This is a genomic window from Veillonella orientalis (genome assembly GCF_018406505.1).
GTDB classification, from domain to species: Bacteria; Bacillota; Negativicutes; order Veillonellales; family Veillonellaceae; genus Veillonella; species Veillonella nakazawae.
This window is the reverse complement of record NZ_AP022322.1, coordinates 868,529-983,871: the sequence shown is the minus strand read 5'-3', so window position 1 is coordinate 983,871 and position 115,343 is coordinate 868,529. Positions and strand designations below refer to the sequence as shown.

The window sequence follows — 115,343 nt, the reverse complement described above, 5'->3', positions numbered from 1 at the left end:
GGTTAGCATATATTATCCGCATGATGGATAATTGGCTATACGATAATGATCCATTAGAGTTATTACACTATGAAGAGGCGTTAGCGAATATTCGCAAAGGTTTGGCTGGTACATATTTCGAAGATTTAATTCGTCATTCTATCTTGAATAATGACCATAAGGTTCTTGTATCTATCTATCCTGAACGTGGTCTTCAAGAGCGCAAAGATGCAGAGGTTAAAGAACATTTAGCTGCTGTAAAAGCGAATATGACAAAAGAGGAGATTGACGCGATTGTAGAACAAACAAAACGCCTTAAAATTCGTCAAGAAACACCAGATAGCGATGAAGCTCTAGCATCTATTCCATTGCTCGAGTTATCTGATTTAAATCCTAATATGGAAGCTGTAGAACGCCGTGAAAGTAAAATCGGTAATACTACAGTACATTTTGTACCTACTTTCACAAAGGGTATCAATTATGTAGGCTTGTACTTTAAATTGAACAGCCTCACAGAAGATGACTTATTCTACGCTGATATTTTAAGTGATATCCTCGGTCGTGTTGACACATCCGAGCGCGGTTATGAAGCACTGGCTAAAGATATCAATATGAATTTAGGTGGATTGAGTTCTGACATTACGGCCATTAGTAAAGATGGTAAGCGTGATGAGTTTACACCTCTTATGATTGTGCGTGCAAAAGCATTACATGCTAAACTACCTGATTTATGCCGCTTGATTAATGAAGTGGTACAAAAGGCAGATTACAGTGATGATCGCCGTTTAACTGAGCTTGTTCAAGAAAGCAAAGCTATTTGGGATAATGAGGCATTCCGCCGCGGTAATTCTATCGTAAGTCAACGTGTTATGGCTCAAGTATCTGCAGTTGGCAAGTTTAGAGACAATGGCAATTTAGGGTACTATCAAAAAATCAGCGAGCTAGCATCTAATCCAGCAGCTTTGCCATTATTACCAGAAAAATTAGCTGAAGTAGCTCGAAAAATTTTCCGTGCTAATAATGTAGATATTATGTTTGTCGGTGAAGAAGGCGAATTAGAAGCTTTTAAAAACCTAATGAAACCATTGGTTGACACTTGGGATACTGCCGAATTGAGTAATGATGTATTACAAATCACTCGTCTTTCCGGCAATGATGGTATCGTTACAGCTGGTAAGGTTCAATACGTAGCTCAAGGTGGTAATTTCATCGATCATGGTTTCAAACATGTTGGTCCCATGAGCGTATTAGAAACGATATTACGTTATGAATACCTTTGGATTCGTATTCGTGTTCAAGGTGGTGCTTACGGAGCATTTGCTAATTTCTATGATGATGGCAATATGATTTTCTGTAGTTATCGTGATCCTAACTTGTTAGAAACTTTAGATGTATATAAAGAGTTGCCTCAATACCTTCGTGACTTCACATTGACTGACCGTGAAATGCGTAAGTATATTATTGGTACTATGAGTTCTTTAGACTTGCCAATGACACCTGCATTGCGTGGACCACGTGCAATGGGTATGTACTTCAGCGGTGCTAAATTAGAGGACAAAGTAGAGTTCCGTAAACAAGTGATTGCATGTAAGCCAGAAGATATTGTTGCACTAGCAGATGTGGTAGAACCTGTACTGAATGATAATCATATTTGCACAATGGGTAACGAACAAAAAATTAAAGATGCTGGTAATGTTTTTGATAACATTGTGTCTTTAGGCTAAATAATTTTATATCTATAAATGATATTGCTTTAATTTTTAGTTTGACATATCTTTGAATGGATAAGTGGCATATTCATAATGAATATGCCACTTGTTTTCTGCTATAGGAGAGTTCTCATGAAAGGTAGATTTGCGCCTAGTCCAACAGGATATATTCATCTTGGTAATGTGTGGATAGCACTTTTATCATATATCTCCACACGTCAACAAAACGGAAAATATGTTGTACGGATGGAGGATATAGACCTGCAACGGTCAAAACGAGAATTAGGTGAAGCTTTACTAGATGATTTAGAATGGCTTGGCTTTGAATGGGATGAAGGGCCTCGTGTAGGTGGACCTGAGGTATCTTATTGGCAAAGTGAAAGACAAACAAATTATGCAGACATACTAGAATATCTAGCATTAGAAAAACTAATTTATCCTTGTTTTTGTAATAGAGCACGGCTACAATCTATCGCATCAGCGCCTCATGCAGGAGAAGTAGTTCATCGTTACGATGGTAAATGTCGCCATTTATGTGATTTTGAAATACAAGATTTACGTAATATTAAAGAGCCATCTTTGCGCCTATCCGTGAATACTTGTGATTTAAATTTTGATGATCGCTGGCAGGGGGCTCAACATATCCATTTAGAATGTGAATTAGATGATTATGTATTACGTCGTGGTGATGGTATGTATGCTTATAATTTGGCAGTTGTATTAGATGATATAGCTATGGGAATAACTGAAGTTATTCGCGGTAATGATTTACTTGATACAACAGGGCAACAATTATATTTATATAACACATTACAACAATGCTATTCTTATAAAGATATAGAAGTTCCTAAGTATGGTCATGCCCCACTTTTAGTAGATGCGGATGGAAACAGACTTTCTAAGCGTCAAAAGAGTATTACAATACGTGAACTACGAGAACAACAATGGTCAGCCTCTAGAATTTTAGGAGAGTTAGCTGTTGCAGGGGGGCTTATAGATAGTGCTAGGCATACTCATCCACAAATAAGCCTTTCTGATTTAATTCATTTAGACCTATCAGTTCCTAGTTTGAGGCAAAAAACAATTGTCATTGAATGATACTAGATACATTGATTTTAGTTCTAAAATGTTTGCTAAAAGCGTATAATTCGATAACTATAAATTTCGATACATTACATTGACAAAATTCGATATTTATTTATAATAGTATATAAGAGGTGGTCAAAATGACAATTCAACAAGCTTTAGATCAAAAGGTGTGGGCCGTTATTGGAGCCACCCATAAAACCGAAAAGTTCGGCTATAAGATTTATAAATGTCTTAAAGATCATGGATATGAAGTATATCCCGTTAATCCTAATGTTGCAGAAATAGATGGAGACAAGTGTTACTCTAGTCTTTCTGTACTTCCTGTTGTACCAGCTGTTGTGGATTTTGTTGTACCAGAATCAGCGGGTTTAGCTGCACTTGATGAATGCAAAGAACTTGGCATTCCAACTGTGTGGTTACAACCGGGAGCGGATAAACCATCTGTTGTTGAAAAAGCACATGCTTTAAACTTGCATGTCATTCAAGATTGTGTATTAGTTCAATTACCGTAGGAGGGTATAATGAGCGAATTAAAAGAATTAAAAACTGCTGAATATCAAGATTTAGTAAATCAAGGTGGCGTAACTGTTATTGATTTCTGGGCTCCATGGTGCGGTTATTGCGTACGTATGATGCCAATCATCGAAGAAATTGCAGGTGAGCTTGAAGGTAAAGCTAACTTTGTAAAAGTAAATGCAGATGAAGAACCAGAATTAGCACGTAATTTACAAGTTGAAGTATTGCCTACATTTGTTATCTTAAAAGATGGCGAAGTAGTAGACCGTAAAATTGGCTTCTTGCCAAAAGGCGATCTTCAAGGCGCTATTGAATCTAAATTCTAATAATCGGAATAAAACTATATAAATAGAGGCAAAAAAACCTCATCAATGTATAAAGCATACATTGATGAGGTTTTTTTCATAATTTTTATAGAGGTAAATAAAAAGTATCGTATAAATATAAAATTAAATTAAAATATAAATTTTCATTTTACATAATTCAATATTATTAATAACACAGTGTTTATGCGGATAATTACTTATTTTTGAATGAGTAAAAAATGAAGCATAAGTTTAACTTATTAATTTTTTTATGGAAATTTAAAATAATATATGGTAGTATTATGTTAAATATTGTGAATGTTTAGTGAAAAGAGTGCAATATTTGATTTATTTCTTCATTGTGGGGTGAGAGCCACAAATGTTGGGAGGGAACTTAATATGAATAAGGTATTCAAAGTTGTATGGAGTGCAACGAAGCACGCTTATGTCGTAACGTCTGAGTTAGCTAAGTCTCACCAAAAATCTGCTACTACAATTGTAGCAGCTGTTATTTTGGCGGCTAGCTTTTCTGGAGGTGTTGCTAATGCATCCAGCCCTGAGGATTGGGCTAGAGCTGATCTTATTGGTAGCCAAAGATGGTTAACACCTGATCAAAATGCTTGGGGTCATATGCAAGATCAACATCAAGTTGATCCACAACAATTAGATCAACAGCAACAACAGCAACAACAACAGCAACAACAACAGCAACAACAGCAACAACAATGGCAACAACAAGTGCCGCAACAACAACAGCGACGTCAACATCCTCAAGTGCCACAACAACAGCAACAATGGCAACAACAAGTGCCACAACAACAGCAGCAACAACAAATCCCTAAAAAAGGCGGTTCCAATGGTAATACCGTAATTAATAACTACTATACAGTTGTAACTACTGATGTTGAAAATGTTAAGAAAAATACACATAACATTAACGTTGTAAATAAAAAGGTAGATATCAATACTACTAATATTAATACTGTTAATAATAAGGTTGAGAGTGTAAAAACTGACATTAATAAAATCAATGCTAATATTACTAATATCAACGCTAAAGTTGATAAAAATAGCAAAGATATTGAAGGATTAAAAGGTCAAATTGGCACTACAATCACTAACATTAAACAAGACATCACAAATATTAACAATAATATTGATGCTAAATTTACTAAAATTAACAATGATATTGATGTAAAAATCGATAATAAAATTACAAAAATCACAAATAATGTTGTTAATAATGTAAATACTAACATTGATGCTAGTGTAAAAAAACATATTGAAGCTAATAATACCAACATTATTAATCAAGTAAATCAAAACATTAATACTGCAGTTCAAAATAATAACACTACAATTTTGAACAAAGTTGATGAGAAGATTGAAAATAACAATACTACTATTATTAATAATGTTAATAAAGATGTAGATGTTAAGATTAATGATATTAAAACAAATATCAATAATACGAAAAATGAGTTGAACACTAACATTTCTAATGTTAAAAATGAACTCAATCAAAATATCAACAACGTTGATATTAAAGTTAACAACAATAAAAAAGCAATTGATAATTTAACTGTTAATGTTAACAATAATAGTAAATCTATTGCTGATTTAACGGCTAAAGTTGAAAATAACACCCAAAATATTGATGCTAATAATACTTTCATCATGGAAAACCGTAAATTTATCGGTGATAACAAAAAAGCTATCAACGAGAACAAAAAAGCCATCGATGAATTGAAAGGTAAAGTTGGCACAACAATCAATAATATTAACACTACAATTGATAATAAGATTAATGAAAATAACACTAAGATTATCAACGAAGTTAATCACAATGTAGATGTTAAAATCAACGATAGCAAAACTAACATTATTAGTGAAGTTAACAAAACAATTAATTCTAAAATTGAAGCTAACAACACAACTATTATTAATAAAGTAAATAATGATGTTGATACTAAGATCAATGCTGTTAAAACTGATATCACAAATATCAACAATACAGTTAATAATGTAAGTGCAAAAGTTGATTCTAATACTACTAACATTACTAATAACACTACAAATATCAACAAAAATGCGACTGCAATTACTGAATTAAACACTAAAGTTGATAATCAAGGTAAAGTTTTAGTTAATCATGAAGGTCGCATCCAGGAGCTTGAAAAAGACAATAAAACTATTAAAACTGATGTAGCTAACACTCAAAATCAAGTTAATATCAATACTAAAGATATTGCTGATTTGAAAGGTAAAGTTGGTCAAAATATTGGTAATGTTCAAGTAGATATTAAAGATATTAAAAACAACATCACTAATATCAACAATAAAGTTGAAGCAAACACAGTTGCAATTAACAAGGTTGATGTAAAAGTTGATGGTGTTAAAGGTGACTTGGATGGCCTTAAAGGTGACTTGGATGGCCTTAAAGGTCGTGTTGATCGTCATGACCAACGTTTGGACTACTTGCAAGACAACATTGCAGATAACTCCACACGAATCTCTATTGTTGAAGATGGTGTAAAAGCTAATACAAAAGACATTAATGTAGTTGGCACAATTGCAATGGAAAACCGCACACTTATCGGTGCAAACCAAAAAGCTATCGATGAGTTAAAAGGTCATGTTGGCACACAAATTACTAATATTGAAACTACAATCAATAAGAAGATTGAAGCTAATAATACTACAATCCTCAACAAAGTAGATGGTAATATTGATGCTAAGATTGAAAAAAATAACACAGTTATTAACAATAACATTAACAATGTAAATGCTAAGACTGAAGTTAATGCCAAAGCTATTACAGATAATAGTAAACGTATTGATGCTAATTCTGCTCGTATTTCCAATAATGAAAAAGCAATCAACGACTTAAAAGGTCATGTTGGTACACAAATCACTAATATCGAAAATACAATTACTAATAAGATCAATGAAAACAACACAGTAATCAATAAAAATATTGATGCTAAGATTGAAGCTAATAACACTACAATTCTTAATAAAGTAGACAATAACATCGATGTTAAGATTAATGCTAATAACATTAAAGTTGATCAAAAAATTGATGGTGTTAAAGGCGATTTAGATGGTCTTACTAAACGCGTTGATCAAAATACTAAAGACATCAACGTAGCAGGCACAATTGCTATCGAAAACCGTACACTTATCGGTGCTAACAAAAAAGCTATTGATGAGTTAAAAGGTCATGTTGGTAATCAAATCACAAATATCGAAAATACAATTACTAATAAGATTAATGAAAACAATACAGTAATTAATAAAAATATCGATAATAAGATTGAGGCTAACAATACGACTATCATCAATAAAGTAGATCAAAATATTGATGCTAAAATCAATGCTAATAACACTACAATCATTAACAAAGTTGATAAAAACATTGATGTGAAAATCAATGAAAATAACAAACAAATCAACAATAAGATTAATGAAGTAAATGTTAAGGTAGATGGTGTTAAGGGCGATGTAGAAGGCTTAAAAGGTCGAGTAGATCGTCATGACCAACGTTTAGACTACTTACAAGATAATATTGTAGATAACTCTACACGTATTACTGTAGTAGAAGATGGCGTTAAAGCTAATGCTAAAGATATCAATGTTGTGGGTACTATCGCTATGGAAAACCGTAAATTCATCGGCGATAACAAAGCTGCAATTGATAAAAACACAAAAGCTATTGATGCATTAAAAGGTCAAGTTGGCACAACAATTAAAAATATCGAAACTACAATTAATAATAAGATTACAGAAAATAATGTAACTATTAATAAAAATATCGATACTAAGATTGAAGCTAACAACACTGTTATCAACCAAAATATTGATAATAAAATCAACAGCAATAATACAACAATCATTAATAAAGTAGATCAAAACATTGATGCTAAAATCAATGCTAATAACACTACAATTCTTAACAAAGTTGATAAAAACATCGATGTAAAAATCAATGAAAATAACAAACAAATCAACAACACAATCAATACTAAGATTGGTGATGTAAATGTTAAGATTGATGGCGTTAAAGGTGACTTGAATGGTCTTAAAGGTGATTTGGATGGCCTCAAAGGTCGTGTAGATCGTCATGATCAACGTTTAGACTACTTACAAGATAACATTGCTGATAACTCCACACGTATCTCCGTAGTAGAAGATGGCGTGAAAGCTAATGCTAAAGATATTAATGTAGTAGGTACAATCGCAATGGAAAACCGTCAATTCATTGGCGATAATAAAGTTGCTATTGCAAACAACACTAAAAATATCAACATCAATACTAAAGCTATCGATGAGTTAAAAGGTCAAGTAGGTCAATCCTCTACAGTTATCAATGATATTAAGAAACAAATTACTAATATCAATGGTAAAGTAGAAAATAATACTACAAATATTGCTAATAACACAACTAATATTGCTAACAATACAACTGCAATTAACAATGTAAACGTTAAAGTTGATGCTAATGCAAAAGCTATTGTAGACAACAGCAAACGTATTGATGCAACTAATGTAAAAGTAGATGCTAATACTACTAACATTGCTAACAATACAACTGCAATCAACAACGTAAACGTTAAAGTTGATGGCGTTAAAGGTGACTTGAAGGATCTTACTGCTAAAGTTGATAAAAACACTAAAGACATCAACGTAGCTGGTACAATTGCTCTTGAAAACCGTAAATTCATTGGCGATAACAAAGTAGCTATTGCAAATAACACTACAAACATCGCAAATAACACTACAAACATTGCTAATAACAAAAAAGCTATCGATGAATTAAAAGGTCAAGTTGGCAATACAGTTAAAAATATCGAAACTACTATTAATAACAAGATTACAGAAAATAATGTAACTATTAATAAAAATATCGATGCTAAGATTGAAGCTAACAATACTGTAATTAATCAAAATATCACAAATGCAATTACTGAAAACAACAAGGAAATTAACAATACAATTAACAATGTAAATGTTAAAGTTGATGGTATTAAAGGTGATATTGATGGCTTGAAAGGTCGCGTAGATCGTCATGATCAACGTTTAGACTACTTACAAGATAACATTGTAGATAACTCCACACGTATTACTGCAGTAGAAGATAGTGTTAAACTAAATACTACAAATATTGCGAACAATACAACAGCAATCAACAATGTAAATGTTAAAGTTGACGGCATTAAAGGTGACTTGAACGGTCTTACTAAACGTGTTGACCAAAACGAAAAAGACATCAATGTAGCTGGTACAATCGCTATCGAAAACCGTACATTGATTGGCAATAACAAAGCTGCTATCGACAAGAATGCAAAAGCTATTGCTGAATTGAACGGTAAAGTTGGTACTACCATCACTAACATCGAATCTACTATCAATAACAAGATTGAAGCTAACAACACTACAATCCTTAATAAAGTAGATAACAATATCGATGCTAAGATTAATGCTAATAACACAACAATTCTTAACAACGTTAATAAAAACATCGATGTAAAAATCAATGAAAACAACAAAGAAATTAACAACACAATCAATACTAAGATTGGTGATGTAAATGTTAAGATTGATGGTGTTAAAGGTGATGTAGCTGGTCTTACTAAACGTGTAGATCGTCATGATGAACGTTTAGACTACTTACAAGGTAATATTGTAGATAACTCTACACGTATCAGTGCTAATGAAGATGCTATCAAAGCATTAAAAGGCCAAGTTGGTACAACAGTTACTAATGTTGAAAACACAATCAATGCTAAGATTGAAGCTAACAACACAGTAATTAGAAACGATATCAACACTGCAATTACTAATAACAACACTGTTATTAACAAAAACATTGAAACTGCAATCAACGAAAATAACACAACAATCATTAACAAAGTTGATCAAAATATTGATGCTAAGATTGCTAATAACAACACAGAAATCAATAAAACTATCAACAGCAAAGTTAATGAAGTAAATGTTAAAGTTGAAGCTAATGCAAATGCAATTGCTAATAATAGCAAGTCTATTACTGATATCAAAGCAAATGTTGCTAATATTAACAATAAAGTAGAGTCTAACACTACAAATATTGCTAATAACACTGCAGCTATTGCTAATGTAAGCAAACAAGTTACAAATAATACAACTAACATTGCTCACAATGCAACAGCTATTGCAAATATTAGCAAACAAGTTGCTGGCAACACTGCTAACATCACAGATGTAACTGCTAAAGTAAATGCTAATACTGGCCGTATTGAATCTAATACAACAGCTATTAATAACTTAACTGGTAAAGTTGATGCTAACTCTCAAGCTATTGAATCCTTGAAAGGTCAAGTTGGTAAAGGCAATACTACAATTGTTAATGTAGCTCAAAAAGTAGAAAATATTACTCAAAACATTAACGCTCAAAATAGTAACATCCAAGCTAATACTATAAACATTCAAAATAACACTTCCAATATTAATAACATCAAAGCTAATGTTGTTAACGTTGAAAAGAATGTAAACAATATTAAAGCTGATGTGACAGTAGTTAAAGCTGATATCACAAACATCAATGCTAAAGTTGATCAAAAAATCAATATTGTAAACAACAACATTACTAACGTTAAAAACGATGTGAAGAGTATTGATGCTAAAGTTACAAATATTGATAACAAAGTTACTAATATTAACAATAAAGTAACTAATATCGATAGCAAGGTAAATGATATTGATGTGAAAGTTAATAATCAAAATACTGTCATCAACAATATCAAAACTGATGTATCTGGTTTGAAAGATCAAGTTGGCAAAAATACTGAAGCAATTAAGAACTTACAAAATGTAAGCGCTGATGTAAACAAAGTAAAAGAACAAGTTAATGTTAATACTCAAAAAGCAAATGCTAACGAAGAACGCATTAAAAATGTTCAAAGCCAAGTTTCTGTTAATACTGAAGCAATCAAACATAACACTGAAAACATCAATATTAACAAAGCAGCGATCAAGCAAAATGCTGAAGCAATTCAAAATACTAATGTAACTGTACAAAAAGTAATCAACAAAGTTGATGAACATAGTAAAGTTATTAACGATGTATCTAAACAAGTTAATACTAATACAACTAATATTGCTAATATTAATAATGTTGTTAACCAAAATACAACTAATATTACAAATGTAACTAACCAAGTTAATGCAAACACAAGCAATATTAGCAAAGTATCTAGCCAAGTTAATACAAATACTACAAACATCAACACTCTAAATGCTAAAGTTGATACTAATGTTACTAATATCACTAAGGTAGATAATCGTGTAACTGCAGTAGCTAACCAAGTTAAAGAAAATGCACAATTAACAAAAGCTGTTGGTACTCTAGCACTAGAAAATCATGAAAAAGTTAGTGTATTAGGTTTACAAGTAAACAAAAATACAGAAGACATTTCTAACAATGCAACAGCAATTGCAAATGTAAATACTAAAGTTGATGAAAACGTTACATTAACTAAAAACATTGGTGCTATTGCATTAGAAAATAATGAAAAAGTTAATGTATTGGGCTTACAAGTAAATAAAAATACTCAAGATATCAGTACATTAGCAGAAGCTGCAAATTATAGCTTGAAAGCTTCTAACATTGCATTACAAGATCATGCAACACTTGTACAACACGATGCACAAATCGCAGAAAACTCTCGCCGCATTAGCAGCGTAGAACGTGATGTTAAAGTGGTAGGTGCTAATGCAGCAGCTTTGGCAGCATTGAAACCTATCGAATACCATGAAGGTCAAAAAGCTCAAATTATGGCCGCTGTTGGTACTTACAAAGGTAAAACATCTACTGCGTTGGGTGTAGCTCATTATGCAAATCCTGATTTGTTAATCCATGCTGGTGCAGCTTATGGTGGTGACCATAGCGTAATGGCAAATGCTGGTGTAACAATCGGTATTGGTAATGCTCCTACAGCTCCTAAAGCATCTCCTGCAACTGTAAAAGTTCTTGAAGACAAAGTGGCTGATTTACAAGCACAAAACAAAGAAATTCGTGAACTTCTTGATAAAGTGATTGCACAACAACCACAACAAGCTCCAAAAGCAGCTGTAAAAACAACTAAATAATATGCCTCCCAACCGATGGGTTACATGATAATCTATCGTAGGTATAGAAACCGCGTAGCAGAAATGCTACGCGGTTTTCTTTTTGTGTGGATGTGTGGTGATTATCTCCATATATATCTTTTTATTTTGGTGTAATGGAGTGGATAGCTATCTTGTAGTGGGGATTAGATACAGATAAAACTATATAAATCCTCTTGGTGGTAGATAGTGGTTTTTATAATCCAATTATTATTTTTTTCGAACATATGTATCGAAGAAAAAACGAGAAAAATAGAGATTATGAAAGAAAAATATAAAAAAGTGGGATAAAAATGGATTTTTTATTGTGAATGGTGGGGAATTGTGGTAGAATTTACCATATAGTGGTGGATAAGGAATAGTAAAGGGCGGTGATACGTATGTTCATGGGAGAATATAATCACACCATTGATACAAAAGGGCGGATGATTATACCCGCGAAAATACGTGAACAACTAGGCGAAGTATGCATTGTTACTAAGGGCCTAGATAACTGCTTAGCTATTTATACCGAAGAAGCGTGGAAGAAAATTTCTACAGCTTTACAATCACAATCCTCCACTAAAGCTAGCGTACGTGCCTTAAAACGTTTTGTTTTTGGTAGTGCTGCTGAGCTTGAGTATGATAAACAAGGTCGTGTCCTCATTCCTGTACCACTACGTGAATATGCGAGCCTTGATAAACAGGCCGTTATTGTCGGTGCTGGGGATCACGTTGAAATTTGGAGCCGCGAAAAATATGATTACTATGATAATCAAGTGGCTGAAAGTATGGAAGAATTAGTCGAAGGGCTTGAAGGGATTATGTTATAGGAGGCTATGATGGAATTTAATCATACCAGCGTACTTTTACGCGAAACGGTGGACTCCGTCGTAACTAATCCAAAAGGCATTTATGTGGACTGTACCCTTGGTGGGGCAGGACATGCGCACGCAGTGGGCGAAATGCTTGACCCAGAAGGCATGATAATCGGTTTAGATCAAGATGAAGATGCATTGAGCGTAGCTCGACAGCGTCTATCTGATTTAAAGTGTCAGGTGTTAACGATACCGACAAACTTTTCTAACTTAAAGGAAGCCCTTCAAAATGAGGACATCTATGAAGTAGATGGTTTTATCTTTGATCTTGGCGTATCAAGTTATCAATTAGATACACCAGAACGTGGCTTTTCATATATGAATGATGGTCCACTTGATATGCGAATGGATAAGGAAGCACCATTAACAGCAGAGGAAGTTGTTAATGAATATGATGCTGAAGCACTATTGCAAATTATCCGTGACTATGGTGAAGAACGATGGGCTAAGCGAATTGTTGAATTCATCGTTAATGCACGTCAAGAAAAACGAATAACCACTACTGGTGAGTTAGTTAGAATAATTAAACAAGCAATACCTGCGAAGGCGCGTCAAGATGGACCGCATCCGGCAAAACGGACGTTCCAAGCCATTCGCATTGAAGTAAATAGAGAATTAGCTATCTTGCATGATAGTTTTGTAGATGCTGTATCCATGTTGAAACCAAAGGGGAAAATTGGGGTTATCACATTTCACTCCTTGGAAGATCGAATTACAAAACAAACTTTCAAAGAGTTGAGTACAGCATGTATATGTCCTCCAGAACTACCGATGTGTGTATGTAACCACAAAGCTGTTGTGAAGGCGAAGAATAAGGCTATAGAGCCAAGTGCAGGGGAGATTGAGGTTAATCCGAGGGCTAGAAGCGCGAAGTTGCGCGTAGCCGTCAAGTTGTAGAATTGGAAGGGGTTAGTATTTATGTTAGCGAGAAAGGCTGTTGTGGGCCAAGTAAAAAGCGATGTGTTGGTCGCTTCACAAGGGAGAAAACGTAGTGCAAGTGTGGCTCTAGATTTGAGTCCTATGATGTGGCAAGTTGTATATGGTATTGCTGCATTGGTTGCATTTTTGCTTATTATGATGGTTATGAATGCGTACAGCACAAAATTGGGCTACGAAGTAGTTAAAACACAGCAAGCTGTAGTACAATTAACAAAAGATAATGATGCTTTGGATGTTGAAGTGGCTTCCTTGAAGTCTCCCGTTCGTATCCAACAAATCGCAGAACAACAACTAGGGATGGTTTTGCCTGATTCTTTTGTTTATAGCACAAAAAGCGCTGTTACTGAACGCACTGTACAAGAGAAACAGCAAATTATAGACTAGCAGGCAAAGCAGCTCGTATTGGGCTGCTTTCCTTTGCGTGTAAAGGAGATTGTATATGAAACAATTACAAGATATAATAAAAACCTTGCAAACAACGCATGTAGAAGGTAATACAGCTGTTAAAGTATTAGATATTACAGCTGATTCTCGGGCTGTAAAAGTAGGCAGTTTATTTATTGCTTTAGATGGTGCCACTGTAGATGGTCATAATTATGTAAATAAAGCCGTAGAAGCTGGTGCAGTAGCAGTAATTGTATCTAAACCAGTAGAGGTAAGTGGTGATGTTTGTGTTATCACTGTAGAAGACACTCGTAAAGCTATGATGGCATGCGTGCCGTATTTCTTTGATTACCCAGCAAATTCCATGCGTATGATTGGCGTTACTGGTACGAATGGTAAAACGACTACAACGCATATGATTCGTCATATTTTGAAAGCTCAAGGTCATAAAGTGGGCGTTATTGGTACTGTTCATATTATGATTGGTGATACAACATATCCAATTCATAATACGACACCTGATGTAGTAGATTTGCAACATATTCTTCATCAAATGGTAGAGGAAGGTGTTACACATTGCGTAATGGAAGTTTCTTCACACGCATTGGCGTTGGGGCGAGTTTCTGGTGTTGAATATGATACAGCGGTATTTACAAACTTAACACAAGATCATTTGGACTTTCACAAGACCTTTGAAAATTATTTGGCAGCTAAGTGTAAATTATTTGAACAAGTTAGCGCACCTAATCAAACTAAATCTGGTAAAGGGGCTATCATTAATATCGATGACGAATATGGCCATCGTATAATTGAGAAAACAACGGCACCTATCATTACTTACAGTATTGATGGTAAAGGTACGTTGAATGCTCATGATGTAGAAATGACACCTAAGTCTAGCCGTTATACTGTCTCTTATGATGGCCATGACTATACAGTAGCTATGAATACCACAGGTTTATTTAATGTATATAATACTTTGGCTGCTATTGGTGCTTGTCTATTAGAAGGCATATCTATGGAAGATATAGATAAAGCATTGAAAACATTTAGCGCTGTGCCTGGCCGTTTTGAGCTCATTGAAGAAGGTCAACCATTTGCTGTGGTTGTAGATTATGCACATACACCAGATGGGCTAGAAAACATTCTACAAACTGCAAAGGCTATTCAAGAAAATCGCATTATTGTAGTCTTTGGTTGTGGTGGTGACCGAGATGCGACAAAACGCCCTATCATGGGTCGTATTGCTGCACAATATGGTGATGTAGTATATGTAACATCTGATAATCCTCGTACAGAGGATCCTGTACAAATTGTAAAAGATGTGGAAGCAGGCGTTAAAGAAGGCCTTCGTGAAGGCTCTTATTATGAAGTAATCGTTGATCGTCGGGAAGCGATTCAACATGCAATACAAAATGCAAAACCTGGGGATATTGTACTAATTGCTGGTAAGGGGCATGAGGATTACCAAATCTTAAAGGATAAAACGATTCATTTTGATGATCGTGAAGAGGCGCGAGCAGCCCTCAAGGAGATCTAATATGGCAGAATTTACATTGTCTCAAGTGGTAGAAGCCACAGAAGGGACGAGTACACATACCGAAAATATTAAGTTCTTAGATGTATCTACTGATACAAGAACGATTGAATCAGGCTTTTTGTTTGTAGCCTTAAAAGGTGATACCTTTGATGGTCATGATTTTATCAATACGGCCATTGAAAAGGGTGCTACAGGTGCTATTGTAGAAAAAGGTCGTGCCGTAGAAGGTATTGTTTGTATTGAGGTAGAAAATACCTTGGTAGCATACCAAAACTTGGCACGTTATCATCGCCGTCGTTTTGATATTCCTGTAGTGGCTATTACTGGTTCTTCTGGTAAGACTACAACAAAGGAAATGGTGGCCGCTGTACTTGGTACAGAATTTAATGTTTTGAAAACTGAAAAAAACTTTAATAATGAAATTGGTTTGCCAAAAACATTGTTGCGCTTAACTGCAGAACATCAAGCATGTGTTGTAGAGATGGGCATGCGTGGCCTTGGTCAAATTGAAGAGCTTGCATTGATTGCGGAACCAACTATGGGCATTATTACCAATGTTGGTACTAGCCATATTGAGTTGCTAGGCTCTCGTGAAGCCATTGCAGAAGCTAAAGGTGAATTAATTCGTTGTTTGCCTGAAAATAGTGTGGCTATTCTCAATGAAGATGATCCATATGTTAAGGCTATGGATAGCCTTGCTAAAGGTAAAACTATTACTTATGGTATTGAACGCAACGCTACTTGTATTGGTAGCCATTTGCGTTATAAAAAAGACGGTATTAAGTTTACTTGCAAATGTTATGACGAAGTCTTCGATATCTTCTTACCTATGATTGGTGAACACAATGTATATGATGCATTGGCAGCAATTGTAGCTGGTCGTGTTTTGGGGATTAAATCCAACACCATTCGTAAAGGCTTAAGCGAGTTTACTGGCACTCCTATGCGCCAAGAAATCGTACCATTTGAAGATATTGTTATCTTAAATGATGCATATAATGCAAATCCTTCCTCTATGGCTGAAGCGATTAAAGCATTAGGTCAACTAGAAGGTAAACGTAAAATCGCTATGCTTGGTGATATGCTTGAGCTTGGTGATTATACTGAACAGGCGCATCGTGAAATTGGTCAATTGCTTGCTGAAGAAGGCTATAGTGTAGTATTCACATTTGGTGATGCTGCGGCCTTCATCGCTAAGGAAGCAAAAAAAGCAGGTTTAACTACATTCCGTTGTAATAGCCATTTGGAAATGGCTAATGCCTATAGCGATATTCGTGAAAAAGGGGATGTTATCCTTGTCAAAGGTTCCCGAGGTTTGCGAATGGAACGGGTTGTTGAAGAGTTAAAAGATCGGGAATAAAAGGTTGCGGCTAGTTATATCTAGCCGTCATCTGTTTATTAATGAGTAGAGGGTTCATATGATATATCATATTCTATTAGCCTTTGTAGTGACCTTTATCATTACAGTAGTGCTAGGTAAAATTGCTATTCCTATGTTGCGTTCTTTACACGCACAACAAAGTATTCGTGAAGAAGGTCCAGAAAGTCATCAAGCGAAAGCGGGTACGCCAACAATGGGGGGTGCTTTCATGATGATCGCCCTTGTTCTTGGTGTTGCTATTTTCGCACCATGGAATGTAGGTACAGGCATGTTATTGTTTTTAACATTGGGCCATTGTTTATTGGGATTCTTTGATGACTTTGTAAAAGCCGTTAAAAAACGTAATCTTGGCTTAACAGCTAAGCAAAAATTGCTAGGTCAATTTATTTTGGCGGCCATATTCTGTTACTGTATTACTGAAATTATGGTTATTCCTACCACATTGTGGATTCCTGTAGCAGATGTACATCTTCAACTAGGTTGGGCTTATTATGTTTTGGCATTTTTAATTATCGTAGGTGCTACAAACGCAGTAAATCTTACAGATGGTCTTGATGGTTTGGCTAGTGGTACCTCTGCTGTAGCCGCCATTGCTTTCTCCGTGATTGGTCTTATGGCTGCATCTACAACAAACTCTATTGGTGCTGAAAGCGTTGCTTACTTTGGCGCCATTGTAGCCGCTGTATGCCTTGGTTTCTTGGTATACAATGTAAACCCTGCGAAGGTGTTCATGGGGGATACTGGATCCTTAGCTTTAGGTGGTGCTTTTGCGGCTATGGCTATTTTGACTAAAACAGAATTGCTACTCGTTGTAATTGGTGGCATTTTTGTTATGGAAGCATTGTCCGTTATTATTCAAGTTATATCCTTTAAAACTCGTGGTGTACGCGTATTTAAAATGAGCCCAATTCACCATCATTTTGAGTTGTCTGGTTGGGCTGAGCAAACTGTTGTTAATCGCTTCTGGTTTGGTGGCGCTGTATTAGCTGTTGTTGGCGTCGTTTTAGCGACTATAACTTTGTAAGATAATACTTAACGGAACACGCAAATAATGGTATGCTTATAAGATAGGAATACGTTATTTTTGTTGATAATTTAGGTGATATAGATGGAATACGGAGATAAACATATACTTGTTCTTGGCGCTGGTGCCAGCGGTATAGGCGCATCTTGGGTATTAGCTCAAGTTGGGGCCCATGTAGTGTTAAATGATTATAAGCCTGTTACACTGCCTGCAGATGAGGAAAAAAGACTTGTATCAGCAGGTGTAGATATTATTACAGGTAGACAAGATGAATCCTTGCTTGATGGCGTGGATCGCATTGTTATTTCTCCAGGTATTTCTCTAGATATTCCCATTGTAAAAGCCGCTCAAGCTCGTGGTATTGATGTGGTTAGTGAAGTAGAAGTAGCTTATGAGTTATCTAAATCGCCAATTGTAGCCGTTACAGGTACAAATGGTAAGACCACTACTACAACATTATTAACTAAGGTATTGGAAGGAACTGGAAAGCCAGTTCGCGTTGGTGGTAATATCGGCGATTCTCTTAGTGAAGTAGCTTATTCCATGCCAGCAGATGGTTTTTTGGTAGCTGAGTTATCCAGCTATCAACTAGAAACAATTAAGCATTTTAGACCGATTGGTGCTATTATGCTCAATATTACACCAGATCATTTAGCTCGTCATAAGACAATGGAAAATTATATTGCTGCGAAGGAACGCATCTTTGAAAATCAATTGAGCACAGATTTTATGGTGCTTAATATTGATGATCCTATTGTAGCCGACATGAAACATCGTGCACCTAGCCATATCCTTGAAATTAGTCAACATCAAGTGGTTTCAAATGGTGCTTACTATGATAAAGGACAATGTTATGTAACAAAGAATGGTATAGCAACACCTGTTATTGGTAGTGCTGATATCCACATTCCAGGTAGCCATAATATTGAAAATATTTTAACTGTTATCGCTTTAGCTTATGCGTTAGGTGTGCCGGTAGAAACCATTCATCGTATTATAAGCGAGTTCCATGGTGTTGAACACCGATTAGAACGAGTTAAAACTCTTGATGGAATTACATTCTATAATGATTCTAAAGCTACTAATGTAGATTCTGTTGTAAAAGCATTGGAATCCTTTAATCAATCCGTTATTTTATTAGCTGGTGGTCATGATAAAATGACTCCGTTAGAAGACTTTATGCAGCTTGTTAAAGATCATACAAAAGCTGTTATCTTTATGGGGGAAGCGGCGGATCGATTTGAAGCTGCTGCAAAAGAGGCTGGTGTTCAGCCTATTTATAGAGCTTCTTCTATGAAAGATGCTGTAGAACAGGGTTATAAATTGGCTACCCAAGGTGATATTGTATTATTATCGCCAGCTTGTTCAAGTTTTGATTGGTATAGCTGTTTTGAAGAACGTGGCGATGATTTTAAAAACTGTGTTCATATGTTGCAAGAAGGGAGACACCATTAATGAAACGTATCATTATTTCAGGTGGTGGCACTGGTGGACATATATACCCAGCAATAACTATATATAAGGAAATTATGAAACAGAACCCTGATGCACAGGTTTTATATGTAGGAACGGAAAGGGGCTTAGAGGCTACCTTAGTGCCTAAAGAAGGCATTGAATTTACTACATTACCTGTACAAGGTTTGCAACGTAAATTATCTTTTGGTACGTTGGTGACGTTAGGCAAGACTGCTTTTTCTCTTGTGAAAGCTAATGCAATCATTTCCAACTTTAAGCCTGATGTAGTTATTGGTACGGGTGGTTATGTTTGTGGTCCTATTCTTATGGCCGCAGCATTGCGCAATATTCCAACGTTGATACAGGAACAAAATGTCATTGCAGGCATTACAAATAAAATTTTAAGCCGTTTTGTTGATGTAGTTGCTATGGGCTACAAGGATGCAGAATCATCTTTTTCAAAGGCAAAACGCGTAGTATATACTGGTAATCCAGTACGTCCTGATGTATTAGTTGATACTAGGGAAGATGGACGTAATTATTTTAATTTAAGTGATGATACGTTCACCGTTCTTATAGCTGGTGGTTCTCGTGGGGCGAGAACTATCAATAATGCTATGATTGATGTACATAAGCATTTTCAAGGAACAGAAGGAATTAAATTAATCCATATTACAGGGGATGGGGAATATCAATCTGTGTTATCTCAGCTTGGTATTACCGATGGTGATGGTTTAGGTGATTCCTCATTGATCTTGCCATATTTGCACGATATGCCAAAAGCATTGGCGGCAGCTGATTTAGCAGTCTTTAGGTCTGGTGCTATCGGTCTTGCTGAACTAGCAGTTCGAGGTATTCCGTCTGTATTGGTACCATATCCATACGCAGCGGAAGATCATCAAACCTATAATGCCCGTATTTTTGTTCAAGAAGGGGCAGCGCATATGATTGTTGATCAAATGTTAAGTGCCCATGATTTGATAGGGGAAATTGAAATGTTTATGGCCAATCGTGATTTATTGTCACAAATGGGAGAACGAGCGTTGCAGTTAGGTAAACCTAATGCGGCTCATGATATTGCAAAGTTAGCATTATCTATTGCAAAGTAACAAGGAGAGGTTTTATGTTAGACGGTATTCATAAGATTCATCTTATTGGTATAGGTGGGTCTGGCATGCGTGCTATAGCGAATATTTTAATTCAAAAAGGTTATGACGTATCTGGTTCAGATGTAGCTGATTCTGCAGTTATTGAAAAGTTCAGAAATATGGGCGCTACAGTTCATATTGGTCATAATAAAGATTATGTAAAAGGCGTTGATGCTGTAGTTCGTTCTACGGCTATTCGCGAAGATAACCCTGAAATTGTAGCTGCTAAAGAGCAAGGTATTAAAATTTTACACCGTTCCGATATTGTAAAAGCTGTGTTAGACGTAACAGATGGCATTGCAGTAGCTGGTGCTCACGGTAAAACTTCCACTACATCCATGATTGGTCAAATTTTAGTAGAAGCAGAAGCTGATCCAACAGTTATTATCGGTGGTGAAGTAGATTATTTAAAAGGTAGTAGTTGTCTAGGTAAAGGCCATTTCTCTGTAGTTGAAGCAGATGAAAGTGATGGGTCTTTCTTGAAACTACGCCCACATACTATTGTTATTACTAACATTGAAGATGATCACATGGATCACTACAAAACAATGGATAATTTGTTAAATGCATTTTGTGAGTTTGTCGAAACGTTACCAGAATCTGGCAAAGCGATCGTATGTGGAGATAATGAGAATATTCGTTATGTTATGAGCCGTGTAAATCGTAATTTCATTACATATGGCTTAAGTGATAATAATGATTATGTAGCTAAAAATATTCACTATGTAGACTCTACTTTGGTATATGATGTATACCATAATGGTGTGAATGTTGAGCGCATTCGCTTACGAGTTCCTGGTGAACATAATGTATTGAATTCCTTGGCTGCCTTTGTTGTTGCTCATGATTGCTGCGGTGTAGAAACGCGCATTATCACTAAAGGTTTAGGTAAGTTTATCGGTGCAAAACGTCGTTTCGAAACAAAAGGTCACGTAGCAGGTGTGTGGGTTGTTGATGACTATGCTCATCATCCTACAGAAATTAAAGCAACATTGAAAGCAGCAAAAGAGTTGGAAAAACATCGTGTTATCTGTGTATTCCAGCCACATCGCTTTACTCGCACAAGCTTGTTAAAGGATGAATTTGCTACTGCTTTCACAAGCGCTGATGAAGTATATATGACAGATATTTATAGCTCTGGTGAAGATCCAATCCCTGGTATTGATGGCAATACGATTCCAAATGCTATTAAAGCGGCCACAGGTCAAGATGTAAATTATGTACCATCTGTTGACGATTTGCCTGAGGTATTAGCGAAAATAGTAAGACCTAACGACCTAGTTATCACCATGGGTGCAGGTTCTATTAATCAATATGGGCCAAAATTATTAGCTATATTGGAGGAAGGCTTACAATGAAAGATAAAAAAATAATCGTATTAATGGGTGGTCCTTCCAAAGAGGCTGAAGTATCTCGTCGTACTGGCGCTGCTATTGCAGAAGCACTTGAAAGCAAAGGTTATAATGCCCAAACTTTAGAACTCAATCCGCGCACTGTATTAAAAGATATTGAAGACTTAGGTGGCGAGGTTGTATTTAATGCAATTCATGGTCGTTACGGCGAAGATGGTGCGCTGCAAGGCCTATTAGAAATGGCTGAAATTCCATACACTGGGTCAGGTATTATGGCTCATGCAGTAGGTATGAATAAAAAAGTAAGTAAAGATGTATTTAAAGGTGCCAATATTCCTACTGCGGCATCCGAGTCCTTTAATGGTAATCTTGAATCTGCAGAAGCTATTATTGAACATATTCGTAAGGATTTTACAATTCCAGTAGTTGTGAAGTCTGCTACGCAAGGTTCTAGCATTGGGGTTACTATTGTTCGCGATGAAGCACAGTTAGAAGAGGCTGTAACGGAAGCTCTAAAATATGACCCTATTCTTGTGGTAGAACAATTTCTTGATGGTCGTGAATTTACAGTATCTGTTTTAGATGGTAAAGCATTGTCTGTTATTGAAATTCGTCCACATTCTGGTGAATATGATTACAAGAGTAAGTACACTGTAGGTGCTACTGAGTATTTAGTGCCAGCGCCTATTAGTGCAGAAATGACTGATGAAATGCAACGGATTGGGGAACTTGTGTATCGTGAAGTACAAGGCAGTGGGGTAATTCGTGTTGATGTTATGACAGACCATGCAGATAATATGTATGTTCTTGAATACAATACTGTGCCTGGTATGACAGCAACATCTTTAGTACCAAAAGCAGCAAAAGAAATGGGAATTGACTTCCCAACATTATGTGAAAAAATTCTATTAACAGCTAGTATAGGGAAATTTTAAGGGCTAATAGAAGATAAGGAGTTAACTATGGATGATAAGCAAAACCATCCATCCAACTCTGGGGAGATGCAGTCTTCTACACCTGTTCGTGATGAACGGGCTGTATTTAGAAAACGAGTGTTAAAAATCGGTGGTGCAGTTACTCTCGTGTTGGTGGGGTTGTTTACACTACCTATTCCTTTTGGATCCTTAAAAGTTACTGGATCGGATAAGGTAACTGTACAAGATGTAATGGTAGCTGGTGATATTCATGAACCTGTTAATATATTGCAGATTAGTACAGAAAAATTAAAAACTAGATTATCGAAAGATTTACGTGTTGAAGAGGCTCAAATTAGCTATCAGTTGCCACTGACAATGGTGGTAAATGTAGTAGAACGCAAGGCAGTTGCAGTCGTACCGGCCCAGTTTGGATACTTAACCCTTGATAGTAAGGGACAAGTGATCGCATCTGAGCCAGCTATACAAGACACATCTGTTCCTATGATTTCTGGTGTGAAAGCTGGAAATATACTATTAGGTGATACGGTAGTAGATAAACCGATATTGGCAGCCCTTGAATATTTGAACTCACTCGATGAGGAGACATTCAAGAATATTGCAGAGGTTAATATTGGAGATCCTGATGCGATAATGGCATATACTGTATCAGGTGTACAGATTCGACTGGGGGATGGCAAAGACTTAGCTAAAAAAGCAGAGCTAACCCAGTCGATGTTACAAGATATTAAAAAGACACATGGTAATGTACAGTATATAGATGTCAATGTTTCATCGCCGTACATTAAAACCGATGTGATGCCAGAAGTTAAAAAGCATCAGAATGGAGCACCGACTACAGAAAATTCATCTACTAAGAAGGATGATAAAAAACAAGATAGATAAGGTCATGTTGAATATAAAGGTAGATGATTGTCGTGAGACACGAACGGTGGGCAATTGCCATAGTCAGCTGTATATTAGGGTTCATGGTTGTTACCCAATATAAGATGACTCAAGATAATATAGAAGAAAATATTCGCTTACAACGAACTGGCGATTTGGCGGTACAATTGAGAGAGGCCCAGAGTGAACGTGATGCTTTGTTAAAGCAAATTGAGTCACTAAAAAAATCTGGTGCCAATGGCGGTGGTAAAGCTGATGAACAGCTCATGATGAAAGCGGCTTTAACTAATGTTAAAGGGCCGGGCGTTAGTGTGTTGATTGAAGATAGCTTAAAGCCTGTACAAAGTGGAGAAAACCCCAATTTGTATGTAATTCATGATGAAGATATTCTAAGAATTGTTAATGAATTACGGGCTGGTGGGGCTGAAGCGATAGCTATTAATGATCAACGCCTCATAGGAACGTCTGAAATACGATGTTCAGGCCCGACTATTACTGTAAATGGGAAGGTCTTTGGAGCTCCCTTTACGGTGAAAGCTATTGGAGATCCAAAGACATTAAATTCTGCGCTCACTATGCGCGGTGGTGTAGTAGATTCACTTAAACATTGGGGAATAAAGGTAACTATAAAGCAAGAAGAGGATGTAGCGATTCCTGCTTTCACAGGTACTTTTAGAGAAGAACATATGAAGCCTAATGAGTTAGGAGGTAAAGAATGAATATCTATATCTTTGCCATCATTGGCCTAATTATAGGGGCTATCTTAGGATGGGTAGCACCACTTCATATCCCCGCTAGTTATTCGAACTATACTTCTGTAGCTGTTCTAGCAGCTTTAGATGCAGTATTTGGTGGCAGTCGAGCAGCATTGGAAAGAACCTTTGATCTCAGTAACTTTGTCATTGGGTTCTTTTCAAATATGGTATTAGCTGTTATTCTTGTATATGTTGGTGATTTAATAGGCATTAACCTATACTATGTGGCCCTTATTGGATTTGGGTTACGTGTATTTATTAATGTAGGCGCTATACGCAAAATAATTATGACTAAGCGGTTCTAATAAATCCCATTCTATATAGTGGAAAGTTTTCAAATTTTAGTGTAAAATAAATGTAATTGTTATAAGATAGTCAGTATATAAATCGATACATTGGGACGTATATTGATACAATAGATAACGATAAGAGGAGGAAGTTCAATGTCTGATTTTGCAAATATTAAAGTTATCGGTGTTGGTGGCGGCGGTAATAACGCTGTTAATCGTATGGTTGATAACCAAATTAAAGGTGTTCAATTTTTAGCCGTTAATACAGAAAACCAAGTGCTTGAATTGTCTAAAGCGGATGTAACAATTCAAATCGGTGAAAAAGTTACTAAAGGCCTTGGTGCTGGTGCTAACCCACAAATCGGTGAAGAAGCAGCTCAAGAAAGCCGTGAAGAAATTACTAAAGCTCTTGAAGGTGCTGATATGGTATTCGTAACTGCTGGTATGGGCGGTGGTACTGGTACTGGTGCTGCTCCAATCGTAGCTGAATGTGCTAAAGAAGTTGGTGCATTAACAGTTGGCGTTGTAACTAAACCTTTCGCATTTGAAGGCAAACGTCGTCGTGCTGCGGCAGAAAAAGGCATTGAGTTCTTGACTCAAAAAGTTGATACAATTATCGTTATTCCTAATGACAAATTGTTACAAGTTGTAGATAAAAAATGTTCCGTATCTGATGCATTCAGCAAAGCTGATGAAGTTCTTCGTCAAGGTATCAAAGGTATTTCCGATTTGATCCAAATTCCTGGTTTAATCAATCTTGACTTTGCAGACGTTAAAACTATCATGACTAATCAAGGCGAAGCTTTGATGGGTATTGGTGAAGGTACAGGTGAAAACCGTGCTGCAGACGCTGCAAAAATGGCTATCAATAGCCCATTGTTGGAAACTTCCATTGATGGTGCAAAAGGCATCTTGCTCAACATTTCTGGTAGCTCCGAATTGGGTATTTTTGAAGTAAACGAAGCTGCTCAAATTATTTCTGATGCAGCAGACCCTGATGCAAATATCATCTTCGGTTCTGTTATCGATGAAAGCTTGGGCGATAAAGTTCAAGTTACTGTTGTAGCAACTGGTTTTGGCAATAACGCTAAAAGCGTACCAGAATTCGGTAAAACAACTACTACATCTCGTCCAGCATCCACTACAACAACAACTAACAGCGGTATCCCAGATATCCCTGTATTCATGAAACGCTAATTTATAGAGTGTATAATCAAAACATTCGTAAATAAGTAACTTAGTAAGACATATCTTGAGATATGTGTATAGGAGGTACAAATGAAGAAATTAGTATTATTAACTCTAGCAGCTACAGTTGTGGCAGGTAGTGCATTTGCAGCGGCACCTGTAACAAAAATTAGCGACGGTTCCACTAAAGTACAAGCTGATTATGCGTTTAAACAACATGTATCTAAAGGTGGCGGCAATAGCAACGACGGTTTCGGTGTTTCTTTGCAACACGATCTTTCCAATAAAACTGCTGTTCAATATTCTTATGATAAATTGAATGCAAAAAATGGGGACATTAAAGATCATCAATTAGCATTAGTTTATAAAGTGCATCCAAACGTAAACGTATATGGTGCTGGTACTGCAATTCGTACAAATGATACAGAATTAGGTTTCCAAGCTGGTGTTATTGGTCATGTGCCATTGACAGAAAAAGTAAACGGCTTTGCTAAAGCTGGTTGGGGTAACGATATTAAACAAACTTACCAAGTAGGTGCTCAATATGAAGTTCGCCCTGATGTAGACTTGAACGTATACTATGGCTATGATAAATATAGCGTAAACAGCAACGATAAAACTGCAAAAGGTTTACACGCTGGTGTAGGCTACTCCTTCTAAGGATATCAAAGACCACTCTAATGAGTGGTCTTTTTTTTATAAATACTAGCATATGATTTATAAAAATATTTTATATAGGATATTGTATATATCCTATATACCTTAGCTTTTTTATAATTCAGATTGTAATTAGTATTTTTTCTTATGTATACAATATATTTTTAAATACTCATTGTATAATTAAATAAGTTTAGGTATGATAAATATGTAATAATTCATTTTAGATAGGATGGTGCAAGTTATGACAAGTGTTGCTGCAAAGCATGCAAAAGGGAAAAAACTTAAAGATGTAATCTTTGTAACTGCTGGCCAAGCCCAAGCTGATGCTAAAGAAAATGGTCGCGAGAACGTTGTTAATGGTACATTAGGTGCGATTTATGATGAAGATGGTAAATTAGTATTCCTTAAAACCGTTAAGGACGAATATTTAAGTCTTCCAGATTCTGAACATATTGGTTATGCTCCGATTGCAGGTGTACCTGAGTTCCTTGCTGCTGCAGAGGCGGAATGCTTTGGACAATCTCGTCCAGAAGGTCATATTCGTAGTATTGCTACTACAGGTGGTACAGGCGGTATTCATCACTTAGTTCATAACTATACAGAACCTGGTGATGAGGTGTTGACTGCTGATTGGTACTGGGGTGCCTATCGTATACTTTGTAGCGATGTAGGTCGTACACTTGTTACCTATTCTCTATTTGATGAACATAATAACTTTAACCATGAAGCGTTCCAAAATCGTGTAAATGAATTAGCTGCGAAACAAACAAATGTGGTAATTTTGTTTAATACACCTGGTAATAACCCAACAGGTTACTCTATAGAGGACAAAGATTGGGAATCTATCCTTAACTTCTTGAAAGAACTCGTTGCTATAGGCCGTAATAATGTAATCATTGGCATTGATGTTGCATACCTTGATTATTCTGGTGAAAAAGAAGAGGTTCGTGCATTCTTTAGTAAATTCAGTCATTTGCCAAAAGAAATCCTTACATGTGTTTGCTATAGCTTGTCTAAAGGCTTCACTATGTATGGGCAACGTGTAGGTGCCTTGATTGGTATTTCTGATGATGAAGAAATTGCTGATGAATTCTTAGAAATCAACAAATCTACAAGCCGTGCTACATGGTCTAATATATGCCGGCCTGCAATGCGTACAATGGCAAATATTGTAGCTGATCCAGCTAAGTTTAAAGCTTATGAAGATGAACGTAATTGCTATTATCAATTGATTCGCGATCGTGCTGATATATTTAAACAAGAAGCAGCACGAGTTGGTCTTCCTATGTTGCCATATCGCGGTGGTTTCTTTATTACGATTCCTACAGATTCTGCTAATGCTATCTGTGAAGAGTTGAAAAAAGAACATATCTATGTTATCGCTTTAGCTAACGGTATTCGCATAGCTGCCTGTGGTATTCCTAAATTCCAAATGACAGGACTAGCTGAAAAAATTTATAATGCTATGAAACGACTCGGCAAATTATAATTTATGCTGTTGCTAATACTAAAAGGCTTATAGGACAAAAAGTGTGTGTAAAAACCCTTATAACACTAGATATTTACTAGTGTTATAAGGGTTTAATCTTTTTTTGGAGAAGTTTGAGGGTGGACAAAAAGTGTGGGTGAAAACATCAATTAACCCTTGTAATTACTGACTAAAATGAGGTTATATCTTCCTATATATAAACAAATATGGAGGAAGAGTTTATGCGACAAATAAAATGTCCTGATTGTAATGAAACATGCATTAAACACGGTGTTTTAAAATCTGGTTCTCAGCGTTGGTTTTGCAAACATTGTAAGGTGGCATTTACCGTTAAAATTAATAATTTAAGTAAAGAGTTAAGCCTATTCTTGAATTGGTTATTCAGCACCAATATTCAAGCTGATATGCCTGGTAAAGGTCGTACATTCAGGCGTAAAACCGCTAAATTTTGGTCCATATGGCCATTGCCACCAAAAGTGGAAGAAGTACATGATGTGGTATATCTTGATGGAATTTACTTAGCTAGGAATTTATGTGTTTTGATTTGTTGCAATGATACTCATGTTCTAGGATGGTATGTCTGTCGTTATGAGCATGCTAGAGCTTGGCAGTGTTTAATGGAACGGATTGCCGAACCTAAAGTTGTTGTGTCTGATGGTGCTAATGGTTTGCCTAAAGCATTACGTAAAGTTTGGCCTCATAGCAGTCACCAAAGATGCTTGTTTCACATTTTTTGTCAGGTTAGACGATATACGACAAGTAGACCTAAAACGTTAGCAGGAAAGGATCTTTATACTCTGGCTAAAGATTTATTTAATGTGAAAACAATGGATCAAGCTCTTGTATGGATTAATGAACTTTCAGCGTGGCGAATGACATATTCTGATTTTTTACGAGAAATGACGATTGATGAATTCGGAAACAAACGCTCTACACATGAGCGTTTGCTTAAAGCCGAATCATCATTATGGCGTCTGATTAGGCAACAAACTTTATTTACATTTTTGGAATGTATTGATATTACAGTACCTACAACAAATAATCGTATTGAAGGTGGAGTAAATGCTCAACTAAGAAGTATGTTACGATCTCATAGGGGCCTTTCACTTGAAAGAAGACTAAAAGCGGTCTATTGGTGGTGCTATATGCACTCACCAAGACCGCTTTCTATTTCAGATATATTAAATTGTATGCCTACAGATGAATCGATTGCTGCTATCTACAAACGGTTATCTGATTATTGCCAAATAGATCGCTCAATACCTCAATGGGGTGATGCTCCTGTTTGGAATGAGCTACATATGTCTACAGATTTTCCAACTTATTGGGATTAGTCACACACACTTTTTGTCCTATAACCCTACTAAAAGCCACTTGATATATATCAAGTGGCTTTTTTTAGTGGATATCTTTATGTTCTTTAATGTCTTGGTCAGCTTTTTTAGCCAAGTTTTCGAGCGCTTGTTTAGGAGCTGTACGTTCACCTGTTTCAGGATCCACGAATTCAACACGGTCCAATGTATCTGTGATTTGGCCTCGAATGAAGCTTAAGTAAATTTCATAAAGTTCTTTTTTTTCTGCTAATTCCTCTGGTGTGAGTTGTTGCCCAGATTTTTTCTTTGCTGCTAGTTCATTTATACGTTTTAATGTATCGTTAATATTGCTCATATTGACCTCCTGTATTCTATATTAGAATAACATGATTTATTATAACATAGAACTAAATGAATACGTATGGTAAGATATAAGTTGTACGCGTCTGTACTTTCACAAGTGAGAAAGGAGAGCTATATGCGTGTAACAAAAGCAATAAAGGCAGAGCAATTGAAATTATTGCAAGAGCATTATTTTGATGCAAAACCTGCCCTTGAGTATACAAATGAATTTGAATTATTAGTGGCAGTCGTATTATCTGCACAATGTACGGATGAAAGGGTTAATATCGTTACGAAACGATTGTTTCCTGAATTAAATCATCCTGCTAAAATGCTTGAAATAGGGGTTACAAAACTAGAAACCCTTATTAAAGACTGCGGTCTTTATAAGTCTAAAGCGAAAAATTTAATTGCTACCTGTCAAATCTTGGTAGAACAATACCATGGTGAGGTACCACGCGAATTTGATCAACTGGTAGAATTACCTGGCGTGGGTCGTAAAACGGCTAATGTGGTTGTGTCTGTATTGTTTGGCGCGCCAGCGATTGCTGTAGATACCCATGTATTCCGTGTGTCTAACCGATTAAAATTGGGGATTGCTAAAACACCAGAAGAGATGGAGAAGAAATTGCAAAAGGCTATCCCTAAAGAGGATTGGGCTGCTGCCCATCACTGGTTAATTTACCATGGCCGTAAATTATGTAAGGCTCGTAAGCCTTTATGTGAAGAATGTTTTTTAAATCATGTATGCCCTTCGGCGGGAAAGGTTTAATATGAAAGTAAATAACGAAGAATTTATTGCCCTTTGTGCTACTCATGGCATTGAAGGAATTGATATTGTAAATGAGTTAATGCGTTTTAAAGTACTAGATCAATTGATTTCTAGTAATGCTAGCTCCCGTGAGTGGGGCGTAACGGCAGATGATTTATATGCGTTAGCAGAAAAATCTACAGTAGAGTCTTTTGGTCCTGTTCCATATGATTTGAATACATTCCAAGCTCTATATGGTCCATCTTTTAGAGTGGAATTATTTGACTTCATTAGTGATACAGGTATTTTAGATGGTCTAGATGTTGGTACTATCTGGGAGACTCCTGTTCGTGAAAGTATCGAAGTCCATAGTAAAACGGGAGAACTCGTTCTATATGCGTATGTAGAAGAATACGCAGGTATGATTGAAGAAATCCTTCAATCTTATGAAGATAAAAAAGTTGTGCTTTATACGGCATCTCCAGTGTGCTATAGCATTTTGACACGTTTATATCCAATGGCGCAAATTATTAATCAATGGCCTCATCGTAGCTATTTTGACCATATCTTTACAGGTACGGTTGGCATGTTCCAATCCTCTGAAGATATTGTGGAAGAAGTGGCAAATGGACTACATAATCTTGTTCCAGAAGGGACTGCACAATTATTCTTACCTGCTACAATGGCACAAAACCAATTGGGCTTAAATAATATGGCATTACAATTCTTCTTGAATCAAAAGCGTGTAGAAGCGATTCGTGAATGGACTCCATTAGGGGCTTATGAAATTGTATATGGTAAATACGATGTTAAAAAGATGCGCGTTGGCCTTCGTGAACGCGTAGGGGATGAGTGGAAAACAATTAACTATATTCCATTGCCTCATGGCGTATTTGCTCAATTACCCGTATTCACAGTATTAAATTATGGCTTGTCTTTACGCTCTATTTTGCTACCAGGTGGTCAAACTGATGTAGCCTTAGGACAAGATGGTATTTACTGTATCGACAGCCGAGTTTCTGAATTAGGTCGTAATGCTCTTGTTGAAAATGGCGCTTATTTCCTTACATTTAAACGTCATGCCGATCATGTAGATGTAGATATTACTACAGAAGCACCAAAAGAGGACATTTATTGGATGTTCCCAGATGCTGAATTAGCCTATATGTGGTATGCATACTTCTGTAGCACTATTGGTCAAACATTGATTCAAGAAGTTTCCATGCTCGTTCAAACAGATGAGTCATTCGGTTATATGCTTAGCAGCGTACGCCGACGCGTATTAGATGTTAACGACGAGGCTCAACTAATCACATCTGTTCAAGCAGCTGATGAAGCGTATATCAAGGCTGTGACAGCAGCGACAGAAGATTGGAAATCTACAGTAGATGAATTAGGCGCTCAAGTTATGCCACCTACAACATCTATTGATATTGAAGATTATAGCGATTATAAAAACTAATTGTAAAAGTCCCATATTTAGTTTAAAATATATCGTATCCTAAAAAATATAAACTACTAAATATAGTAGGTATGAAACATACTACACGCATGTGTAAGAAAGGAGGATTCATGGCTGTTATTAATTTTGAAATCTTCAAAGTTATTGGTACTTTATCTGAAGATAAAGACGGTTGGAAAAAACAATTAACATGCACTAGCTGGGGCAAATATAATCCTAAGTTTGACCTTCGTGCTTGGGATAGTGAATATACAAGCATGAAAAAGGGTATTACCCTTTCTTTAGAGGAGCTCATCGCATTGCGTGACATCCTTAATGAAAGTGACTTAGAGACCATCCTAGCTGAGTCTATTGAAGAAAAACAAGCATCCAAGGAATAGTATTGGCAACTTGCATTTGTGCATATGTCATGCTATAATCTATAAGAATAATATTGATTGTCGGAAAGAGGTGTATAGAATGAAACAAGGTATTCATCCAGACTATAAAGAAGCTACAGTAACTTGCGGTTGTGGCAACACATTCAAAACTGGCTCTGTAAAAGAAGACCTTCGTGTAGACGTTTGCTCCAAATGCCATCCGTTCTTCACTGGTCAACAACGCGCAGCTCAAGCTCGTGGTCGTATTGAACAATTTAACAAACGTTACGGCAAATAATTTGTCATGTAATGTAGCATCTATTGGCAGGGCTATGGGCTCTGCCTCTATTTGTTTATGAGAGGAGCTCTTGTGAACACAGAACGTATTAAAAAGTTTGTCGGTGGACAAGCTGTGATCGAAGGTGTCATGATGAGGGGACCTGGTGTTACAGCAACAGCTGTACGAGAACCATCAGGAACCATTGTAGTTCAAAAAGAGCCTACAAAATCTATTGCTGACACATATCCAATTTTGAAAAAACCATTTCTTCGGGGCTGTGTAGCCCTCTATGAATCTCTAGTTATTGGCATGAAGGCATTGTCCTTCTCCGCTAAAGCCGCTGGCGATGAAGAGGAAGAAATGTCTAATAGTGAAATTGCCATTACTATGGTTATTTCCACCATATTTGCGATAGCTGTATTTTTGGCATTGCCTACCTTTATCGTAAAATTTATTCCTGGTGTACAGGATAATCATGTAGTATTAAATCTCATTGAAGGTGTCATTCGTTTAGTTCTTTTTCTACTCTACATTTGGGGTATTGGCCTTACGAAGGATATTCAACGAGTTTTCCAATATCATGGGGCAGAGCATAAAACAATTCATACCTATGAATTAGACTTGCCTCTTACTGTAGAAAACGTTCGTCAACAAAGTCGTTTACATGCTCGATGTGGTACAAACTTTTTACTCATCGTTATGGTAGTAAGTATCTTTGTATTTGCCTTTTTAGGTTGGCCTAATTTGTTAGAACGTATTCTGAGCCGCGTACTGCTTATGCCCGTAGTGGCAGGTATTGCGTACGAGGTTATTCGTCTTGCTGGTCGTAGTGAGCATTCCTTTGTGAAAGCTCTTATCAAACCAGGTCTTGCATTACAGTACATGACCACACGTGAACCAGAAGATGATCAAATTGAAGTCGCTATACGAGCTCTTGAAGAGGTTCGCCCTTCTGAGAGTGATGCATATGAAGAGGAATAAACATGTTAGTAGATAAATTACAAGTTATTGAAGATAAATTTATGGACCTGGAGCAGCGCATCAGTGACCCTGAAGTGATTGCACGCCAAGATGAATGGCGTAAATTAACACGTCAACATGCTCAATTATCTGAAACAGTTGAAACATTCCGTACTTATAAAAAAGTATTAGCTGGTATTGATGAAGCTATGGAAGTTATTGAAGATAAATCCATGGATGAAGAATTCCGTGAAATGGCACAAGAGGAATTAAAAGAGCTAAAACCTCAAAAAGAGGAATTAGAAGATAAATTACAAATCCTATTATTGCCTAAGGACCCTAATGATGATAAGAATATTATCATTGAAATTCGCGGTGGTGCCGGTGGTGATGAAGCAGCACTATTTGCAGGCGATTTGTTCCGTATGTACACAAAATATGCGGAAAGCCAAGGTTGGCGTTGTGAGATTATCGATGCCAATGAGCCTGAATTAGGTGGCTTTAAAGAGGTTATTTTCTCCGTAGATGGTGAAAATGTATACTCTAAGATGAAATTCGAATCTGGTGTACATCGCGTACAACGTGTACCTACTACAGAAACACAAGGTCGTGTACATACGTCTACAGTTACAGTAGCGGTATTGCCAGAAATGGAAGATGTTGATATTGAAGTTAATGAAAAAGACTTAAAAATCGACACCTATCGCGCGAGTGGTGCAGGCGGTCAGCATATCAATAAAACTGAGTCTGCTGTTCGTATTACTCACTTACCATCTGGTATCGTTGTAGCATGTCAAGATCAACGTTCTCAATTACAAAACCGTGAAAAAGCCATGCGCGTATTGCGTGCAAAATTGCAAGACCAAGCTGAGCAAGAGGCTATTTCTAGCATGGCAGCAGACCGTAAGAGCCAAGTTGGTACAGGTGACCGTAGTGAACGTATTCGTACTTATAACTATCCACAAGGTCGCGTAACTGATCATCGTATTAACTTAACATTGTATAAATTAGATGCTATTTTAAATGGCGATCTAGATGAAATCATTCAAGCCTTAAATGCTGCTGACCAAGCGGCAAAAATGCAGGAGGCTAATACAAATGCATAAGGAGATTTGGACAATCGGTCGTATTCTCCAGTGGACAGAGCAGTACTTTCAAAGCAAGGAGATGGATACACCTCGACTTGATGGGGAAGTACTGCTTTCTCACGTTTTAGGCAAGGATCGTATTTATCTATATACCCATTATGACCAACCGCTTATTCAAGAGGAACTCGATGCTTTCAGACCTCTCGTTCAAGAACGAGCTAAGGGGCATTGTGTAGCGGCTATTATTGGGGAAAAGGACTTTATGGGATTGACCTTTAAGGTTAATGATAAGGTATTGATTCCACGACCTGATACAGAAACGTTGATTGAGCATGTACTAGGCACGTATCAAAAGGATAGTAATATTCGTATTCTTGATGTATGTACGGGCCCTGGCACGATATTATTAAGTCTATTGAACTATTTGCCGAATGCGTGTGGCATGGGTATTGAAATATCTACAGATGCCTTGTCAGTGGCGAAGGAGAATGGTGAAAGATTCAATTTAAATGATCGTGTTCAATTGTTAGAGTCCGATATGTTTTCTGCCCTAGATGGTAAAAATGAACAATTTGATCTCATCGTATCAAATCCACCCTATATCCGTACTGGGGATGTTAAATTATTGTCTCAGGACGTATTAAATGAGCCCCATATTGCCTTGTTTGGCGGTGAAGATGGACTTGATTTCTATCGTATTTTGGCTAAAACATGTGGCACATATTTAAAATCGCAAGGCCATATAGCCTTTGAAATAGGTTTTGATCAAGCTGAGGCTGTAAAGGCTTTATTAGAAGAAACAGGGCAGTACTCTAATATTCGATGTATTACTGACCTTGGTGGAAATGACCGCGTTGTAACAGCTGTATATGAGGGATAATATGGATACTCAAATTATTACAAATCCATCAGATCAAGAACTAGATATGCTTGCTCGCGCCTTGCGTAATGGCGAAATAGTGTCCATTCCTACAGAAACTGTATATGGACTTGGCGCCAATGGACTTGATCCAGAGGCAATGGATAAAATCTACGCCGCTAAAGGTCGTCCATCCGATAATCCACTTATTTTACATGTTCCTAATAGTGAAAGTATAAAACCTTTAGTAACAGAGGTTTCAAATACGGCACAATTATTAATGGATACATTTTGGCCTGGTCCATTGACAATCACATTGCCTAAATCAGATTTAGTGCCAGATCGTGCTACAGGTGGCTTGCCTCGTGTGGCGTTACGTTGTCCTGATCATGCAATTTGTCGATCCTTATTAGAGCGTACCGGTGTACCGGTAGCGGCTCCTAGTGCTAATATATCTGGACGGCCAAGTCCGACAACGGCACAAGATGTTTACCATGATATGAAGGGCCGTATTTCCTATATTTTAGATGCAGGACCATGTATGATTGGTGTAGAGTCTACTGTTGTAGAAGTACATGATGACAAGGTCATTATATTGAGACCAGGTGGAATAACAAAAGCACAACTTGAAGCTGTTGTATCTACGGTTGAGTATGATACTGCTCTCGTTAATGCTACAACTAAGCCTAAAGCTCCTGGTATGAAGTATACCCATTATGCTCCTGATGCACCTATGACAGTTGTTGTAGGTAGTCCAGAGCGGGTGGCAAGTACTTTTAAAGAGCTTTCAGAGGGGATAGAAGGTCCTATAGGTTGTTTAGTGAGTCATGAAACGTATAACCTTATGAAAGAGGATACACGCTTTATATTCCATTGTTTTGGCAACTATGGTGATGCCTTATCATTAGGCCATGACTTTTATAAAAGCCTATTATATTTTAATGAAAATCATGTTGCCTTAATCTTGGCAGAAGGTGTTGATGACGACGGTTTTGGTGTTGCCATTATGAACCGCATGGAAAAGGCCTCGAGTCATCATATCATTTATAAGTAAATTTACTGAAATAAAAATGTCCACTGATAATAGAAATATGTCTTTACATATTGGATGAATTTGCTATAATGTATAAAGTAATCACAAAATGTGATTAAGTAAGGATGTTATTATGAATATTTTATTTGTATGTACCGGTAATACTTGCCGTAGCCCTATGGCTGAAGGTATTACACGGGCCCTTGCAGCGGAGCAACATAAGGATGTGACGACTGTATCAGCTGGTCTATTTGCCGCCTATGGAGCAAAACCAACTGAACAAGCCGTAGAAGCCGTCCGTTCCATTGCAGATATTTCTGATCATGAATCGAGACCATTGACGATGGAGCTCGTTAATGCAGCAGATCTTATCATTGGTATGACGAAAGATCACAAATCTGTACTACTTCGCCAATTCCCGTTTGAGGAAGGTAAAATCAAAACGATTTCCGAGTGGGGTGGTCAAGATGGTGATGTTACAGACCCATATGGGTCTGATCAAACCGTATATAATCAATGTGCGGAACAAATTTATCACTTAGTAGAAACTGGTCTTACATCAGTGCCTCAGAAGGCGTAGGAGATGAAATTATGAAAGTTGCAATTGGTTGTGATCATGGCGGATTAAATTTAAAGGCATCCGTTAAGGAATTGTTAAATGCATTGGGACATGAAGTAGAGGATTTTGGTTGTCATACACCTGATTCTTGCGACTATCCTGATATTGCTGTACCTGTAGCAAATGCAGTCGTATCTGGTCAAGCAGACAGAGGTATTTTGATTTGTGGTACTGGTATTGGTATCGGTATTGCAGCAAATAAGATTGCAGGTATTCGCGCTGCTCTTTGTCATGATACATTCTCTGCTCATGCATGTCGTGAACATAATGACGCTAATATTCTCACAATGGGGGAACGCGTTATTGGTCCGGGCCTAGCTAATGATATTGTTGCCATCTTTATGAAAACAGAGTTCGAAGGTGGCCGTCACGCACGCCGTGTAGAGAAAATTAAAACATTAGAGAAGTAATACATCATTACCTATATATATTCGTTTTGCACGAGGAGGATACTCATGAGTTTCTTAGAAAAACAAGACCCTAATATTCAAGCTGTTATCAATCAAGAATTAGCACGCCAACGCGATAAATTAGAAATGATTGCTTCTGAAAACTTTGTTTCTCAAGCCGTAATGGAAGCTCAAGGTAGCGTATTAACTAACAAATATGCAGAAGGGTATCCTGGTAAACGTTATTATGGTGGTTGTGAAAATGTTGATGTTATCGAAACATTAGCTATTGAACGAGCAAAACGCTTGTTCGGTGCAGAACATGCCAACGTACAACCTCACTCTGGTTCTCAAGCAAACTTTGGTGTGTATTTCGCATTATTACAACCAGGTGATACTATTGTGGGTATGAACTTATCCCACGGTGGTCATTTAACTCATGGTTCTCCTGTTAATGTATCTGGTACATATTTTAATGTAGTACCTTATGGTGTAGATGCAGAAACACAACAAATTGATTATGATGAGTTCCGTAAAATCGTATTAGAAGCTAAACCTAAATTGATCATTGCTGGTGGTAGTGCTTATAGCCGTCAAATCGACTTCAAAAAAATGGCTGATGTAGCTCATGAAGTTGATGCTATCTTCATGGTAGATATGGCTCACTTCGCAGGCCTTGTAGCAGCAGGTTTACATCCAAATCCTGTAGAACATGCTGATATCGTTACTACAACAACTCATAAAACATTGCGTGGTCCTCGTGGCGGTATGATTCTTTGCAAAGAAAAATATGCAAAAGCAATCGACAAAGCTATCTTCCCTGGTATTCAAGGTGGTCCTTTAATGCATGTTATCGCTGCTAAAGCTGTAGCATTTGGTGAAGCATTACAACCTGAATTTAAAGTATATGCACAACAAGTTATCGATAATGCAAAAGCATTGGCTGCTGCATTGCAAGAAAAAGGCTTAACAATTGTTTCTGGTGGTACAGATACGCACGTTATGCTTGTAGATGTTCGCAATACTGGTTTAACAGGTAAAGAAGCAGAACACTTACTTGATGAAGTAGGTATTACATGTAATAAGAATACAATTCCATTCGATCCTGCTAGTCCATTTGTAACAAGCGGTATCCGTCTTGGTACACCAGCTCTTACAACACGTGGCTTACAAGTAAAAGATATGGAAGAAATTGCAGACATCATTGCAACTGTTCTTAAAAATCCTGAAGATAAAGCAATTCATGAAGAAGCAAGCAAACGTGTGGCAGCACTTTGTGAAGCGTATCCTTTATACTAATCTATTAGATTAATTATAATAATTACATATTTGTAGTCCTATAAACCTATATGTAGCATAAAAGGGGTGTGCCTAGGCACATCCCTTTTAATATTTTTATGGCATGATTTATTAATCTGTGATAGAGTAAATATGAATATTAAATGGATACCGATAGGGTATGTAAATTATTTATAGGAGGACAGTCATGAAAGTTAATGTTATGACACATCCATTGATTCAACACAAAGTTACATTGATGCGTGATGCAGAAACAGGCTCTAAGGATTTTAGAGAATTACTTGATGAGATTACTATGTTGATGGGTTATGAAATCACTCGTAACCTTCCATTAGAGGATGTAGAAGTACAAACACCTTTAACTAAAATGACTGGCAAACGTATTGCAGGTAAAAAATTGGGTATTATCCCAATTCTTCGTGCTGGCCTAGGTATGGTCAATGGTATGCTTAACTTGATTCCAACTGCAAAGGTTGGTCATATTGGCTTATACCGTGATCCAGAAACATTGAAACCTGTAGAATACTACTGCAAATTACCTTCTGATGTAGGCGAACGCGACTTTATAGTAACAGATCCAATGTTAGCTACTGGTGGTAGTGCAGCAGCTGCTATTACATTGTTAAAGGAAAAAGGCGCTAAAAATATTAAGTTAATGTGTCTTGTTGCGGCTCCTGAAGGTGTGGAAGCAGTGAATAAAGAACATCCCGATGTTCCTATTTATGTAGCGGCCCTTGATGAAAAACTTAATGATCATGGTTACATCTTGCCTGGTTTAGGCGATGCTGGTGACCGTATCTTCGGTACAAAATAATATAAATCATATAAAGCGACATAATTTAGGTACAAAGTTGTATAAAATATCTAAATTATGTCGTTTTCTTCTATAAAGTCTTGAATAAAATCTACATAGGGTATACAATAAAGATGTAAAAGTATTTTTTTGTTTTAGGTGGGACGAATTTTGTTCACATGGGACGAAAAACGATTCATACAATCCTAACGGGTAAAGGAGGGACCCGATGAACGAGTTTCTAATGATATGTGAACGTATTGTTCCTGAAATCGTTAGTGTATTAAAGGAGCGATACAAAATATTAAACCACCTAGTTTATGAAGAGCCTATAGGCCGTAGGACATTAGCTACTGCAACGGACCTTCCAGAGCGAACCGTACGAAGTCATATTGAGTTAATGCGTGCTAATGGTCTTGTAGACATTTATAAACCAGGAATTTTTCTCACTGATGAGGGACATGCAATTGTTCCAAAGTTGCGAAATTTTTTAAATGAATTAGATCGTATTAACGAGCTAGAACATCGATTGACTGAAGCACTTCATATCGATAGGGTTATCATCACTCCTACAGAAGGAACGTTGATGGTTAAAAAGTTAGGTTTTGCAGCGGCAAAGTTATTACAGGAATTATTAGAACCTGACTCTGTAGTTGCTATCAGTGGTGGCAGTACAATGGCTGCCGTAGCCGAAGAGATGCCTGTATTACCATTTAATCCTATTGTTGTACCTGCCCGTGGGGGCGTTGGTGAGGTAGTTGAATATCAAGCTAACGTAATTGCTTCAGTGCTGGCTGAACGACTTCGTGGGACCTATAAAATGCTCCATTTACCTGATGGGCTTTCGCAAGACTCATTGCATATGCTAATGACTTGCGAACCTCAAATTAAGGAAATTGGGGATCTCATTAGTAGGACTGACGTATTATTGTTTGGTATTGGCACAGCTATGCGTATGGCGGATCAGCGCCATATAGCTGATGATGTGCGTAAGCAGTTAGTTGATAATCATGCTGTTGGCGAAGCTCTTGGTCAATATTGCGATATAGATGGTAAGTTGATTTATTCCACTAATAATATTGGTTTATCTCTTCCAGATGTTGCAAAAATTCCAAATGTAATTGCTGTGGCTGGTGGACAAGATAAATCGAGTGCCATTATTGGTGTTATGAGAGCTTGTCAAAAAGGCATACTTATCATTGATGAGCAAGCTGCAGAAGGTATGCGTCAATTGTTACAAATTTCAGCGTTATAAGTGAAGTTAGTAGTTAAATATTTTGTTAGAATATTTTTGTTATTAGGAGGATCTAACAATGGCAGTAAAAATTGGTATTAACGGTTTTGGTCGTATTGGTAAATGTGTAGTACGTGCAGCGATTAACAATCCTGATGTAGAAGTTGTAGCAATCAATGCTACTGGCGATAATGAAGGTACTGCATTATTGTTAAAATATGACTCTGTTCATGGCACAATTCCTAACGAAGTAACATTTGATGAAGAAAATATCTACGTTGATGGTAAAAAAATTCGCGTATTCCATGACCGCGATGCTTCTAAATTGCCTTGGTCTGAAGAAGGCGTTGAAATTGTTATGGAATGTACTGGTAAATACCGTGATGCAGAGGAAGCAAAAGTTCATTTGAATCAACCTACTGTAAAAAAAGTATTGATTTCTGCACCTGGTAAAAACGAAGACTTAACAATGGTTATGGGTGTTAACCAAGATATGTACGATCCTGCAAAACACCACATCATCTCCAATGCATCTTGCACAACAAACTGCTTGGCTCCATTCGCTAAAGTATTATGTGATGAATTCGGCATTAAACGCGGCATGATGACAACTATTCATTCCTATACTAATGACCAAAAAATTCTTGATGCACGTCATAAAGACCCTCGCCGTGCTCGTGCAGCAGCTATGTCTATCATTCCTACAACTACTGGTGCAGCAAAAGCTGTTGCTAAAGTATTGCCTCAATTAAAAGGTAAATTAGATGGCTTTGCATTGCGCGTTCCAACTCCAGACGTATCTGCTACAGATCTTGTTTGCGAACTTGAAAAACCTGCAACTAAAGAAGAAATCAATGAAGCATTCCGCAAAGCAGCTGCTGGCGAATTAAAAGGTATCTTAGGTGTATCTGATGTGCCATTAGTATCTTGTGACTTCAGCTCCGATCCACGTAGCTCCATTGTTGACGCTGATTTAACAATGGTTATGGATGGCAATATGGTAAAAGTTGTTTCTTGGTATGATAACGAATGGGGTTACTCCGAACGTCTTATCGACATGGCAGCATTCGTAGCAAGCAAAGGCTTATAATCGGGAGGCTTTGATGAAACAAACAATCGAAGGTTTACAAGTAGATAATAAAACAGTATTTGTTCGTGTTGATTTTAATGTTCCTATGAAAGACGGTGTCATCACTGATGACACTCGTATTCGTAGTGCATTACCTACTATCAATTATTTAATTGAAAAAGGGGCAAAGGTAATTCTTGCTTCTCACTTTGGTCGTCCAAAAGGGGAACGCAAACCTGAAATGTCTTTGGCACCATGTGCAAAACATTTATCTGAGCTTATCAACAAGCCAGTAGCATTCGTAGATGACTGCATTGGCCCTAAGGTTGAAGCGGCTGTAAAAGCATTACAACCAGGCGATGTATTGATGCTTGAAAACTTGCGTTACCATAATGAAGAAACTAAAAACGACCCTGAATTTGCTAAACAATTGGCATCTCTTGCTGATGTAGCAATCAACGATGCATTCGGTGTATCCCACCGTAATGCAGCATCCGTAGTTGGCATTGCTGATTACATTCCTATGGCAGCAGGTTTCTTGCTCAAAAAAGAAATTGATGCATTAAGTGCAGCTGTAGTTCATCCAAAAACACCTATGGCAGCTATTATCGGTGGTGCTAAGGTAACAGATAAAATTTCTGTTATTTCAAATCTTTTGCCTAAAGTTGATGTAATGATCATCGGCGGTGGTATGGCAAATGCTTTCATTAAAGCACAAGGCTGCAACATTGGTAGCTCTTTATTTGAAGAAGGTCAAGAAGCTATTGCTACAGATCTTGTTATGGAAGCTCGCGTAGCAGGTGCTAAATTATTGACACCTATCGATGCTGTAGTAGCTGATGCTTTCAGCAACGACGCTAACACTAAAATCGTTGACGTTGAAAATATTGAAGATGGTTGGATGATTCTAGATATTGGTCCTAAAACACGGGAGCTCTATGTAGAAGCATTGGCGCCAATGAAGACTATTATTTGGAATGGTCCTATGGGTGTATTTGAAATGGAAAACTTTGCAGCTGGTACTAATGCAGTAGCAAAAGCTGTAGCTGAATCCGATGCGATGACTATCGTTGGTGGTGGCGACTCTGTAGCGGCTATTGAAAAAAGTGGCTTAGCAGATAAAATTAGCCATATCTCCACAGGTGGTGGTGCATCTTTAGAATTCTTAGAAGGCAAAATTCTACCAGGTATTGCTGCATTGTCTGAGGCATAATATGAGAAAACCCATTATTGCAGGGAATTGGAAAATGAATGGCACCATTGCGTCTGGATCTATTCTGATCGAAGCGTTTAACAGCGTGTTACAAGATATGGAATTATCCTGTGATGTAGTTGTTTGCCCGCCTTTCACAGCTATCGAACGTGCTGTAGCACTAACACGAGATACAGCTATTGAAGTAGGCGCACAAACTATGGATTATCATGATGCTGGTGCATTCACTGGTGAAATTTCACCACTTATGCTTACAGAGATAGGCGTCAATTATGTTATTATTGGTCACTCTGAACGCCGTGAATATTATGGTGAAATAGATGAGACGGTAAATGCAAAAATCAAAAGTGCATTTCACCATAATTTGACTCCTATTGTCTGTGTTGGTGAAAGTTTAGAACAACGTGAATCCGGGCATACTCTAGACTGGATTACGTCTCAACTTAAAGGTGCTTTAGTTGACGTTCCAAAGGAACAAGTTAGTCAATTGATTATTGCGTACGAACCAATTTGGGCTATCGGCACAGGTAAAACAGCAACTGCTGATCAAGCTGAAGAGGTATGTAAAGAAATTCGTGATTACATTCGTTCTTTATACGATGATGAGACTGCTGATGCCGTGCGCATCCAATATGGTGGTAGTGTTAAATCCGAAAATGCTCGTGAAATCCTTGGGGAACCCAATATTGATGGTGCCCTTGTAGGTGGTGCATCTTTAGTAGTTGATGAATTTATTGATATTATTAAAGCGGCGAATGAAGTAAGCGCTTAATATGAGGTTAAAAATGGCTAAATTAAAGGCTCCCGTAATGCTAGTTATCCTAGATGGCTTTGGCATGGGAGATCAATCAGATACAACCAATGCTGTAGTACAGGCGAAGCCGCACTGTTTTAATCAATTATGGGATACGTATCCACATACAAAATTAGAAGCATCAGGGCTTGCAGTAGGACTTCCAGAAGGACAGATGGGGAATTCTGAGGTTGGCCATTTAAACCTTGGCTCTGGGCGCATTGTGTACCAAGATTTGACTCGTATTACTAAAGACGTTGAATCTGGTGAGTTTTATAATCGCCCTGTTATGCAGGAATTATACGAAGTTGCTAAAAAACAAAGCTTACATCTTATCGGTCTAGTATCAGATGGCAATGTACATTGTTCCTTAGAGCACATTAAGGCAGTTATCAAAGGGGCTCATGATCATGGTATTGAGCACGTTTATGTACATGCCTTGCTCGATGGTCGTGACGTAGCCCCTCAATGTGCACAAGGCTATTTAAAAGACTTAGAAGCATATATGGCAGAGCTAAACTGTGGTAAAATTGCCACCGTAAGTGGTCGCTATTATGCAATGGATCGGGATAATCGTTGGGACCGTGTCGAACTTGCTTACAACGCTATTGTACATGGTCAAGGTGAAAGTGCCGCATCAGCTTGTGAAGCGGTACAACAATCCTATGATAAGGATGCAGCTGATGAGTTTGTTCTTCCTACAGTGATTGACGCTGAAGGAACTATCAAGAATGGTGATGCTGTTATCTTCTGTAACTTCCGTCCAGACCGAGGTCGTGAGCTTACAAAAGCCTTAGTGTTGCCAGACTTTGATGGCTTTAACCGTGAACCATTATCTTTATACATGGCGACTATGACTAAATATGAAGATGGTTTACCAGTTCATATTGTGTATGAAAAGGACATTTTATCTGAAACACTAGGCGAAGTACTAAGCGTAGGCGGCTATCGTCAATTGCGTATTGCTGAAACAGAGAAATACGCTCATGTTACGTATTTCTTCAACGGCGGTAAAGAGGAGCCATTTGAAGGTGAGGACCGCATACTTGTGAAATCTCCACAGGTGGCTACCTATGATTTACAACCTGAGATGAGCGCTTATGAAGTAACCGATAAAGTTGTACAAGCTATTCAAGATGAAACGTATGACATGATCATCTTAAACTTTGCAAATCCAGATATGGTAGGTCATACAGGTAGCTTTGAAGCAGCTGTTAAAGCAGTTCAGGCTGTAGATACTTGTTTAGGTCGTATCGTTGAGGCTATACGCAGTAAGAATGGCCACTTATTGATTACAGCAGATCATGGTAATGCGGAGCTTATGGTTAACCATGAAACTGGCAAAGTTCATACGGCGCATACAACAAACTTGGTTCCTTTAATTTTAATGAGTGATGCCTTAAAATCAGCTACATTAGAGGCTGGCAAATTATGTGATATTGCTCCTACATTATTAGACTTGGCTGGTATAGAACAACCAGAATCTATGACAGGTCATAGTTTAGTACAAAAAGTATAATATAGAACTTTCACTATATTAGTAGTTAACAAGAGTTATAACCTATATGGTTTTGCTCAATATATAATATCTGTCGCATGACAGTTATCCCATTAGATTTTTATGAGGTGAAGAAATGGCAGTAATTGAACAAGTCATTGCAAGAGAAATTTTAGATTCCCGCGGTAACCCAACTGTTGAAGTTGAAGTATGTTTAGAAGATGGCACTATTGCAACAGCTGCAGTTCCATCTGGTGCTTCCACAGGTAAGTTTGAAGCTGTAGAATTACGTGATGGTGATAAATCCCGTTACTCCGGTAAAGGTGTATTAACAGCTATCGATAATGTAAATGCTAAAATCGGTCCTGCCATTATTGGTTATGATGCGACTGAACAAGTAGCTATCGATAACTTGATGTTGAAATTAGATGGTACAGACAATAAATCTAACTTAGGTGCTAATGCAATTCTTGGTGTATCTATGGCAGTAGCTCGTGCAGCAGCTGAATCCTTAGATTTGCCATTATTTGCATACCTTGGCGGTTTCAACGCAAAAGAATTGCCAGTTCCTATGATGAATATCTTGAATGGCGGCGCACATGCGGATAATAACGTAGATATTCAAGAATTTATGATCATGCCTGTAGGCGCGGAATCTTTTGCTGAAGCTCTTCGTAGCTGTGCAGAAGTATATCATACATTAAAATCTGTACTTCATGATAAAGGTCTTAGCACTGCCGTAGGTGACGAAGGTGGTTTCGCTCCTAACTTGGCATCCAATGAAGAAGCGTTAGAAGTAATTTGTGAAGCTATTAAAGCGGCAGGTTATGAACCTGGTAAAGACTTTAAATTAGCTCTTGATTCTGCATCTTCTGAATTCTATGAAGATGGCAAATACAATTTAGCTGGCGAAGGCAAAGTTAAAACAGCTGCTGAAATGGTGGATTTCTACGAATACTTAGTAGGTAAATACCCAATCGTATCCATCGAAGATGGTCTTGCTGAAGAAGATTGGGATGGTTGGAAATTATTGACAGAACGCCTTGGCGATCGTGTACAACTCGTTGGTGACGATTTATTCGTAACTAATACAAAACGCTTAGCTCGTGGTATTGAGCTTGGTGTAGGTAACTCTATTCTTGTAAAAGTAAACCAAATCGGTACTTTAACAGAAGCATTTGACGCTATGGAACTTGCTAAACGCGCAGGTTATACATGTGTAGTATCTCACCGCTCTGGCGAAACAGAAGATACATTTATCGCTGATATTGCAGTAGCTGTAAATGCTGGCCAAATTAAGACTGGTGCACCAGCTCGTTCTGAACGTGTAGCTAAATACAATCAATTGCTTCGTATTGAAGAAATGTTATACGAAACAGCACAATATAAAGGTAATGACGTTTTCTATAACTTAAAATAAAAATCGTCTTAGCTAAAAGTGCAATAAGGGCGCCCTTCGGGGCGCCTTTTTTGTATGCCCAAAAATAGAAAAGTTTTCGCTTCGTGGATTTTTAAAAATAAAAAAGGGATTTTGGTGATGATGTCGAAACCTATAACGCCATACGCTAGTGTGAGGTAAAAACATACCGCAAGGTATAGGAGGTGACCATGTATGTAGACGTAACATTAGACGACATTATCCTATATGCTTTAGAACATCATGTCAGCGATATTCACTTTGATCCCACAAAAAGTGGTGTCCAAGTTCGGTTACGACAAGATGGATTACTACGAACAAATATGACTGTGTCTTCTGAAGAGGCTGAACTTATTATCAATCGCATCAAGGTTTGTAGTGCATTAGATATTAGTGAAAAGAGATTGCCTCAAGATGGTCGATGGGCTTGGAGTCATAAGGATAGATCTGTAATAATGCGCGTATCCACATTACCCAGTTTGTATGGCGAGACCTTAGTATGTCGGCTCATGGGGAATGAAGGGAGTCATAAGGATCTAAAAGCCTTAGGTATGCGTACAGATATTTTTGAACATATTGAAGGGCTACTCAAACGTCCTTATGGATTGTTACTCATCTGTGGGCCTACCGGTAGTGGTAAAACGGCTACCTTATATGCCATGTTACGCATGTTAAATCTCGAGGAAACAAAGCTCATATGTCTTGAAGATCCCGTAGAGGCTGAAATTAAAGGAGCCATACAAATTGGTATTAATGAGAAGATTGGCTTTACATTTGCCAAAGGGCTTAGATCAGTGCTACGGCAAGATCCAGATACGATTATGATTGGTGAAATCAGGGATAAGGAGACTGCAGAGCTGGCCGTTAAATCTGCTTTAACAGGGCATCGAGTGTTATCTACAATTCATACTAACACAGCTATTGGTGTTGTAACGCGTCTCATGGATATGGGGGTAGAACCGTATTTAATACGGGCTACTTTAATGGGGGCAATAGCGCAACGTTTAGTTCGAAAATTTGATGGCACCACGTATCATGGACGGACTGCGCTCTTTGAATATTTAGAAATACCAACCAATTCAGTTCACTGGGATCAATTAGAAGCACATTTACTTTTGTCCCTAGAGGATTCCGCTCGTGAAGCTGTATCTCAGCATGTTACATCGATAGAGGAGGTGCATCGTTGTGGACTCATGCTGTAATAGTGGAAATTTAGAAACCATTGTTGAACAAGCAATACAATTATCATCCACAGATATTCATCTACAATGTGGTGAGCCTATCTATTTGCGACATGGTGATGGATTGAAGGCTACTGCGTTTATATGTACTACTATCTTAATTGAAGATATTTTACGACGTTGTGGTATAGCCTCTTATGAATGGCAATCTCTCGATGAAGCTTGTTCCTGTTGTGGCGTGCGTATACGTGTTCATCTATATAAGGCTAATCAAACGATATGTGGGACACTGCGGTTATTGTGCCATCAACAACTTAAGCTAGAGGATAACAGTGAAGGACATTTACTTCAAAAACTATGTGAAGCACATGATGGTCTATTGCTTGTATGCGGGCCTACAGGTAGTGGGAAAAGTTTTACCTTAGCCTGTTGTATTGACTATATAAATCAAACTATGGAGCGTCATATCATTACCTTAGAAGACCCCATAGAATTTGAGTTTAAGCCTAAGAAATCTTTAATTCATCAACGCCAATTAGGTGCCGACATTAAGTCTATGTCTAATGGTATTCGCGATGCATTGCGGGAGGACCCAGATGTCATTATGGTTGGAGAGCTTCGAGATCGTGAAACATTAGAGGCTGCTCTTCATGCGGCTGAAACGGGGCATCTTGTGATGGCCACTATGCATACGCAAAGGGCCGTGATGGCTGTTCACCGCATGATTTCACTATTTCCTGGTGAACAACAAGAGGAGATTCGCAGTCAAATATCTCAAGTGTTACGTGCTGTTATATGTCAACGACTCCTTCGGTGGAATAAAAAGTTTATTACCATTCGTGATATTTTGTTAAACACTCATGCAGTGGCAAATTTAATACGCACCCGTAAGGAACCGCAAATTATCTCTATTCAAGAAACACAATTGCCTATGAAAACACTAGAAATGGCCGTAAGAGATGTAAAAGCACAATATGGAACGCAGCATCAACTTCATACGCTATTAGATCAACAATTATTGTAGGTGCAGATATGGAGGCTTATGAATATGTCGTAAAAAATGAGAATAATGAAACAGTAAAAGGTTTGATGTGGGCTGATTCAGAACAGGAGGTCGGTACACGGTTAAAGCGCGATGGATACAAGATTTATAAAATCACTCTACAAGTGAATAAGAAAAAGCATAAGTGGAATCATACCATGGTGGTAGATGTAACCTATCAATTGGGATTACTCATCGAGTCTGGTGTGCCTTTACGGAGGGCATTACAGTTACTCTGTCATGGGAAGCGAGGGCTTTTATATACAGCCCTCTATGAATCGATTGAAAGAGGCCAAACCTTATCGCAAGCATTGCGTAGTGAAGGCTGCCCTGCGATAGCCTTAGCACTACTAGAAAGTGGAGAGGCAGCAGGCACTTTAGGTGAAAGCTTACAATACATTTCACGTCACTATGACTGGGAGCGACAATTGCGACAAAAGGTTATGAGTGCTATTTCTTATCCCATATTTCTTCTTCTCATGATGAACGTATTCTTTCTCGTTACCATCCTGTTTATCATTCCATCCTTTGAGAAGGTTTTTACTACCATGCATATTACATTACCATTGATGACACGAGCCCTCTTTGCATTAGGACAAGGGTTAAAGAGTCATCCTATATTAGTCTTTATTATGCAGTGTGTAGGGATAGGTGCTTTAGTCTTTGCATACCATCAACATAGTATAAAACACAAAGTACATCGTTGGCTTTGGCTGTTGGCTCACCGATACCAATGGATGACCTGCATTTACTATACGAGTATGCTAAAGGTTTGGGCCCTTTTGTTAGATTCTGGAATTTCTATTATTCATACTATGAATATCACAAGACCTTTATGGGGCAATATGTATGGTGCCGAATGTAGTGAGAAAGTAGAGGCAAAGTTATTAACTGGCCATTCTTTTGAAGAGAGCCTTAGAACTGAGAATATTGGAAATTCCTTTATATGGCAAATGATTTCTATTGGTGAGGAAAGTGGAGAGCTCGTTAAGATGCTACATCATTGTGGACATTACTATGAATCTATACTTTCAAAATATATCGCTCGACTAGAGAGGCTTTTAGAACCAATTTTGCTAACTGTAATGGGAATTGGTGTAGCCGTTTTAGTTGTATCTGTTATGTATCCATTATTTACATCTATTGCTAAGTTGGGAGGACAATAGCTATTTATAGTTGCATAATAGCTATTTATAGTTAGCACAATAGAGGTCAATATAAATGGATAGCTGTTATTTAATCATTATAAGGAGGATATTATGAGTTCTGTTATACATATGGTTCATGGTTTAAATTCTCGATTAGAACTATGTGGTCAATGGGTTTTAGACCACTTACATATTTCTCGTGTTCGGGAAAATCTCAAGAAGTCGAGAAAAGGGGGCTTTACCCTTGTTGAGTTAATGGTTGTAGTAGCCGTTATTGCCATATTGGCAGCTATTGCGATGCCACAATTCTTATCGGCTGCTGATAGAGCACGAAATGCGAAGGAAACGGCAGATATTCAAATCATAAAAAATGCAACGCAGCTCTATATGATCGACAAGAATGTAGATACACCACCAACTGTAGAAAATCTATATAAAGAAGGTTATCTTACAGAACATGTTAAGACTCCAAAGGATAAGGAATATACCATTACTTATGAAGTGGTTAATGGCGGTACGGCAAAAGCAGTTGTAGTTAAAGCACCTGACGCACCTTAACGTAACTTATATGTAGAATTTAGCATCTAGCATCTAATATCAGTATCAAGTAACTAGTATTTAGTATTTAATGTGCATGTATTAATGATAGGAATGTAGTTTTAGGTTTTCATATATATGTAGATTTAGGTTTTCATATATATGTAGTTATATCAATCGTTAGATTTACATATCTATAGTTGATTGTATGGAAGGACAAGGTATGAAAGGGACGCATTATGTTATAGCCCTGATCGTGTATATAGCATCCATAGTACTACCTATTATAGTTTCATCCCAGGTAATATCCTTTATTCACGTTGCTTTGTATGCTGTGTTTTCACTCATCATCATAGCAGGTGCTACCATCGATATGCATTACTATATATTACCTGATGAAGGGGCCTTAGTGCTTGTTATAGGTGGCATTTTGTACAGCTTTCTAAATGATAAGTCTATGCTTATAACAATCATAAGTGTTATGACTGTAGGTACTATTACATATGGACTTCGTCTTATTAGTCATAAAGGTTTTGGACTAGGCGATGTGAAATGGTTTTCTGCTATTTCCATGTGGCTTACGCCCTGGGAGATTATATGCTTTTTTTACGTAGCCTTTTGCGTTGGTTCTCTCTATCTCTTACTAACGAGCTATCGTAATCGATATATTCCATTTGGTCCCTTTCTATGCTTTGGTGGTTGGTGTGCCTTACATGGCGGGTCCTATATGGAGGTGTTATATCAATGGTTAAGGCACAACCTATACATCATCAGTTTGGCTCTTTGTTAGCCGAGTGGATTATTGCTATTAGTTTATTTTTACTTTTGATTTCTCTGTCTTTGCCTATTGTTACGACGCCCAGTCGTTATACATTAAATGGAAGTACTCAAGAAGTGGTATATATGTTAAAAAAGGTTCAACTTTGGTCCATGCTTGGTCATAAGTCGAATGGGAAAGGGCGAATGTTATTCATATTAAATAAAGATAGCTATACCTTAGAGGAGGATGCGCATCATCATACAGTCGATATATCGTTACCTACAGGGATTGAAAACGTACAACCTTTAACGATTATCTCTTTTTCTTCTCTAGGATTGCCTTATGATGGAACGGAACTTATTTTAAGGGATCGAGAAAGTGGTGAGAGAAATCGTATATGGATATCTGTGCAGACGGGACGTATTCGATGGGAAGAAGTACACTAAGGGATTTATGTATGGAGATGCCTTAGTATCAACAGCCATTATTATGTTTATATTGCCTGTTATACTATCTGTATTTTGGATGGCTACCTTGACAATCTATAAGGCGTATTATTGGGATTATATAGTACAAGACACTGTAACATATTTAGAGGAAAGTAAGTCCCAGTATTACAAAACAGGTCACATTCAAGAAGGGATTCATAACTCTCAATTTATTATGAGCCCTAGGGAATCTATTACTTATAAAACACACATAGAACCTACCGTAGAAAATGGCATTGCCCTACAACGATTAACTGTACAGGCCATAGATAATGAAACTATTGTGTATAGCTTATCTCTCGTTTTGGAGGAAATACGTTGAGTACTCATGATAAACAAAGTGGTTTTATTTTGTATTCCACACTTATGAGTATAACTATTTCTACTATCGTTCTAACCTTATTATTAGGGATAGTTTTTTACGGAGTTATGTGGAATGCAAAATTAATAGATAGTGTTGCGATGATGGAGGATGGCCGGTATACAAGGCGTATGGTTGTAGCTCAAATTATATGGAATCCTGTACAGGTAACTGTAGAGGATAGAAATAAGACTTTATATGTTCACGATACTAAACGGACTACATTAACTGTACAACGCCATGCGCTGTATAGAAAGCTTACGGATGGCAGCTTGCAGCCGGTTAGTGGTAGCCGCATTATAGGTACAAAAGATAAGCGAAATGTTGGGTATACACAAGAGCATCCATTTAGTATAGATGAAAGTGAAACTATCCACATGCGTTGGTATATTACTAATCGATTTACTGGTGATAAGCAATATACTGCTGGATATGGAGGATTAGCTATATATGAAGTTTCTATAGGTCAAAGTAGTATATATGATTGGTATAAATATCATGAGGAACCGAGTCATGAACATGGGAACCAATAATGCTGGATTTATTACATATGTAGCGATACTTACAATGTCTTTTTTATTATTGTTAGCATTTATGGGGCTGCATATTGGTCAAATTTGTGAAGGTAATGCAATAGATGAATTGCATTTAGAAGAGGCACACTATGCAGCTCAAAGTGGAGCACATTGGTTTGTAGGCTATTGTAGAGCGGGTAATACATGGGACTTTCAGCAAAAGCTAATAGTAGCTGATGATGCGGACGTGGAAATAACGATTGAAGCTGACTCAGTATCAGAAAACCCTCGTCATGTTATGAGTTATGGGAAATTGAAGCGTCACAAAATTGTCAGTCGAGTACATATGTATGTGACGGTAGATAAGGATAATAATATGCATGTTATAAAGGTAAAACCATATTGAGGTGAATCTATGAAACGAAAAAAGAAAATACATACTGGAGTATGCATTACAGATGAACATATTGTATGTGTTACAGCTCATGTAGAAAATAAAACTATGGTCATTACCGATGCACTAGAAATGAAACGCAGTGCACCTATTGATGAGGATATTCGAAAATTTATTGAAATGTATGATTTAGATGATGGCGCCTACAGCATTGTTGCAAATATCGATACACAAATGCATGTGGCACCTTATGATCCTCACGATTTTGATATGAAAGAATTCATCAAGTGGAATGTAGAGGATTACTTTAGCTTTGATGGAGATAGCTTCCAAATGGATGCGTGTCGTCGAGAATATCCAAGACATAATTATCATATGTTTATGGTAGCTGTAGAGCGTCATTCATTAGAACTGTTAAAACAAGGAATACGAGACACTTATGCTCCAGTAGATGTAATCGATTTTTGGCCTATCCCCATTTGTTACGGTTTGATGCGGCGTAGTGGGACTGTAACAGGCGTTGTTGAAAAGGGTGATTTACACTTATGGCTATGGTGGAACGATATATGTATTCAAGAATGTAGAATTCCAATTACTAGTACCGATGTAGCAGAAGGGATAGAACAGCTTGAGGTTAGATTGCAGGAGTTTGGCGTAGATGAAATACAAGGCATTAAGCTGTATGGTTTAGAACAATTAACTGAAGAGGAACGAAAGGATATGGAAGCTATTATTTCTATATATGGCGAGACGGAGTATATTCCGCTACTATTTTTAGGTCGTGGTCGTAATCGGTGTAAACAAGGCCAACTAGATTGGGATATGGCCATTGGTATGGCAGCAAGGGGGCTTAAATGGATTGGCTTGGGCTGGTAAGGATAGACACATTAATTTAATGCCTCGTTCGTTACATTGGCATAGTATGTGGCACAGATATCGATATTATCTATATGGAATGAGTATTATATACGGAATAGTAGGATTATTATCTCTAGGTTATTGCTGGACTAGTTACGAACATTATAAAGCTGAAAAATTAGAACTATTGAGTCTATTAGAAAATCCACAGTATCAGTCCATAGGGAAACAGTATGCAGATATAATAGCCATTAAAGATCAAATTCTTAAGAATAGTTCAAAATATAATACATCATCTATGATTCAAAATACTATAGTCCTATATGTCATTGATATAGCTATGGAGCAAGGTATTAGTTTACAGCACCTCCATATAAAAGATGGACAGATTAGTGTGGATGGTGTAGGTGTTACTGATGATGCGTGTCGTAAGTTTATAGCTAGTCTTCAACACAGACTAATAGGAATGGAGTGTCATGGAACAGTTAAAGCAGATAAAGGTATATATACATTCCATGTGGAAGGATCTAAAGGAGAGCACAACACATCCAGTAGAGAAGATACTAATGATCGTAATAGTGTGGAGCATCATCATTAGTAGTTCACTATATGGATTTATTAGTTTAAATCAGAAAGTTACTCAATTAAAAGAGCGACAAGAAAACTATGTTATTAAAATGCATGCTGAGTCAGATTATATTGTATCTAAGGAAGCCAAATTGTTAGAGTCATTTATGCAAAATAAGGTATCTAACACGAGTTCTAATACAAGTGTTTTTGATTCTTTGCAAGGAGAACCATTAATGATTGTTAGTACTGATGAGCATGAAGGTGTATTAGAGTTAACTGTATTAGGGAGTACAGAACGACTTATAAACTGGATTAATACTGTTGATGAGAAAGAACCTTCACGCCGTATAGAAATAGAGGACATAGAACGGAAAGGCAATGTAGTATATGTACATTGTGCAGTGAAACCAATTATGAGGTCTTAACATATAAATTATTTTTAGTAATACTAATAGAGACAGATTATAGAGAGTTAGTCTATAGTCTGTCTTTGTTTTTGTAGCATTTTATAGTACAATGAAGGATATGAAATAATAAGGGGCACATAAATAGATGATAATAAAACGCAATATTATGCTCATCGGTTCTATGGGAAGTGGCAAAAGTCATTTCGGTCGTAATCTTGCAGAACGCAAGGGATGGCAATTTGTAGATACTGATCGCGTATTAGAAGGTCGTTTTGGGTTGCCTATTGCTGAAATATTCAAGAAAATTGGAGAAAAAGCATTCCGTCGTGCTGAAATGGATGTACTTAAAAAGGTATGCTTATACCATGAAGCGGTTATATCTGTAGGTGGTAATTTTCCGATTGAACATCGTACGTTAAAAGTATTAAAAAAATACTCATATATTATTGGTATTCGCGCTGCACAATTTCGTATTGTGAGCCGTGTAAATCGCCGAATTGGGAAACGGCCAACTATGGATTACAATAATGTACATGCTTTTGTACACGCTATGATACAATCCTGGAAACCAGTATATAAGCAGTGTGATTTTGTACTAGATACAACAAATGGTCGGACCTATGATTTTATGCAACGTATTGAAGATGAATTAGTTTCTTCAGGCGTGCAATTTAAAGCAAGACGTCAACCCAATGATATGAACAATGGAGATGATAAAGAATCATCTCAAGAACTAAAACTAAATAATTCTGTTACTAGAAATACAAATGATAGTAGAATACCTAAGAAAATAGAAGCTCATAAACGAACTTCTCATACACTAGGTTCTAATAAGGTAGGATCTAATACATCTTGCTGTGATAAACGTCGTAAACAGAAGACGTCTAATCAGGCAGGTAAAGGACGTAAGTCAGAAGCTATATCCAAACAACGTACACCACAAGGGGGTAATGGATATGAGAAGAATCGCAATACTAACAAGCGGCGGAGACGCACCTGGCATGAACGCCGCCATCAGAGCGCTAACTAGAAAAGCAATACATGAAGGTTTTGAAGTGTTCGGCGTTGAACGTGGCTATTTAGGCATTATGGAAGAGCAATTTATTCCTTTATCAAACCGCTCTGTGGGAGGCATTATTACTCAAGGTGGAACGATGCTAAAAACAGCTCGTTTTCCAGAGTTCCAAAATGAGGATGTTCAAAAAAAGGCTTATGATATTTTAAAGGCTCATAGTATTGATCACCTTATTGTTATCGGCGGTGATGGATCTATGCGCGGTGCTACCAGTTTAGCGAAATTGGGTATGTCCACAATGACTATTCCTTGTACCATAGATAATGATATGGGTGGTACTCAATATACATTAGGTTTTGATACAGCTTTAAACACTGTAGTTGATGCGGTTGGTCGTATTCGCGATACATCTAACTCGCATGAGCGGGTAGCCATTGTAGAGGTAATGGGGCGTAAAGCTGGTCATATTGCACTTAAAGCTGGTCTAGCATGTGGTGCAGAAATCGTATTGGTTCCTGAAAATCCTATGCCGTTACATGATGTATGTCGACATTTAAAGGAAACACAGATACGTGGTAAAGAATATAGTGTGATACTCGTTGCTGAAGGTGCTTACAATAGTGGGGAAGTAAAATCCTATATTAAGGAACATACGGAATTTGATCCGAGCTTGACCGTATTGGGATATTTACAACGCGGTGGCGGTCCATCTGCATTTGATGCTATTTTAGCGGCTCGTATGAGTGAAACCTGTATTGAGTTATTGATGAATGGTACAGATAATCGATTATTGGGCTATATAGATGGTCATATTCGTCCTATTTCCTATCAAGAGGCAGAAAGTCTTAATTTCCCTATCAATGATAAGGACTATACACTTTTATCAATCTTAAGCAGTTGATATTATCTAATGACCCGAAAGGGTCATTTTCTTTTTATCATCATTTATTCATGAATAAAATTATATTGCATAAAAGTAATTGGTACTGTATAATTTAAAGATACTATTAGTATTGTTAGAAATGATACATGTTGTGCAAATATCTTCGTCTTAATATAAGGAGATTATAATGAAAGAATTCTTACAAAAGCATCGTAAACGCATTATTGCTGGTGCTGTTGTTCTTTGTGTTCTTGGTGGTGGTACATACTACTACATGCATAGTGAAGGTTCTAAGCAAACACAAAACTTATATACTACTGGCAAGGTAGAAAAGGGTGATGTAAAAACGAGCATTAGTGCTACGGGTACTATTAACCCTGTTAATTATGTAGACGTTTCTACGAATGTGGCTGGTAAACTTGAAAAAGTTTTAGTTAAAGAGAATGATCAAGTTACAGCTGGTCAAGTGATTGCCTATATTGATACACGTCAATTACAAGCCTCTGCAGATGATGCTCGCGCTGCATTAGCTAAGGCAGAACTTGATATGAACCGTTATAAAGCATTAGCCGATCAAAATGCCATTGCTCAACAAACCTATGATGATTCTGTAACAGCTTATGAACGCGCAAAATCTACGTATGACCGCGCAGCAGCAGATTTAAATGATGCTACTATTACGGCGCCAATGTCTGGTACTGTTATTGGTACACCATTGAAAGCTGGTCAAACTATCAGTACTGGTATTTCTACACAAATGATTATCGCTACGATTGCAGATTTAAGTGATTTAGAAATTTACCTAACTGTAGATGAAACAGATATTGGTAGTATCAAACAAGGAGCTAAAGTAGAATTTACAGTAGACTCTAAGCCAGGTGAAACTTTCACAGGTTACGTGTCTGAAATTGCAAAAGGTACAAAAGGCAATATGGGCGCTACAAGCAATAGCGTTGTGTACTATACCGTAAAAGTTCAAATTCCTGAAAATATTTCAAACAATTTCTTACCATCTATGACGGCTCGTGCAACTATCTTTGGTGAAGATATTAAAAATACATTGGTTGTACCTCTTACTGCAGTGCGTACAGATAAGCAAGGTGAATACGTATATGTTATCAAGGATGGTCAACCAGTACGTACCGCTGTTTCTACAGGTGTAACTGGTGATACTAATGTACAAATTTTAAAAGGTTTGTCTGAAGGTGATGAAATCATCGTAAGTGGTGATGTTACAGCTCCTAAGAATAATAGCCGTGGACCGTTCTAATAGTAGGTGAATATGAATCAAGCAGTAATCGATATACAAGGGATTACGAAGACCTATGTAAATGGTAAATTATCGGTGCCTGTTCTGCATGGTATTGATTTACAGGTCAACAAAGGCGAATTTGTGTCTATTATGGGGCCATCTGGTTCTGGTAAATCTACCTTTATGAACATACTTGGTTGTTTAGATAGACCAACAACAGGTTCATACCGCCTAAATGGCGATGAGGTTGCTACCTTATCCGACGATGAATTGGCCTTTGTACGAAACAAACAAATAGGCTTTGTATTCCAAAGTTTTAACTTATTAACAAAATTGACAGCCTTAGAGAATGTGGCGCTCCCTATGATTTATGCAGGGATGGATAAAAAGTCACGTAATGAACGTGCTGCAGCATTGTTATCCTCTGTTGGCCTTGGGGATCGTATGGATCACTTGCCATCTGAGTTATCTGGTGGTCAGCGTCAACGTGTAGCCATAGCTCGTGCGTTAGCGAATAATCCGGCTATCATCATGGCCGATGAACCGACAGGCAACCTTGACTCCAAGTCGACTATTGATGTTATGAATATCTTTAGAGGTCTCTATGATGAAGGGCGTACAATTATCCTCGTTACTCATGAACCTGAAATTGCAACCTATGCAAGTCGTAATGTAGTATTGCGTGATGGTTTGATTGTAGAGGATTCTCAAAATCTTAATATGACGCCTGTACAGGAGGTGCCACATGTATAAAGAGAGTTTCTTAATGGCATGGGCATCCCTCATTGCTAATAAAATGCGTTCCATTTTAACCATGTTAGGCATCATCATCGGTGTAGCTGCCGTAATTGCCTTAGTATCTATTGGTAATGGTGTAAAGCAAGATATTCAAAACTCCATCTCTAGCTTAGGATCTAATCTATTGATGGTTATGCCTGGGGCACCACGCACACCAGGGGTTCGACCTTCTGCAGGTTCTATGAAGTCTTTAAAGGTTTCTGATTACGAAGCGATTTCAAAATTGGATGGTGTAAGAGCTGCCAGTCCGATGACAAATGGTTCGTATGTAGTAATTTATCAAAATAAAAACTGGACCACTTCTGTATCTGGTGTTAGTTATAACTATTTAGATGTAAACAATTGGTCTATGAAATCTGGTCGCTTCTTATCTGAAAAGAATGTACAGAATCGTGAACGTGTGGCAGTAGTAGGTAAAACAGTTGTTAAAAATCTATTTGGTGATGAAGATCCAGTAGGTGCAGAAATTCGTGTTAAAAACATTCCGTTCCGTATCATTGGTGTCCTTAATAGTAAGGGCAGTGGTGCTATGGGTAATGACCAAGATGATATGGTTATTATCCCGTATACTACAGCCATGGAACGGGTAGAAGGTGTTGATTATCTTCGAATGATCTACGTAGTAGGTAAGGATGAAAACGGTATCGATCGTTTACAATCCGATATTGAAAACCTGTTGCGCGTACGTCATGGAATCAAGGATACTAATCTAGATGATTTCAATATTCAGAACATGAACTCCATCATGGAAACTATGGAGGAAACTACAGGAACATTAACATTATTCCTTGGCGCTGTAGCTGCTATCTCTCTCGTTGTTGGTGGTATCGGCATTATGAATATTATGCTCGTATCAGTAACAGAACGGACAAGAGAAATTGGGGTGCGTAAGGCTTTAGGTGCAACTTATAGTGTTATCGTTACACAGTTTCTTATCGAGGCTGTTGTTATCAGTCTGATGGGGGGCATTATAGGTATTGCACTCGGTATAGGGGCCTCTAAGTTAATTGGTATGGCTTCAGGCATGAGTACAGTTATATCTATACCAACTATTGTAATGTCTTTTGCCTTCTCTATGGCAATTGGTTTGATCTTTGGTATTTATCCAGCTCGCAAGGCGGCAAAACTCAATCCAATTGATGCATTACATTATGAATAGTCTTAAATTGTAAGTTTGTATTTTAAGAACATACTAATAAATAGATAGAGTTATTCGCATATGGTGCGTTGCATGATACAATATGTATGATGTAACGCACCATTTTTATATGCTTGTATGTAATTTGTGCTATATACTTATGAAAATTTCATGCAAGCAATTTGTAATAAACGGGGTATGTAGATTACCTAATCTACGGGTAAGTATATTGAATGGAGAACCTTATGGCTACAACATTGTTAGAATATTTTAACGAATTACGAAATCAGAATCCATTTTCGTGGGTAAAAGATTCTGAAATTTCAGCAGTTGAACCAGGTCATGCAGAAATGACATTACAAACAAATGATACAGAGTATTGTAATTTCCGAGGGGATTTACATGGTGCCGTTTGTATTGGTTTAGCAGATAGTGTAATGGGGACCGCTTGTTTCACATTGGGCAAATCTGTGAGCACTATTGATCTTAATGGTAACTATGTGAAAGCTGTTAAGGGTGGTACTGTATTGCGTGGTGTAGCCAATGTAGAGCATAATGGTAAAACGACTATGGTTGCTACAGCACGTATCTATAATGAATTAGGTGAACTTGTTCACTTGGCACGTGGTACATTTTTTGTACTAGAAGAGAAGTCATTACCTGAATTACCATGGCGTTTTATTGAAGAAGACAACCCTGATTTGGTATAATATAGTTTGGACTTTTAAATATAGGAGGATGCTTTAATGGAACAAGAATTACAACGTCTTAAGGCAGAAGCCCTTGAGGCTATCAAAGGCGCTGCTGATCAACAAGCGTTGCAAGATATACGTGTAAAATATCTAGGTAAAAAAGGTGAGGTAACAGCATTACTAAAAGGTCTTGGTAAATTATCTCCTGAAGAACGCCCTAAGGCTGGTGCTCTTGTTAATGCGGTTCGTGAAGCATTAGAGGCTGAAATTGATGCCGTTAAAACTCGTATGGAAACAGAAGAGTTAAATGCTCGCTTAGAACAAGAACGCATCGATATTACATTGCCAGGTCGTGCACAAAAAGCTGGTCATATCCATCCATTAACTAAGGTTAATGAAATGATTGAGGACTTCTTCATGAAAATGGGGTATACCGTTGAAGAGGGGCCAGAAATTGAACAGGATTACTTTAACTTCGAATGCTTAAACTTGCCTAAAGATCATCCTGCACGTGATATGCAAGATTCCTTCTATATTACAGAAAACTTTTTATTGCGTACGCATACATCTCCAGTACAAGCTCGTACTATGCAACGTCATGAGCCTAACAGCCCAATCCGTATGATTGCGCCTGGTAAGGTTTATCGTTGGGATTATGATGCAACACATTCCCCAGTATTCCATCAAGTGGAAGGTCTCATCATTGATGAGCATATTACATTTGCTGATTTGAAAGGTACATTAGAGTCCTTCTTGCGTCATATGTATGGGGATGAAACAAAAGTACGTTTCCGTACAAGCTTCTTCCCATTCACAGAACCATCTGCAGAAGTAGATATTTCCTGTGTAATGTGTGGTGGTGAAGGTTGCCGTGTATGTTCTCATACAGGTTGGCTTGAAATCTTAGGATGCGGTATGGTTCATCCTGATGTATTGCGTATTAATGGGTACGATCCTGAAAAGGTTAAAGGCTTTGCCTTTGGCATGGGCGTAGAACGTATTGCTATGCTTTTATACGGCATTAACGATTTACGTCTATTCTTTGAAGATGATGTACGATTCTTGGAACAATTTTAGGAGGAACTCATGAAAGCAAGTTTACAGTGGATGAACGAATACGTGCCTGTGGATATGAATCGTCCTGCTCAAGAATTGGCCGATGAATTAACACAAGCTGGTATTCCTGTAGAAGATGTCATTGCTATGGATAATGGCATTAAGAAAATTTATACTGGTAAAATCGTAGAGATTACAAAGCATCCAGATGCAGATAAATTACAAGTATGCCAAGTTGAATGCCTTACTGAAGAAGGTGAGCCTGTTACTAAACAAATCGTAACAGCAGCCACAAATGTAGCGGTAGGTCAAATCGTGCCTGTAGCATACCATAAATCTCGCTTAGCTGATGGCACAGAAATTAAAAAAGGTAAATTGCGTGGCGTAGTATCTGAAGGTATGTTCTGTTCCGTTGCAGAATTTGGTATCTCTAGTGATTTAGTATTGCCAGAAGAAGCACAAGGGATTTATATCTTCCCTGAAGGTACGCCAATTGGCCTTGATGTAAAAGACGTATTGGGCTTAAATGATACAGTGTATGAATTTGAATTGACTGCAAACCGTGCAGATTGCTTCTCCATGGTTGGCTTATCCCGCGAATTCGGCATGATGACAAATCAAAAAGCGTTATTCCCTGTTATCATGGTTAATGAAAATGGTGAGTCCATTGAAGGCAAAGCCTCTGTATCTATCGAAGCGGATGATCTTTGCACGCGATTCATGTCTCGTATCGTTACAGATGTAAAGGTTGAACCATCCCCATTGTGGATGCAAAATCGTTTGCGTAACAGCGGCATTCGTCCTATTAATAATGTAGTAGACGTAACAAACTATGTTATGTTAGAACTTGGTCAACCTATGCATGCCTATGACTATGACCATGTAAAAGGGCATCAACTAGTGGCAAGACGTGCTAAAAATGGAGAAGTTCTTGTTACACTTGATGGTTCTGAACGTGAATTAAATGACTCTATGCTAATTATTGCCGATGCAGAACGCCCAGTAGGTGTAGCTGGTATCATGGGTGGCTTTGATAGCGAAGTAACAAATGAAACGACTACTGTTATGCTTGAAGCTGCTGTATTTAATGGACCATCCATTCGCCGCACTGCAAAAGCGCTTGGCATGCGCTCTGAAGCGTCTGGTCGTTTTGAACGTGGTGTAAACCATAAATACACTGCCTATGCTATCGACCGAGCAGCACAGTTGTTGCAACAAATTTGCCCATCCTGTAAAGTTGATGTAGGCATTATCGATGTGTACAAGAACCCTGTAGAGCAACATACAGTTACTTTCACAGCAAAACAAATCAACGATTACTTGGGTACAAACATTGAAAAAAACGAAATGGTTCGCATTTTGACTGCTCTTGAATTCGTTGTAACTGAAGAAGGGGACCAATTATCTGCCCTCGTTCCAACATGGCGCGGTGACGTAACAGTAATGCCTGATATCGCCGAAGAGGTGGCTCGTATTTATAACTATGATAATATTGCTCCTACAATTCCTGTAGCCGTATTGTCCTCTGGTGGTATGACGCCTAAGAAAGCTCTTACAAAAGAGGTAACACATACGTTAGCTAAATTGGGTATGACTCAAATCATTACATTTAGCTTTATGCATAAAGATGGTCTTTCCAATATGATGCTTTCTGAAGGGGATAGCCGTTATACAGCCATTCCAATTTTGAATCCTATTTCCGAAGAATTCCCTTATATGCGTACTACATTGGTGCCAGCTGTTATCGAAGCAGCAAAACGCAATATTGCGCAACAAAATAAGGATCTTTGGTTGTTTGAAACAGCGAATGTATATGAACCAAAAGCATTGCCTTTGACAGAGGTACCTCATGAACGCCCTATGGCTTGTGGTATCTTGATGGGCAAGGCAAACCAAGCTGGCTGGAACCAAGCAGAACGCACTACAGATTTCTATGATGTAAAAGGTATCGTAGATGCGTTGTTGGCTGAACTAGGTGTTAAAGGCTATGAAATTAATCGTGGTACTGAACCTTACTTCCACCCTGGTGTAAGTGCTCAATACGTAGTAGATGGTAAAATGATTGCTCAATATGGTGAATTACATCCACAAGTGAGCAAAAACTTTGATTTACCAGGAAAAGTATATATGTTTGAAATCGATTTGGAAGCAGTATTATCCTTAACGATTCCAGCATTCCGCTATACATCTTTCAGTAAATTCCCAGGTACTAGCCGTGACCTTGCTATTGTAGCACCTGTGTCCGTATCTAGTGGTGAAATTTTATCTATCATTAAAGAGCATGGTGGCGAATATTTAGAAAGTGCATCTATCTTCGACGTTTACGAAGGTGAACATATCGAAGCTGGTTACCGCAGTCTTGCATACAACTTGCAATTCCGCTCCATGGACGGCACGTTGAATGATGAAGATATTGATGGTAACATTCAAGCTATTATCGATGCATTAGCAGAAATTAACTGCAGATTACGTTAATCTCAAGCAGTATATTGAAAGGGTTTACCATATGGTAAACCCTTTTAGTACTATAGTTATACCTTTAGTTAGGTAGAAAGGATTATCCATGGAATTATTGGCTCCTGCCGGTACGATGGAAAACTTTATAGCCGCTTTAGAATCTGGTGCTGATGCTATTTATCTTGGCGGTAAAGGCTTTAATGCTCGTGCTCATGCAGCGAACTTTGGCATTGAAGAATTGGCCGACGCTATTCGTTTGGCTCATATTTTAGATGTGTCCGTATATGTAACAGTAAACATCCTCATAGGTGATTCCGAATTAAAGGATCTCGAGGCGTATTTGAAGGACTTAGAGCGCATCGGTGTGGATGCTATTATCGTTCAAGATTTAGCAGTTGCTAAATTGGCACAACGAGTGGCTCCTAAACTTCACTTGCATGGCAGTACGCAGATGACGGCGGCTACATTAGATGCTGTTCGTTTTTATGAAAGCCTCGGTTTTACCCGTGTTGTATTGGCTCGTGAATTGAGCCTTGCTGAAATTGAACATATTTGTAAAAACTGTACAGCTGAAATCGAAGTCTTTGTACATGGTGCCTTATGTGTGTGCTATTCTGGTCAATGCTTGATGAGTTCCTTTATCGGTGGTCGCAGTGGTAATCGTGGTGCCTGCGCACAACCTTGCCGTTTGCCTTATGAACTATTGGATTCTTCTGGTACTAGTTTGCTACCTAAACACGAAGCCTATTTACTAAGTCCAAAGGATCTTAACTATAGTGAGCATATGAATGAGCTCGTAGCTGCCGGTGTTACGTCCTTTAAGGTAGAAGGGCGTATGAAAAAGGTTTCCTATGTGCGCCAAGTCATTGGGACCTATCGTCATATTTTAGATACGGCTCATATGGATGCTGCTGATGCCGATGCATTGGCTTCTGGGTTTAATCGTGGCTTCTCTACAGATTATTTAACAGACCATGTAGGGAAATCTATGATGACTGTTGTAGCTCCAAATAATCAAGGCAAATTAATTGGTAAAGCAGAGGTCAAAAAAGGACAAGTTCATTTATTCCTAACAGAACCGATTGAAAAAGGATCACTTTTAAAGGTAATGCAAGATTCTGGTAGTATTACGTATTATCAAATAGATCAGAATTGGTCCTTAATGGATGAAAAGCATTTTGTAGGCAAACCTGATGAAGGGTTTGCAGCGGGACAAGTATTTTTAGCATCTACGCCAAAATCTCAAAAGCAACGAGGCTTACAAGATTTTAGTGCTAAATTAGAGGTACATGGTTATCTATCTATTAATACAGACCGAGAACAACCTTGCACAGACCTTACCTTTGTATTAAATGATGGTCGTACTGTGACAGTATCTAATGAGTTTGAACCTGTTTATGCTAATAACAAACCGACTACATTAGAGAAGGTGACAGACCAAGTAGGTAGATTAGGCAATACATTGTTTACGCTTGGCTCTATGTCTATTCCTGATGGACCTTATATGTGGCCAGCTAGTGTGTTAAATGCATTGCGCCGAGATGCTGTAGAATCACTAGAAAATTTATTGATTACAGACCATGAAACGGCTTGGGCTGAGCTGGCTATAGAACCTCAAGATATGTCATCTATGGTTGCTAAGGATAAGGTTCAATATTCTGAGCCTATGGTGAGTGCTCGCGTTGATGAACTAGAGGCTGTGAAAGCAGCTATTGAAGGGGGCGCTAAGAAGATTATCTTTGGTGGTGACCGTTTACAACGTAAGCCTTATGAACTTAGCATCTATGAGCAGGTAGGCAAGCTTTGTAAAGACCATAATGTGCTTTGTGTATTTGCTACACCACGGGTTGTGAAAGATGATGAAGTAAAGGCGTATATGAATACCCTTAAGGCTATCGTTGAGGCTAAACCAGATAGCATTTCTATTCACGTTCCACAAGCGTTATTGTGGCTTCGTGACTTAGGGTATGTAGGTGCTATTGAAGCTGATACAGGTCTTAACATATTTAATGGCTCTGCCTTACAAGTATGGGAAGACTTAGGCATGAGTAGTGTAGCGCCGTCCTTAGAGTTAACATTGACACAACTAGTAAATTTACAAAAATCTACTAACCTGCCATTAGAAATAATGGTTCATGGTTATACGGAAATGATGATTTCTGAATACTGTGCCATCGCTAGCTTTGTTGGAACTGGTAAAAAAGAAAATTGCCCTATGCCGTGTGTAACAGAAGATTACGCATTAAAGGACCGTAAAGGGGAAGTGTTCCCACTTCGCACTGATCCATATTGCCGCATGCATATCATGAATAGTCATGAAATGGACATGCGTGCCTACGTACCAGAGTTACATCGAAAAGGGCTACATATATTGCGTATCGATGGTAGACATATGGATCCACATCGTTTGCGTACAATCGTAGCAGATTATGTATCCATTCAAAATGGAACAAAAGAGGCTCCGCCTAAAAGTGTAGGTAAAGATGATACACCTATTACAAGGGGCCACTATTTTAGAGGTATTTTATAAAAGAGGTAGTACATTGTTTAACGAAGATGTATTAGACTTTCACCATATAAAAGAACAATTAAAACAGCACTGTAGTTCTACCATTGCTAAAGAGTTAGCTATGCATATTGAACCCATGACGGATGCTAAAGCTATTCAAGAGAACCTTGATGAAACAGCAGAAGCCATGCGTTCTTTGCAAACTGAGGTAGAACAACCGTTAGGCGGTACGCGAGATATTCGTGAGTCCTGTAAGAAGAGTCGTAAAGACTTTGTCCTTACTCGTGAAGCATTGTGGGATATTTATTTAACCATTGGTGCTTATAAGCGAATGACAAAGTTCTTTAGAACAAAATATATGGAGTATCCATTGCTATCCCTATGGGTACAGGATATGCCGAATACAGATCGCATTGAAAACCGTTTTAAACGAGTCTTTGATGAAAAAGGGGAATTGCTTGATACAGCATCTCCTAAGTTGGCGAGCCTTAGAAATACGATTATTAAAACTCGTGAAAAGATTAAAAACGATATTCAAGCTATTTTGCACGACAAGGATAATCAAAAGTATTTCCAAGAAGCAATTATTACGCAGCGTAATAATCGCTATGTAATCCCTGTAAAACAGGAATATCGCCAATATTTTGATGGTCTTATTCACGACCGTTCTGCAACGGGTCAAACCTTATATATTGAACCGATGCGCTTGGTGAATCTAAATAATGAATTACAAGAGGCATTAATTGGTGAAGAGCAAGAGGTATTGCGTATTTACCGTGAATTATCAGCCCTTGTAAAACAACATAGTAATGATTTGATGGATGCTTGTGAAAAGGTTTCACACATCGAATTTGTATATGGTAAGGCGAGCCTTGCTATTTCTTATAAAGGTGTACCAGCAATCTTGAGTACTGATAGAACAGTTAATCTCATGAGAGCTCGTCATCCATTAATTCCACCAAATGTGGTAGTGCCTACGAATATTCAATTGGGCACATCGTATCGTATTTTATTAATTACTGGTTCTAATACAGGTGGTAAAACAGTATCCCTAAAAACTTTAGGGTTATTGAGTTTAATGAATCAATGTGGTTTATTTATTCCTGCCGATCACGGTTCTATGTTACCTATATTCCATAATATCTTTGCCGATATTGGGGACGAGCAAAGCATTGAGGCCAGCCTTAGTACGTTCTCTGCTCATATGACACAAGTTATATCTATCATCAAACATTGTGGTCCAAATGACTTAGTATTATTAGATGAGCTTGGATCTGGTACTGATCCAGAAGAAGGTAGTGCACTTGCTGTATCTATCCTTGAGTTCTTCCGTAAAAAAGGGGCTCTCATGATGGTAAGTACCCATTATAATGAGCTTAAAAATTATGCATACCATACGGAAGGTATTGAAAATGGTCATGTAGAGTTTGATGAGCGCACATTAAAACCAACGTATCGACTCCATATCGGCGTAGCTGGTAGTAGCCATGCATTGAGTATTGCTGCACGCTTAGGCTTACCAAAGGATATTGTGACGCGCGCAGCAGAATATAAATCTCAATTTGGTAGCCATGAAATGGAAGAAGTTCTTTCAGATTTGAATGAGCAACTTCGTAAGGCATCTGAACGGGAAAGAGCCTTAAAGAAAGAGCTTGATGAAACACGTCGCATGCGTGGTCAATTAGAGAAGGAAAAGAAACAGTTTAACGAAAAGCGTAAACAAATCTTAGCCAAAGCTCAAGCTGATGCAGAATCTATGAAACGTAGCTTACGCGTCGAAGGGGAAGCGATTATCAAGCAATTGAAAGCACAATTCTCTGAAACAAATAAGGATAAGCGTCAATCTGCTATTAATGCTGCACGTAAGGGTATCTCTAATGTACATATACCAGAATCTCCAGTCGATGATGATCGTAAATCTTTGACTGCAGATGCTATTAAGGTAGGCCAAGCAGTATATGTTACATCTTTGCGCTCATTAGGTACCGTATTAGCTATCAATGGCAATCGTGTGAATGTAGATATTAATGGACTAACAGCTACTGTAAAGGTTAGCGAATTACAATCTACTACACGTGAAGAAGGAAATAAGCTTGCACGGGAACAAAAAGCAGCTATGCCTAAAACTAGAAAACGTATGGGGGGCTCTGCCGTACAACGCCAAAAAGAGGTTCGTACTGAAATCAATATTCTTGGACAAACGGTAGATGAAGCGACAGTTTCTGTTGGTAGATTTATTGACCAAGCCTTGCTTGGTGGTGTTAATCAAGTGCGTATTATCCATGGTAAGGGGACTGGCGCATTACGAGAAGGTGTACATCAATATCTGCGTACCTTACCGCATGTAGCTCATTTTGAAACGGCTGGCTATGACGAAGGTGGTGCAGGGGCTACCAATGTAGTTCTGAAATAAAGCTACTCAATAGTGATATAGTTATAGATAATACAGTAAATTATTATCGTCTATCAAATTGATTATGGGGTATAGCTATATACATATATAGAAATAGAAAAGGTAGTAAGTTCTTTGAACTTACTATCTTTTTTTACGTAAAAGAAAGGAGCGGAACACATGTTCCGCTCCTTTAGCGTATTAGATTAACGATCTTTTTTACTAGACTTTTTACTTTTGGATGAATTAGATTTCTGTTCAGTTGCATCATCTTTTGAGCCACTGTCATCTTTTACAGCTTCATCTTTCGATTTGTCTTTATCGTCTTTTTTGTCTGCTTTTTCGTCCTTAGCAGCTTCTTTTTTAGGCTGTGCTTTTACAGGATTATAATAACCTTCAGAAACAGCTGATTGAGCGCTAGCAGGAACGGAAAAGTCAGATGCAGGGGTGTTGGCAAGTGCATTAGCCATGAATTGACCCCACATAATAGCAGGTGTGTCAGCACCGGTCATGCCTCGTAATGTTTCCGAGCCATAGTCATCACCAATCCAAACGGCAGCTACTAAATCAGGTGTGTAACCAACGAACCAAGCATCCTTGGAATCATCTGTTGTACCAGTTTTACCTGCTGCAGGACGACCGATTGCGGCATTACCACCAGTACCGCCATTTATATCGGATTCTAGCATATTTGTAATGATTGCTGCATCTTTTTCGTCTACAACGCGTTTTTCTTGGATGGAGTGTTCCTCCACTACTTGACCATTGCGGTCAACAATTTTAACGATTGCTGTAGGTTGAACCTTGATACCACCATTTGCAAGTACGCCATAAGCTTGTACCATTTCAAGAGGTATAACACCATGAGTTAAACCACCAAGTGCTGTAGATAAGTTGTTATCTTGATCTGTAAGAGTCGTGATACCCATTTCTTTAGCAAGTTTAATAATCTTAGACATGCCTACTTCATCGGCAACTTTTACGGCAGGTATGTTACGAGAATGTTGTAATGCGTAGCGGTATGTCATATTACCTTCGAAGTCGTTTTCATAGTTTTTAGGGCTCCAGCTACCAAATGTAACAGGGCTGTCATCTACGATAGAACCAGGAGTTTTACCAGATTGAATAGCTGCTAAATATACAAATGGTTTCATAGCGGAACCTGGTTGACGTTCTGCTTGTGTAGCACGGTTAAATGCATCATCGCCACGACCACCAACCATAGCCATAATATAACCATTATGAGGATTCATAGCTACGATAGCACCTTGTGGTTGATGTAAACCATTGCTATCTGTGTAGTAGTTAGGCAAGTTTTGCATTGCTGCTACAGCTGCATTTTGTGCATCCATATCGAGAGTAGTATAAATTTTTAAACCATCTTTATAGATTGCATCGTCACCATATTTTTCAGAAACTTGTGCAATAACATAGTTGATGAAGTAAGACGCATTAGATTTTTCATGCGTTTGTTCTTGTTTTGCTACTAAGCCTAAATCTGCTTGACGCGCTTCATCGGCTTGTTCTTGTGTGATGTAACCGTATTTAACCATTTGGCCTAATACAACGGCTTGACGTTTTTTACTAGCTTCCAAATCATTGAATGGAGAGTAGTAGTTAGGACTTTGTGGTAAGCCTGCAATGAGCGCTGCTTGAGCAAGCGTTAATTGGCTGGCATCCTTACCAAAGTATACATGAGCTGCAGATTGTACACCGTATGCACCTTGACCAAAGTAGATTTGATTCATGTACATTTCAAGGATTTCATCCTTGGTGTAATGTTGTTCAATTTTTAGTGCTAGCAATGCTTCAGAAATTTTACGTTTAAATGTTCTGTCTTGAGATAAGAATGCATTACGCGCTAACTGTTGGGTGATAGTAGAACCACCTTCAGATACGCCACTATGAACAAGGTTAACCCATACAGCACGCAAGATACCAACTGGGTCGATACCGTGATGGGAGTAGAAGCGAGAGTCCTCAGTAGCAACAAAGGCATTTTGTAAATCCTTTGGTACATCTTTTAACGGTACTGGTAATCTGTTTTCTGTGGAATGAACCGTTGTGATGAGATTACCATGGACATCGTAAATTTGAGACGATGCAGAAGGACGTACATTAGATACATCTGGTAGGTTAGACAGTGTGGCACTGATAAAACCACAGCCACCTCCGGCTACGATGAGTATAAGGAGAAGGGCACAAATCCAAAATAGACGCTTCGGACTTGTTTTCTTCGGTGTAGAGCCGCTACCGTTAGAACGGCGGCTGCTTCTCGCATTTGAGTTATTACTCATAGAGTCACCTCTTTTTTCTTTTGTTAGTAAATATAACGTAAATTCTATTACGCAGTTATAAATATTATATCATAAATGGCTTAAAACCAATACTATATATATAATTGTGAAAGTTTTTAGATAATGGTATACTAAAACAATAGTATTTCGAGGAGGATTATCATGGTTAGTGCTCAAGAACAAGTACGCCAAATTAAACACGGCGTAGCAGATTTAATTAACGAACAAGATCTTGTAAAGAAAATAGAAAAATCCATTAAGGAAAATAAACCTTTAGTTGTAAAACTAGGTTTGGACCCAACAGCGCCAGATATTCATTTAGGCCATACAGTACCACTTCGTAAACTACGTTTGTTCCAAGAATTTGGTCATCAAGTAGTGATCGTTATCGGCGGTTTCACTGCTCGTATTGGTGATCCTACTGGTAAAAGTGTAACTCGTCCACCACTTACAAAAGAAGAAGTATTGAAAAATGCTGAAACCTATAAAACACAAATCTTCAAAGTGTTAGATCCTGAAAAAACTATGGTCCGCGACAATAGTGAATGGCTAGAATCTATGAATTTTGCTGATGTGCTTCGCTTGGCAAGTTCTTACACTGTAGCACGTATGATGGAACGTGATGATTTCAATAAACGTTTCAAAGAAGGTCGTGCAATCGGTGTTCATGAATTTATGTATCCATTGATGCAAGGTCATGATTCCGTTGCTTTACATGCTGATGTAGAATTTGGTGGCACAGACCAAACTTTCAACTTGTTAATGGGGCGCCATTTACAAGAATTAGAAGGTCAAGAACCTCAAGTAGTTATTACAATGCCATTGCTTGAAGGTCTTGATGGGGTTCAAAAAATGAGTAAGTCTTTAGGTAACTACATCGGTATCGATGAGGAGCCAAAAGAAATGTACGGTAAAGCAATGTCTATTCCAGACGAATTGATGATGCGCTACTTCATGCTCGTTACAGATATGCCAATTGAAGAACAAGAAGACATGGAAAAACGTCTTGAAAGTGGTGAATTACATCCACGTGATGCTAAAATGCAATTAGCTCGTACCATCGTTCGTTTGTACCATGGTGAAGATGCTGCTCTAGAAGCTGAAGAAGAATTCAAACGCGTATTCCAACAACGCGCGTTGCCTACAGATATTCCTGAATACGCTATGGATGCACCAACAGAACCAATCTTTGTACCACAATTCTGTACAGATGCTGGTTTGACTGCGTCCAATGGTGAAGCACGTCGCTCTATTAAAGCTGGTGCTTTCAAAGTAAATGGTGAAAAATATACAGAAGAAAACCTTACCCTTGAAGAGGGCATGATCGTTCAAGTTGGTAAACGTAAATTCGTAAAAATTAAATTTAACTAATATAAAACTGTGATGGGGTAGAAACCTCATCACAGTTTTTTTGTCCATTTTTTTATAAGATTTTCCTCTATTGTATCTATTAATAGTAACTCCAAAATTTAGGTACAAGTTAATGTATAATGAATATAAAAGATAAATATAAAGTACAAATTTGATATATAAAACATTTATACAGATAGCATATAAATTTAACTGTAAAGTAAGAGGACTATATATGGAAAAGAAACTATCTAATTTCCTAGAAAAACGAGAATATACTGTTCTTACCGATATCGATGTTATAACTGCTGCCGTAGCAGTACCATTATTAGAAATCGATGGGGAAGATCACATAGTCTTTACTGTGCGCAGCAATAAACTACGTCGTCAACCAGGTGAAATCAGTTTTCCTGGTGGACATTGTGAGCCTAATGATAAAAGTGGGGCCCATGCTGCGATGCGTGAATGTTCTGAGGAACTGGGTATCGATTTAGATCAAATTGAATTACTTGGTAATTTAGATTGTCTCGTATCTGCGATAGGTGTCAAACTATATGCTGTAGCCGTACGCCTACAAACAAGTGATTTAAAACCAAATCCTGATGAAGTAGGAGAGGTATTCACCGTTCCATTACAATATCTATTAGAGATGAAGCCAACTGTAGGTCATCTAGATATAGCTACAAGACCGTTAAAGGACTTTCCATTCCATTTATTAGAAGGCTACAACATTGACTGGAAAATTAGACAAAACTACTCCGTCTATTTCTATCCCTATAAACAATACACCATATGGGGTCTAACGGGTCGAGTGCTGAAAAACTTTTTAGACATATATAAGGTGGTTAAATAATATAGAAGTTAATAGTGGTTCAAAGCTAATAGTGATTTTGTTTATGTTGGTAAATAAAATCAATTTAGTGAAGATGGTAATGTCTATAAAAATAGGTAATATGAATGTTGATAAATAATTTACTAGATACAATTTTAAGTAAATTAATTGAAATGCCGGACTATATTTTCAACTCTTTGATAATTTTGTTTTTCTGTCTAGTTGGAATATTATTTCCTTGGCTTAATGATGTTGTTTATGGAAGATATAAAAGATCCTATAAAGTAGAAAGAATTACTTTCCTTATTATTTTAAGTATTACATTAGCTTATATTTTCTATAATCTTATATGCGTATAATTGTAATAAAACATTTAAAACTTTTTATTGGTAATATGGATATTTTCTTTATTAACCTTAACAATATATAAGGTTTATTAAAGATTTTCTCATCTGAAGATAAAACTGGACGTATTAGGCGCTATATCCGTAATCACAAGCTAGAGTAAAAGAAAGAGTTATTTTTATGATTAAATTTTTAGCTTTATTAATATTTAAACCAATTTCAATTGGTGCAAATAATATAATTGAAAACGGAACTATTAAATCTTTATTTACTACTTTTACTTTCTTTTGGTTTATAAATAGTATACTAGTAGTCCTACACGGTGGATACGTAAAGTATTCAAATTTTTTGTTTAGTTTATCACTGGATAGATATATTGGATTTAACTTGTTTCCCTATATTTTCGATTTTATTATTAGTATAGTTGTTAGTCTTTTGTTGGCTTGTTTGTGTTGGGCTAATTTTAACTTTTGGACAGAGATTAATTTTACTAAATTATTTAAGGTGTCTTTAATAATATCTTGCTTACAGCAAATCCCTAGTATTATAAGATCGATTTTCTTGTATTTAGTAAAATTTTTATCTTTGTATAGTCCATACTGGACGAAAGTTGCATTGGACTGTTTAAAGACAATAGTTAATTTATCAGAGATATATATTCTCTTTCTTTTTATTGTATTGTTATATAAACTAACAAAAGTTAATAGGATTGCTATAACTTTATTTGCTATTGTAGTATTTATAGGTATTGCACAACTTCAGAATATAATTATCAAATCAATCTCTTAACTCCAACTTGAAAGGAATTATAATGTTACAAACCTTTATTAATCTCTTTATACGTCCTCAATCTGTTGGATAATCTGGAGTAATAGAAAGAATTGTTTTATGAAAAAATCTTTAAGTTTATTAATATTTAAACCTATTTCAACTGGTGCAAATTACATAATGGAAAATGAAACCATTAAGTCTTTGTTTTCATTCTTTTTATTGATATGGTTTATAAACCACTTATTAATAATGCTCGTAGGTGGACATGTTAAGTATTGGAATGTAATGTATCCTTTGTCCATAGATCAATATATAGGTTTTAGTTTATTCCCTTATATTCTTAACTTTAGTAGTATTATCTTGATAAGTATTTTTATAGCATTCCTTTGTTGGGCTAATTTTAATATTTGGACAGAGGTAAAATTTACAAAACTATTAAAGGTATCTTTAATATTAACCTGTTTACAACAAATTCCTGATTTTATAAGATTGTTTCTATTGGATCCAATTCAGTATTTATATGTATATAGTCCATTCTGGGCTCAGACGATATATGATTCTTTAAAATTTATAGCAAGTATATCAGAAATTTATATTGCGTTTCTTTTTATTGTATTGTTATATAAACTTACAAAAGTTAATAGGTTGGGTATAGCTATATTTGTTATTGTAGTACTTCTAGGTGTTACAGAACTTCAGAATATAATTATTCAAGCAATCTCTTAAATCCAACTTGAAAGGAATTATAATGTTACAAACCTTTATTAATCTCTTTATACGTCCTGGATCTGTTGGAATTAGTCAAGTCATTGAAACTACAACTTTAACAGGTGCTTTAGGTTTATATACTGTATCTTGGGTATTGTTACGGCTTGTTTTGGGAGATATAGGTATTGATGTTCTCCACATAGCACCATTTATCAATGATGTTGAGATACTTTCATACTTTGGTACTATCGTCATTTTTTGTATTGACTATATAACTATTTTATTGAGATTAATCATAGCTATTTTATTATTATGGATTCTATATCGGTTATGGTGTACTGTATCCCTGAAAAAGCTAATAATAATATCAGTTTACTTTATGGGACTATGTTTCTTATTTGCTAGTATTAAACTTAATTTACAATCCTATTTTTTGAGCTTAGATTATCTCGATGACAGTAATTGGAGCTTTCTCATGTGGAATGTTGTGGGCTAATTGGGAAATATAGTTATATTCTATACTTGTATATTGCAATTTTTAACCTTATATCGTCTGACTAACATAAACAAACTCATATTCCTAGTTACCACAGTCATAGTATTTACCTTATACTCTACATTAGAGATTACTATTAAATACTAGTGCTTATAATTTAAAAGGTGATTGTCTAGTATTAGGCAATCATCTTTTTTAGTTTGTATTCAGTTTAATCAGCATATTAATGCCTATAAAAATTGACAGATTACAAATTAAGGTATACTATTTATGTGTAAAAGGTTTAATGTGTTGCACTAATTGACTAGGAGGTTCTCACATGAATCGCGAAACAGCATACGTACTTTGGTTTGATGAATTACAACGTGAAGATGTTAATTTAGTTGGTGGTAAGTCTTCTTCCTTAGGGGAATTGACATCCTCCACTAATGTACCTGTACCTTACGGTTTTGCTACAACTGCTCATGGTTATCGTGAGTTTATGAAAGCAACAGGTTTGGAAGATAAAATCCGCGCTGAACTTGATGCGTTAGATGATGTAGAAAATTCTGCATTATTGCGTGAAGTATGTGCTAAAATTCGCCGCATGATTTGCGAAGAAGAAATGCCAAAAGAATTGGCAGATGCTATCCGTCATGCTTATGAAGAACTTGGTAAAAAAGTAAACGAAGAAAATCCATTCGTAGCAGTTCGTTCTAGTGCAACAGCAGAAGACTTGCCAGATGCAAGCTTCGCAGGCCAACAAGATACATATTTAAATGTACGTGGTGCTGATGTTATTATCGAGAAAGTAAAAGAATGCTATGCATCTACTTTCACAGACCGTGCAACATACTACCGTGTAAAACAAGGTTTCGATCATATGACAGTAGCATTGAGTGCTGCCGTTCAAATGATGGTATTCTCTAAAGCCGCTGGCGTAATGTTCACTGTTGACCTTGTAACAGGCAACGATAACAACATCCTTATCGAAGGTTCTTGGGGTCTTGGTGAGTACGTTGTACAAGGTACAGTTACACCAGATAATTTCCATGTAGATAAAGATAAAATGGAAATTATAGATCGCATGATTAATGACAAACATATCCGCTTAGTTCGTAAAGCTGACGGCGACTGTGTTGAAGAGGTTGTTCCAGCAGATGAAGCTAAACAACAAGTTATTACAGATGCTCAAGTTTTGGAGCTTGCTAAATACGCAAAAGCAATCGAAAAACATTATGGTTGTTACATGGATATGGAGTGGGGCGTAGATGAACGAGACGGTAAAATTTGGATTTTACAAGCTCGCCCAGAAACAGTTTGGTCCCGTAAAGAAAAACCAAAAACAACTGAAAAACCTAGCACATTAGATGCAGGTAATCGTGAAATTATTGTAAAAGGTTTGCCAGCTTCCCCTGGTAATGCAGCCGGTAAAGCTCATGTTATCATCAATCCTGAGGATATTGATGAGTTCAAAGAAGGGGAAATCCTTGTTACAGCTATGACAGCTCCTGACTGGGTACCAGCAATGAAAAAGGCAAAAGCTATCGTTACTGATGCTGGTGGTATGACTTGTCACGCGTCTATCGTTAGTCGTGAGCTTGGTATTCCTTGTATCGTAGGTACTAAGAGCCGTAGCCATGAAGCAACAACATCTATTAAAGATGGTCAAATGATTACTGTTGATGCTACAAATGGTATCGTATACGATGGCGTATTAGAAGATATCGTTAAAAAGCCAGAAGCACAAGCTACTGCAAGTGTTGCCACTGAATATGTTCCTGTAACAGGCACTAAAATTTACATGAATTTAGGCAATCCTGATTTAGCTGAAAAACATGGCGTATTACCATGTGATGGTATTGGTCTAATGCGTGAAGAGTTCATTTGGACTACTTTCATTCACGAACACCCATTACACCTTATTGAAACTGGTCGCAGTGACTTTGCAGTTAATACATTGGCAGAAGGTATGCGTAAAGTGTGTCAAGCATTAGCTCCTCGCCAAGTAGTAGTTCGTTTGAGCGACTTCAAATCTAGCGAATACCGTGATCTCAACGGTGGCGACAAATATGAACCACATGAATCCAGTGCATTACTTGGCTGGCGTGGTGCAGCTCGTTACTATGATCCAAAATATACACCTGCTTTCAAATTAGAATTAGAAGCAATCAAAAAAGTACGTAACGAATTTGGTTTCAAAAACTTACAAGTTATGATTCCATTCTGCCGTACTGTAGAGGAAGCTGAACTTGTTACTAACTTAATGGCTCAAGAAGGCCTTGTACGCGGTAAAGATTTCAAAATCTGGCTTATGGCTGAAATTCCAGCAAATATTATCTTAGCTGATCAATTCAATAAATATGTAGATGGTTATTCCATCGGTTCTAACGATTTGACTATGCTCGTTCTTGGCTGTGACCGTGATAATGAAACAGTTCAACATATCTATGATGAACGGAATCTAGCAGTTCGCAGAGCGATTCGTCATCTCATCGAAGTGGCTCACAAAGATGGTAAAACTGTATCCATCTGTGGCCAAGCGCCAAGTGTGTATCCTGAACTTTGCGAATTCCTCGTGAAGAGTGGTATCGACTCTATTTCTGTTAACCCAGATGCGGTTGTGAACACTAAGAAAATGGTGGCTCAAATCGAACAACGAATTATGCTCGATGCTATGACTGGTCGTGGTCGTCAAGAAACTGATGACTTAACTTGGTAATCATATAGTGGTATTGAAAGAGGAGGCCCGTTGGTCTCCTCTTTTTCTGAATGGTAACTTAGGATATAATACAAACAGAGATGAAAGGGGGTTACCGTGTGAAACTGTCGAAACGACAAGAACAAATTGCTCAAATCGTTCGTGAAGAAGGGCCCGTAACGGGCAGTGCTATTGCTGAACATTTAGAGGTTACTAGATCTGCATTGCGTTCAGATTTATCGGTGTTAACTATGCTAGGTGTTTTAGATGCGCGTCCGAATGTAGGTTACTACTATGTTGGACTTTCAAAAGAAACACAAACGGCGGAGCGATTAAAATCATTTCTGGTAAGTGATGTATTATCTCAAGCCGTCGTAGTCAATGGGGATACAAGTTTGTATGACACGATTGTTACTATATTTACTGAAGATGTAGGGACTATTCTAGTGTGTGATGATTCCTATTTAGTAGGTGTAGTATCTCGTAAGGACTTGTTGCGTGCCTCTATGGGGCAAACAGATTCGCACACAATGCCTATATCTATGATTATGACCCCTGTAAGTAAGGTTATAACAGTGGAGCCTACAGATACATTAGTAGAGGCTGCACAGAAGATGATAGATTATGAAGTGGATTGTTTACCTGTCGTCGTTCGCGAGGATGTAGAAAACAAGAAACGTCTAAAGGTTGTAGGCCGTGTATCTAAAACGACGGTAGCGAAAGTATTTTTAGAATGTAGCATACATTGAGGTTGATAGAATGGCAGAAAAAATTATTTATGCAATATCGGACTCCCTTGGGGAGACCGCAGAGGCTGTAGCAAGAGCTACGGCGAGTCAATATGATAAGGAACAAATTGAAATTGTTCGTATTCCTTATATTGATAGTGAAAGCCAAATTGATGAAGTTATAGCAGATGCAAAACGTGGTAATCATGTTATTTGTCATACCATCGTATCTGAGACTTTACGTAAATATCTTCATGAAAAAGTAGCGGAATACAATATTCCTGCTGTAGATATTATGGGCCCAGTTCTCGATGCTGTAGGTACTGTTGCATCCACAAAGCCTCGTATGACAGCTGGTATGGTTCATAAGCTTGACCAAGAATATTTCAAAAAGGTAGAAGCCATTGAGTTCGCTGTAAAATATGACGATGGTAAAAATCCATCTGGCTTTGAAAAGGCCGATGTAGTTATTATTGGTGTATCTAGAACAAGTAAGACACCATTGTCTATGTTCTTGGCATATAAAAAGATTAAAGCTGCCAATTTGCCATTAGTACCTGAGGTACCATTACCAGAGGAATTATTTAAAATTCCAGCAAAGAAAATCGTGGGCCTTATTATTGACCCATTCAAATTAAATAATATTCGTAGTGAACGTTTGCGTGCTATCGGCCTTGAAGACGAAGCAAACTACGCATCTATTGAGCGTATTCAATCTGAATTAGAATATGCAAAAGCTATTATGCGTCGTTTACATTGCCAAGTGCTAGATGTTTCTAATAAATCTATCGAAGAAACAGCATCTCTAGTTATGCAATTGATCGATAAAAACCGTGCATCGGAGGGTAAATGAATATACGGGAACAAATAGAGGAACGGGAGGCTTTACTTCTCTCTCCCTATGCAGCTAAAAGCCGTGATGCCATCCGTGATTTAGAGGAGGCACCCGATCCACTTAGAACTGCCTTTCAACGTGATCGGGACCGCATTATTCACAGTAAATGTTTTAGGCGGTTAAAGCATAAGACACAAGTTTATATTGCGCCAGGTGACCATTATCGGACGCGTATGACCCATACCCTTGAGGTAGGACAAATAGGTCGTACAGTGGCTCGTGCGTTGCGACTAAATGAAGATTTAGTAGAAGCTATCGCTATGGGTCATGATGTGGGACATACGCCATTTGGTCACGTCGGTGAATATGCGTTACGTGATATGGTTGGTCACTTTAATCATAATGAACAAAGCTTGCGTATGGTTGAGGTTTTAGAAAAGCATGGCGACCATCAAGGTCTTAATTTAACCACTGCTGTACGTGATGGCATCGTAGGTCATACAGGGGCACATATCCCTGTCACTTTGGAAGGTCAAATTATTCGTATTGTAGACCGCATTGCCTATTTGTGTCATGATTTTGATGATGCACAGCGCGCTGGTATGTTGACGGCTGAGGAATTACCTTTTGAAGTGCGTGAACACTTTGGAATGACTCCTTCTAGTATGATCACCGCCATGGTTGAAGATATGGTGCGAGAGTCTTTAGATAAACCTGTTATTTCTATGTCTAGTGATATAGAGATGACTATGAATCTATTCCGTCAATTTATGTTTAAAAATGTTTATTTGGCGCCGGCTTTAATTCCAGATCGAAATAAGGCATCTCATGTGGTGAAAAACTTATTTACTCACTTTATGGAACATCCTGACGATATGGAGGGCTGTGAAAGTACAAGAGAGTTTTATTCTACCCGTGATGTGGTGGATTATGTAGCAGGCTTAACAGATCAATATGCTATTAAGCTATTTAAACAGTATTACATTCCAAATATTACCTTGTAACTTTTAGTAATAGGTACATAGATAACAAAAAAAGCAGTTAGTTCAAATGAACTAACTGCTTTTTTTGGGGCTCTAGAACCCCAAAGAGTACATGTACTTTTTATTTTACGCGCGTGTAATTTTATTAGAACGAAGGCAGCGAGTGCATACGTTTACTTTTTTAGTAGCACCGTCTACAACCGCCCGTACTCTTTGAATGTTCGGTTTCCAAGTTTTTCTTGTGCGAATGTGAGAGTGACTCACGTTCATACCGCTAGATGTGGATTTGCCACATACTTCGCAAAGGTTTGCCATAGTTTCCACCTCCAAGCTTAATCTATAACATAACAAAAGTATATTATCATAAAGAGTAGCGTAAAGCAAGTGTTTTTATCGTACATATTGCTCTTTTTATGAAATATACTACAATATAAGGTATACTATATATCATATTCTATGATATAAGTGGGCATTTACACAAGGATATACAGAAATTGGATATATCTCATGTGTTTATCGTATATTTAAAGGAGTTTCTATGGATGAACGGTTGACGACCATAAAGGGGATAGGTCCTGGTCGAGAGAAACAATTACATAAGTTGGGAATTACCAATATAACATCCTTGTTAACGTATTTCCCAAGAACCTATGAAGACCGCCGTACGATTTATAGAATTGGTGAATTAAAGTCTGGCATGACTGGTGGCGTGGTTGGGAATGTTATTGCTGTACAAGAAAAACGTCCTCGCCCTCGATTGTCTATTTTAGAAGTAGTCATTGCAGATGGTACAGGTCCTTTAAAGATTGTGCTATTTAACCAAGGGTATAAGAAAAACTTTTATAAAAAAGGGCAACGTCTATATGCGTATGGTAAAGCAGAATTCCAATATGGGTCTATGCAAATGAATACACCCCAAATAGAAAATTTGGGAGACGGTGGAGAACCTGATCGGGGTATCGTTCCCATTTATGCTCTTGCAGATGGGGTATCTCAATTTGTGGTGCGCTCATCGGTACGTAATTGGTTTGCAGCTAATCATGAATTGCCAGAGATTTTGCCTGCTGAAGTTCGTGAAGTACATCAATATATGACTCGTTATGATGCATTTAAAATGATGCATTTCCCAGAGTCTTCAGAGCGATATGAAGAGGCGCGTCATCAACTAGCTTATGAAGAGTTATTTGTTATGCAATCTGGATTGGCATTGTTACGAAATAAAGAACAATGTCATAAAGGTCCTAAGATGGGTCCCAATGGGGATTTAATGGCTCAGTGTATAGAAAATTTACCGTTCTCCTTAACAGGTGATCAACAGCGTGCATTAGAGGACATTCGTATCGATATGGAAGATGAACGGCCTATGCAACGATTATTGCAAGGTGATGTAGGTTCCGGTAAAACGGTTGTAGCTACATTGAGTTTGCTGAAAGCCATCGAGAATGGGTACCAAGGAGCGTTAATGGCTCCAACGGAGATTTTGGCAGCACAACATTACGAAGGTATAACAGAAGTGTGTGGTAATTTGGGGATTACCATAGAGCTGTTAACGGGCTCTACTACAAAAAAAGAAAAAGAACGTATCTATGAAGGGTTAGCTGATGGATCGATTCATATGATTATTGGCACCCATGCTCTTATTCAAGAAGGTGTTAACTTTCACAACTTAGGACTTGTTATTATAGATGAACAACATCGCTTTGGTGTGGAGCAGCGGGCACGGTTGCAACAAAAGGGGACATATCCTCATGTGCTCATCATGACGGCTACACCAATTCCACGAACCATGACATTATCTGTGTATGGTGATTTAGCAGTATCCTTAATCAAAGAAATGCCACCGGGACGCAAACCTGTCAAAACCTATGCTGTAGATAGTTCGTATAAGGAACGATTAAGAACATTCTTTGGCAAGGAGATGGCAGAAGGCCGTCAAGTCTATGTAGTATGCCCACTTGTTGAAGAATCTGAGAAATTAGACTTGCAAGCTGCTGAGGAATTGTATCTGGAGTTAAAAGAGTACTTTTACAAGGCTTATGAAGTTGGTCTTGTACACGGGCGTATGAAACCAAGTGAAAAGGATGAAGTGATGAATGCCTTCCATAGGGGGGAGATTTCATTGCTCGTTTCTACTACTGTTATCGAGGTTGGTGTTAATGTTCCAAATGCGACCATTATGTGTATTGAAGGGGCAGAACGTTTTGGCCTGTCTCAATTACATCAGTTACGTGGCCGTGTAGGTCGTGGGTCCCATCAATCTTATTGCATTCTTGTGAGTGATTCTAAAAATGATGTGAGCCAAGAGCGATTAAAATTGATGGAACAGACTCAGGATGGCTTTGAACTAGCAGAGCAAGATTTACTGCTTCGTGGTTCTGGTCAATTATTTGGCTTAGCTCAATCAGGATTACCTGATTTACGGGTTGCTAATATTATTAAAGATATTGAAATATTGGTACAGGCTCGCAAGGATGTATTAGATTTTGCAAATAATTATGGAATGGAAAAACTTGAATCTGTAATGAAAGAAGAATTAGAAAAAAGATTTGGTGAAAAATTTCTTAGAATATTGTATAATTAAGAGGTAGGAATAATAAGTACATAAGTAGCGATAATATTAGATTTTATCTGGGTTTTTCCCTTGTGTATCTGTTCCTCATACCGTATAATAGAACAAACAAATTTATTTCATTTTCATCTATGGAGGTCAATATGCCACTTATTCATGTAGAGCTCGTTGAAGGGCGCACAAAAGAACAAAAAAAACAATTAGGTGAAGCTATCACTAAAGCTGCGGTTGATATCGTTAATGTACCTGCTGACGCAGTAAAGATTATCTTCGTAGATATGAAAAAAGATGATTATATGGAAGGCGGCATTTTGCGGTCTGAACGCTAAGCTACGACTGACCGCCTAGTCCAGATGGACTAGGCGGGTCGTAGTTTTGTTTTATTATACGGAAAGGAATTAAATATGAGAGACGATAAATTCGGTATGCGTGGACTAACTTTTGATGATGTTTTGTTAGTACCAGCGGCTTCTGATGTACTACCACATCAAGTAGAGTTAAAAACTCAACTAACTCGTGACATTACATTGAATATCCCTATGATTAGTTCTGGGATGGATACAGTTACTGAATCCCGTATGGCTATTGCCATGGCTCGTGAAGGTGGCCTTGGTGTTATCCATAAAAATATGTCTATTGAAGAACAAGCCCATGAAGTTGATAAGGTAAAACGCTCTGAACATGGTGTTATCGTCGATCCTATTTTCTTAAGCCCTCAAAATTTACTATCTGATGCAGCAGAAATTATGAAAAAATATAAAATTTCTGGTGTACCTATCACAGAACATGGTAAACTAGTAGGGATCATTACAAATCGCGATATGCGTTTTGAAACTGATTTAACTCGCCAAATTGGAGACTGCATGACCAAGGATTCCCTTGTTACTGCACCAGAAGGTACATCTCTTGAAGAGGCGAAAGCAATTTTAAGTGAACATCGCATTGAAAAATTACCTCTCGTAGATGATGATGGAAACTTAAAAGGATTAATTACTATAAAAGATATTGAAAAAGCGACAAAATATCCAAATTCAGCTAAAGATGGTAGTGGCCGCCTATTAGTTGGTGCTGCTGTTGGTGTGTCTAAAGATTTGTATGATCGTCTTGATGCACTTGTATCTGCAAAGGCTGATGTAATCATTGTAGATACAGCACATGGGCATTCTGCAGGCGTACTACGTACATTGAAAGAAATTAAACAAGCCTATCCTCATATTCCTGTTATTGCAGGCAATGTTGCTACTGCAGCTGGTACAGAGGCTCTTATTGAAGCTGGTGCTGATGCTGTTAAGGTTGGTATTGGACCTGGTTCTATTTGTACAACTCGCGTTATTGCAGGTATTGGGGTACCTCAAATTACTGCTGTTTACGAGTCTGCTCAAGTAGGTCGTCGCTATGGAATTCCTATCATCGCTGATGGGGGCATTAAATATTCTGGCGATATTGCCAAAGCTATTGCGGCTGGTGCCAATGTAGTTATGATGGGTAATATTTTAGCCGGTACTGATGAAAGCCCAGGGGAAACAGTGATTTACCAAGGTCGTTCCTATAAAGTATACCGTGGCATGGGTAGCTTAGGAGCTATGAAACTTGGTAGTAAAGATCGATATTTCCAAACAGAAGCTAAGAAATTAGTTCCTGAAGGTATTGAAGGTCGCGTGCCGTATAAAGGTATGTTGGCTGATACAATTTTCCAAATGGTTGGTGGTTTGCGTGCAAGTATGGGGTATTGCGGGTGTCATAACATCCAAGAAATGATTGAAAACACTCAATTCATTCAAATTACAGCGGCTGGTTTAAAGGAAAGTCATCCGCATGATGTAAGCATTACCGTTGAAGCACCAAATTATAGTGGTTGATAATGGAGTATTACATTGAATAAACGTATTTCTGTTTTATCTGTGCCTATCGATTGTGTAACAATGGATGAGGCAGTCCAACGTATTTTGCAATTAACTGAAGAGCCGGGGCTACATTTAGTAGCCACGGCTAATGCAGAAATGGTTATCTTGGCAAATGAAAATCCTACATTGCACACCATATTGAATAATGCTAGTCTCGTCGTTCCTGACGGGGCTGGCATTTTGTGGGCTGCAGAGCGTCAAGGTGAACATGTTCCTGAACGCGTAACTGGTGTAGACGTAACTAAACGATTATTTAAAGTTGCGGCTGAACGGCAAATTCCTGTATACTGCTTAGGGGCAGCACCTGGTGTTGCTCAACGAGCAATTGATAATTTATCTGCCCAAGTTGGACCGTTAAATATAGCAGGGATTCATGATGGATTCTTCGATAGTACAGAGGAACAAGAAATCGTTAAAGCTATTAGTGAGTCTAAGGCAAAATTAGTCTTTGTTGCCTTAGGCGTACCAAAGCAAGAACAATGGATTTCAGAAAAATTGAGTCACCTAGATGGCGTTGTTGCTATCGGCATAGGTGGTTCCTTTGATGTGTTGGCAGGTAATATTCCTCGGGCTCCAGAATGGATGCAACGCAATCGTCTCGAATGGTTGTATCGATTATATTTAGAACCTCAACGGATTGGCCGCATGTTGGCTATTCCAAAGTTTATGTGGACCGTTATTAGAAATAAATAGAGGAGTGTTGAATCGTGCCTACAGGACCAATAATTAAGGAAGGGTTTCCACTGATAGGGGCTATGCTCATTATCGCGGTGGTATTAGGATTTTTAGGACATTATGTAATTGCGATTATTTCATTTATTTTGGCATTATTTTTCGTCAATTTCTTTAGAAATCCTAAACGTGTAATCCCTCAAGATCCAGATTTAATTTTATCTCCAGCGGATGGTAAAATTATGGATATTTCTGATGTATACGAAGATATTTACTTACATAAAGAGTGTAAAAAAGTAACTATTTTCCTATCTGTTTTTGACGTACATGCTAATCGTGCGCCTATTGATGGTAAAATTACATACCGTCACTACACAATGGGCAGTTTCTTGCCTGCTTTTAAAGATAGTGTAGGTTTTGAAAATGAACGTCATACTATTTGTATTGAAAATGATCGCACTTCCGTATTGGTAACACAAATTGCAGGCCTTTTAGCGCGTCGTATCGTATCTTGGACAGACCTTGATAGCGTGCTTGAACGCGGCCAATTGTACGGGATGATTAAATTCGGTTCTTGTACTGAAATCTACATGGATAAGGATGTAGAGTTGTTCGTGGAAAAAGGTCAACATATTACAGGTGGAGACACTGTTATCGGGAGGTTGCGTCATGAATAAATCTATTATTCCAAATTTGTTTACCAGTGCTAATTTAGCTTTTGGTGTTCTAGGTATCACATTCTCTGCCACAGGGAATACCTTCTATGCTGCTATCTGCGTACTATTGTCCTTAGTTGCTGATGGTTTAGATGGTCGTGTAGCAAGAGCTTTAGGTGTGGCAGGACCTATGGGTCGTGAATTAGACTCTTTATCAGATGTTGTAGGCTTTGGTGTAGCACCAGCTTATATGTTATATATGAAAGAGCTTTATGGTTTGGGATGGATTGCCTATGTACCATTATTAGTATTTGCTGTATTGGGCGCATTCCGTCTTGCTCGCTTTAACATTAAAACCGAAGAAGTTCATGGTTACTTTGAAGGATTGCCAATTCCGGCTGCAGGTTGCTTGGCGGCTACCTACGTATTGAGTGGTGTAGAGGTTCCTCAATTTGTATTAGTAGTTTGCATGATTGGTGTAGGCTTCTTAATGGTTAGTGAAGTAAAATACCCAGACTTCAAAGGTAAAACTGCAATCTATATTAATAAACTTTCCATTGTACTAACTGCTATTTTTGTCATAGCTTGTCTCGTATATGATTGGCATACATGGGCAGTAATGATCTTTGCTGGTTATGTAGTATTTGGCCTTGTTAATGGGGCGTTAAATATAGTGCGTAAATAAGTGTGTGGAGGATAATAGTATGAATTACCTACTGGATCTGATATTGATCCCTATGCAGGTAATAATCGTAATTTATACGGTTTATTATTTTGTGCTCGCCGTAATTGGTATGTGGCGGTCTCGAGTACATAAAAACTATACCCCTAAAAATTCCTTTGCTATCGTTGTGTGTGCTCATAATGAGGAAGCCGTAGTTGGTGAGTTAGTAAAAAACTTACGTAGTTTGGACTATCCTGATGAGTTGTACGATATCTTTGTTGTTGCCGATAACTGTACAGATAAGACTGCTGAGGTAGCAAGTGCTGCTGGTGCCAATGTACATGAACGATTCAATAAAGAAGAAGTAGGCAAAGGCTATGCCATGGGGTGGATGTTTGATCGTGTGGAAAGAATGGATCGGAAATATGATGCCTTTCTTATCTTTGATGCCGATAATTTAGTACATCCTCAATTTATGTTAGAAATGAATGATCATCTTGAAAAAGGTGAGTCTGTAATTCAAGGTTATTTGAACTCTAAAAACCCAACAGACTCTTGGGTTGCGGGTACATTTTCCATCATGTTTTGGATGGTTAATCATATGTGGCATTTAGCAAAATACCGCATTGGCTTGTCCACAGCACTAGGTGGTACTGGTATGTGTATACGTACATCTATCATCCGTGAATATGGCTGGGATTGTAATAGCTTGACTGAGGATATGGAATTCTCTATGAAGCTATTAACACATGGTCTTAAAACTACTTGGGCTCACGATGCCATTGTGTATGATGAAAAAGTTACGACTATGATGGCTTCTTGTAAACAACGTTTACGTTGGGCACAAGGTCAATTTGACTGTGCGGATCGATATATTCCTAAATTATTTGCCGCAGGTATTAAACAAGGAAATATCGTTATCCTAGATGGCATTTTACAAGTTAGTCAGCCTTATTTCTTGTTGTTGACAACTATATATTTAGTATTTTCATATATCAATGCATATGTGCCGATTTATACAAATATTTTATATCAAATTATGCCGATGTCTGTATGGCAAATTATCGGTATTGGTCAATATTTGTTCCCACTTATTGTGTTGTTAAAAATTAAAGTTCCACCTAAAATTTGGTTCTACTATTTGTTATATCCAATTTTTGTATACTCTTGGGTTCCTGTAAATATTTTAGGTTGGTTCCGTCGTCATAATAAGGAATGGTCTCATACAGTTCATACGCGAGCTGTTGGTTTGAATGACGTGAAATTAACACGTATGGGCAATATGAATAAGAATAAAAAATAGAATCTGTAGGAGTGACTATGCATATTTTAATGTGTAATGATGATGGTATTTTAGCAGATGGTTTACGCCGTCTTGCATCGTACTTAAGTCAATATTATCGAATTACCGTTGTAGCACCTGCAAATGAGCAAAGTGCTAAATCCCATGCATTGACGACTGAGATTCCTTTAAAATTAGACGCGTACAATGGCGAGGATGAAAATCCTCGCCTTTATGCTCTAACGGGAACTCCTTCTGATTGCATGAAGTTTGGCCTTAGTTATTTATTGAGTGATGATATGCCAGATCTTGTGATTTCAGGTATTAACCATGGCTTTAATCTGGGCTCAGATGTGCTATATTCTGGTACTGTATCTGCTGCTATGGAAAGTTGTTTTTATGGCATTCCAGGGTTAGCATTATCTGTGGAACGATATTCTCCTGAACGAGGGGATGAAATGCATCCCTTTATCCATGAATTGATAGAAAAAATTTATGTGAAAGGGAATTTTGATGGCCTATTAAATGTGAACTTTCCGTTACGTGGCGTATGTGATTGGGATCATTTTAAAATGGTTAGCCAAGGTTTACAAACTTATAGCAATATTATTGATGCTCGCATTAACTCAAGAGGGCAGGATTACTATTGGTTGGCAGGCGAGCTAGATTATGGTGCTGAAAGTGTTCCTACTGATGTGGAATATGCTCGTAAAGGCTATATAACAGGTGTAGCTCTTACGTGGAAGCAACAATGTGACATCGGTATGGAGACGGTTCAAAATATTTTAGATAAAATATAAAAAATGTGTTGACATTGTTTTGGGATATCTGTATAATAACAAATGTTCCGAGACGCCGGAGTGGCGGAATGGCAGACGCACTTGACTCAAAATCAAGCGGGTAACACCGTGTGGGTTCAAGTCCCACCTCCGGCACCAACTTTAGGCGGTAAGACTTTTGTCTTACCGCCTATTTTTTATATATTTATATTTATGAATTAATATACGATTATATACATTTTTGTTAGATTGAGGTGATAATATGGATCAAGGTGTGATTGATTATATTGCTAATGTCTTTGATATACCAAAGCTTGCACAACCTGTAAGTGCTGTCCAAATGCCTTTACCGTTAACACGATTGGCGGAGATACCATTAGATAGTTCTGTTAATCAGTGCCAAGGCTTTTGTTATAACTCAAAAAAAGATGTATTTGTCCTCGCATGTATAAATGCTGATAATACAAAGCAAATTATTTATGAAATTAATCCCACAACATTGCAAGTGGTTGCTAAGTATGAATATAGTCAAAAACGTTTATTAGGTCATATGAATACGTTAACCTATAATCCGAATAACAATCGTTACTATACTACTAATGCTGTTGTAGATGGATATATTGTTACACCTATTGAAGCTGATAGTATGATTGTTGAAGCGCCTATTAAATTGAAAGAAAAGGTATTTAATTTTGCCTTTGATAAAGAGCGTAATGAATATGTGTCGATTGTGCCTTTAACAAATTCTCATCGTACTATTAACTACTATGATTCAAATTTTAATAAGGTAAAAACGTATAAGATTGATGCAGAGCATACCGACTTAAATAATAATGGTGCTTATGCTGCTAATGGTAACACTATTTTTACAACCTTAACGACCTTCGTTTTCGTCGATAATGAAGGCATAGTAAAGAATATAAGTCCTTATACTTCAGGAATGGAAGTAGAGGATATGGATTACCGTAATGGTCAGATGTACGTGGCGGTTAACCGTAAAGGTAAGGTAGAAATTTACAGTCTAGCCACATTGCCATTCTCTGTAAATGCCTAGATTTTATCTATGTTTTTATCCACTTTAAGAGTGTATAATATATATGTTAAGGTAATTTAGGAGTTATTATGAAATTAGGGAATGATATTATAGAAATTGACCGCATCCGTCAAGCTTTAGAGAAATCTCAATCATTTCGCGACCGTGTATATACGCCTCATGAGATTGATTATTGTGAAAGTCGAAATAAGGGGCGTTACGAGTCTTATGCCGGTATATATGCCGCTAAAGAGGCTTTCATTAAAGCATTAGGTACGGGAATGCGTCATGGATCTTGGCAAGATATAGAAATCGGTCATGATGAATTAGGGGCTCCCTTAATTCGTTTACAAGATACTTTTAAAGATATTTATGAAACATTAGGCTATACGGATACACATGTGTCGATTAGTCATTGCAAAGCATATGCAATGAGTACAGTTATACTTGAAGGAGCATAAGATGCAAATATTAACAACTGAAGATGCTCGATATATAGATCAAGAAGTACCTAAGCAATTAGGTGTCTCTTTAGAAATTTTAATGGAAAATGCAGGACGTGGCATTGTGGATGCTTTGTGGGGACAATATGACTTGTTTTCCTTAGATAATGCACGTTCTATCAATAGTTTTGTACTATTTATCTGTGGCACAGGTAATAATGGGGCAGATGGCCTTGTAGCAGCTCGTCATCTTTTAGAGCAAGGTGTACCTGTACAAATTGCACTAGTAGGTGATACGAGCAAATGTAGCGACCTTTTTGCAGTTCAACTCAAGAGATGTGAAGCAATGGGCTGTATCATTGATATGTTTGATGATTTTAATGATTGGTCAAATGTAGCTATAGTTGTAGAAGGCATTATGGGAACAGGGTTAGCTGGACGTCTTCGAGATACCACAATAGATATATTGCACGTTATTGATACTATGCGTAGTCAATATAATTTTGATTTGTGGGCTATTGATGTACCTGCAGGTGTTGATGCAACTGCTGGTCAAATCTCAGAGGGCACATTGTCTTATGATTATACAGTAACCTTTGGTGCGATAAAACAAGGTCTATTATTGTATCCTGGCAAGGCTATAGGAGGAACAGTTATTGTTGCCCCTTTAGGAGCTCCGTGGCAGCAAGTATTAGTTAATCGTGATAGCACTATAACTATTGATTCAGATTTAGCAGAAACACTAATTAATTATCGAGTTCCAATGGCTCATAAAGGAGTAAATGGAAATACCCTAATTATTGGTGGCTCTAGTGATATGGTGGGAGCCCCTATGTTGGCTGCAGAAGCTGCTGTTCATAGTGGTGCTGGTAAAGTTACATTGTGTGTTCCAGAGATAATTAAACGGGCAGTACAAGGACGTATCATACCAGAAGTGATGGTTACCTCTATCAATGAAAACCACTCCATTTATGAAGGCCGTCAAGTAGTTGCTATTGGCCCCGGTTTGGGACGTACAATAGATATTCCGGATTTAGTAAATCATGTTATTGATTGCTATGAAGGTGCTCTAGTCATTGATGCTGATGCGTTATATGCATTAGGTCATGTGGGATCTGTAGATAAAGATGCATTGCGAGATGGTAAGGTTGAGTCTATATATAAGATGGAACGACAGTTACCATATTGCGTGATGACACCTCATTTAGGTGAATTTAGTAGACTTATTGATTTGCCTATAAAATGGATTGAACGTCACTATATTACATTGGCACGAGCATTTGCTAAGGCTCATCAGGTAGTACTTGTTCTAAAAGGAATTCCTTCTGTTGTGGCACTACCTGATGGTACAGTATATGTTAATACTATCGGAAACACTGGTATGGGAACTGGCGGTATGGGGGATGTATTAACCGGAGTCATTGCAGGCTTTATCAGCCAAGGCTATTCCTTACAGGATAGTGCCATTTTAGGGGTCTATGTACATAGCCGCAGTGCAGATATACTAAGTGATACGAAAACTTGGGGATATACACCTAGTGATGTAAGTACTTCTATAGGCTGTGTCATTAGTGAATTATTGGGAGAATAAGAATGACAAATAAAATACAACGCTTTATAGCTTTTTTATTAGTGCTATGTATTCCAATCTTTTCTATTGCAGGATGTACGAATAAAGATGTAGCTAATGCTGCTAATCAGGCGACCTCTAGTGCTAATGGGGCTTACTCTATTGATACTAAGACAACTACACCTGAAGGTAAGCTAGATGTATATATGTTAGATATCGGTCAAGGGGATGCTATACTGCTTAAGGTTGGCGATGAATATAGTATGATTGATACAGGTGACATAGAGCATCGTGAAAATATTGTAGCTCAGCTAAAATCTATGGGTGTTACTAAGTTAAAAAATATTATCATTACACATCCACATGCTGATCATATGGGTGGCTTCTATGCTATTGCGAAAGCTATGCCCATTGAACATGTGTATGATGATGGCATTTCTGTTGATAATAATATGTATAAAACCTATGAGAAATGGATTGATAAAAATAAAATCCAACGCTCCACATTGCGTAGTGGAGATGTAGTTGATTTTGGTCACGGTGCTGTATTTCTAGTATATGCACCATGGGCGGAACCTTTAACAGATAAAAAAGGGGCGCCAGATCTTAATAATAACTCTATCGTAGGTAAATTAATTTTTGGTAAATTCTCTATGCTCTTTACTGGTGATGCAGAATTACAAGAAGAGAAAAAACTCATAAAAGAGCAGAACTCTAGACTGTTTGCTCGTGTTCTTAAGGTAGGACATCACGGTTCTCGCACAAGTAGCTCTGAAGATTTTTTGAAATCTATTAAACCAGAAAGTGCATTAATTTCAAATGGCATGTATAATAGTTATGGTCATCCTCACGATATAACATTGCGTCGTTTGCAGGAGAACAATATTGCCATTTACCGTACAGATACGATGGGACGTATTCACATTAGTACGGATGGGAATGAATGGCAAATTACAACTGAACGTTAGTATCGATTGTATAGCACAAAAAATAATTTTAAGCAACTGATTTTTGTGTTTACTGTATAAAGACTTTATATAGTAATATGTATAATCGGCATACTAATCTTCATGTTTGTATGAAATAATCTATCTATAATCTAACATTAGTTTATGGATAGATTGGAACGATGAGACTTTGATTCACAAAGATATCATCGACTCATCTCTATGGTTTGGACACTACGTATGTCAGTTAGATTGGAGTGAATGTATTGCGTAAACTATTTTTTATGTGCCTTGCTGTCTTGATGGCTTTACCTCTATTCTTGACTCAAGCAAAGGCAGCTAATCTTGAAGATGCTCGATGGGTGACACGAACTGATGCACCTGTGCCATATGTTCGTATGGTAATGGATTTATCAGCACCTGTGAAAGCATCTGCATCGATTAGCAAAGATGGGAAAACGACGACTGTTACCTTAAAGAAAACAAAGCTAAAAACTGCTAAAGAGAATATTAATATGGACTCTAGCATAGCTAGTTCTGCTAGACTTACAGAGGACGGCAGAGATGTGAAGGTAACAATCAAGACACCTTCATCTATCGATACGAGTGATGTAAAGGTATTTTCCCTAAAGAAAGATACGATTAATAAGAAACCGTATCGCATCGTTGTAGATGTACAGAAAAAAGGTGTAGCACCTAAACCTGCTTACTATGGCAAACGTCCATCTCCTTCTGCACATCCTGCGAAAAATATGCCCACAGGATCTGGCAAGTATTCTATTAGCGGTGGTTTATCTGGCAAGACAATTACTATTGACCCAGGTCATGGTGGTAGTGACTCTGGTGCCGTTGGACCTCATGGTGTACAAGAGAAAAATATTACACTACCGATTTCTATGTACTTGAAAAAAGCCTTAGAAAATCGTGGCGCTAAAGTGCTTATGACTCGTACTACAGACGTAGACGTATATGGTCCTAATGCAAGTGGTGTTGATGAATTAGGTGCTCGTGTTAATGTAGCGAACCGTAGCAATTCTGATGCGCTCATCAGCGTGCATATTAACGCATTTAACAATCCAAGTGTTGGTGGTATTGCAACATACTACTATGCTAAAACAGGTAATGATGCCCGTTTAGCACAAAAGGTACAATCTCAAATTGCTAGTGTACCAGGATTCAATGGTGACCGTGGCATTCAAGAAGGCAACTTGTATGTATTAAGACATACTAATATGCCTGCCGTTCTTGTAGAGCTTGGATTTATTTCCAATCCTAATGAGGAACGAGCATTGCAATCTCCTCAAACACAAGAAGACTTTGCTAATCGCATTGCCAATGGTATTGCTAGTTACTTTGGAGGTTAATCGATGAAATTACGTAAACAAGTTCTGTCGATCCTCTGTGTAGGCTTGCTTGCATTTGTAGCAGGTTGTACACCTAATCAAGCTCCTACAACAGGTAAAAGTGAACCTGTGCAAGAGACGAAAGTCAATAAGGATGCAGAAACAACGAAAGTATCTCAAGAAAAGGTTAAGATGGCCTTCTTTGTTCCAACAGAGGATGGCTCAGGGGTAACACAATCAACCGTTGAGATGGAGGCGGATAAAGTAACGCCTAAAGCGGCTCTTCTAGCTATGTTAAAAGCTGATAGAGCACAAAAATATCCAGTATTCTCTAAGGATATTCAAATCACATCTGTTACTGTAAAGGACGGTATTGCTTCTGTAGAAGTGAATGACGCTTTCGTAAAAGGTAATGGTGGGGACTTAACTGTTAAATTGCAAATGGCTGCCATTGTAAATACATTGACATCCTTTGATAATATTAATGGCGTTCTCTTCGTTAATAATGGTAAAAAGGTTCTTACTGTAGGTTCCTTTGATACGAAAGATCCTGTTAAACGGATGACAAACCTAATTAAAAAATAATTATATTAGGCTCATTGATAGCAGATAGTTGATATATCAACTATCTGCTATTTTTGTTGTTGTCTTTTATATATGTTACAATACAATATGTATACTAATCGGAAGCCAGGTGATGAGATGCAATTAAAAGAGGTAGGGGAATTTAATTTCATAAGCCACATTCAAAATGATACAATACATGATCCGAGCACTGTAATTACAGGGATTGGTGATGATTGCGCAGTGTATCGTGCTACAAATGAAACAGATCAACTAATTAGTACAGATACGATGGTGGAAGGTGTTCATTTTAGCTTTCGCTATATGAAACCTTATGATGTAGGCTATCGTCTCATGACAGCCAATTTAAGTGATATTGCTGCTATGGGGGGGACTCCTCGACAAATAGTGTTATCTGTGGCGGCACCTGAATATGTTGATACTGCTATTCTAGATGAAATCTATAGAGGCATTAAAGCTCAATGTGCTAGATATCATCTCAATATACTTGGTGGAGATACGGTGCGTACAGAAGGACCTATGGTGTGGACTGTTACCATCATAGGAGAAGTTCCTACTGGCACTGCTATTATGCGTAGTGGTGCGCAAGTTGGCGATATTGTGGGTATTACAAATTATGTAGGTTATGCTGCCACAGGTTTAGGTGCGTTATCCTATAATTTAGATGGCTATGCTATGACGAAGGTTGGTCATCAACGACCTGATCCACAAATTGAATTAGGTCAACAATTGAGACAACTGGGAATTCATAGTATGAATGATATTAGTGATGGTCTTGGTAGTGAATTAAATGAAATTGCATCGGCTAGTAACGTATCCATTGTTATAGAGGAAAAAGCTGTTCCACTTCATGAAGAAACTTATGAATTAGCTAAGTATTTACAGACTAATCCAGTGGATTATGCATTATATGGTGGTGAGGATTTTCAACTAGTATTCACGGCTCCTAAAGCATTGATTCCTAAATTAGAGAATTTATCTGGCATTACTATAATCGGTGAAGTTATATCTGGACCATGTCATGTTCAGATGGTAACACCGGATAAAACGATTAAGACCATAGAAGCGAAAGGATATAATCATTTTCATGAATCATAAGGCACATGTTCAATTAGAAACTCATACAGTAGAAGATACACAACAATTTGGACAGTTATTAGGCAGATGGGTCAAACAAAGCGGAGAACCTTTATGTATTGCTTTAATTGGTGATTTGGGGACAGGAAAAACGCACCTATCCCAAGGTATTGCGAAAGGCTTTGGAGTTACAGAGGAGATTACAAGCCCTACCTTTGCAATCATGAATACTTATGATGTGGATAGAACACATTTATATCATTTTGATGTATATCGTTTAGATGATATAAGCGAGCTTGAAAATATTGGCTTCTACGAATATACAGAGGATTGCGTATCCATTGTGGAATGGGCCGATAAATTCCCAGATGAATTACCAGATGAAACATTATGGATTTATTTGACGCGCATTGATGATACAAGTCGATCTATCACATTAGGTAGTGATTACCTTTCAGAGGGTGATTTAGTAGAAATAGGAGGCCCATATGTGGTTAGGAATTGAGACAAGCTCACTCGTTTCGAGTGTGGCTTTAATGGATGAACATAACCTTATTGGTGAGTTGACTATCCAAGCTGGATTAACTCATTCTGAGCAACTAATACCTCATATTGATATGTTATTGCGTGCCTCTCAAGTAAAAAAGAATGAGTTAAAAGGTATTATCGTTAGTATCGGGCCTGGTTCTTTCACTGGATTGCGTATTGGCATGGGGACTGCAAAAGCAATGGCTTATGCCTTACAAATTCCATTGTATGGTGTGATGACAATGGACAGCTTAGCTCGTAATGTTTCATATACAAATCGTACAATTTGTACTGTTATCGATGCTCAGAAAAAGCATGTATATGCTGGTTTATATAGATATGAAAATAACAAACTAGTATGTAAAGAGGAGCCATTTGTTATTGTTGCTAGTGATTTATTAGATAAATTTAGAGAAACAAAGGAAGAGGTCCTATTCTTAGGGGATGGTATCAAGCGAATTGAAAAGCTTTTAGAGGAAAGCGATACTAATTTGACTGTCCTAGATATTTCACAACGTATTCCGAAGGCAAGCTCTTTACTATTAGCAGGTCGTGAATTGGTAGAACGTGAAGAGATATGTGATCCAATGGATATGGTTCCTTACTATATTCGTCGCTCTGAGGCAGAGGTGTTATGGGAGGAGCGACATAAGGATAATCCTGAAATGTTAAACCAAAATCCTACTGTGATAGTGACTGAAGCGGCAGGAGCAGAATAATGGAGATTCGGTTAGCGACCATCGATGATGCTCAGGTCATTTATGATATAGAACAGCAGTCCTTTTCAGTTCCATGGAGTTTAGAATCTGTACTTGCTGAACTTGAAGGGGCAGATAATAAATTATACATGGTTATTTGCGAAGACAATCATATTGTTGGTTATGCTGGTGCTTGGCTCGTATATGATGAAGGACAAATAACAAATATTGCCATTATTCCTTCTGCTCGTGGTAAGGGATATGGCTCAGAACTTACTAAACAATTAATAGATGAATGTTTCAAGAGAGGTATGCACGAAATCTTCTTGGAGGTACGCATATCCAATTTGCCTGCCTTATCAATGTATAGAAATCTTGGGTTTTCTGTTAAAGGGATTCGTAAAGATTATTATTCAGAGCCAAAAGAGGATGCTTATATTATGTCTCTCGTTTCAGAGGAAATAGAATGAGTATATACACATTAGCCTTGGAAAGTAGCTGTGATGAGACATCAGCCTCTGTCTTAAAGGATGGACGCACTGTTTTATCTAATGTTATTTCTAGCCAAGTGCCGATTCATAGAAAATTTGGTGGCGTTGTGCCAGAAATCGCATCACGTCACCATATAGAACAAGTTATACCTGTTATAGATCAAGCGCTACGCGATGCGAATGTAACGTTACAAGATATCGACCACATTGGTGTTACCTATGGTCCTGGTCTCGTAGGGGCATTATTGGTTGGTGTAGCTGCTGCAAAGGGATTATCCTTTGCTACAGGCATTCCTTTGGTACCAGTTCACCATATGGAAGGTCATATTTTTGCTAACTTCTTAGCTAATCCAGAATTAGAACCTCCATTTTTGAGCCTCGTTGTATCTGGTGGTCATACTATGCTAGTTCATGTAAAAGGGTACGAAGAATTTGATATTCTTGGTCAGACTCGTGATGATGCAGCGGGTGAAGCCTTTGATAAAATTGCTCGTGTTATGGGCTTCCCTTACCCAGGTGGCCCTCATATTGATGCACTTGCCCTTGAAGGTAATCCAGATGCGATTGAATTTCCAAAGGCTTTAAGTGAGCCTGGTAATTTTGAATTTAGTTTTAGTGGTTTAAAGTCTGCTGTATTAAACTATTTAAATAGCAAGCAACAAAAGAATGAACCTATTAACCAAGCCGATGTTGCCGCGTCCTTCCAAAAGGCTATTGTTGATGTATTAGTTGAAAAAACGAAAGATGCAGCTCATACATTAGGTGAAACGCGTATTACCATTGCGGGAGGCGTATCTGCTAATAAAGGCTTACAACAAGCCTTAGAGGTTATGTGTAAGGAAGAAGGCTTTACCTATTACAAGCCTCATAAAATTTTGTCCACCGATAACGCTGCAATGATTGGTTGTCGTGCCTATTATATGGCTAAAGCTGGTAAATTTGGCGATTTAACATTGAATGCAAAACCAAGTGTTGAAATTGGTCATGTATCTTGGAAAGAGGATTAATTGTGGATATCGGTCAAGATATTTTAAATACAACATCATTAGGACCATTACAAACCTCACTACTTGAGCATATTAGTAAACTTATATCCTTTGGCGAGTCATTGACCCGTCAAAGGATACAGATTTTTACGCCTCTTCTAGAAAAATCACAAGGTGATATGCAGCAACGTGCAGATATGCTATGCATTGAACGGAGCGAGCAAGGTGTTATTACTCGACAAATAAAAGGAAATAATACGTGGCATTCTATGATGGGAAATGGTCAACCTCTTATTGGGGTAGAGCATGATCAACGACAACATGTTTTTCCTGTTGTCGACAATGGTGGTCGTATTATTGGGGGGATAGCTTTTACAGTATCTCCGTCTATTAAAAAAAATCAATACGAACAAGAATATATCTTATCTGATACGATGCAACGTCTCATGTTAACTGCTACAGATGAGCAAATACAATCGTATGAGCCAATTTCTTATTTCGATGGTTTAATCATCTTCGATGATTCTCATAGAATTCTCTATGGTAATGAGTCGGCTATACAATTAGTAGATTTGCTTGGATTTGATCGACGACTAGTAGGGTCATCAATTTATAGCAGTACCTTAAAAATTTCTGCCATACAACAAGTGTTGGATGATAGAACGATATACACTAGTGAAGAAATCTATCAAGATATGGTAATTCGTCAGCATATGATTCCTATTGCTATGGGACGCAATGAAACACGTTGTTTCCTCGTGCTTCACGATTGTACCCGTGAAAGTAAGCAGCAACAAGAATTGCTGGTAAAGAATTCTATTATCAAAGAGGTTCATCACCGTGTAAAAAACAATTTACAAACCGTAGCGGGATTACTACGGATGGAAGCAAGACGTTCTAGCCTGCCAGAAGTTAAACAAGCCTTACAAGAGGGAATCAATCGTATTGAAAGTATGGCTTTGGTTCACGATATTGTGTCCCATTATGATGAGGATTATATTGGTATCCGATCAATCTATGACGAGTTATGTCGTTTGTTGCGCATGAGTATGATCAGACAAGACCAAGAGGTTACCTTTACCTATAGTGGAGAAGATATATTGATTTCCTCTCATATGGCAAGTTATGTATCCCTCATAACTAATGAATTAATTACTAATAGCCTTGAACATGGTTTAGATGGTAAAGCAGGGGAGATTCGTCTAGCTGTTTCGGAATTAGAGGAATATATTGTATTAGATTTTTCTGATACGGGAAAAGGGTTACCTCAAGATTTCTCTATTAACTCGAATAAGCGATTAGGATTAACTATCATTAATAATTTAGTTACCCATGAGTTAAAAGGGCGTCTATCTGTTAAAAATACTGATGCCGGTGTTCTAGTGACAATACATATGAAGAAGGAGAAGTAAATGCGCGTTTTAATAGTGGATGATGAATCCCTTATACGTATGGATCTACGCGATATTATTGAATCCTCTGGTCATGAAGTTGTGGCAGAAGGGACTAATGGTGTTGAAGCCATCAAGCTTTGCAAAGAATATAAACCTGATATTGTTCTAATGGATGTAAAAATGCCAGAATTAGATGGCATCGAAGCAGCACGTCAAATTGGCTTTCACCATGAAGCACCTGTAGTTCTATTAACTAGTTATAGTCAACAGGATTTAATAAATAAGGCTAGAGAATCTGGCGTATATGGATATTTAATTAAGCCTGTTCGTGAAGAACAATTGGTTCCAACCTTAGAAATGGCATTAGGGCGTTATCATAGTGATGCTGAGCTACGCGAAAAAATGGCTGAATTAGAACAATCATTAGAGGAGCGTAAAATCATTCAAAAAGGGACCGGTATATTGATGGAGCTGTACTCTATATCAGAAGAGGAAGCTTATAATCGCATTCGTGCCCTAAGTATGAAGAAACGAGATAGTATTGTTAATATCTGTAAAGCATTAATTAATCAAGTTTCAAAATAGATACAAAGACTAGTATAAGAATCAAAACTTATACTAGTCTTTTGTGTCTAATATCAAATAAAAACTAAAAAGTCAAAAAATCAAAATTTCTGCTTGCATTTATTTTGACATAGGTTATAATAATACATGTGATTAGCACTCGGTAACTTAGAGTGCTAATAAATTGTAAATAATAACTAGTAAATAAGGAGTGACATCATATGTTAAAACCATTAGCTGACCGCGTTCTTATCCGTTTAGAAGCAAAAGAAGAAAAAACTAAAAGTGGTATTTTCCTTCCTGATACAGCAAAAGAAAAACCTCAAGAAGGTGTAGTAGTAGCTGTAGGTGCTGGTAAAGTTTATGACAATGGTCAACGTGTAGCTCCAGAAGTTAAAGTTGGCGATACTGTTATGTTCGCAAAATACGCTGGTAGCGAATTAGAAATCGATGGCGCTACTCATTTGATCATTAGCGAACGCGATATCTTAGCAGTACTATAATAGCTAATTTATAGCTGTATAGAGCTAAACATACTATTGATACATTCTATATTGCCTACGGGCATATACATTCCCTTACATTAGATACTGTTATTATCTAGGAGGTATACATATGGCAAAAGAAATCTTGTTTAATGAAGAAGCTCGTCGCGCTTTAGGTCGTGGCGTTGATCAATTGGCAAACGCTGTAAAAGTTACATTAGGACCAAAAGGTCGTAATGTTGTATTGGATAAAAAATTCGGTTCCCCAACAATCACAAATGATGGTGTAACTATTGCTCGTGATATCGAACTTCCAGATCCATTTGAAAACATGGGCGCTCAATTAGTTAAAGAAGTTGCTACTAAAACTAATGACGTAGCAGGTGATGGTACTACTACTGCAACAGTATTGGCACAAGCTATGATCCAAGAAGGTATGCGCAACGTAGCAGCTGGTGCTAACCCAATGATCTTGAAAAAAGGTATTGAAACAGCAGTTAAAACTTTGGTTGAAGAAATTAAAAAACGTTCCATTAAAGTTTCTGGTAAAGCTGAAATCGCTCAAGTTGCAAGTGTATCCGCAGCGGACGAAGAAATCGGTGGCTTAATTGCTGAAGCTATGGAAAAAGTAGGTAACGACGGCGTTATCACTGTAGAAGAATCCAAAGGCTTGCAAACTGCATTAAACGTAGTAGAAGGTATGCAATTTGACCGTGGTTACATTTCCCCATACATGGTAACTGATCCTGACCGTATGGAAGCTGTAATGGATAACCCATATATCTTGATTACTGACCGTAAAATCAGTGCTATCGCTGATATGTTGCCAACACTTGAAAAAGTGGTAAAAGTAGGTAAAGAACTTCTTATCATCGCTGAAGATGTAGAAGGTGAAGCATTGGCTACATTGGTAGTAAACCGTTTGCGTGGCACTTTCAAAGCAGTAGCTGTAAAAGCTCCTGGCTTCGGTGATCGTCGTAAAGCTATGCTTGAAGATATCGCTATTTTGACTGGTGGTACTGTAATTACTGAAGATATGGGCCGCAAACTTGATTCTGTAGAACTTACTGATCTTGGTACAGCTCGTCAAGTTCGCATCACTAAAGATGAAACTACAATCATCGATGGTGTAGGCGATAAAGACGTAATCGCTAAACGTGTAAGCCAAATCCGTGCACAAGTAGAAGAAACAACTTCCGAATTCGACCGTGAAAAATTACAAGAACGTCTTGCAAAATTATCCGGTGGTGTTGCAGTTATCGAAGTAGGTGCTGCTACAGAAGTTGAAATGAAAGATAAAAAACTTCGTATCGAAGACGCATTGAACGCAACTCGTGCAGCTGTTGAAGAAGGTATCGTAGCTGGTGGTGGTACTACATTCATCGATATTATCCCTGCATTGAACACATTGGAAGAAACTGGCGACGTTCAAACTGGTATTAACCTTGTTAAACGTGCAGTAGAAGAACCTCTTCGTCAAATCGCTTACAATGCTGGTCTTGAAGGTTCCGTTGTAGTAGAAAAAGTTAAAAATACAGAAGCTGGTGTTGGTTTCAACGCTTTGACTGAAGAATATATCGACATGGTTAAAGCTGGTATCGTGGACCCTGCTAAAGTAACACGTTCTGCACTTCAAAATGCTGCATCCATTGCATCTCTTGTATTGACTACTGAAACAATCGTAGCTGATAAAGTAGAAGAAAATGCTGCAGCACCTGCAATGCCTCCAATGGGTGGCATGGGCGGTATGATGTAATCAACTGCTTAGCGCATAATCTATAAAATTTAGAATAATCCTAATGAATTAGGAACTATATGTTCACTTTTTCATTAGGATTATTTTTATATATCTGAAAATTAAATAGTTTTTTGCATTAAATAAGTACAGAATATTTCTTGACTTTTTAAGTATTAAATTAGAAGATTATATGTGGTTTATCAAATCGATAAAATTGATTTTGTATACCACATATGTTATAATTCTATAGAATTTAATATTGAGTCTAGTTTGACATGGTAGTTTTTCTCCACTATAATAACGATATCGAATTATTTCGATTTTTGTTTAGATTTGAAAGAAGGATTACTATGTTAAGCTTTATTTTTAAAAGTAAACCTAATTATATTAATTTTGGCCTCTTAGTTTACCGTTTGGCACTTGGTATTTCCATGTTTTATCATGGATATTTAAAGTACTTGAGCGGTGCTGAAGGCCTTTATAAAGTTGGAGCTATGTTGGCACCATTAGGTGTACCTGGTGGTTATGAAATATTAGGTACTATGGCATCTTATGCTGAGATGATTGGTGGTATTCTTATTGTTTTAGGTCTATTCACTAGAATTGGATCTCTTATGCTCATCGGTACATTAGCTATGGCAACAACATTGAGTATTAACGGTAGTTTCTTTAGTTGGGATTACCCATCTCAAATGGGCTTCGGTGCTCTTATGTTGTTCTTCGCTGGCGCAGGTCGCTATAGCCTTGATAAAGCTTTATTTAAATAATAATTAGGATAATAGACTCATCGTTTGATGGGTCTTTTATTTGTATAGCGAGGTTATTATGAACACAAAAACAGTTCCGTTTACAGCTGAACAATTGGAAAATATTATTGCCCAATACCCAACACCATTCCATATTTATGATGAAGAAGGTATCATTGAAAATATGAAAGCATTCATTAATGCATTTTCTTGGAATAAAGGGTTCAAACAATATTTTGCTGTAAAAGCAACTCCTAATCCATATATTATGCGTGTATTACAAAAGCTTGGTGTAGGTGCCGATTGTTCTTCCTTAGCAGAGTTAATGCTATGTGAAAAAGTGGGCATTACAGGTCATGATATCATGTTCACATCTAATGACACACCATATGTGGAATATAAAAAAGCACTTGAATTAGGTGCTATTATCAATCTTGATGATATTACTCATATTGAATATTTGGAAAAAAATCATGGCTCTTTGCCTGATACATTCTGCGTACGTTATAACCCAGGCTCCTTAAAAGAAGGGGGTAATACAATTATCGGCCTTCCTGAAGAAGCTAAATATGGTATGACACGTGAACAGATTCTTGAAGCTTATAAACAGTTGCAAGCTAAAGGTGTAAAACACTTTGGTATCCATACAATGGTTGTATCTAATGAGCTTGATATTGATGGCTTAGTTGGCACTGCTGAACTTTGCTTCAATCTAGCAGTAGATATTAAAAATGAACTAGGCATCAATGTTGAGTTTATCGATCTTGGTGGTGGTGTAGGTGTTGCTTACAAACCAGAACAAACACCAGTAGATTTCAATGCACTTAGTAAAGGTGTAGAAGAGGCCTATAATAGAATTCTAGTAGCTAATGGCCTTGGTGATGTAGCATTGGCTTATGAATGTGGCCGTATGGTTACAGGTCCATTTGGTTACTTAGTTTCTACAGCAATTCACAAAAAGGATATTTATCGTCACTACATCGGTTTAGATTCCTGTATGGCAAACCTTATGCGTCCAGCATTATATGGTTCTTACCACCATATTACTGTAATGGGGAAAGAAAATGCACCTAAGGATCACGTGTACGATGTGACTGGTTCTTTATGTGAAAACAATGATAAATTTGCTATTCAACGTGAGTTGCCAAAAATCGATATTGGCGATCGTATCATCATTCATGATGCTGGTGCGCATGGTCACTCCATGGGCTTCAATTATAATGGTAAATTGCGCTCAGCTGAGTTGTTATTACATAAAGACGGTTCTGTTACACAAATTCGTCGTGCTGAAACATATGATGATTTGTTTGGCACCCTCGATTTCTCTAACCTATAATTTAATATTGAGAATCGAATAGGATGAGAATGAATATTAATAAAAACCTATCAATATATGTAATATATGATATTCTTTTAATTCCTGTATATTTTAGTAGGAATATCTTGCTATCATTTAGATAAGAATGTATAATGATTATAGATTGTTATGCACATACTTGCTAAGTTGGCGAGAATTACGGCGGTATTCACGTTAGTGCGTACCGCCTTTTTATATGTGTCAATATATACGTTTTACATATAATGCTTGTATGTTTTTTATTAATACATACATTATGAGAAGGAGTGAACATTTTGGCTGAATTACTTCAGATAAAAGATTTAAAGGTATCCGTTGAAGGTAAACAAATCTTAAAAGGTATCAACTTAACAATTAATAAAGGTGAAATCCATGTTGTAATGGGTACAAATGGTGCAGGTAAATCTACACTTGCTAATGCTATTATGGGTAACACTACATATACTGTAGATAGCGGCTCTATTATTTTTGATGGTAAAGATATTACGGAAGATGCAGTAAATGATCGTGCGAAAGCAGGTATCTTTATGTCCTTCCAAAATCCAATTTCTATTCCTGGCATTACAGTAGAAAACTTCATCCGTACTGCGAAATCTACAATTACTGGTGAAAATGTACGTGCTTTATCTTTCAAAAAAGAATTGAAAGAAAAAATGGATGAATTATCCTTCGATGTATCTTATGCACAACGTTATGTAAATGAAGGCTTCTCCGGTGGTGAACGCAAGAAAAATGAAATTCTTCAAATGTCCATTTTAAATCCTAAATTGGCTATTCTTGATGAAACAGACTCCGGCCTTGACGTAGATGCGGTTCGTATCGTATCTGAAGGTGTACAACGTTTCCACAACGAAGAAAATGCTGTATTGATCATCACTCACCATAACCAAATCTTGCAAAAATTAAAACCTGATTTTGTTCATGTATTGATCAATGGTAAGATCGTTAAAACTGGTGATGCTTCTCTTGTACGTGAAATCGAAGAAAAAGGTTACGACGCATACAAAGCATTAGCATAGGAGGCACAATGGAAGAAAGAAAGAAAACCCAAGTCGCGGATATGGACCGTGGTGTCTACGATATTAAGAATGACTTTGAATATTCTTATATTTCTGATGCTGGTTTAACAGAAGATATTATCCGTGAAATTTGGTCTAATAAAAATGAACCTGAATGGATGCTTGACTTCCGTTTGAAATCTTTAGAAATCTACAATCGCATGGGGATTCCAAATTGGATTCCTGATATTTCTGGCTTAGATATGGCAAATATCCATACTTATGTTAAGCCAAAAGTAGATATGAAAGAAAACTGGGACGAAGTTCCAGAAGAAATTAAAAGTACTTTTGACCGCTTAGGTATTCCAGAAGCGGAAAAAACATCTCTTGCAGGTGTTGGTGCTCAATATGACTCTGAAGTTGTTTATCACAGTATTCAAGAAGATCTTGTTAAACAAGGTGTTATCTATACTGATATCGAAACTGCACTTCATGAGCATGAAGAAATCGTAAAAAAATACTGGATGACATTGATTCCACCTACAGACCATAAATGGGCGGCTCTTCATGGTGCAGTTTGGTCTGGTGGTTCCTTCGTATACGTTCCAGCAGGCGTACAAGTAGAAATTCCATTACAATCTTATTTCCGCTTGAATGCACCAGGTGCTGGTCAGTTCGAACATACTATGATCATCGTAGAAGAAGGTGCTAAATTGCACTTCATCGAAGGTTGTTCTGCTCCTAAGTATGACGTATCTAACCTTCATGCAGGCGCTGTTGAATTGTTCGTTAAAGACAATGCTACATTGCGTTACTCTACAATTGAAAACTGGTCCAAGAACATGTACAACCTTAACACAAAACGTTGTGTAGTAGGTAAAAATGGTACAATCGAATGGGTATCTGGCTCCTTTGGTTCCAAAGTTTCTTGCTTGTATCCAATGAGTATTCTTAACGGTGAAGGTGCACATGCTGAATTCACAGGTGTAACATTTGCTGGCGAAGGACAATTCCTTGATACTGGTTGTAAGGTAGTTCATAATGCTCCTTACACAACTAGTAATGTAAACTCTAAATCTATTTCCAAATCCGGTGGTGCTGCTATTTACCGTGGACTTTTGAAAATTGGCCCTAAAGCAGAACATTCCAAAGCGACTGTATCTTGTGAATCCTTGATGCTTGATGCAGAGTCTCAATCTGATACAATTCCAGCTATTATCGTAGAAAACGATAATGTGGATTTAGGTCATGAAGCTAAAATCGGTCGTATTTCCGACGAAGCGATTTTCTATCTCATGACACGTGGTATTAGCGAAGAAGAAGCTCGTGCAATGCTCGTTCGTGGTTTCGTTGAGCCAATCTCCAAAGAATTACCACTTGAGTATGCTGTAGAAATGAACAATCTAATCAATCTTGAATTAGAAGGTTCTATCGGTTAAGGAGGAATTATGAGCGAATTACTATTTAATGAACTCCCTAGACCGACATTCAGATGGTTGCGTGTTAACCATACTGTAAGCTCTCTAGCTGGAGAAGATACATCTGTACAATCCATCGCTGTAGAAGCGAATCAAAATATACTTTCACCATTGCCTACAGGAACAGCACTGTTAAATGCTAAATATGAAGGTGCTAATAAGGATGCTGTTCAAGCATTGGTGGATAATGCAGAAGGTTATGCTATCAATGTTCCTGCTAAGGGAAAAGAAGTTGTAGGCATCCGCATTGATGCTAATGCACGTGTAGCTAACCGTTTCCAATTCATCGTTGGTGAAGGGGCAGAACTAGAGGTACAATTCTATGTAATTGGCACTGGTGAAGCTTTAACAAATGTTAGTTATCTAAATGAATACGATGTAAAAGAAGGCGGTAAAGTTGTAGTGAAAAAGGTAAATCTTTTACCTGAACATGTACAACATATCGAACATCGTTATACAAAATTGGAAGATAAAGCAGATGTAGAATACATTAACATTGAACTTGGTGGTAGCGAAAATATTTTGAACTACTATCATGATTTAGTAGGTCAAGAATCTCGTATGGTTCATGATATTGCTTATCTTGGTAACGAAGAACAAAAATTTGATATCTCCATGGTTATGAGTCATGGTGGTAAAAAATCCTTCAGTGATATTCATACATTAGGTGCTCTTAGTGGCAATTCTAAAAAATCTTTCCGTGGTACCCTTGATTTCCTTCATGGTGCAACAGCTTCTGAAGGTGCGGAAGAAGATACTTGCTTATTGTTAGATCCAACTGTAAAATCTGTTTCTTTACCTCTATTATTGTGTAAAGAAGATAATGTAGTTGGTAATCATGCAGCAAGTGCAGGCCAAATTGATCATAATAAATTGTTCTATATCATGAGCCGTGGCTTTAGTGAAGTAGAAGCAAAACATATCATTGTAGAATCTATGATTCGACCTATTATTGATCGCATTGGTGATGAAACGATTGAAGAAGCAGCATTAGCAGCTGTACGTAATAAAATTTAAAGAGGCGTTTTTATGAGACCAATTGCAGAAGCATACAAAGACTTTCCTATACTACATAAAGAGCATAATGGGCACCGTGTTATCTATTTAGATAGCGGTGCTACTGCACAAATTCCACAATCCGTAATTGATCGTGTTGTGGAACATATGACACAACGTAATGGTAATCCACATCGTGGCTCTCATATTTTAGCTATTGAAGCATCTGAAGACTATGAAAATGCACGTGATCGCGTAGTTGAATTTATCAATGCTCGTGAGCGTGAAGAAGTTGTATTTACACGTAATAGTACAGAATCTATGAACTTGATTGCTCATAGCTATGGTCTTCATAATGTGAAGAAAGGTGACAAGATTGTCATTACTGTTGCGGAACATCATGCGAATCTTGTAACATGGCAATATGTAGCAGAACAAACAGGGGCAACCTTAGAATATATGTACCTTGATGAACATGGGCACTTAAAAGATGGTGAAATCGATAAAATTGATGATAACACTAAAATTGTTGCCTTTGCTCATGTTAGTAACGTGCTTGGTATGGAATTCCCTGTAAAAGAATTAACTGAAAAAGCGCATTCCGTAGGTGCTGTAGTAATTCTCGATGGTGCTCAATCTACACCTCATAAAAAAATTGATGTTCAAGAATTAGACTGCGATTTCTTCGTATTCTCTGGTCATAAAATGTGTGCATCTCAAGGTATTGGTGTACTTTATGGTAAACGTGAGTTATTAGAAGCTATGCCACCTTTCCTATTGGGTGGGGATATGATTGAATATGTAAAAGAACAAACTGCTACATTCAATGAGCTTCCTTATAAGTTTGAAGCAGGTACACCAAATGCTGACGGTGCCGTTTCCTTACATGCGGCAATTGATTATTTAGAATCCTTTGGCATGGATGCTATTGAAGCTTATGAAGAGGAACTAGTAGCATATATTCTTCCTAAAATTGTTGCATTGCCACATGTTCATGTGATTGGCTCCCAAAATCCTAAGGAAAAACATGGTGTAATCGCGTTCACTGTAGATGATGTACATCCTCATGACGTTGCTACAATTTTAGATTCTAAAGGCATTTGTGTTCGTTCTGGACACCATTGTGCACAACCATTAGGTGCATTCTACAATGTATCTGCATCTACTCGTCTAAGCATGTACTTATATACTCGTAAGGAAGATCTAGATGCATTCCTTGAAGTATTAAAGACAGTTCGTTCTGTAATGGGTTTTAAAGATTAGGAGATTTACCATCAATGGAAATGGATCAATTATATACAGAACTTATTTTGGAACATAACCAAGATAAGCGTAATAAACATGAGTTAGCTCATTTTACAAATTCTGAACATGGCCATAACCCTAGTTGTGGTGATGATCTAACATTACAACTCAACGTAGAAGATGGCATTATCAAAGATGCTGCTTACACTGGCTCTGGTTGTGCTATCAGTCAAGCGTCTGCATCTATGATGATTGATATCATTAAGGGGAAATCTGTTGAGGAAGCCCTTCGTTTGGTAGAAATTTTCTTAGGTATGATCAAAAAAGAAATTACCGATGAAAATGAGTTAGAAGAATTAGAAGATGCTATGGCATTGCAAAATATTTCTAACATGCCAGCACGTGTTAAGTGTGCGGTTCTTGCATGGCATACATTAAAAGAGGCTTTAAAGAAATAATATGAAGAAAACAATATTATTTGATTTAGATGGAACTTTAACAGATTCTCAAGAAGGTATTCTTAAAAGTATTAAATTTGCATTGGAACATTTTGGCTATGATGTTCCTGATGAAGAAACATTGCAATTATTTTTAGGACCACCATTGGTAGATGCTTTTCAAGAGCATTGTAGCATGACCTTTGAACAAGCGGAAGAAACGTACTTTAAATTCCGCGAACGATATGGTACAATCGGTAAATTTGAAAATCAAGTGTATCCGAATATTGTAGACTTGTTGGCTAAATGCAAAACAGAACAATATACTATTGCCGTTGCTACAGCAAAGCCTGAGCATTATGCTAAGGATATTTTAGATCACTTTGAATTAACACCTTACTTTGATGTAATTGTAGGTGCTAATTATGAAAGTGGTTTATTGCATAAGAAAGAGATTCTCGAAAAAGCTCTTAAACTTTGTGGCAATCCTTTAACTGATGAAAATGGTCGTCGTTTGGCCTTTATGGTAGGCGATCGTAAGTATGATGTAGAGGCAGCTAATGAACTTGGCTGTATCTCTATCGGTGTTACATATGGTTATGGTACAGAAGCTGAACTAAAAGAAGCCGATGCAGAGTACATCTGTGATGATGTTGATGAAATTGCTGATGTTCTCGATCTTGAAGAAATGATGGTTCGTAGATAAGCTATTATAAATAAAATATTAACCTTAAAAAGGCTAGAGGGATTTCCTCTAGCCTTTTTGTATCTATCTAATAAAAGGACTAACCAATAAGGTTAGTCCTTTGTACTATTTTTTTAGGCCGCTTTTTTTAGCTAATGTTTTGATAACCTTAGCACTTTGTTTTTTTAATTTGCCGCCTGTTTGTTTGAGTTGAATACGTGTACGAGAAACACGACCAAGTGTAGTAATCTTTGTTTTGCGACGTGGCTTCATATCGCGCTCGTTACCAAAGTCGCCACGTTGTACACTTGTTGCTTTTACCTTTTCTGCTCTGAAAGATTTACGCAACGCTTTCATAATTAATGTGAGCGGTAAGGATTGCTCAAAAGAATACAAATCAACAGCCACATAGCCTAGAGCAGGATACGTGTGCAATGTAAAGTGAAAGCCTGGTGCAACAGATAGGAGGGCGATCTCCTCGTCCATAACTTGACAACTGATTTCATCAACATCAAGGTCAGCTAAATCAAATGCGGTTGCTACACTTTCTTGTACAGCTGTAGCGGATGAGATTGCATCTTCATCGCAGGAATATAAATCAATTAACAGTTCTTGTCCTAATGCTTCTGCCATAACAACACCTTCTTTCATAAAAATATATCTCATTTATTATACCTATAATTTAAGATTAAGTCCAATTATAGGGGGATGTATTAAAAGGTCAAATGTATAGTATAGAAATTTGACCTTTATATTGACTAAAGTCAAAAAGTCAAATATAATAGATATATGTAAAAAGCAAATAGTCAAAATATATATTAAATAAAATGTTAAAGAGGTGTTTTTTATGAGTATGATAGCTGATAAAATAGAAAAGTTTATATTGGATCGTATGCGTGAAGAACAAGAGAAATTAATTTTAAAGCGTAACGAATTAGCTGATGAGTTAGATTGTGCACCTTCGCAAATTAGTTATGTTTTAAGTACGCGATTTTCCAATGAGCGTGGGTTTGATGTGGAATCAAGACGTGGATTAGGTGGATATATTCGAATCACAAAATTAAATCCAGAAAGTTCTGATTCTCTACCAGCTGTAACAACCTATCGTATTTATGAAGGTCAAAATACAGTAGATCGTTTAATTGATATAAAAGATGTAGACCAATCATTATTTCAATTACTACAAGCAGAAAAAATTACTCGTCGTGAGGCTCAATTGATGCATAATTCTTTTGCTACATTGATTAAAAATACGGATATTGAACATCGAAATAATGCAATTCGTGAGCTATACGCAACAATGGTGGATACACTACGGAAGGAGTGATGATCAGTGATATGTGATCATTGCCATAAAAATGAAGCTACTATCCATATGACAAATATTGTAAATAATCAGAAAACGGAACAACATCTGTGCAATACTTGTGCTACAGCACTACAACAAGAGGGAAAATTATCTCCCTATAGTTCCTTTATGAATGATATGTGGGATGATAGCTTTTTTACCAATGATTTCTTTAAAAATATGGTCTATCCTGATAACTTATTAAAATCTCATCAATCTAAACGGTGTCCTCAATGTGGTATTACCTATGATGAGTTTAATCGGGTAGGCAAGTTTGGTTGTGATACATGCTATGAAACCTTTGCTAGTGAAATAAAACCGTTATTACAACGTTTGCAAGGTAGTTCTGAATATGAAGGGTCAGTTCCTAGTCATGGTAATAATGTGTTTAAAGCTAAGTATGAAGTTAAACAATTGCGTAATCAATTAGAGATGGCAATTCAAGCAGAGAAATTTGAAGATGCAGCTATCTTAAGAGATAAAATAAAAGAATTAGAAGCCATCATTGGTGGCAATAAAGAATAGGAGGTTCTTATTATGTTAGATACTATATTAGACTCTCCTTTAAGTTCATGGCTACAACTCGATACGGACGCAACGGATCATATTGTGATTTCTAGTCGGATTCGATTAGCAAGAAACTTTGATGGTGTGCTTTTTACAAATCGAAATGATATGTCGTCATTAGAAAAAGTAAATTCTTTTTCTAGAAGTTTGCTTAAACCCCTAAAAGACGTAGATGGACATCAATATTCCAATATTAACCTAGAGCAATTAAGTGAACGTGATCGTGCTATATTAGTGGAAAAACATTTGATGAGCCCTGCTTTAGAGGAAAAACTACCGTACCGCAACTTAGTGGTTTCTGATGATGCATCAATTGTGATTATGGTAAATGAAGAAGATCATTTGCGAATTCAATCTATGGTTTCTGGATTGAGATTAGAAGTAGCTTATGAACGTGTATTAAAAATCGACAAGGCTATTGAAGCAAAATATCCATATGCCTTTGATGAACGATTTGGTTATTTAACGGCTTGTCCAACTAATGTCGGTACAGGTTTACGAGCATCTGTAATGTTACATTTACCAGCCTTGACTATATCTGGAAAAATTACACGCCTCATTCGTAGTATCATTCAGTTGGGCTACTCTGTGCGTGGATTATATGGTGAAGGTTCAGAAGCATTAGGAAATATATATCAAATTTCTAACCAACGTACCATGGGTACTAGTGAAAAAGATACAATAGAACAATTAACAAAGATTGTAGAAGGGATTATTGCAGAAGAGCGAAAATCTCGTCAGTTATTATTACATAATGATAAAGAAGGTTTAGAAGATGTGTTATGGCGCTCCTATGGAGTTCTACAGAATGCACGCCGTGTAAATGGTAAAGAGGCTTTAACAAAGCTTAGTGATATCCAGTTAGGCGTTGACTTAAATATTTTACCTCAATGGGGTAAGGATTCCTTTAATGAGCTGATTGCTATAACTAGACCTAATTTCCTTTCAAAGTATGCAGGAAATGATAATCTAACAGATATCGAGCGTGATAGCTATCGGGCAAAGATAATCCGTCAAAAGCTTTCACATTAATAGCTATTCCAATGGTATAGCCTACCATTGTTTACATATATTTGAAGAGAAATAATTACAATTTACATAGATAGATGAGGTGATAGTATGATGCAACGATTTACAGATGATGCACAGCGTGTTCTTTCCTTTGCTCAAGAAGCCGCATTGAAGTTGGGACATGACTATGTAGGCACTGAACATGTACTCATCGGCCTGACAAAGGTTAAAAATGGTGTTGCTGCTAAGGCCTTAGAAGAGCTTAATATTGTTACAGAAGATATTTTTGAAGCTGTAGAAGAGCAAGTGGGCCGCGGTAATAAAAAAGCAACATCTATATATATGACGCCACGTGTTAAGAATGTACTTGAGTTAGCTGTTCAAGTAGCTAATCGCATGAATCATAATTACGTTGGTACTGAGCATATTCTACTTGGTTTACTCAGCGACGGCGGTGGTGTTGCAGTTGGAATTTTACGGGCTATGAATATTCGTACCGACGATATAGTTGAAGCGATTCGTCATATTCTTGGCTCTAGTTCTAATGGTAATCATAGTGGTCAAGAAGGAGCGAATAACAATGGCGACTTAGGTGAATTAACTGATTTCGCTACAGACTTAAATGAGTCTGCAAAACAAGGTAAAATTGATCCTGTTATTGGTCGCGATACTGAAATTCAACGAGTTATTCAAATACTTAGTCGTAGAACTAAAAATAATCCCGTTCTCATTGGTGAACCTGGTGTAGGTAAGACGGCCATTGCTGAAGGCTTGGCGCAACGTATCGTCA

109 protein-coding genes and 1 tRNA gene (2 of these 110 running past the window's edge) are annotated in these 115,343 nt (G+C 37.5%); 106 read left to right on the top strand and 4 right to left on the bottom strand.

Translation table 11 applies throughout. The annotated features are described in order from the left end of the window. The 22 genes from VEIS1202513_RS04455 to VEIS1202513_RS04350 all read left to right on the top strand — a co-directional run. Positions 1-1,703, top strand: partial view of an insulinase family protein gene (locus tag VEIS1202513_RS04455; RefSeq protein WP_213467932.1) — the 3' portion only. Its footprint begins 1,207 nt before the window's first position; 1,703 of the gene's 2,910 nt are visible here — the last part of the coding sequence; the start codon falls outside the window, past its left edge; it ends in the stop codon at positions 1,701-1,703. A gap of 117 nt (positions 1,704-1,820) precedes the next feature. Further along, entirely contained in the window at positions 1,821-2,786 is a 966-nt protein-coding gene (gluQRS, locus tag VEIS1202513_RS04450) for a tRNA glutamyl-Q(34) synthetase GluQRS (RefSeq protein ID WP_213467931.1), read from the top strand. Between the two features lie 128 nt (positions 2,787-2,914). Beyond that, entirely contained in the window at positions 2,915-3,289 is a 375-nt protein-coding gene (locus tag VEIS1202513_RS04445; RefSeq protein WP_105093907.1) for a CoA-binding protein, read from the top strand. Between the two features lie 9 nt (positions 3,290-3,298). Next, the gene (gene trxA / locus VEIS1202513_RS04440) at positions 3,299-3,619 is read left to right on the top strand and encodes a thioredoxin (RefSeq protein WP_005386226.1); all 321 of its coding nucleotides are present in this window, start codon (positions 3,299-3,301) and stop codon (positions 3,617-3,619) included. Between the two features lie 378 nt (positions 3,620-3,997). After that, positions 3,998-11,728: an ESPR-type extended signal peptide-containing protein gene (locus VEIS1202513_RS04435; RefSeq protein ID WP_213467930.1), complete on the top strand. Its 7,731-nt coding sequence runs from the start codon at positions 3,998-4,000 to the stop codon at positions 11,726-11,728. A 398-nt stretch (positions 11,729-12,126) separates the two neighbouring features. Continuing rightward, entirely contained in the window at positions 12,127-12,558 is a 432-nt protein-coding gene (gene mraZ, locus VEIS1202513_RS04430) for a division/cell wall cluster transcriptional repressor MraZ (RefSeq protein ID WP_213467929.1), read from the top strand. 9 nt (positions 12,559-12,567) lie between these two features. Beyond that, positions 12,568-13,500 (top strand): 16S rRNA (cytosine(1402)-N(4))-methyltransferase RsmH, encoded by a 933-nt coding sequence (gene rsmH, locus VEIS1202513_RS04425; RefSeq protein WP_213467979.1) that lies wholly within the window; start codon positions 12,568-12,570, stop codon positions 13,498-13,500. Positions 13,501-13,521: 21 nt separating this feature from the next. Then, the gene (gene ftsL / locus VEIS1202513_RS04420; protein ID WP_060924202.1) at positions 13,522-13,926 is read left to right on the top strand and encodes a cell division protein FtsL; all 405 of its coding nucleotides are present in this window, start codon (positions 13,522-13,524) and stop codon (positions 13,924-13,926) included. Positions 13,927-13,981: 55 nt separating this feature from the next. Then, the gene (locus VEIS1202513_RS04415; RefSeq protein WP_213467928.1) at positions 13,982-15,466 is read left to right on the top strand and encodes a UDP-N-acetylmuramoyl-L-alanyl-D-glutamate--2,6-diaminopimelate ligase; all 1,485 of its coding nucleotides are present in this window, start codon (positions 13,982-13,984) and stop codon (positions 15,464-15,466) included. A gap of 1 nt (position 15,467) precedes the next feature. After that, positions 15,468-16,826: a UDP-N-acetylmuramoyl-tripeptide--D-alanyl-D-alanine ligase gene (locus tag VEIS1202513_RS04410; RefSeq protein WP_213467927.1), complete on the top strand. Its 1,359-nt coding sequence runs from the start codon at positions 15,468-15,470 to the stop codon at positions 16,824-16,826. 58 nt (positions 16,827-16,884) lie between these two features. Further along, positions 16,885-17,871, top strand: coding sequence for a phospho-N-acetylmuramoyl-pentapeptide-transferase (mraY, locus tag VEIS1202513_RS04405; protein ID WP_213467926.1), 987 nt, complete (start codon positions 16,885-16,887; stop codon positions 17,869-17,871). Between the two features lie 84 nt (positions 17,872-17,955). Next, positions 17,956-19,326 (top strand): UDP-N-acetylmuramoyl-L-alanine--D-glutamate ligase, encoded by a 1,371-nt coding sequence (gene murD, locus VEIS1202513_RS04400; RefSeq protein WP_213467925.1) that lies wholly within the window; start codon positions 17,956-17,958, stop codon positions 19,324-19,326. Beyond that, positions 19,326-20,435, top strand: coding sequence for an undecaprenyldiphospho-muramoylpentapeptide beta-N-acetylglucosaminyltransferase (gene murG / locus VEIS1202513_RS04395; protein ID WP_024065460.1), 1,110 nt, complete (start codon positions 19,326-19,328; stop codon positions 20,433-20,435). The genes murD and murG overlap by 1 nt, the downstream gene beginning before the upstream one ends. Before the next feature lie 14 nt (positions 20,436-20,449). Continuing rightward, on the top strand, positions 20,450-21,832 hold the full coding sequence (murC, locus tag VEIS1202513_RS04390; protein ID WP_024065459.1) for a UDP-N-acetylmuramate--L-alanine ligase: 1,383 nt from the start codon (positions 20,450-20,452) through the stop codon (positions 21,830-21,832). Further along, positions 21,829-22,761, top strand: coding sequence for a D-alanine--D-alanine ligase family protein (locus VEIS1202513_RS04385; protein WP_213467924.1), 933 nt, complete (start codon positions 21,829-21,831; stop codon positions 22,759-22,761). Before murC ends, VEIS1202513_RS04385 begins: the two co-directional genes overlap by 4 nt. Positions 22,762-22,788: 27 nt before the next feature. Then, positions 22,789-23,646, top strand: a complete 858-nt coding sequence (locus VEIS1202513_RS04380; RefSeq protein WP_024065457.1) for a cell division protein FtsQ/DivIB — start codon at positions 22,789-22,791, stop codon at positions 23,644-23,646. Between the two features lie 23 nt (positions 23,647-23,669). Further along, positions 23,670-24,365, top strand: a complete 696-nt coding sequence (locus VEIS1202513_RS04375; RefSeq protein ID WP_024065456.1) for a DUF881 domain-containing protein — start codon at positions 23,670-23,672, stop codon at positions 24,363-24,365. Beyond that, the gene (locus tag VEIS1202513_RS04370; RefSeq protein WP_213467923.1) at positions 24,362-24,706 is read left to right on the top strand and encodes a small basic family protein; all 345 of its coding nucleotides are present in this window, start codon (positions 24,362-24,364) and stop codon (positions 24,704-24,706) included. The genes VEIS1202513_RS04375 and VEIS1202513_RS04370 overlap by 4 nt, the downstream gene beginning before the upstream one ends. 138 nt (positions 24,707-24,844) lie before the next feature. After that, the gene (gene ftsZ / locus VEIS1202513_RS04365) at positions 24,845-25,888 is read left to right on the top strand and encodes a cell division protein FtsZ (protein ID WP_129823114.1); all 1,044 of its coding nucleotides are present in this window, start codon (positions 24,845-24,847) and stop codon (positions 25,886-25,888) included. Positions 25,889-25,969: 81 nt separating this feature from the next. After that, positions 25,970-26,539 (top strand): outer membrane beta-barrel protein, encoded by a 570-nt coding sequence (locus VEIS1202513_RS04360; RefSeq protein ID WP_024064722.1) that lies wholly within the window; start codon positions 25,970-25,972, stop codon positions 26,537-26,539. 241 nt (positions 26,540-26,780) lie between these two features. Then, positions 26,781-28,028 (top strand): aminotransferase class I/II-fold pyridoxal phosphate-dependent enzyme, encoded by a 1,248-nt coding sequence (locus tag VEIS1202513_RS04355; RefSeq protein WP_213467922.1) that lies wholly within the window; start codon positions 26,781-26,783, stop codon positions 28,026-28,028. 221 nt (positions 28,029-28,249) lie between these two features. After that, entirely contained in the window at positions 28,250-29,362 is a 1,113-nt protein-coding gene (locus tag VEIS1202513_RS04350; protein WP_105085552.1) for an IS1249 family transposase, read from the top strand. Between the two features lie 64 nt (positions 29,363-29,426). Here the strand turns inward: VEIS1202513_RS04350 and VEIS1202513_RS04345 are convergent, their stop codons facing one another. After that, positions 29,427-29,696: a DUF896 domain-containing protein gene (locus VEIS1202513_RS04345; RefSeq protein ID WP_105098329.1), complete on the bottom strand. Its 270-nt coding sequence runs from the start codon at positions 29,694-29,696 to the stop codon at positions 29,427-29,429. A gap of 123 nt (positions 29,697-29,819) precedes the next feature. On the opposite strand from VEIS1202513_RS04345, the gene nth reads away from it, so the two are divergent. From nth to VEIS1202513_RS04145, 40 genes are all read left to right on the top strand, one after another. Continuing rightward, complete coding sequence (gene nth, locus VEIS1202513_RS04340; protein WP_213467921.1) at positions 29,820-30,455, top strand: endonuclease III; 636 nt, start codon at positions 29,820-29,822, stop codon at positions 30,453-30,455. A gap of 1 nt (position 30,456) precedes the next feature. Further along, positions 30,457-31,896 (top strand): hypothetical protein, encoded by a 1,440-nt coding sequence (locus tag VEIS1202513_RS04335; protein WP_213467920.1) that lies wholly within the window; start codon positions 30,457-30,459, stop codon positions 31,894-31,896. Between the two features lie 110 nt (positions 31,897-32,006). Further along, entirely contained in the window at positions 32,007-32,276 is a 270-nt protein-coding gene (locus VEIS1202513_RS04330; RefSeq protein ID WP_005386267.1) for a YdbC family protein, read from the top strand. A gap of 79 nt (positions 32,277-32,355) precedes the next feature. Then, positions 32,356-32,553, top strand: coding sequence for a 50S ribosomal protein L31 (rpmE, locus tag VEIS1202513_RS04325; protein WP_004696185.1), 198 nt, complete (start codon positions 32,356-32,358; stop codon positions 32,551-32,553). Positions 32,554-32,610: 57 nt separating this feature from the next. Further along, on the top strand, positions 32,611-33,516 hold the full coding sequence (locus VEIS1202513_RS04320; protein ID WP_213467919.1) for a DUF1385 domain-containing protein: 906 nt from the start codon (positions 32,611-32,613) through the stop codon (positions 33,514-33,516). 2 nt (positions 33,517-33,518) lie between these two features. After that, complete coding sequence (prfA, locus tag VEIS1202513_RS04315) at positions 33,519-34,601, top strand: peptide chain release factor 1 (protein ID WP_213467918.1); 1,083 nt, start codon at positions 33,519-33,521, stop codon at positions 34,599-34,601. After that, positions 34,594-35,463 (top strand): peptide chain release factor N(5)-glutamine methyltransferase, encoded by an 870-nt coding sequence (gene prmC, locus VEIS1202513_RS04310; protein ID WP_213467917.1) that lies wholly within the window; start codon positions 34,594-34,596, stop codon positions 35,461-35,463. The genes prfA and prmC overlap by 8 nt, the downstream gene beginning before the upstream one ends. A gap of 1 nt (position 35,464) precedes the next feature. Then, a complete protein-coding gene (locus VEIS1202513_RS04305; protein WP_213467916.1) occupies positions 35,465-36,496 on the top strand; it encodes an L-threonylcarbamoyladenylate synthase in 1,032 nt (343 codons plus the stop codon). Between the two features lie 112 nt (positions 36,497-36,608). Continuing rightward, entirely contained in the window at positions 36,609-37,055 is a 447-nt protein-coding gene (locus tag VEIS1202513_RS04300) for a low molecular weight protein arginine phosphatase (RefSeq protein ID WP_155086716.1), read from the top strand. 11 nt (positions 37,056-37,066) lie between these two features. Further along, positions 37,067-37,504, top strand: a complete 438-nt coding sequence (gene rpiB, locus VEIS1202513_RS04295) for a ribose 5-phosphate isomerase B (protein ID WP_119207967.1) — start codon at positions 37,067-37,069, stop codon at positions 37,502-37,504. Between the two features lie 45 nt (positions 37,505-37,549). Beyond that, positions 37,550-38,782 carry a serine hydroxymethyltransferase gene (gene glyA / locus VEIS1202513_RS04290; protein WP_105093887.1) on the top strand — a complete coding sequence of 411 codons (1,233 nt, stop codon included), beginning with the start codon at positions 37,550-37,552 and terminating at the stop codon, positions 38,780-38,782. A 187-nt stretch (positions 38,783-38,969) separates the two neighbouring features. Continuing rightward, entirely contained in the window at positions 38,970-39,596 is a 627-nt protein-coding gene (gene upp, locus VEIS1202513_RS04285; protein ID WP_060924220.1) for a uracil phosphoribosyltransferase, read from the top strand. Between the two features lie 208 nt (positions 39,597-39,804). Continuing rightward, positions 39,805-40,830 carry a sugar-binding transcriptional regulator gene (locus tag VEIS1202513_RS04280; RefSeq protein ID WP_060924221.1) on the top strand — a complete coding sequence of 342 codons (1,026 nt, stop codon included), beginning with the start codon at positions 39,805-39,807 and terminating at the stop codon, positions 40,828-40,830. A 58-nt stretch (positions 40,831-40,888) separates the two neighbouring features. Next, on the top strand, positions 40,889-41,899 hold the full coding sequence (gap, locus tag VEIS1202513_RS04275; RefSeq protein WP_213467915.1) for a type I glyceraldehyde-3-phosphate dehydrogenase: 1,011 nt from the start codon (positions 40,889-40,891) through the stop codon (positions 41,897-41,899). A gap of 13 nt (positions 41,900-41,912) precedes the next feature. Then, positions 41,913-43,091, top strand: a complete 1,179-nt coding sequence (locus VEIS1202513_RS04270; RefSeq protein WP_060924223.1) for a phosphoglycerate kinase — start codon at positions 41,913-41,915, stop codon at positions 43,089-43,091. 1 nt (position 43,092) lies between these two features. Further along, positions 43,093-43,863 (top strand): triose-phosphate isomerase, encoded by a 771-nt coding sequence (tpiA, locus tag VEIS1202513_RS04265; RefSeq protein WP_024065656.1) that lies wholly within the window; start codon positions 43,093-43,095, stop codon positions 43,861-43,863. Positions 43,864-43,876: 13 nt separating this feature from the next. After that, positions 43,877-45,403, top strand: coding sequence for a 2,3-bisphosphoglycerate-independent phosphoglycerate mutase (gene gpmI / locus VEIS1202513_RS04260; RefSeq protein WP_213467914.1), 1,527 nt, complete (start codon positions 43,877-43,879; stop codon positions 45,401-45,403). Between the two features lie 115 nt (positions 45,404-45,518). Beyond that, entirely contained in the window at positions 45,519-46,802 is a 1,284-nt protein-coding gene (gene eno / locus VEIS1202513_RS04255; RefSeq protein WP_024065658.1) for a phosphopyruvate hydratase, read from the top strand. A gap of 188 nt (positions 46,803-46,990) precedes the next feature. Further along, entirely contained in the window at positions 46,991-48,001 is a 1,011-nt protein-coding gene (locus VEIS1202513_RS04250; RefSeq protein WP_024065659.1) for a GspE/PulE family protein, read from the top strand. Then, positions 47,985-49,004 carry a type IV pilus twitching motility protein PilT gene (locus VEIS1202513_RS04245; protein WP_213467913.1) on the top strand — a complete coding sequence of 340 codons (1,020 nt, stop codon included), beginning with the start codon at positions 47,985-47,987 and terminating at the stop codon, positions 49,002-49,004. The genes VEIS1202513_RS04250 and VEIS1202513_RS04245 overlap by 17 nt, the downstream gene beginning before the upstream one ends. A gap of 8 nt (positions 49,005-49,012) precedes the next feature. Continuing rightward, the gene (locus tag VEIS1202513_RS04240; protein WP_213467912.1) at positions 49,013-50,188 is read left to right on the top strand and encodes a type II secretion system F family protein; all 1,176 of its coding nucleotides are present in this window, start codon (positions 49,013-49,015) and stop codon (positions 50,186-50,188) included. A 93-nt stretch (positions 50,189-50,281) separates the two neighbouring features. Continuing rightward, positions 50,282-50,728, top strand: coding sequence for a competence type IV pilus major pilin ComGC (locus tag VEIS1202513_RS04235; protein WP_256440057.1), 447 nt, complete (start codon positions 50,282-50,284; stop codon positions 50,726-50,728). A 187-nt stretch (positions 50,729-50,915) separates the two neighbouring features. Next, a complete protein-coding gene (locus VEIS1202513_RS04230; protein ID WP_024064538.1) occupies positions 50,916-51,497 on the top strand; it encodes a prepilin peptidase in 582 nt (193 codons plus the stop codon). Then, on the top strand, positions 51,452-51,913 hold the full coding sequence (locus VEIS1202513_RS04225; RefSeq protein ID WP_060924232.1) for a hypothetical protein: 462 nt from the start codon (positions 51,452-51,454) through the stop codon (positions 51,911-51,913). Before VEIS1202513_RS04230 ends, VEIS1202513_RS04225 begins: the two co-directional genes overlap by 46 nt. A gap of 79 nt (positions 51,914-51,992) precedes the next feature. After that, positions 51,993-52,277, top strand: coding sequence for a hypothetical protein (locus VEIS1202513_RS04220; RefSeq protein ID WP_244856318.1), 285 nt, complete (start codon positions 51,993-51,995; stop codon positions 52,275-52,277). Positions 52,278-52,384: 107 nt separating this feature from the next. Further along, positions 52,385-52,849 (top strand): hypothetical protein, encoded by a 465-nt coding sequence (locus VEIS1202513_RS04215; RefSeq protein WP_244856316.1) that lies wholly within the window; start codon positions 52,385-52,387, stop codon positions 52,847-52,849. A 34-nt stretch (positions 52,850-52,883) separates the two neighbouring features. Further along, the gene (locus tag VEIS1202513_RS04210; protein WP_244856314.1) at positions 52,884-53,237 is read left to right on the top strand and encodes a hypothetical protein; all 354 of its coding nucleotides are present in this window, start codon (positions 52,884-52,886) and stop codon (positions 53,235-53,237) included. A gap of 9 nt (positions 53,238-53,246) precedes the next feature. Beyond that, positions 53,247-54,101 carry a hypothetical protein gene (locus tag VEIS1202513_RS04205; protein ID WP_213467909.1) on the top strand — a complete coding sequence of 285 codons (855 nt, stop codon included), beginning with the start codon at positions 53,247-53,249 and terminating at the stop codon, positions 54,099-54,101. 79 nt (positions 54,102-54,180) lie between these two features. Then, on the top strand, positions 54,181-54,681 hold the full coding sequence (locus VEIS1202513_RS04200) for a fimbrial assembly protein (protein WP_244856312.1): 501 nt from the start codon (positions 54,181-54,183) through the stop codon (positions 54,679-54,681). A gap of 205 nt (positions 54,682-54,886) precedes the next feature. Then, positions 54,887-55,078, top strand: a complete 192-nt coding sequence (locus VEIS1202513_RS04195) for a hypothetical protein (protein ID WP_129823105.1) — start codon at positions 54,887-54,889, stop codon at positions 55,076-55,078. Between the two features lie 127 nt (positions 55,079-55,205). Further along, positions 55,206-56,090 carry a shikimate kinase gene (locus tag VEIS1202513_RS04190; protein WP_105093877.1) on the top strand — a complete coding sequence of 295 codons (885 nt, stop codon included), beginning with the start codon at positions 55,206-55,208 and terminating at the stop codon, positions 56,088-56,090. Continuing rightward, positions 56,062-56,976, top strand: coding sequence for an ATP-dependent 6-phosphofructokinase (locus tag VEIS1202513_RS04185; RefSeq protein ID WP_244856324.1), 915 nt, complete (start codon positions 56,062-56,064; stop codon positions 56,974-56,976). The genes VEIS1202513_RS04190 and VEIS1202513_RS04185 overlap by 29 nt, the downstream gene beginning before the upstream one ends. 169 nt (positions 56,977-57,145) lie before the next feature. Next, a complete protein-coding gene (locus VEIS1202513_RS04180; RefSeq protein ID WP_105085731.1) occupies positions 57,146-58,228 on the top strand; it encodes an efflux RND transporter periplasmic adaptor subunit in 1,083 nt (360 codons plus the stop codon). Positions 58,229-58,240: 12 nt separating this feature from the next. Further along, positions 58,241-58,963 (top strand): ABC transporter ATP-binding protein, encoded by a 723-nt coding sequence (locus VEIS1202513_RS04175; protein WP_005386312.1) that lies wholly within the window; start codon positions 58,241-58,243, stop codon positions 58,961-58,963. Beyond that, positions 58,956-60,167, top strand: a complete 1,212-nt coding sequence (locus tag VEIS1202513_RS04170) for an ABC transporter permease (RefSeq protein WP_178884799.1) — start codon at positions 58,956-58,958, stop codon at positions 60,165-60,167. Before VEIS1202513_RS04175 ends, VEIS1202513_RS04170 begins: the two co-directional genes overlap by 8 nt. 224 nt (positions 60,168-60,391) lie before the next feature. Further along, on the top strand, positions 60,392-60,856 hold the full coding sequence (locus VEIS1202513_RS04165; protein ID WP_213467906.1) for a PaaI family thioesterase: 465 nt from the start codon (positions 60,392-60,394) through the stop codon (positions 60,854-60,856). 36 nt (positions 60,857-60,892) lie between these two features. Next, entirely contained in the window at positions 60,893-61,915 is a 1,023-nt protein-coding gene (gene pheS, locus VEIS1202513_RS04160; RefSeq protein ID WP_178884801.1) for a phenylalanine--tRNA ligase subunit alpha, read from the top strand. A gap of 9 nt (positions 61,916-61,924) precedes the next feature. Then, positions 61,925-64,369 carry a phenylalanine--tRNA ligase subunit beta gene (pheT, locus tag VEIS1202513_RS04155; RefSeq protein WP_213467905.1) on the top strand — a complete coding sequence of 815 codons (2,445 nt, stop codon included), beginning with the start codon at positions 61,925-61,927 and terminating at the stop codon, positions 64,367-64,369. An 88-nt stretch (positions 64,370-64,457) separates the two neighbouring features. Further along, positions 64,458-66,881, top strand: coding sequence for a U32 family peptidase (locus VEIS1202513_RS04150; RefSeq protein ID WP_213467904.1), 2,424 nt, complete (start codon positions 64,458-64,460; stop codon positions 66,879-66,881). Between the two features lie 13 nt (positions 66,882-66,894). Beyond that, positions 66,895-69,273, top strand: a complete 2,379-nt coding sequence (locus VEIS1202513_RS04145; protein ID WP_213467903.1) for an endonuclease MutS2 — start codon at positions 66,895-66,897, stop codon at positions 69,271-69,273. A 185-nt stretch (positions 69,274-69,458) separates the two neighbouring features. Here VEIS1202513_RS04145 and VEIS1202513_RS04140 read toward each other — a convergent pair whose 3' ends face one another. Continuing rightward, a complete protein-coding gene (locus VEIS1202513_RS04140) occupies positions 69,459-71,549 on the bottom strand; it encodes a transglycosylase domain-containing protein (RefSeq protein ID WP_213467902.1) in 2,091 nt (696 codons plus the stop codon). Between the two features lie 162 nt (positions 71,550-71,711). Here VEIS1202513_RS04140 and tyrS point away from each other — a divergent pair, with 162 nt between their 5' ends. From tyrS to VEIS1202513_RS04100, 8 genes are all read left to right on the top strand, one after another. Further along, positions 71,712-72,920, top strand: a complete 1,209-nt coding sequence (gene tyrS / locus VEIS1202513_RS04135) for a tyrosine--tRNA ligase (protein WP_213467901.1) — start codon at positions 71,712-71,714, stop codon at positions 72,918-72,920. 214 nt (positions 72,921-73,134) lie between these two features. Further along, positions 73,135-73,752 carry an NUDIX hydrolase gene (locus VEIS1202513_RS04130; RefSeq protein ID WP_213467900.1) on the top strand — a complete coding sequence of 206 codons (618 nt, stop codon included), beginning with the start codon at positions 73,135-73,137 and terminating at the stop codon, positions 73,750-73,752. A gap of 1,212 nt (positions 73,753-74,964) precedes the next feature. Continuing rightward, positions 74,965-75,573: a hypothetical protein gene (locus tag VEIS1202513_RS04125; protein WP_213467899.1), complete on the top strand. Its 609-nt coding sequence runs from the start codon at positions 74,965-74,967 to the stop codon at positions 75,571-75,573. Positions 75,574-75,595: 22 nt separating this feature from the next. Beyond that, positions 75,596-76,051, top strand: a complete 456-nt coding sequence (locus VEIS1202513_RS04120; RefSeq protein WP_231723919.1) for a hypothetical protein — start codon at positions 75,596-75,598, stop codon at positions 76,049-76,051. A 319-nt stretch (positions 76,052-76,370) separates the two neighbouring features. Then, positions 76,371-78,752: a phosphoenolpyruvate synthase gene (ppsA, locus tag VEIS1202513_RS04115; protein ID WP_060924250.1), complete on the top strand. Its 2,382-nt coding sequence runs from the start codon at positions 76,371-76,373 to the stop codon at positions 78,750-78,752. 98 nt (positions 78,753-78,850) lie between these two features. Then, complete coding sequence (locus tag VEIS1202513_RS04110; protein ID WP_174683254.1) at positions 78,851-79,480, top strand: helix-turn-helix transcriptional regulator; 630 nt, start codon at positions 78,851-78,853, stop codon at positions 79,478-79,480. Positions 79,481-79,490: 10 nt separating this feature from the next. Then, entirely contained in the window at positions 79,491-80,312 is an 822-nt protein-coding gene (locus VEIS1202513_RS04105) for a pyruvate, water dikinase regulatory protein (RefSeq protein ID WP_005386331.1), read from the top strand. Then, on the top strand, positions 80,309-81,298 hold the full coding sequence (locus VEIS1202513_RS04100) for a deoxyguanosinetriphosphate triphosphohydrolase (protein WP_060924252.1): 990 nt from the start codon (positions 80,309-80,311) through the stop codon (positions 81,296-81,298). The genes VEIS1202513_RS04105 and VEIS1202513_RS04100 overlap by 4 nt, the downstream gene beginning before the upstream one ends. A 105-nt stretch (positions 81,299-81,403) precedes the next feature. On the opposite strand, the gene rpmB is transcribed toward VEIS1202513_RS04100, so the two are convergent. Next, entirely contained in the window at positions 81,404-81,592 is a 189-nt protein-coding gene (gene rpmB / locus VEIS1202513_RS04095) for a 50S ribosomal protein L28 (protein ID WP_005386334.1), read from the bottom strand. 223 nt (positions 81,593-81,815) lie between these two features. On the opposite strand from rpmB, the gene recG reads away from it, so the two are divergent. The 32 genes from recG (at position 81,816) to VEIS1202513_RS03935 (ending at position 111,648) form a co-directional block, all read left to right on the top strand. Beyond that, a complete protein-coding gene (gene recG / locus VEIS1202513_RS04090; protein WP_060924253.1) occupies positions 81,816-83,858 on the top strand; it encodes an ATP-dependent DNA helicase RecG in 2,043 nt (680 codons plus the stop codon). Positions 83,859-83,989: 131 nt separating this feature from the next. Then, positions 83,990-84,175 carry a 4-oxalocrotonate tautomerase gene (locus VEIS1202513_RS04085; RefSeq protein WP_060924254.1) on the top strand — a complete coding sequence of 62 codons (186 nt, stop codon included), beginning with the start codon at positions 83,990-83,992 and terminating at the stop codon, positions 84,173-84,175. A gap of 75 nt (positions 84,176-84,250) precedes the next feature. Continuing rightward, positions 84,251-85,705 (top strand): IMP dehydrogenase, encoded by a 1,455-nt coding sequence (guaB, locus tag VEIS1202513_RS04080; protein WP_060924255.1) that lies wholly within the window; start codon positions 84,251-84,253, stop codon positions 85,703-85,705. 15 nt (positions 85,706-85,720) lie between these two features. Next, the gene (locus VEIS1202513_RS04075) at positions 85,721-86,443 is read left to right on the top strand and encodes a WecB/TagA/CpsF family glycosyltransferase (protein WP_213467898.1); all 723 of its coding nucleotides are present in this window, start codon (positions 85,721-85,723) and stop codon (positions 86,441-86,443) included. A 14-nt stretch (positions 86,444-86,457) separates the two neighbouring features. After that, positions 86,458-87,099, top strand: a complete 642-nt coding sequence (locus VEIS1202513_RS04070; protein ID WP_060924257.1) for a phosphatidylserine decarboxylase family protein — start codon at positions 86,458-86,460, stop codon at positions 87,097-87,099. Then, positions 87,092-87,763, top strand: a complete 672-nt coding sequence (gene pssA / locus VEIS1202513_RS04065; RefSeq protein WP_024066566.1) for a CDP-diacylglycerol--serine O-phosphatidyltransferase — start codon at positions 87,092-87,094, stop codon at positions 87,761-87,763. The genes VEIS1202513_RS04070 and pssA overlap by 8 nt, the downstream gene beginning before the upstream one ends. Before the next feature lie 19 nt (positions 87,764-87,782). Further along, positions 87,783-89,045 carry a glycosyltransferase family 2 protein gene (locus VEIS1202513_RS04060; protein WP_024066567.1) on the top strand — a complete coding sequence of 421 codons (1,263 nt, stop codon included), beginning with the start codon at positions 87,783-87,785 and terminating at the stop codon, positions 89,043-89,045. A 17-nt stretch (positions 89,046-89,062) separates the two neighbouring features. Beyond that, on the top strand, positions 89,063-89,824 hold the full coding sequence (gene surE / locus VEIS1202513_RS04055; protein WP_060924258.1) for a 5'/3'-nucleotidase SurE: 762 nt from the start codon (positions 89,063-89,065) through the stop codon (positions 89,822-89,824). A gap of 54 nt (positions 89,825-89,878) precedes the next feature. Next, a tRNA-Leu gene (locus VEIS1202513_RS04050) sits at positions 89,879-89,962 on the top strand. Between the two features lie 103 nt (positions 89,963-90,065). Further along, on the top strand, positions 90,066-90,857 hold the full coding sequence (locus tag VEIS1202513_RS04045) for a hypothetical protein (protein ID WP_060924259.1): 792 nt from the start codon (positions 90,066-90,068) through the stop codon (positions 90,855-90,857). A gap of 68 nt (positions 90,858-90,925) precedes the next feature. Next, positions 90,926-91,297, top strand: coding sequence for a holo-ACP synthase (gene acpS, locus VEIS1202513_RS04040; protein ID WP_024066570.1), 372 nt, complete (start codon positions 90,926-90,928; stop codon positions 91,295-91,297). Position 91,298: 1 nt separating this feature from the next. Continuing rightward, positions 91,299-92,870 carry a bifunctional ADP-dependent NAD(P)H-hydrate dehydratase/NAD(P)H-hydrate epimerase gene (locus VEIS1202513_RS04035; protein ID WP_060924260.1) on the top strand — a complete coding sequence of 524 codons (1,572 nt, stop codon included), beginning with the start codon at positions 91,299-91,301 and terminating at the stop codon, positions 92,868-92,870. Between the two features lie 2 nt (positions 92,871-92,872). After that, positions 92,873-93,817, top strand: a complete 945-nt coding sequence (locus tag VEIS1202513_RS04030) for a ComEC/Rec2 family competence protein (RefSeq protein WP_060924261.1) — start codon at positions 92,873-92,875, stop codon at positions 93,815-93,817. A 245-nt stretch (positions 93,818-94,062) separates the two neighbouring features. Continuing rightward, on the top strand, positions 94,063-95,160 hold the full coding sequence (locus VEIS1202513_RS04025; protein WP_213467897.1) for an N-acetylmuramoyl-L-alanine amidase family protein: 1,098 nt from the start codon (positions 94,063-94,065) through the stop codon (positions 95,158-95,160). A gap of 3 nt (positions 95,161-95,163) precedes the next feature. Next, positions 95,164-95,724 carry a GerMN domain-containing protein gene (locus VEIS1202513_RS04020; RefSeq protein ID WP_060924263.1) on the top strand — a complete coding sequence of 187 codons (561 nt, stop codon included), beginning with the start codon at positions 95,164-95,166 and terminating at the stop codon, positions 95,722-95,724. 117 nt (positions 95,725-95,841) lie between these two features. After that, entirely contained in the window at positions 95,842-96,822 is a 981-nt protein-coding gene (thiL, locus tag VEIS1202513_RS04015) for a thiamine-phosphate kinase (RefSeq protein ID WP_060924264.1), read from the top strand. Beyond that, complete coding sequence (tsaE, locus tag VEIS1202513_RS04010; RefSeq protein WP_060924265.1) at positions 96,812-97,306, top strand: tRNA (adenosine(37)-N6)-threonylcarbamoyltransferase complex ATPase subunit type 1 TsaE; 495 nt, start codon at positions 96,812-96,814, stop codon at positions 97,304-97,306. The genes thiL and tsaE overlap by 11 nt, the downstream gene beginning before the upstream one ends. Beyond that, positions 97,290-98,048, top strand: a complete 759-nt coding sequence (tsaB, locus tag VEIS1202513_RS04005) for a tRNA (adenosine(37)-N6)-threonylcarbamoyltransferase complex dimerization subunit type 1 TsaB (RefSeq protein ID WP_060924266.1) — start codon at positions 97,290-97,292, stop codon at positions 98,046-98,048. Before tsaE ends, tsaB begins: the two co-directional genes overlap by 17 nt. After that, entirely contained in the window at positions 98,048-98,497 is a 450-nt protein-coding gene (gene rimI, locus VEIS1202513_RS04000; RefSeq protein ID WP_060924267.1) for a ribosomal protein S18-alanine N-acetyltransferase, read from the top strand. Before tsaB ends, rimI begins: the two co-directional genes overlap by 1 nt. After that, positions 98,494-99,525 carry a tRNA (adenosine(37)-N6)-threonylcarbamoyltransferase complex transferase subunit TsaD gene (gene tsaD / locus VEIS1202513_RS03995; RefSeq protein WP_060924268.1) on the top strand — a complete coding sequence of 344 codons (1,032 nt, stop codon included), beginning with the start codon at positions 98,494-98,496 and terminating at the stop codon, positions 99,523-99,525. The genes rimI and tsaD overlap by 4 nt, the downstream gene beginning before the upstream one ends. 2 nt (positions 99,526-99,527) lie before the next feature. Beyond that, the gene (locus VEIS1202513_RS03990; RefSeq protein WP_060924269.1) at positions 99,528-100,916 is read left to right on the top strand and encodes a sensor histidine kinase; all 1,389 of its coding nucleotides are present in this window, start codon (positions 99,528-99,530) and stop codon (positions 100,914-100,916) included. Further along, positions 100,917-101,483, top strand: coding sequence for an ANTAR domain-containing response regulator (locus VEIS1202513_RS03985; protein WP_060924270.1), 567 nt, complete (start codon positions 100,917-100,919; stop codon positions 101,481-101,483). A 200-nt stretch (positions 101,484-101,683) separates the two neighbouring features. Then, positions 101,684-101,965, top strand: a complete 282-nt coding sequence (groES, locus tag VEIS1202513_RS03980) for a co-chaperone GroES (protein ID WP_004696047.1) — start codon at positions 101,684-101,686, stop codon at positions 101,963-101,965. Between the two features lie 112 nt (positions 101,966-102,077). Continuing rightward, on the top strand, positions 102,078-103,703 hold the full coding sequence (groL, locus tag VEIS1202513_RS03975; RefSeq protein ID WP_024066582.1) for a chaperonin GroEL: 1,626 nt from the start codon (positions 102,078-102,080) through the stop codon (positions 103,701-103,703). A gap of 332 nt (positions 103,704-104,035) precedes the next feature. Then, positions 104,036-104,452, top strand: coding sequence for a DoxX family protein (locus VEIS1202513_RS03970; RefSeq protein WP_060924271.1), 417 nt, complete (start codon positions 104,036-104,038; stop codon positions 104,450-104,452). A gap of 58 nt (positions 104,453-104,510) precedes the next feature. Next, a complete protein-coding gene (locus tag VEIS1202513_RS03965) occupies positions 104,511-105,767 on the top strand; it encodes a diaminopimelate decarboxylase family protein (protein WP_060924272.1) in 1,257 nt (418 codons plus the stop codon). Between the two features lie 296 nt (positions 105,768-106,063). Beyond that, positions 106,064-106,807, top strand: coding sequence for a Fe-S cluster assembly ATPase SufC (gene sufC / locus VEIS1202513_RS03960; protein WP_060924273.1), 744 nt, complete (start codon positions 106,064-106,066; stop codon positions 106,805-106,807). Between the two features lie 8 nt (positions 106,808-106,815). Then, positions 106,816-108,225, top strand: a complete 1,410-nt coding sequence (gene sufB / locus VEIS1202513_RS03955) for a Fe-S cluster assembly protein SufB (protein ID WP_105089273.1) — start codon at positions 106,816-106,818, stop codon at positions 108,223-108,225. Between the two features lie 9 nt (positions 108,226-108,234). Then, complete coding sequence (locus VEIS1202513_RS03950) at positions 108,235-109,281, top strand: SufB/SufD family protein (protein ID WP_213467896.1); 1,047 nt, start codon at positions 108,235-108,237, stop codon at positions 109,279-109,281. Between the two features lie 12 nt (positions 109,282-109,293). Then, positions 109,294-110,523: a SufS family cysteine desulfurase gene (locus VEIS1202513_RS03945; protein ID WP_105093855.1), complete on the top strand. Its 1,230-nt coding sequence runs from the start codon at positions 109,294-109,296 to the stop codon at positions 110,521-110,523. 14 nt (positions 110,524-110,537) lie between these two features. Further along, on the top strand, positions 110,538-110,963 hold the full coding sequence (gene sufU, locus VEIS1202513_RS03940; protein WP_024066921.1) for a Fe-S cluster assembly sulfur transfer protein SufU: 426 nt from the start codon (positions 110,538-110,540) through the stop codon (positions 110,961-110,963). A 1-nt stretch (position 110,964) separates the two neighbouring features. Beyond that, positions 110,965-111,648, top strand: a complete 684-nt coding sequence (locus VEIS1202513_RS03935) for an HAD hydrolase-like protein (protein ID WP_213467895.1) — start codon at positions 110,965-110,967, stop codon at positions 111,646-111,648. 105 nt (positions 111,649-111,753) lie between these two features. Here the strand turns inward: VEIS1202513_RS03935 and VEIS1202513_RS03930 are convergent, their stop codons facing one another. Next, positions 111,754-112,260, bottom strand: a complete 507-nt coding sequence (locus VEIS1202513_RS03930; protein ID WP_005386379.1) for an S-adenosylmethionine decarboxylase family protein — start codon at positions 112,258-112,260, stop codon at positions 111,754-111,756. A 214-nt stretch (positions 112,261-112,474) separates the two neighbouring features. On the opposite strand from VEIS1202513_RS03930, the gene VEIS1202513_RS03925 reads away from it, so the two are divergent. The 4 genes from VEIS1202513_RS03925 to VEIS1202513_RS03910 form a co-directional block, all read left to right on the top strand. After that, positions 112,475-112,954 (top strand): CtsR family transcriptional regulator, encoded by a 480-nt coding sequence (locus VEIS1202513_RS03925; RefSeq protein WP_105093853.1) that lies wholly within the window; start codon positions 112,475-112,477, stop codon positions 112,952-112,954. A gap of 48 nt (positions 112,955-113,002) precedes the next feature. Then, positions 113,003-113,500 carry a UvrB/UvrC motif-containing protein gene (locus tag VEIS1202513_RS03920; protein WP_241567122.1) on the top strand — a complete coding sequence of 166 codons (498 nt, stop codon included), beginning with the start codon at positions 113,003-113,005 and terminating at the stop codon, positions 113,498-113,500. 12 nt (positions 113,501-113,512) lie between these two features. After that, a complete protein-coding gene (locus VEIS1202513_RS03915; protein WP_213467894.1) occupies positions 113,513-114,574 on the top strand; it encodes a protein arginine kinase in 1,062 nt (353 codons plus the stop codon). 87 nt (positions 114,575-114,661) lie between these two features. Next, positions 114,662-115,343, top strand: partial view of an ATP-dependent Clp protease ATP-binding subunit gene (locus VEIS1202513_RS03910; protein ID WP_213467893.1) — the start only. The gene runs 1,766 nt beyond the window's last position; the window shows 682 of its 2,448 coding nt (coding positions 1-682); the start codon lies at positions 114,662-114,664; the stop codon falls past the right edge of the window.

Excerpts from the sequence above, each read along its gene's own strand:
- gluQRS (WP_213467931.1), top strand. The coding sequence starts at position 1,821 with ATGAAAGGTAGATTTGCGCCTAGTCCAACAGGATATATTCATCTTGGT.
- VEIS1202513_RS04445 (WP_105093907.1), top strand. The coding sequence starts at position 2,915 with ATGACAATTCAACAAGCTTTAGATCAAAAGGTGTGGGCCGTTATTGGA.
- trxA (WP_005386226.1), top strand. The coding sequence starts at position 3,299 with ATGAGCGAATTAAAAGAATTAAAAACTGCTGAATATCAAGATTTAGTA.
- VEIS1202513_RS04435 (WP_213467930.1), top strand. The coding sequence starts at position 3,998 with ATGAATAAGGTATTCAAAGTTGTATGGAGTGCAACGAAGCACGCTTAT.
- mraZ (WP_213467929.1), top strand. The coding sequence starts at position 12,127 with ATGTTCATGGGAGAATATAATCACACCATTGATACAAAAGGGCGGATG.
- rsmH (WP_213467979.1), top strand. The coding sequence starts at position 12,568 with ATGGAATTTAATCATACCAGCGTACTTTTACGCGAAACGGTGGACTCC.
- ftsL (WP_060924202.1), top strand. The coding sequence starts at position 13,522 with ATGTTAGCGAGAAAGGCTGTTGTGGGCCAAGTAAAAAGCGATGTGTTG.
- VEIS1202513_RS04415 (WP_213467928.1), top strand. The coding sequence starts at position 13,982 with ATGAAACAATTACAAGATATAATAAAAACCTTGCAAACAACGCATGTA.
- VEIS1202513_RS04410 (WP_213467927.1), top strand. The coding sequence starts at position 15,468 with ATGGCAGAATTTACATTGTCTCAAGTGGTAGAAGCCACAGAAGGGACG.
- mraY (WP_213467926.1), top strand. The coding sequence starts at position 16,885 with ATGATATATCATATTCTATTAGCCTTTGTAGTGACCTTTATCATTACA.
- murD (WP_213467925.1), top strand. The coding sequence starts at position 17,956 with ATGGAATACGGAGATAAACATATACTTGTTCTTGGCGCTGGTGCCAGC.
- murG (WP_024065460.1), top strand. The coding sequence starts at position 19,326 with ATGAAACGTATCATTATTTCAGGTGGTGGCACTGGTGGACATATATAC.
- murC (WP_024065459.1), top strand. The coding sequence starts at position 20,450 with ATGTTAGACGGTATTCATAAGATTCATCTTATTGGTATAGGTGGGTCT.
- VEIS1202513_RS04385 (WP_213467924.1), top strand. The coding sequence starts at position 21,829 with ATGAAAGATAAAAAAATAATCGTATTAATGGGTGGTCCTTCCAAAGAG.
- VEIS1202513_RS04380 (WP_024065457.1), top strand. The coding sequence starts at position 22,789 with ATGGATGATAAGCAAAACCATCCATCCAACTCTGGGGAGATGCAGTCT.
- VEIS1202513_RS04375 (WP_024065456.1), top strand. The coding sequence starts at position 23,670 with ATGATTGTCGTGAGACACGAACGGTGGGCAATTGCCATAGTCAGCTGT.
- VEIS1202513_RS04370 (WP_213467923.1), top strand. The coding sequence starts at position 24,362 with ATGAATATCTATATCTTTGCCATCATTGGCCTAATTATAGGGGCTATC.
- ftsZ (WP_129823114.1), top strand. The coding sequence starts at position 24,845 with ATGTCTGATTTTGCAAATATTAAAGTTATCGGTGTTGGTGGCGGCGGT.
- VEIS1202513_RS04360 (WP_024064722.1), top strand. The coding sequence starts at position 25,970 with ATGAAGAAATTAGTATTATTAACTCTAGCAGCTACAGTTGTGGCAGGT.
- VEIS1202513_RS04355 (WP_213467922.1), top strand. The coding sequence starts at position 26,781 with ATGACAAGTGTTGCTGCAAAGCATGCAAAAGGGAAAAAACTTAAAGAT.
- VEIS1202513_RS04350 (WP_105085552.1), top strand. The coding sequence starts at position 28,250 with ATGCGACAAATAAAATGTCCTGATTGTAATGAAACATGCATTAAACAC.
- VEIS1202513_RS04345 (WP_105098329.1), bottom strand. The coding sequence starts at position 29,696 with ATGAGCAATATTAACGATACATTAAAACGTATAAATGAACTAGCAGCA.
- nth (WP_213467921.1), top strand. The coding sequence starts at position 29,820 with ATGCGTGTAACAAAAGCAATAAAGGCAGAGCAATTGAAATTATTGCAA.
- VEIS1202513_RS04335 (WP_213467920.1), top strand. The coding sequence starts at position 30,457 with ATGAAAGTAAATAACGAAGAATTTATTGCCCTTTGTGCTACTCATGGC.
- VEIS1202513_RS04330 (WP_005386267.1), top strand. The coding sequence starts at position 32,007 with ATGGCTGTTATTAATTTTGAAATCTTCAAAGTTATTGGTACTTTATCT.
- rpmE (WP_004696185.1), top strand. The coding sequence starts at position 32,356 with ATGAAACAAGGTATTCATCCAGACTATAAAGAAGCTACAGTAACTTGC.
- VEIS1202513_RS04320 (WP_213467919.1), top strand. The coding sequence starts at position 32,611 with ATGAGAGGAGCTCTTGTGAACACAGAACGTATTAAAAAGTTTGTCGGT.
- prfA (WP_213467918.1), top strand. The coding sequence starts at position 33,519 with ATGTTAGTAGATAAATTACAAGTTATTGAAGATAAATTTATGGACCTG.
- prmC (WP_213467917.1), top strand. The coding sequence starts at position 34,594 with ATGCATAAGGAGATTTGGACAATCGGTCGTATTCTCCAGTGGACAGAG.
- VEIS1202513_RS04305 (WP_213467916.1), top strand. The coding sequence starts at position 35,465 with ATGGATACTCAAATTATTACAAATCCATCAGATCAAGAACTAGATATG.
- VEIS1202513_RS04300 (WP_155086716.1), top strand. The coding sequence starts at position 36,609 with ATGAATATTTTATTTGTATGTACCGGTAATACTTGCCGTAGCCCTATG.
- rpiB (WP_119207967.1), top strand. The coding sequence starts at position 37,067 with ATGAAAGTTGCAATTGGTTGTGATCATGGCGGATTAAATTTAAAGGCA.
- glyA (WP_105093887.1), top strand. The coding sequence starts at position 37,550 with ATGAGTTTCTTAGAAAAACAAGACCCTAATATTCAAGCTGTTATCAAT.
- upp (WP_060924220.1), top strand. The coding sequence starts at position 38,970 with ATGAAAGTTAATGTTATGACACATCCATTGATTCAACACAAAGTTACA.
- VEIS1202513_RS04280 (WP_060924221.1), top strand. The coding sequence starts at position 39,805 with ATGAACGAGTTTCTAATGATATGTGAACGTATTGTTCCTGAAATCGTT.
- gap (WP_213467915.1), top strand. The coding sequence starts at position 40,889 with ATGGCAGTAAAAATTGGTATTAACGGTTTTGGTCGTATTGGTAAATGT.
- VEIS1202513_RS04270 (WP_060924223.1), top strand. The coding sequence starts at position 41,913 with ATGAAACAAACAATCGAAGGTTTACAAGTAGATAATAAAACAGTATTT.
- tpiA (WP_024065656.1), top strand. The coding sequence starts at position 43,093 with ATGAGAAAACCCATTATTGCAGGGAATTGGAAAATGAATGGCACCATT.
- gpmI (WP_213467914.1), top strand. The coding sequence starts at position 43,877 with ATGGCTAAATTAAAGGCTCCCGTAATGCTAGTTATCCTAGATGGCTTT.
- eno (WP_024065658.1), top strand. The coding sequence starts at position 45,519 with ATGGCAGTAATTGAACAAGTCATTGCAAGAGAAATTTTAGATTCCCGC.
- VEIS1202513_RS04250 (WP_024065659.1), top strand. The coding sequence starts at position 46,991 with ATGTATGTAGACGTAACATTAGACGACATTATCCTATATGCTTTAGAA.
- VEIS1202513_RS04240 (WP_213467912.1), top strand. The coding sequence starts at position 49,013 with ATGGAGGCTTATGAATATGTCGTAAAAAATGAGAATAATGAAACAGTA.
- VEIS1202513_RS04235 (WP_256440057.1), top strand. The coding sequence starts at position 50,282 with ATGAGTTCTGTTATACATATGGTTCATGGTTTAAATTCTCGATTAGAA.
- VEIS1202513_RS04230 (WP_024064538.1), top strand. The coding sequence starts at position 50,916 with ATGGAAGGACAAGGTATGAAAGGGACGCATTATGTTATAGCCCTGATC.
- VEIS1202513_RS04225 (WP_060924232.1), top strand. The coding sequence starts at position 51,452 with ATGGTTAAGGCACAACCTATACATCATCAGTTTGGCTCTTTGTTAGCC.
- VEIS1202513_RS04220 (WP_244856318.1), top strand. The coding sequence starts at position 51,993 with ATGGCTACCTTGACAATCTATAAGGCGTATTATTGGGATTATATAGTA.
- VEIS1202513_RS04215 (WP_244856316.1), top strand. The coding sequence starts at position 52,385 with ATGTGGAATGCAAAATTAATAGATAGTGTTGCGATGATGGAGGATGGC.
- VEIS1202513_RS04210 (WP_244856314.1), top strand. The coding sequence starts at position 52,884 with ATGTCTTTTTTATTATTGTTAGCATTTATGGGGCTGCATATTGGTCAA.
- VEIS1202513_RS04205 (WP_213467909.1), top strand. The coding sequence starts at position 53,247 with ATGAAACGAAAAAAGAAAATACATACTGGAGTATGCATTACAGATGAA.
- VEIS1202513_RS04200 (WP_244856312.1), top strand. The coding sequence starts at position 54,181 with ATGAGTATTATATACGGAATAGTAGGATTATTATCTCTAGGTTATTGC.
- VEIS1202513_RS04195 (WP_129823105.1), top strand. The coding sequence starts at position 54,887 with ATGATTGTTAGTACTGATGAGCATGAAGGTGTATTAGAGTTAACTGTA.
- VEIS1202513_RS04190 (WP_105093877.1), top strand. The coding sequence starts at position 55,206 with ATGATAATAAAACGCAATATTATGCTCATCGGTTCTATGGGAAGTGGC.
- VEIS1202513_RS04185 (WP_244856324.1), top strand. The coding sequence starts at position 56,062 with ATGAACGCCGCCATCAGAGCGCTAACTAGAAAAGCAATACATGAAGGT.
- VEIS1202513_RS04180 (WP_105085731.1), top strand. The coding sequence starts at position 57,146 with ATGAAAGAATTCTTACAAAAGCATCGTAAACGCATTATTGCTGGTGCT.
- VEIS1202513_RS04175 (WP_005386312.1), top strand. The coding sequence starts at position 58,241 with ATGAATCAAGCAGTAATCGATATACAAGGGATTACGAAGACCTATGTA.
- VEIS1202513_RS04170 (WP_178884799.1), top strand. The coding sequence starts at position 58,956 with ATGTATAAAGAGAGTTTCTTAATGGCATGGGCATCCCTCATTGCTAAT.
- VEIS1202513_RS04165 (WP_213467906.1), top strand. The coding sequence starts at position 60,392 with ATGGCTACAACATTGTTAGAATATTTTAACGAATTACGAAATCAGAAT.
- pheS (WP_178884801.1), top strand. The coding sequence starts at position 60,893 with ATGGAACAAGAATTACAACGTCTTAAGGCAGAAGCCCTTGAGGCTATC.
- pheT (WP_213467905.1), top strand. The coding sequence starts at position 61,925 with ATGAAAGCAAGTTTACAGTGGATGAACGAATACGTGCCTGTGGATATG.
- VEIS1202513_RS04150 (WP_213467904.1), top strand. The coding sequence starts at position 64,458 with ATGGAATTATTGGCTCCTGCCGGTACGATGGAAAACTTTATAGCCGCT.
- VEIS1202513_RS04140 (WP_213467902.1), bottom strand. The coding sequence starts at position 71,549 with ATGAGTAATAACTCAAATGCGAGAAGCAGCCGCCGTTCTAACGGTAGC.
- tyrS (WP_213467901.1), top strand. The coding sequence starts at position 71,712 with ATGGTTAGTGCTCAAGAACAAGTACGCCAAATTAAACACGGCGTAGCA.
- VEIS1202513_RS04130 (WP_213467900.1), top strand. The coding sequence starts at position 73,135 with ATGGAAAAGAAACTATCTAATTTCCTAGAAAAACGAGAATATACTGTT.
- VEIS1202513_RS04125 (WP_213467899.1), top strand. The coding sequence starts at position 74,965 with ATGAAAAAATCTTTAAGTTTATTAATATTTAAACCTATTTCAACTGGT.
- VEIS1202513_RS04120 (WP_231723919.1), top strand. The coding sequence starts at position 75,596 with ATGTTACAAACCTTTATTAATCTCTTTATACGTCCTGGATCTGTTGGA.
- ppsA (WP_060924250.1), top strand. The coding sequence starts at position 76,371 with ATGAATCGCGAAACAGCATACGTACTTTGGTTTGATGAATTACAACGT.
- VEIS1202513_RS04105 (WP_005386331.1), top strand. The coding sequence starts at position 79,491 with ATGGCAGAAAAAATTATTTATGCAATATCGGACTCCCTTGGGGAGACC.
- VEIS1202513_RS04100 (WP_060924252.1), top strand. The coding sequence starts at position 80,309 with ATGAATATACGGGAACAAATAGAGGAACGGGAGGCTTTACTTCTCTCT.
- rpmB (WP_005386334.1), bottom strand. The coding sequence starts at position 81,592 with ATGGCAAACCTTTGCGAAGTATGTGGCAAATCCACATCTAGCGGTATG.
- recG (WP_060924253.1), top strand. The coding sequence starts at position 81,816 with ATGGATGAACGGTTGACGACCATAAAGGGGATAGGTCCTGGTCGAGAG.
- VEIS1202513_RS04085 (WP_060924254.1), top strand. The coding sequence starts at position 83,990 with ATGCCACTTATTCATGTAGAGCTCGTTGAAGGGCGCACAAAAGAACAA.
- guaB (WP_060924255.1), top strand. The coding sequence starts at position 84,251 with ATGAGAGACGATAAATTCGGTATGCGTGGACTAACTTTTGATGATGTT.
- pssA (WP_024066566.1), top strand. The coding sequence starts at position 87,092 with ATGAATAAATCTATTATTCCAAATTTGTTTACCAGTGCTAATTTAGCT.
- VEIS1202513_RS04060 (WP_024066567.1), top strand. The coding sequence starts at position 87,783 with ATGAATTACCTACTGGATCTGATATTGATCCCTATGCAGGTAATAATC.
- surE (WP_060924258.1), top strand. The coding sequence starts at position 89,063 with ATGCATATTTTAATGTGTAATGATGATGGTATTTTAGCAGATGGTTTA.
- VEIS1202513_RS04045 (WP_060924259.1), top strand. The coding sequence starts at position 90,066 with ATGGATCAAGGTGTGATTGATTATATTGCTAATGTCTTTGATATACCA.
- acpS (WP_024066570.1), top strand. The coding sequence starts at position 90,926 with ATGAAATTAGGGAATGATATTATAGAAATTGACCGCATCCGTCAAGCT.
- VEIS1202513_RS04035 (WP_060924260.1), top strand. The coding sequence starts at position 91,299 with ATGCAAATATTAACAACTGAAGATGCTCGATATATAGATCAAGAAGTA.
- VEIS1202513_RS04030 (WP_060924261.1), top strand. The coding sequence starts at position 92,873 with ATGACAAATAAAATACAACGCTTTATAGCTTTTTTATTAGTGCTATGT.
- VEIS1202513_RS04020 (WP_060924263.1), top strand. The coding sequence starts at position 95,164 with ATGAAATTACGTAAACAAGTTCTGTCGATCCTCTGTGTAGGCTTGCTT.
- thiL (WP_060924264.1), top strand. The coding sequence starts at position 95,842 with ATGCAATTAAAAGAGGTAGGGGAATTTAATTTCATAAGCCACATTCAA.
- tsaE (WP_060924265.1), top strand. The coding sequence starts at position 96,812 with ATGAATCATAAGGCACATGTTCAATTAGAAACTCATACAGTAGAAGAT.
- tsaB (WP_060924266.1), top strand. The coding sequence starts at position 97,290 with ATGTGGTTAGGAATTGAGACAAGCTCACTCGTTTCGAGTGTGGCTTTA.
- rimI (WP_060924267.1), top strand. The coding sequence starts at position 98,048 with ATGGAGATTCGGTTAGCGACCATCGATGATGCTCAGGTCATTTATGAT.
- tsaD (WP_060924268.1), top strand. The coding sequence starts at position 98,494 with ATGAGTATATACACATTAGCCTTGGAAAGTAGCTGTGATGAGACATCA.
- VEIS1202513_RS03985 (WP_060924270.1), top strand. The coding sequence starts at position 100,917 with ATGCGCGTTTTAATAGTGGATGATGAATCCCTTATACGTATGGATCTA.
- groES (WP_004696047.1), top strand. The coding sequence starts at position 101,684 with ATGTTAAAACCATTAGCTGACCGCGTTCTTATCCGTTTAGAAGCAAAA.
- groL (WP_024066582.1), top strand. The coding sequence starts at position 102,078 with ATGGCAAAAGAAATCTTGTTTAATGAAGAAGCTCGTCGCGCTTTAGGT.
- VEIS1202513_RS03970 (WP_060924271.1), top strand. The coding sequence starts at position 104,036 with ATGTTAAGCTTTATTTTTAAAAGTAAACCTAATTATATTAATTTTGGC.
- VEIS1202513_RS03965 (WP_060924272.1), top strand. The coding sequence starts at position 104,511 with ATGAACACAAAAACAGTTCCGTTTACAGCTGAACAATTGGAAAATATT.
- sufB (WP_105089273.1), top strand. The coding sequence starts at position 106,816 with ATGGAAGAAAGAAAGAAAACCCAAGTCGCGGATATGGACCGTGGTGTC.
- VEIS1202513_RS03950 (WP_213467896.1), top strand. The coding sequence starts at position 108,235 with ATGAGCGAATTACTATTTAATGAACTCCCTAGACCGACATTCAGATGG.
- VEIS1202513_RS03945 (WP_105093855.1), top strand. The coding sequence starts at position 109,294 with ATGAGACCAATTGCAGAAGCATACAAAGACTTTCCTATACTACATAAA.
- sufU (WP_024066921.1), top strand. The coding sequence starts at position 110,538 with ATGGAAATGGATCAATTATATACAGAACTTATTTTGGAACATAACCAA.
- VEIS1202513_RS03935 (WP_213467895.1), top strand. The coding sequence starts at position 110,965 with ATGAAGAAAACAATATTATTTGATTTAGATGGAACTTTAACAGATTCT.
- VEIS1202513_RS03930 (WP_005386379.1), bottom strand. The coding sequence starts at position 112,260 with ATGGCAGAAGCATTAGGACAAGAACTGTTAATTGATTTATATTCCTGC.
- VEIS1202513_RS03925 (WP_105093853.1), top strand. The coding sequence starts at position 112,475 with ATGAGTATGATAGCTGATAAAATAGAAAAGTTTATATTGGATCGTATG.
- VEIS1202513_RS03920 (WP_241567122.1), top strand. The coding sequence starts at position 113,003 with ATGACAAATATTGTAAATAATCAGAAAACGGAACAACATCTGTGCAAT.
- VEIS1202513_RS03915 (WP_213467894.1), top strand. The coding sequence starts at position 113,513 with ATGTTAGATACTATATTAGACTCTCCTTTAAGTTCATGGCTACAACTC.